Annotated in this window: 87 protein-coding genes, 1 tRNA gene and 4 pseudogenes; 47 read left to right on the forward strand and 45 right to left on the reverse strand. The window is 65.8% G+C overall.

From position 1 onward, the window contains the following. Nucleotides 1-93: 93 nt before the first annotated feature. The gene (locus ACTIGJ_RS15645; RefSeq protein WP_439641265.1) at nucleotides 94-363 is read left to right on the forward strand and encodes a hypothetical protein; all 270 of its coding nucleotides are present in this window, start codon (nucleotides 94-96) and stop codon (nucleotides 361-363) included. A 9-nt stretch (nucleotides 364-372) separates the two neighbouring features. Here the strand turns inward: ACTIGJ_RS15645 and ACTIGJ_RS15650 are convergent, their stop codons facing one another. From ACTIGJ_RS15650 to ACTIGJ_RS15675, 6 genes are all read right to left on the reverse strand, one after another. Further along, nucleotides 373-621 (reverse strand): hypothetical protein, encoded by a 249-nt coding sequence (locus ACTIGJ_RS15650; protein WP_439641266.1) that lies wholly within the window; start codon nucleotides 619-621, stop codon nucleotides 373-375. Nucleotides 622-834: 213 nt separating this feature from the next. Further along, the gene (locus tag ACTIGJ_RS15655; protein WP_439641267.1) at nucleotides 835-2,229 is read right to left on the reverse strand and encodes a hypothetical protein; all 1,395 of its coding nucleotides are present in this window, start codon (nucleotides 2,227-2,229) and stop codon (nucleotides 835-837) included. Beyond that, on the reverse strand, nucleotides 2,226-3,809 hold the full coding sequence (locus ACTIGJ_RS15660) for a hypothetical protein (RefSeq protein ID WP_439641268.1): 1,584 nt from the start codon (nucleotides 3,807-3,809) through the stop codon (nucleotides 2,226-2,228). The genes ACTIGJ_RS15655 and ACTIGJ_RS15660 overlap by 4 nt, the downstream gene beginning before the upstream one ends. Further along, entirely contained in the window at nucleotides 3,802-4,671 is an 870-nt protein-coding gene (locus ACTIGJ_RS15665; protein ID WP_439641269.1) for a hypothetical protein, read from the reverse strand. The genes ACTIGJ_RS15660 and ACTIGJ_RS15665 overlap by 8 nt, the downstream gene beginning before the upstream one ends. Nucleotides 4,672-4,956: 285 nt before the next feature. Further along, nucleotides 4,957-5,886: a metalloregulator ArsR/SmtB family transcription factor gene (locus tag ACTIGJ_RS15670; protein ID WP_439641270.1), complete on the reverse strand. Its 930-nt coding sequence runs from the start codon at nucleotides 5,884-5,886 to the stop codon at nucleotides 4,957-4,959. 97 nt (nucleotides 5,887-5,983) lie between these two features. Then, complete coding sequence (locus ACTIGJ_RS15675; protein ID WP_439641271.1) at nucleotides 5,984-6,892, reverse strand: phasin family protein; 909 nt, start codon at nucleotides 6,890-6,892, stop codon at nucleotides 5,984-5,986. Between the two features lie 255 nt (nucleotides 6,893-7,147). Between ACTIGJ_RS15675 and fadB the strand changes: the two genes are divergently transcribed. Together fadB and fadA are read left to right on the forward strand one after the other, a co-directional pair. Next, complete coding sequence (fadB, locus tag ACTIGJ_RS15680; protein WP_439641272.1) at nucleotides 7,148-9,298, forward strand: fatty acid oxidation complex subunit alpha FadB; 2,151 nt, start codon at nucleotides 7,148-7,150, stop codon at nucleotides 9,296-9,298. Between the two features lie 74 nt (nucleotides 9,299-9,372). Continuing rightward, nucleotides 9,373-10,533 (forward strand): acetyl-CoA C-acyltransferase FadA, encoded by a 1,161-nt coding sequence (gene fadA / locus ACTIGJ_RS15685; RefSeq protein ID WP_439641273.1) that lies wholly within the window; start codon nucleotides 9,373-9,375, stop codon nucleotides 10,531-10,533. Between the two features lie 79 nt (nucleotides 10,534-10,612). Here the strand turns inward: fadA and ACTIGJ_RS15690 are convergent, their stop codons facing one another. After that, nucleotides 10,613-11,641, reverse strand: a complete 1,029-nt coding sequence (locus ACTIGJ_RS15690) for an AraC family transcriptional regulator (protein ID WP_439641274.1) — start codon at nucleotides 11,639-11,641, stop codon at nucleotides 10,613-10,615. 165 nt (nucleotides 11,642-11,806) lie between these two features. Here ACTIGJ_RS15690 and ACTIGJ_RS15695 point away from each other — a divergent pair, with 165 nt between their 5' ends. Continuing rightward, nucleotides 11,807-12,991, forward strand: coding sequence for a lipid-transfer protein (locus tag ACTIGJ_RS15695; RefSeq protein WP_439641275.1), 1,185 nt, complete (start codon nucleotides 11,807-11,809; stop codon nucleotides 12,989-12,991). 48 nt (nucleotides 12,992-13,039) lie between these two features. Here the strand turns inward: ACTIGJ_RS15695 and ACTIGJ_RS15700 are convergent, their stop codons facing one another. After that, entirely contained in the window at nucleotides 13,040-13,705 is a 666-nt protein-coding gene (locus tag ACTIGJ_RS15700) for a TetR/AcrR family transcriptional regulator (RefSeq protein ID WP_439641276.1), read from the reverse strand. Nucleotides 13,706-13,725: 20 nt separating this feature from the next. Next, on the reverse strand, nucleotides 13,726-14,463 hold the full coding sequence (locus ACTIGJ_RS15705; protein ID WP_439641333.1) for an enoyl-CoA hydratase: 738 nt from the start codon (nucleotides 14,461-14,463) through the stop codon (nucleotides 13,726-13,728). Between the two features lie 290 nt (nucleotides 14,464-14,753). Between ACTIGJ_RS15705 and mrcB the strand changes: the two genes are divergently transcribed. The 5 genes from mrcB to ACTIGJ_RS15730 all read left to right on the forward strand — a co-directional run bounded on the left by mrcB (nucleotide 14,754) and on the right by ACTIGJ_RS15730 (nucleotide 22,278). Further along, nucleotides 14,754-17,054, forward strand: a complete 2,301-nt coding sequence (mrcB, locus tag ACTIGJ_RS15710; protein WP_439641277.1) for a penicillin-binding protein 1B — start codon at nucleotides 14,754-14,756, stop codon at nucleotides 17,052-17,054. Nucleotides 17,055-17,071: 17 nt separating this feature from the next. Further along, nucleotides 17,072-17,653, forward strand: coding sequence for a hypothetical protein (locus tag ACTIGJ_RS15715; protein ID WP_439641278.1), 582 nt, complete (start codon nucleotides 17,072-17,074; stop codon nucleotides 17,651-17,653). Beyond that, the gene (locus ACTIGJ_RS15720; protein WP_439641279.1) at nucleotides 17,650-19,563 is read left to right on the forward strand and encodes an ATP-dependent DNA helicase; all 1,914 of its coding nucleotides are present in this window, start codon (nucleotides 17,650-17,652) and stop codon (nucleotides 19,561-19,563) included. Before ACTIGJ_RS15715 ends, ACTIGJ_RS15720 begins: the two co-directional genes overlap by 4 nt. Before the next feature lie 34 nt (nucleotides 19,564-19,597). Next, nucleotides 19,598-20,305, forward strand: a complete 708-nt coding sequence (gene tsaB, locus ACTIGJ_RS15725) for a tRNA (adenosine(37)-N6)-threonylcarbamoyltransferase complex dimerization subunit type 1 TsaB (RefSeq protein ID WP_439641280.1) — start codon at nucleotides 19,598-19,600, stop codon at nucleotides 20,303-20,305. Between the two features lie 185 nt (nucleotides 20,306-20,490). Then, nucleotides 20,491-22,278: an acyl-CoA dehydrogenase C-terminal domain-containing protein gene (locus tag ACTIGJ_RS15730; RefSeq protein WP_439641281.1), complete on the forward strand. Its 1,788-nt coding sequence runs from the start codon at nucleotides 20,491-20,493 to the stop codon at nucleotides 22,276-22,278. 93 nt (nucleotides 22,279-22,371) lie between these two features. Here ACTIGJ_RS15730 and ACTIGJ_RS15735 read toward each other — a convergent pair whose 3' ends face one another. Both ACTIGJ_RS15735 and ACTIGJ_RS15740 read right to left on the reverse strand, forming a co-directional pair. After that, complete coding sequence (locus ACTIGJ_RS15735) at nucleotides 22,372-23,901, reverse strand: fumarate hydratase (RefSeq protein ID WP_439641334.1); 1,530 nt, start codon at nucleotides 23,899-23,901, stop codon at nucleotides 22,372-22,374. A 59-nt stretch (nucleotides 23,902-23,960) separates the two neighbouring features. After that, nucleotides 23,961-24,434, reverse strand: coding sequence for a MarR family winged helix-turn-helix transcriptional regulator (locus ACTIGJ_RS15740; protein WP_439641282.1), 474 nt, complete (start codon nucleotides 24,432-24,434; stop codon nucleotides 23,961-23,963). A 126-nt stretch (nucleotides 24,435-24,560) separates the two neighbouring features. Between ACTIGJ_RS15740 and ACTIGJ_RS15745 the strand changes: the two genes are divergently transcribed. From ACTIGJ_RS15745 to orn, 5 genes are all read left to right on the forward strand, one after another. Then, on the forward strand, nucleotides 24,561-25,718 hold the full coding sequence (locus tag ACTIGJ_RS15745; protein WP_439641283.1) for an efflux RND transporter periplasmic adaptor subunit: 1,158 nt from the start codon (nucleotides 24,561-24,563) through the stop codon (nucleotides 25,716-25,718). Then, nucleotides 25,715-28,864, forward strand: a complete 3,150-nt coding sequence (locus ACTIGJ_RS15750) for an efflux RND transporter permease subunit (protein WP_439641284.1) — start codon at nucleotides 25,715-25,717, stop codon at nucleotides 28,862-28,864. The genes ACTIGJ_RS15745 and ACTIGJ_RS15750 overlap by 4 nt, the downstream gene beginning before the upstream one ends. Further along, nucleotides 28,861-30,303 carry an efflux transporter outer membrane subunit gene (locus ACTIGJ_RS15755; protein WP_439641285.1) on the forward strand — a complete coding sequence of 481 codons (1,443 nt, stop codon included), beginning with the start codon at nucleotides 28,861-28,863 and terminating at the stop codon, nucleotides 30,301-30,303. The genes ACTIGJ_RS15750 and ACTIGJ_RS15755 overlap by 4 nt, the downstream gene beginning before the upstream one ends. Nucleotides 30,304-30,363: 60 nt before the next feature. Further along, nucleotides 30,364-31,359, forward strand: coding sequence for a zinc-dependent alcohol dehydrogenase family protein (locus ACTIGJ_RS15760; protein ID WP_439641286.1), 996 nt, complete (start codon nucleotides 30,364-30,366; stop codon nucleotides 31,357-31,359). A 170-nt stretch (nucleotides 31,360-31,529) separates the two neighbouring features. Beyond that, nucleotides 31,530-32,075, forward strand: coding sequence for an oligoribonuclease (orn, locus tag ACTIGJ_RS15765; RefSeq protein ID WP_439641287.1), 546 nt, complete (start codon nucleotides 31,530-31,532; stop codon nucleotides 32,073-32,075). Nucleotides 32,076-32,144: 69 nt separating this feature from the next. Here orn and ACTIGJ_RS15770 read toward each other — a convergent pair whose 3' ends face one another. Both ACTIGJ_RS15770 and ACTIGJ_RS15775 read right to left on the reverse strand, forming a co-directional pair. Further along, on the reverse strand, nucleotides 32,145-32,390 hold the full coding sequence (locus ACTIGJ_RS15770) for a hypothetical protein (protein WP_439641288.1): 246 nt from the start codon (nucleotides 32,388-32,390) through the stop codon (nucleotides 32,145-32,147). Between the two features lie 60 nt (nucleotides 32,391-32,450). Then, nucleotides 32,451-34,700 (reverse strand): S8 family serine peptidase, encoded by a 2,250-nt coding sequence (locus ACTIGJ_RS15775; RefSeq protein WP_439641289.1) that lies wholly within the window; start codon nucleotides 34,698-34,700, stop codon nucleotides 32,451-32,453. A gap of 228 nt (nucleotides 34,701-34,928) precedes the next feature. On the opposite strand from ACTIGJ_RS15775, the gene ACTIGJ_RS15780 reads away from it, so the two are divergent. The 13 genes from ACTIGJ_RS15780 (at nucleotide 34,929) to ACTIGJ_RS15840 (ending at nucleotide 45,340) form a co-directional block, all read left to right on the forward strand. Continuing rightward, nucleotides 34,929-35,004 (forward strand) — tRNA-Ala (locus ACTIGJ_RS15780). A gap of 156 nt (nucleotides 35,005-35,160) precedes the next feature. Next, nucleotides 35,161-36,447, forward strand: a complete 1,287-nt coding sequence (locus ACTIGJ_RS15785) for a tyrosine-type recombinase/integrase (RefSeq protein ID WP_439641290.1) — start codon at nucleotides 35,161-35,163, stop codon at nucleotides 36,445-36,447. A 105-nt stretch (nucleotides 36,448-36,552) separates the two neighbouring features. Next, the gene (locus ACTIGJ_RS15790; protein ID WP_439641291.1) at nucleotides 36,553-36,828 is read left to right on the forward strand and encodes a hypothetical protein; all 276 of its coding nucleotides are present in this window, start codon (nucleotides 36,553-36,555) and stop codon (nucleotides 36,826-36,828) included. After that, nucleotides 36,825-37,283, forward strand: coding sequence for a hypothetical protein (locus ACTIGJ_RS15795; protein ID WP_439641292.1), 459 nt, complete (start codon nucleotides 36,825-36,827; stop codon nucleotides 37,281-37,283). The genes ACTIGJ_RS15790 and ACTIGJ_RS15795 overlap by 4 nt, the downstream gene beginning before the upstream one ends. Before the next feature lie 28 nt (nucleotides 37,284-37,311). After that, nucleotides 37,312-38,031 (forward strand): hypothetical protein, encoded by a 720-nt coding sequence (locus ACTIGJ_RS15800; RefSeq protein ID WP_439641293.1) that lies wholly within the window; start codon nucleotides 37,312-37,314, stop codon nucleotides 38,029-38,031. Between the two features lie 105 nt (nucleotides 38,032-38,136). Then, nucleotides 38,137-38,367, forward strand: coding sequence for a helix-turn-helix transcriptional regulator (locus ACTIGJ_RS15805; RefSeq protein WP_439641294.1), 231 nt, complete (start codon nucleotides 38,137-38,139; stop codon nucleotides 38,365-38,367). 34 nt (nucleotides 38,368-38,401) lie between these two features. After that, nucleotides 38,402-38,632, forward strand: coding sequence for a hypothetical protein (locus ACTIGJ_RS15810; RefSeq protein ID WP_439641295.1), 231 nt, complete (start codon nucleotides 38,402-38,404; stop codon nucleotides 38,630-38,632). Continuing rightward, complete coding sequence (locus ACTIGJ_RS15815; protein ID WP_439641296.1) at nucleotides 38,629-39,630, forward strand: hypothetical protein; 1,002 nt, start codon at nucleotides 38,629-38,631, stop codon at nucleotides 39,628-39,630. The genes ACTIGJ_RS15810 and ACTIGJ_RS15815 overlap by 4 nt, the downstream gene beginning before the upstream one ends. 109 nt (nucleotides 39,631-39,739) lie before the next feature. Then, nucleotides 39,740-40,621 carry a hypothetical protein gene (locus ACTIGJ_RS15820; protein WP_439641297.1) on the forward strand — a complete coding sequence of 294 codons (882 nt, stop codon included), beginning with the start codon at nucleotides 39,740-39,742 and terminating at the stop codon, nucleotides 40,619-40,621. 152 nt (nucleotides 40,622-40,773) lie between these two features. Next, on the forward strand, nucleotides 40,774-41,202 hold the full coding sequence (locus ACTIGJ_RS15825) for a hypothetical protein (protein ID WP_439641298.1): 429 nt from the start codon (nucleotides 40,774-40,776) through the stop codon (nucleotides 41,200-41,202). 1 nt (nucleotide 41,203) lies between these two features. Continuing rightward, entirely contained in the window at nucleotides 41,204-44,092 is a 2,889-nt protein-coding gene (locus ACTIGJ_RS15830) for a tape measure protein (RefSeq protein WP_439641299.1), read from the forward strand. Between the two features lie 24 nt (nucleotides 44,093-44,116). Further along, nucleotides 44,117-44,359, forward strand: a complete 243-nt coding sequence (locus ACTIGJ_RS15835) for a hypothetical protein (RefSeq protein WP_439641300.1) — start codon at nucleotides 44,117-44,119, stop codon at nucleotides 44,357-44,359. Between the two features lie 24 nt (nucleotides 44,360-44,383). Continuing rightward, nucleotides 44,384-45,340, forward strand: a complete 957-nt coding sequence (locus ACTIGJ_RS15840; protein WP_439641301.1) for a S49 family peptidase — start codon at nucleotides 44,384-44,386, stop codon at nucleotides 45,338-45,340. A 167-nt stretch (nucleotides 45,341-45,507) separates the two neighbouring features. On the opposite strand, the gene ACTIGJ_RS15845 is transcribed toward ACTIGJ_RS15840, so the two are convergent. The 6 genes from ACTIGJ_RS15845 to nthA all read right to left on the reverse strand — a co-directional run bounded on the left by ACTIGJ_RS15845 (nucleotide 45,508) and on the right by nthA (nucleotide 48,867). Beyond that, on the reverse strand, nucleotides 45,508-45,822 hold the full coding sequence (locus tag ACTIGJ_RS15845; RefSeq protein WP_439641302.1) for a hypothetical protein: 315 nt from the start codon (nucleotides 45,820-45,822) through the stop codon (nucleotides 45,508-45,510). Between the two features lie 334 nt (nucleotides 45,823-46,156). Further along, on the reverse strand, nucleotides 46,157-47,161 hold the full coding sequence (locus tag ACTIGJ_RS15850) for a HoxN/HupN/NixA family nickel/cobalt transporter (protein ID WP_439641335.1): 1,005 nt from the start codon (nucleotides 47,159-47,161) through the stop codon (nucleotides 46,157-46,159). A 41-nt stretch (nucleotides 47,162-47,202) separates the two neighbouring features. Next, complete coding sequence (locus ACTIGJ_RS15855) at nucleotides 47,203-47,571, reverse strand: nitrile hydratase accessory protein (RefSeq protein ID WP_439641303.1); 369 nt, start codon at nucleotides 47,569-47,571, stop codon at nucleotides 47,203-47,205. Further along, nucleotides 47,568-47,921, reverse strand: coding sequence for an SH3-like domain-containing protein (locus ACTIGJ_RS15860; RefSeq protein WP_439641304.1), 354 nt, complete (start codon nucleotides 47,919-47,921; stop codon nucleotides 47,568-47,570). The genes ACTIGJ_RS15855 and ACTIGJ_RS15860 overlap by 4 nt, the downstream gene beginning before the upstream one ends. Next, on the reverse strand, nucleotides 47,921-48,244 hold the full coding sequence (locus ACTIGJ_RS15865; protein ID WP_439641305.1) for a hypothetical protein: 324 nt from the start codon (nucleotides 48,242-48,244) through the stop codon (nucleotides 47,921-47,923). The genes ACTIGJ_RS15860 and ACTIGJ_RS15865 overlap by 1 nt, the downstream gene beginning before the upstream one ends. Next, on the reverse strand, nucleotides 48,241-48,867 hold the full coding sequence (nthA, locus tag ACTIGJ_RS15870) for a nitrile hydratase subunit alpha (protein WP_439641306.1): 627 nt from the start codon (nucleotides 48,865-48,867) through the stop codon (nucleotides 48,241-48,243). Before nthA ends, ACTIGJ_RS15865 begins: the two co-directional genes overlap by 4 nt. Nucleotides 48,868-49,022: 155 nt before the next feature. On the opposite strand from nthA, the gene ACTIGJ_RS15875 reads away from it, so the two are divergent. The 3 genes from ACTIGJ_RS15875 to ACTIGJ_RS15885 all read left to right on the forward strand — a co-directional run bounded on the left by ACTIGJ_RS15875 (nucleotide 49,023) and on the right by ACTIGJ_RS15885 (nucleotide 51,232). Continuing rightward, entirely contained in the window at nucleotides 49,023-50,549 is a 1,527-nt protein-coding gene (locus tag ACTIGJ_RS15875; RefSeq protein ID WP_439641307.1) for an amidase, read from the forward strand. 141 nt (nucleotides 50,550-50,690) lie between these two features. After that, complete coding sequence (locus ACTIGJ_RS15880) at nucleotides 50,691-50,939, forward strand: hypothetical protein (RefSeq protein ID WP_439641336.1); 249 nt, start codon at nucleotides 50,691-50,693, stop codon at nucleotides 50,937-50,939. Further along, nucleotides 50,864-51,232: a hypothetical protein gene (locus ACTIGJ_RS15885; protein WP_439641308.1), complete on the forward strand. Its 369-nt coding sequence runs from the start codon at nucleotides 50,864-50,866 to the stop codon at nucleotides 51,230-51,232. Before ACTIGJ_RS15880 ends, ACTIGJ_RS15885 begins: the two co-directional genes overlap by 76 nt. 19 nt (nucleotides 51,233-51,251) lie before the next feature. Here the strand turns inward: ACTIGJ_RS15885 and ACTIGJ_RS15890 are convergent, their stop codons facing one another. Further along, nucleotides 51,252-52,586: a TRZ/ATZ family hydrolase gene (locus tag ACTIGJ_RS15890; RefSeq protein WP_439641337.1), complete on the reverse strand. Its 1,335-nt coding sequence runs from the start codon at nucleotides 52,584-52,586 to the stop codon at nucleotides 51,252-51,254. Between the two features lie 106 nt (nucleotides 52,587-52,692). Here ACTIGJ_RS15890 and mtnA point away from each other — a divergent pair, with 106 nt between their 5' ends. From mtnA to ACTIGJ_RS15905, 3 genes are read left to right on the forward strand one after another with little or no spacing between them, the layout of a single operon-like run. Further along, nucleotides 52,693-53,697 (forward strand): S-methyl-5-thioribose-1-phosphate isomerase, encoded by a 1,005-nt coding sequence (gene mtnA, locus ACTIGJ_RS15895; RefSeq protein ID WP_439641309.1) that lies wholly within the window; start codon nucleotides 52,693-52,695, stop codon nucleotides 53,695-53,697. Continuing rightward, nucleotides 53,694-54,221 (forward strand): gamma carbonic anhydrase family protein, encoded by a 528-nt coding sequence (locus ACTIGJ_RS15900; RefSeq protein ID WP_439641310.1) that lies wholly within the window; start codon nucleotides 53,694-53,696, stop codon nucleotides 54,219-54,221. The genes mtnA and ACTIGJ_RS15900 overlap by 4 nt, the downstream gene beginning before the upstream one ends. Then, nucleotides 54,218-55,105 carry an N-acetylmuramoyl-L-alanine amidase-like domain-containing protein gene (locus tag ACTIGJ_RS15905; protein ID WP_439641311.1) on the forward strand — a complete coding sequence of 296 codons (888 nt, stop codon included), beginning with the start codon at nucleotides 54,218-54,220 and terminating at the stop codon, nucleotides 55,103-55,105. Before ACTIGJ_RS15900 ends, ACTIGJ_RS15905 begins: the two co-directional genes overlap by 4 nt. Before the next feature lie 13 nt (nucleotides 55,106-55,118). Here the strand turns inward: ACTIGJ_RS15905 and ACTIGJ_RS15910 are convergent, their stop codons facing one another. The 3 genes from ACTIGJ_RS15910 to ACTIGJ_RS15920 all read right to left on the reverse strand — a co-directional run bounded on the left by ACTIGJ_RS15910 (nucleotide 55,119) and on the right by ACTIGJ_RS15920 (nucleotide 56,968). Beyond that, nucleotides 55,119-55,538 (reverse strand): PaaI family thioesterase, encoded by a 420-nt coding sequence (locus ACTIGJ_RS15910; protein WP_439641312.1) that lies wholly within the window; start codon nucleotides 55,536-55,538, stop codon nucleotides 55,119-55,121. Continuing rightward, nucleotides 55,535-55,999: a PaaI family thioesterase gene (locus tag ACTIGJ_RS15915; RefSeq protein ID WP_439641313.1), complete on the reverse strand. Its 465-nt coding sequence runs from the start codon at nucleotides 55,997-55,999 to the stop codon at nucleotides 55,535-55,537. Before ACTIGJ_RS15915 ends, ACTIGJ_RS15910 begins: the two co-directional genes overlap by 4 nt. A 63-nt stretch (nucleotides 56,000-56,062) precedes the next feature. Next, nucleotides 56,063-56,968: a recombination-associated protein RdgC gene (locus tag ACTIGJ_RS15920; RefSeq protein WP_439641314.1), complete on the reverse strand. Its 906-nt coding sequence runs from the start codon at nucleotides 56,966-56,968 to the stop codon at nucleotides 56,063-56,065. A gap of 182 nt (nucleotides 56,969-57,150) precedes the next feature. Between ACTIGJ_RS15920 and ACTIGJ_RS15925 the strand changes: the two genes are divergently transcribed. The 5 genes from ACTIGJ_RS15925 to thpR are packed head-to-tail and all read left to right on the forward strand — an operon-like array spanning nucleotide 57,151 to nucleotide 60,932. Further along, nucleotides 57,151-57,942: an MlaE family ABC transporter permease gene (locus tag ACTIGJ_RS15925; protein WP_439641315.1), complete on the forward strand. Its 792-nt coding sequence runs from the start codon at nucleotides 57,151-57,153 to the stop codon at nucleotides 57,940-57,942. Beyond that, nucleotides 57,939-58,733, forward strand: a complete 795-nt coding sequence (locus ACTIGJ_RS15930) for an ABC transporter ATP-binding protein (RefSeq protein ID WP_439641316.1) — start codon at nucleotides 57,939-57,941, stop codon at nucleotides 58,731-58,733. The genes ACTIGJ_RS15925 and ACTIGJ_RS15930 overlap by 4 nt, the downstream gene beginning before the upstream one ends. Before the next feature lie 9 nt (nucleotides 58,734-58,742). After that, the gene (locus ACTIGJ_RS15935; RefSeq protein WP_439641317.1) at nucleotides 58,743-59,702 is read left to right on the forward strand and encodes an MlaD family protein; all 960 of its coding nucleotides are present in this window, start codon (nucleotides 58,743-58,745) and stop codon (nucleotides 59,700-59,702) included. After that, a complete protein-coding gene (locus ACTIGJ_RS15940) occupies nucleotides 59,699-60,310 on the forward strand; it encodes an ABC-type transport auxiliary lipoprotein family protein (RefSeq protein WP_439641318.1) in 612 nt (203 codons plus the stop codon). Before ACTIGJ_RS15935 ends, ACTIGJ_RS15940 begins: the two co-directional genes overlap by 4 nt. A gap of 4 nt (nucleotides 60,311-60,314) precedes the next feature. Then, the gene (thpR, locus tag ACTIGJ_RS15945) at nucleotides 60,315-60,932 is read left to right on the forward strand and encodes an RNA 2',3'-cyclic phosphodiesterase (RefSeq protein WP_439641319.1); all 618 of its coding nucleotides are present in this window, start codon (nucleotides 60,315-60,317) and stop codon (nucleotides 60,930-60,932) included. A gap of 46 nt (nucleotides 60,933-60,978) precedes the next feature. Here thpR and ACTIGJ_RS15950 read toward each other — a convergent pair whose 3' ends face one another. Continuing rightward, nucleotides 60,979-62,151: a trans-sulfuration enzyme family protein gene (locus tag ACTIGJ_RS15950; protein WP_439641320.1), complete on the reverse strand. Its 1,173-nt coding sequence runs from the start codon at nucleotides 62,149-62,151 to the stop codon at nucleotides 60,979-60,981. A gap of 138 nt (nucleotides 62,152-62,289) precedes the next feature. Here ACTIGJ_RS15950 and ACTIGJ_RS15955 point away from each other — a divergent pair, with 138 nt between their 5' ends. Beyond that, nucleotides 62,290-64,410, forward strand: a complete 2,121-nt coding sequence (locus ACTIGJ_RS15955) for a TonB-dependent receptor (protein ID WP_439641321.1) — start codon at nucleotides 62,290-62,292, stop codon at nucleotides 64,408-64,410. A gap of 287 nt (nucleotides 64,411-64,697) precedes the next feature. Here ACTIGJ_RS15955 and ACTIGJ_RS15960 read toward each other — a convergent pair whose 3' ends face one another. After that, nucleotides 64,698-67,679 carry a Tn3 family transposase gene (locus ACTIGJ_RS15960; RefSeq protein WP_439641322.1) on the reverse strand — a complete coding sequence of 994 codons (2,982 nt, stop codon included), beginning with the start codon at nucleotides 67,677-67,679 and terminating at the stop codon, nucleotides 64,698-64,700. 21 nt (nucleotides 67,680-67,700) lie between these two features. Beyond that, nucleotides 67,701-69,065, reverse strand: coding sequence for a tyrosine-type recombinase/integrase (locus tag ACTIGJ_RS15965; RefSeq protein WP_439641323.1), 1,365 nt, complete (start codon nucleotides 69,063-69,065; stop codon nucleotides 67,701-67,703). A gap of 88 nt (nucleotides 69,066-69,153) precedes the next feature. Here ACTIGJ_RS15965 and ACTIGJ_RS15970 point away from each other — a divergent pair, with 88 nt between their 5' ends. The 3 genes from ACTIGJ_RS15970 (at nucleotide 69,154) to ACTIGJ_RS15980 (ending at nucleotide 71,791) form a co-directional block, all read left to right on the forward strand. Continuing rightward, nucleotides 69,154-69,900, forward strand: coding sequence for a DUF5131 family protein (locus ACTIGJ_RS15970; protein WP_439641324.1), 747 nt, complete (start codon nucleotides 69,154-69,156; stop codon nucleotides 69,898-69,900). A gap of 2 nt (nucleotides 69,901-69,902) precedes the next feature. Beyond that, on the forward strand, nucleotides 69,903-71,180 hold the full coding sequence (locus ACTIGJ_RS15975) for a three-Cys-motif partner protein TcmP (RefSeq protein ID WP_439641325.1): 1,278 nt from the start codon (nucleotides 69,903-69,905) through the stop codon (nucleotides 71,178-71,180). Between the two features lie 86 nt (nucleotides 71,181-71,266). Then, complete coding sequence (locus ACTIGJ_RS15980) at nucleotides 71,267-71,791, forward strand: LexA family protein (RefSeq protein WP_439641326.1); 525 nt, start codon at nucleotides 71,267-71,269, stop codon at nucleotides 71,789-71,791. A gap of 68 nt (nucleotides 71,792-71,859) precedes the next feature. On the opposite strand, the gene ACTIGJ_RS15985 is transcribed toward ACTIGJ_RS15980, so the two are convergent. Next, nucleotides 71,860-72,228, reverse strand: a complete 369-nt coding sequence (locus ACTIGJ_RS15985; protein WP_293374124.1) for a hypothetical protein — start codon at nucleotides 72,226-72,228, stop codon at nucleotides 71,860-71,862. A 103-nt stretch (nucleotides 72,229-72,331) separates the two neighbouring features. Between ACTIGJ_RS15985 and ACTIGJ_RS15990 the strand changes: the two genes are divergently transcribed. Both ACTIGJ_RS15990 and ACTIGJ_RS15995 read left to right on the forward strand, forming a co-directional pair. Then, nucleotides 72,332-72,652 carry a helix-turn-helix domain-containing protein gene (locus tag ACTIGJ_RS15990; RefSeq protein WP_293374122.1) on the forward strand — a complete coding sequence of 107 codons (321 nt, stop codon included), beginning with the start codon at nucleotides 72,332-72,334 and terminating at the stop codon, nucleotides 72,650-72,652. Between the two features lie 489 nt (nucleotides 72,653-73,141). Then, nucleotides 73,142-74,416 (forward strand): TolC family protein, encoded by a 1,275-nt coding sequence (locus ACTIGJ_RS15995; RefSeq protein WP_293374118.1) that lies wholly within the window; start codon nucleotides 73,142-73,144, stop codon nucleotides 74,414-74,416. Between the two features lie 17 nt (nucleotides 74,417-74,433). Here the strand turns inward: ACTIGJ_RS15995 and ACTIGJ_RS16000 are convergent, their stop codons facing one another. Both ACTIGJ_RS16000 and ACTIGJ_RS16005 read right to left on the reverse strand, forming a co-directional pair. Then, nucleotides 74,434-74,628, reverse strand: a complete 195-nt coding sequence (locus ACTIGJ_RS16000; protein ID WP_439641327.1) for a hypothetical protein — start codon at nucleotides 74,626-74,628, stop codon at nucleotides 74,434-74,436. A 36-nt stretch (nucleotides 74,629-74,664) separates the two neighbouring features. Continuing rightward, entirely contained in the window at nucleotides 74,665-74,823 is a 159-nt protein-coding gene (locus ACTIGJ_RS16005) for a hypothetical protein (protein WP_439641328.1), read from the reverse strand. 285 nt (nucleotides 74,824-75,108) lie between these two features. On the opposite strand from ACTIGJ_RS16005, the gene ACTIGJ_RS16010 reads away from it, so the two are divergent. Both ACTIGJ_RS16010 and ACTIGJ_RS16015 read left to right on the forward strand, forming a co-directional pair. Further along, complete coding sequence (locus ACTIGJ_RS16010; protein WP_439641338.1) at nucleotides 75,109-75,657, forward strand: efflux RND transporter periplasmic adaptor subunit; 549 nt, start codon at nucleotides 75,109-75,111, stop codon at nucleotides 75,655-75,657. 12 nt (nucleotides 75,658-75,669) lie between these two features. Next, nucleotides 75,670-75,828, forward strand: a pseudogene (locus ACTIGJ_RS16015) (efflux RND transporter permease subunit); the annotation flags it as partial. A gap of 36 nt (nucleotides 75,829-75,864) precedes the next feature. On the opposite strand, the pseudogene ACTIGJ_RS16020 reads toward ACTIGJ_RS16015, so the two are convergent. The 15 genes and pseudogenes from ACTIGJ_RS16020 to ACTIGJ_RS16090 all read right to left on the reverse strand — a co-directional run. Further along, nucleotides 75,865-77,739, reverse strand: a pseudogene (locus ACTIGJ_RS16020) (efflux RND transporter permease subunit); the annotation flags it as partial. Between the two features lie 36 nt (nucleotides 77,740-77,775). Continuing rightward, the gene (locus ACTIGJ_RS16025; RefSeq protein ID WP_293371660.1) at nucleotides 77,776-78,837 is read right to left on the reverse strand and encodes an efflux RND transporter periplasmic adaptor subunit; all 1,062 of its coding nucleotides are present in this window, start codon (nucleotides 78,835-78,837) and stop codon (nucleotides 77,776-77,778) included. A gap of 77 nt (nucleotides 78,838-78,914) precedes the next feature. Beyond that, nucleotides 78,915-80,438, reverse strand: a complete 1,524-nt coding sequence (locus ACTIGJ_RS16030) for an OmpP1/FadL family transporter (protein WP_439641329.1) — start codon at nucleotides 80,436-80,438, stop codon at nucleotides 78,915-78,917. Next, nucleotides 80,435-81,022 carry a MarR family winged helix-turn-helix transcriptional regulator gene (locus ACTIGJ_RS16035; RefSeq protein ID WP_439641330.1) on the reverse strand — a complete coding sequence of 196 codons (588 nt, stop codon included), beginning with the start codon at nucleotides 81,020-81,022 and terminating at the stop codon, nucleotides 80,435-80,437. The genes ACTIGJ_RS16030 and ACTIGJ_RS16035 overlap by 4 nt, the downstream gene beginning before the upstream one ends. 116 nt (nucleotides 81,023-81,138) lie before the next feature. Continuing rightward, nucleotides 81,139-81,484: pseudogene (locus ACTIGJ_RS16040) on the reverse strand (IS3 family transposase); the annotation flags it as partial. 6 nt (nucleotides 81,485-81,490) lie between these two features. Continuing rightward, the gene (locus ACTIGJ_RS16045; protein ID WP_439641331.1) at nucleotides 81,491-82,849 is read right to left on the reverse strand and encodes an IS110 family transposase; all 1,359 of its coding nucleotides are present in this window, start codon (nucleotides 82,847-82,849) and stop codon (nucleotides 81,491-81,493) included. 228 nt (nucleotides 82,850-83,077) lie between these two features. Continuing rightward, a pseudogene (locus ACTIGJ_RS16050) lies at nucleotides 83,078-83,335 on the reverse strand (transposase); the annotation flags it as partial. Between the two features lie 260 nt (nucleotides 83,336-83,595). Beyond that, a complete protein-coding gene (gene bphD, locus ACTIGJ_RS16055; protein ID WP_293371668.1) occupies nucleotides 83,596-84,462 on the reverse strand; it encodes a 2-hydroxy-6-oxo-6-phenylhexa-2,4-dienoate hydrolase in 867 nt (288 codons plus the stop codon). Nucleotides 84,463-84,516: 54 nt separating this feature from the next. Then, nucleotides 84,517-85,395, reverse strand: a complete 879-nt coding sequence (bphC, locus tag ACTIGJ_RS16060) for a biphenyl-2,3-diol 1,2-dioxygenase (RefSeq protein ID WP_293371670.1) — start codon at nucleotides 85,393-85,395, stop codon at nucleotides 84,517-84,519. Then, nucleotides 85,392-86,237, reverse strand: coding sequence for a cis-2,3-dihydrobiphenyl-2,3-diol dehydrogenase (bphB, locus tag ACTIGJ_RS16065; RefSeq protein ID WP_293371672.1), 846 nt, complete (start codon nucleotides 86,235-86,237; stop codon nucleotides 85,392-85,394). The genes bphC and bphB overlap by 4 nt, the downstream gene beginning before the upstream one ends. Nucleotides 86,238-86,273: 36 nt before the next feature. Beyond that, nucleotides 86,274-87,515: an NAD(P)/FAD-dependent oxidoreductase gene (locus ACTIGJ_RS16070; protein WP_293371674.1), complete on the reverse strand. Its 1,242-nt coding sequence runs from the start codon at nucleotides 87,513-87,515 to the stop codon at nucleotides 86,274-86,276. Beyond that, nucleotides 87,512-87,838: a non-heme iron oxygenase ferredoxin subunit gene (locus ACTIGJ_RS16075; protein WP_293371676.1), complete on the reverse strand. Its 327-nt coding sequence runs from the start codon at nucleotides 87,836-87,838 to the stop codon at nucleotides 87,512-87,514. Before ACTIGJ_RS16075 ends, ACTIGJ_RS16070 begins: the two co-directional genes overlap by 4 nt. Nucleotides 87,839-87,848: 10 nt before the next feature. Further along, nucleotides 87,849-88,382 (reverse strand): aromatic-ring-hydroxylating dioxygenase subunit beta, encoded by a 534-nt coding sequence (locus ACTIGJ_RS16080; protein WP_366943345.1) that lies wholly within the window; start codon nucleotides 88,380-88,382, stop codon nucleotides 87,849-87,851. 69 nt (nucleotides 88,383-88,451) lie between these two features. Next, complete coding sequence (locus tag ACTIGJ_RS16085; RefSeq protein ID WP_293371680.1) at nucleotides 88,452-89,825, reverse strand: aromatic ring-hydroxylating dioxygenase subunit alpha; 1,374 nt, start codon at nucleotides 89,823-89,825, stop codon at nucleotides 88,452-88,454. A gap of 50 nt (nucleotides 89,826-89,875) precedes the next feature. Next, nucleotides 89,876-90,616 carry a GntR family transcriptional regulator gene (locus tag ACTIGJ_RS16090; protein WP_293371682.1) on the reverse strand — a complete coding sequence of 247 codons (741 nt, stop codon included), beginning with the start codon at nucleotides 90,614-90,616 and terminating at the stop codon, nucleotides 89,876-89,878. Between the two features lie 417 nt (nucleotides 90,617-91,033). Between ACTIGJ_RS16090 and ACTIGJ_RS16095 the strand changes: the two genes are divergently transcribed. Further along, complete coding sequence (locus ACTIGJ_RS16095) at nucleotides 91,034-91,333, forward strand: HAD family hydrolase (RefSeq protein ID WP_293371684.1); 300 nt, start codon at nucleotides 91,034-91,036, stop codon at nucleotides 91,331-91,333. On the opposite strand, the gene ACTIGJ_RS16100 is transcribed toward ACTIGJ_RS16095, so the two are convergent. Beyond that, nucleotides 91,323-91,742 (reverse strand): plasmid pRiA4b ORF-3 family protein (locus ACTIGJ_RS16100; protein ID WP_439641332.1); only part of this gene is annotated, 420 nt, incomplete at its 5' end. The two genes, ACTIGJ_RS16095 and ACTIGJ_RS16100, sit on opposite strands and share 11 nt — an antisense overlap.

Genomic DNA, 91,742 nt, shown 5'->3' on the forward strand with positions numbered 1-91,742 from the left:
TCATGGCGTTGATTCCCTTGCTGTTTCCGATATCCAAATTTTACCAAACAAGGGGGGTTAATCAGAGAATCCTTAGGCCAAGGGAGCTATTCAATGAGTGAGAAAGAGAGATTTAAGGTGATGAAGGGTCTTCGGGAAGCCGAAGGGGCGTTGGTTTTTTGCCTCGATGTTTTCGGCGACCAACTTGCGGCCAGGGAGGGCTACAAGGGTTTGAAGGGAATGGACGCTGTTTACTTCTATCTTGTCCACAAATTTTCATGGCCACCCTCTCAGGTGAAAGGGATGTCGTTTGAAGATATTCGCTTCGTTCTAACTGAAGAAATGCATGGGTTTGTTCTTCCCAAGGCTGCGCGAGGCCTCTAACTGCATCAGCTACGGCGCGATCACCACATAGCCCATCTCTTCCAGCCGCTTGATCGCCCGGCGCAGCGCCTGCGTAAGTAGTGGCCGTTCATTCCATCGGTAAGTCCGCTTCTCCCCGTCGTAGCCTTCGATGAACTCCACCCGGCCGGACTCAAGATCGCCCTTCAGCAAGGCGCTGACCCGGCCGGATGGGATCTGAGCCACCTCCGCCAGCACAGACGCGGTGGCAGTGCCTTCCAGCTCCAGATGCCGACGCATGGCCTGCGTAGGCGAGATCCGAGTATCGGCGGCAGCCAATCTCCCCACTGCCGCCTGCTGTCTTCCTCCGCCTTTAGGGGTATCGGCGGCCGTCGTCGTACGGGGCTCACGGCGCGAGCGGAGTCGGACTTCCGCAGCTGGCCGGACGCCTCGCGCAGCAACTTCCCGGCCCTCATGACTTCGTGACGTGTGCATGGACACGCTCAGCCCCTTCTATGTATTCGTGACACTGGTGGCACTCTCGCCCTTCGGCCGATTCCCCGGCGTAATGGACACCCGCGGCTGCGGCAGCCCGCGGCCGCCGGCGGCGCCGGGATACGGGTTGTAGTCCTCGCCCTCGGCGTCGACGTACTTCTGCACTTCGGCCGGATCAAGCCCGGCCGCAGTCCACACCAGCGGGCGGGGCACGCCCAGCGCCTGGTGCTTGAGGGCCAGATCGGCGCGCTGATTCGGGGTGTCGGTCTTGCGCTCGGCGAATTGCACGCTGAACTCCTCCGCGTCGGGGTTGATGCCGTGCAGCAGCAGCTCCAGCCGGAAGCCCAGTTCGTAGACGAAACTCACGTTGTCCTGCAGCGCATCGAGTTCGTCGAAATAGTCCTGCTTCAGGTCGGCCAGCACGTCGCGGGCGACGTCGCCGGTGTAGCCGAACAGGGCCTTCGGCGCCGGCGCGCCGCTGAAGAAGGTGTCCAGCAGGTGCGCCACGTCGGCAATCTGGTCGAGGTTGGCATCGCCGGCCAGCGCGGTGACGCCACCCTTGCGGTTCAGGTAGTAGTCGGTGGTCACCAGACCCTGCTTGGCCTTGTGGTTCTGCTCGTAGGTCTGTAGCTCGGCCGTGGTGGCGCCTTCCAGCACGTGCACCTGCCGCTGTGGCGCTCGGGTGTGCCGGCGCACCACCAGATCACGCTCGGTCATCACCAGCTGGCGCCAGGCAGTGCGCGTGGCATCGAGGTAAGGCCGGCCGAACGATCCCCAGTTGTCGTAGTTGTCCGGGCGGATGCGTACCAGGTTGAGCTGCCACAGCGGGAACTTGGCCATCGCCACACCGCGCAGCCAGTCCCACTGCTGGTAGGCCGCTGCCGGGTCAAGGAACTGGCCGTTGCCGCCCACCAGCGGCTTGATGGTTTCGGTCGGCATGCGCACGCCGCTGATCACGCGGCGCGCGTCGGTGTCGATGACCCACTGGATCGGCAGATTGCCTTCCATCAGCGCGCCGCGCATGTCGCTTTCCAGCTTCTCGCGGCGGTGCAGCGCCAAGCGCCGGTGGTAGCTGTACCAGATACGCCGCAGGGTCTCGGCCTGCGGGCTGCACTTGAGCATCAGGCCGCCCTTGCACGCGGCCCGGGCGGTGCGTTCGTGGATCTTCTTCACGCGCGGGTCGCGCTGATCCATGTCCCGGATTTCGAGGATCGTGCTGCGCAGCATGAAGCTCGGCTCCATGCGCAGATACAGCAGCTCCAGCTGCTCCTCGGGCGTGGTCCGGAAGCCGGCCTCGGAGGTGTTCGGCGGCGATTCGCCGGGCAGCAGGTTGCCGATGGTGGGCGTCTTCACGGTCGGCAGCGCCGCCGGCGTCGGACGGACGAACGTCATCAGGCGATCGAGGAGGCTCATCGTGCAATCTCCACAGTGGACCCCAGCAGGTCGCTCTCGGACTGCTGCCGGGTGAGGATCAGGGTGTGCACCTGGCCGGTGCCTCGGGTATTCAGCGCGTGGCTGGCCGCGCAGTAGGCGTCGAACACGTCGTCGCCGATCTTCTTTTCCTGCCGCGTGTAGCTGGAGAACGCCTTGCTGGTGGCGCTGGCCACGATGTTCGGCAGCTGCCGCTGCAGCTCGCGCATGTCGGTGCCGGCCTGGTCTTCCGCCGGCAGGTCGTCGGTGTACGGCACCGCCACGCGGCGGTTCTGGAAAGTGGCGCGTACCTGCTGCGCCATCGTGTGCTTGGTCATGCCCTCGAAGCGGATCGGCGCAAAGGCCCACTCGCTCCAGGTCGTGGCGCTGCTTTCGCCGCCGCCGATGTCGCGGCGGTCCACCGTCGTCAGGCCCTGCGCGAACAGGTCATCGTTCAGCGCGGTCAGCATGCCGATGCCGTAGGCGTCGCCCATCGCGTAGTCCGGGCGGAAGTAACGCCAGAAGCTCACCAGGTCGTTCTTCACGCCGGTCTCGTCGGCGGTCGAAGGCCAGGTCTTCACGTAGATCGGCACCTCGAACGCGCCGATCTGCTCCAGCACCACCAGCGCGGACCGCGAGCTGGTCGGGTCCTCGCCGTGGCCCAGGTGGTCGTAGCCGAAGGCCAGCATTCCGCGCTTGCGGTACGTGCCGCCCGGGATCGGCTCCTCGATCCCGATCTTGGCGCGGATGGCGAGCTGGATCGCCGCCCGCACCCAGGCCTCCCAGATCAGGTTCTTGCCGGCCACGTTCCGGCACAGCAGCTGCCGGATGTACTCGTGGGACGGCAGGCTGTCCCGCATCTCCTCCATGAACGCGGCGTTGACGATGCCCATCTCGATCGCCAGATGCACGTCCACGGTCGGCAGCGCGAAGTACTTGCCGCTGGCCACCATGTTGGCCAGCGTGTCCGCGCCCTTGTAGACCCCGGTGATCCGGATGATCGGCTGGTTGACCGATTCGGTACTGGCGCCGAGGCGGCGGCTGGAGCCCAGCATCAGCAGGAAGCGCGAATACAGCCGGTCGGCCGGCATGTCGTCGACCTCCTCGAGGCTGGCCACGGTCAAGTCGCCGCCGTCGACCTGGCTCATGATCCCGTAGCTCGCCGCCACGCTGCGGTTGCTGAACTGGTACCGGGTATCGGCGAACTGCTTTCGGCCGCGGTCGTACATCAGCCAGGCGTCGAGGATCGGCGATCGCCGGACCGCATCAAGGTGGTAGCGAAGGTTCACCTGCGCCTGCGCCTCACGCGGCGCCACCACGCCCAGCTCCTGGTCCGCGTTGGTCGCCAGATACTTCAGGTCCCACAGCTCTTTCGTCGCGGTCTTGCCGGTACGGCGACAGCTGAAGTCCACGGTCGACGGGTGCTGATCCATCAGCTCGCACTTCAGGATCTGCATCGTGTCCAACTCAACGTTGTGCACGTGCTTGTGCCAGGCCGAATGGTCGTCGGCGTAGCGCATCACCTCCCGCTCGGCGATGTTCTGCGCGCGGATCCGCTGGGCGGGGCTGACGCGCTCAGTCACTGGCGCTGCCGTCCTGCTTTTCCAATGCCTGGTGCTCCAGCAGCACCGGATCGCGCGACGCGCGCTGGCGCGAGCGCTCGATCAGCGAGCCCAGCTTCTCCAGCGCGGCGGTCTGTCGCTCCCGGAAGTCGCTGGCCCCGTCGATCGCCTTCTTGTCCTGTTCCAGGAAGCCGGAGACGGTCTCCTGTTCGTCCTTGATCTTCATCGTCATGCCGGAATCGGGCAGCGTCATGCCGTTCCGGTTCATGTACTCGATGATCAGCTTCAGCAGCGGGTGCGCCTCGACTTTCTGGATCGTCCGCGAATCGCCGCTCTCATCGATGTAGCTGGCAATGCGGAGCGTGCCTTCCTTGTCGAATGCCCACTCCGGCGTCCGCAGACTGACGCCGTCCTTGATGATCGTCAGGATCATGTCGTTCGTCAGCTGCCAGACCAGCGCCTGCAGACGCGCCTGGTACCGGTTGAGCATCTTCGGATCGCGCGTCTCGAACGCGATCGTGAAGTCCATGAACAGCTCGGTGCGCTTCAGGCACGCCGGCGGGTTCTTGTGGCCCCGCACCGGGTACGGATTGCAGCCGTTGTTGAAGTGCTCGCAGGTCTCGCAATGCGGGTACTGGCCGGGCCGGGCGGGGAAGTACTGCGCGGTCTCGGCGAAGACACCGTGTTTCATCGCGTTGAAGCGCGTGATCTTGGCCTCCTCCGGCGTCGGGTGGCCCTTCAGGTTCGCCGCCGAAGCCGCCTTGCCGGCCTCGGTCTTCGGCCCGGTCGCATTCCCCCAGGCCTTCGCCAGGTTCACTTCCCAGGCCACCTGTTCGGCCTCGGCACCGCAGCTGCGGCAGCCGGAAAAATAGGCGGTCGGCAAGAACTCCCGCTCCGGCCGGGGCTCGGTCCGGGTCGGCAAAGCCTCGAACCGAAGTCCGCAGGCCCTGCAATGGAAATGTAGTTCGCTCGACCTATCCGTCACGTCACCCGCCTCAGATCCACAGGAAGCACCAGCATCAACTTCCGGGTTCTAAGGTCGGCAAGCTCGGGGAGCCATCTTCTGGCGGTAGCAGTCCGCTTCATCGGCAGTATCAGGAACCCGGCCCGGCGCCGGGTTTTTTGTGTCTGTCATTCTGCGCGCGATGACAGCAGCGCCGTGTCTGGATCAGCGTGCGCGGGCAAGGGCGGTCACCACTTCGAAGTAGGGTGGCCTTGGATCACGCGAGGTGATCCGGCAGGACTCGACGATGAAACCGGCGCCGCGCAGCCAGCTGTCGAGGGTTTCCGCCGTGGTGCCGAGATTGACGTGATCGTAGGCCTGCATTGCCGCTTCATGGCGGTGAGCGCCGAGCGTGGCGACGACCAGACGCCCGCCCGGGCGCAGGCAGCGTCGGGCCTCGGCCAGCACCCGTTGCGGCTGCCGCGCGTAGCTCAGCGCGTGCATCAGGAACACGTGATCGAAGCTCGCGTCGTGAAACGGCAGGCTGTCCATGTCGGCCTGCGTGAAGGCGACGTTGGCGAGCGTGCCGATGCGCTTGCGCGCGGCCGCCAGCACCTTGGTGCTGATGTCGACGCAGGCGACGCTGGTGGACCGCTCGGCGATCAGTTCGGCCATCACCCCGTCGCCGGAGGCGATGTCGAGCACGTCGCCGAGATCGAGCAGGCCGATCAGCGCGCGCGCCGTGGCTTCCCAGGTACGGCCCGGCGAGTAGTGCAATTCCATGCGGCCGGCGACCGATTCCGCCCAGGTCTGGCCGTGCTTGCGTACGCGCACCACTTCACTGGCGCGCTCACGATCGACGCGCGCCTGGGGATCATCGAGGCGTTCGCGCATCACCGTCCACAGTTCGGCGGCCCGGCCGCGATCCGGACTCAGGCTGTACTGCGCGCCACTGCCGTTGCGGCTGGTCTGCACCAGACCCGCCCGCTTGAGCTTGGCCAGATGGGTGGAGACGCGGCTCTGAGCAAGACCGGTGATCTCGGTCAGTTCCGCTACCGACAGCTGGTGCGCTTCCAGCAGCAGCAGCAGGCGCAGCCGGCTGGCGTCGGCCAGCAGACGCCACAGCTCGGTGCTTTGCGCGATGCTGAGTTTCATGCGGCGGTCAGGCTCCAGGTGCTGGCGTGCGGGCAATGAAAAAGCCTGCCGACGGCCTGTCGGCAGGCTTGCTGGGAAGCGGCGCGGGCCGGCGCTGTCAGCCCTGCGACTTCACGGCATCGACCGCGCTGTTGACGGCTGCGCTGACCGCTGCCGATGCCTCGTCGACCTTGGCCTTGGCGGCGCCGACCGCGGCGCTGGCGGTTTCGCTGACCGTGGCGGCGGCCTGGGTGACGACCTTCTTGGCGGCGCTGGTGGCGCGGCTGGCGCGCGAATTCGGCGATGGCGTCGGGACTGCGCGGGCCACGACCTTCTTGGCTTCGGCCACCGTGGTCTTGGCAGCGGATTCAACGGTCTTCTCGACCGACTTCGCTGCCTTGACGACCTTCTTCTCGACCGCCTTCGCGGTCTTCTTGACCGCCTTAACTTCCGCCTTGACGACTTTTTCGATCTTCTTCGCTTCGGCCTTGACGTCCTTCTTGACCGCCTTGACGTCGGCCTTCAACGATTTCTCGGCCTTGACCACCTCGGTCTTGATGTCCTTTTTTGCGGCCTTCACGGTCTCGCTGGCCTTGGCGCCGGCCTTCCTGGCTTCCGCCTTGACCTTCTCCAGCGCTTTCTGGGCTGGCGCGATGGCCTTTTCCAGCTTGGCGACCGACACCTGCGCACCTTCGGCGCTGCCCTTGACCAGCTTGGCCAGCTCGCCGCGGGCATCGGCGACGACGCTCAGCGAGGCGCGGGCATTGCCGATCAGCTTGTTGACCGCTTCCTGCAGCAAATCAGCCTGCTTCTGGGCGGTGGACTTCAGGTCCTTCTCGCCACGGGCGCGTTTCAGCGACGTCACGGCCGCCTTGTAATAGTCGTTCAGCGCCTTGAGCTCGGCATCCGCCAGCTTCTGCACGCCGCCGTAGACGATCTGGTTGGCGTTGCCGAGGGTATCGAGGGACTGCCTTGCCAGCTGCAGCAGGTCATTGATCGGCTTGCTGAACGTCTTCTTTCCGGCCATGTCGCGATTCCCCCGTGCGGTGAACGATGCCGGATTCTAGGGGGGGCTTCTCGAAAGCGTCAAAACTCGGTCGAAACAGGGAGTTATCGGCCGATATTTGCAGCTTGCCGGCTGTTTGCGCCGATGCGCGGCTGGGGTGGCCGATGAAATTCCTGTCGCGGAACCTGCGTATAATCGCAGTCCATACGGCACCGCATGGCGCGTTTGGCGCGTCCTGCGGCCTGCCACGGACAACCCCACGAGGACTCACGCCCCATGTTTGAAGGCAATTCGCTCCAGGTCACGCGGCTCGACGGTGACATCGCCGAGCTGAAGTTCGACCGCAAGAACGAGTCGGTCAACAAGTTCGATGCCGCCACGCTCGGCGAACTGAAGGCCGCCGGTGCGCTGCTCGCCGCCGACACCACGCTCAAGGGCCTGATCGTCACCAGCGGCAAGGACGTGTTCATCGTCGGCGCCGACATCACCGAATTCGGCAAGAGCTTCCAGCTGCCGGAAGAGGAGATCGCCAAGTGGGCGGTGGAAACCAACAAGATCTTTTCGACCATCGAGGACCTGCCGTTCCCGACCGTCACCGCGATCAATGGCATCGCGCTCGGCGGCGGCTTCGAGATGGCGCTGTCGACCGACTACCGGGTGATCTCCGCCAAGGCCGCGATCGGCTTCCCGGAAGTGAAGCTCGGCATCATTCCGGGCTTCGCCGGCACCGTGCGTTTCGCCCGCCTGTGCGGTGCCGACAACGCCATCGAATGGATCGCAAGCGGCGACCAGAAGAAGCCGGAAGCCGCGCTGCCGATCAAGGCTGTCGATGCCGTGGTGCCGCCGGAGAAGGTGCGTGACGCAGCGCTGAAGCTGCTGGCGCTGGCCCAGAACGGCGCCTTCGACTGGAAGGCTCGCCGCGAGCAGAAGAAGGGCAAGCTCAAGCTCGGCCCGATCGAATCGGCGATGGTCTTCGAGACCGCCAAGGGCTTCATCGCCGGCAAGGCCGGCAAGCATTTCCCGGCGCCGGTCGCTGCCGTGACCGCGATCCAGAAGGCCGCCGGCAAGACTCGCGACGACGCCATCCTGATCGAGGCCGCCGCATTCGCCAAGCTGGCCAAGACCCAGGCTGCCGACTCGCTCATTGGGTTGTTCCTGAACGATCAGCTGCTGAAGAAGAAGGGCAAGGCTTACGCCAAGATCGCCCGCAAGGTGAAGCAGGGCGCGGTGCTCGGCGCCGGCATCATGGGCGGCGGCATCGCCTACCAGAGCGCGGTCAAGGGCACGCCGGTGGTGCTGAAAGACATCGCCGATCCGGCGCTGGCGCTGGGCATGGGTGAAGCGAACAAGCTGCTGTCGGCGCAGGTCGGCCGCAAGAAGCTGACGCCGGAAAAGGCTGGCGCCGTGCTGGCCTCGATCCGCCCGACGCTGAACTACGGCGATTTCAAGGGCGTGGACGTGGTCGTCGAAGCGGTCACCGAGAACCCGAAGGTCAAGAAGATGGTGCTGGCCGACGTCGAGGCCGCCGTGCGCGACGATGCGGTGATCGCCTCGAACACCTCGTCGATCTCGATCGATCTGCTCGCCGACGGCCTGAAGCGCCCCGAGAACTTCCTCGGCATGCACTTCTTCAACCCGGTGCACAAGATGCCGCTGGTCGAGGTCATCAAGGGCGCCAAGACCTCGCCGGAGGCGGTCGCGACGATCGTCGCCTACGCCTCGGCGATGGGCAAGACGCCGATCGTGGTCAACAACTGCCCGGGCTTCCTGGTCAACCGCATCCTGTTCCCGTACTTCGGCGGCTGGAGCCTGCTGCTGCGCGACGGCGCGGACTACCAGAAGATCGACAAAGCGGCCGAAAGCTTCGGCTGGCCGATGGGCCCGAGCTACCTGCAGGACGTGGTCGGCATCGACACCAGCCACCACGTCGGTGACGTGTTGGCCGAAGGCTATCCGGACCGCATGGGTCGCGAGTTCCGCACCGCGCTCGACGTGATGTACGACGCCAAGCGCTACGGCCAGAAGAACGGCATCGGCTTTTACAAGTACGAGACCGATCCGAAGGGCAAGCCGAAGAAGGTCGTGACGCCGGATACCTACGCGCTGATCGCCGAAGTGCAGCCGAACGGCACCAAGGACTACTCGGATGAGGAAATCATGGAGCGCCTGATGATCCCGATGATCATCGAGACCGCCCGCTGCCTTGAAGAGAAGATCGTCGACACCGCCAACGAGGCCGACATGGGCCTGATCATGGGTGTGGGCTTCCCGCCGCATCTCGGCGGTGCCTTGAAGTATGCCGATGCCATCGGCCTCGCCAACCTCGTCGAGAAGTGCGCCAAGTACGCGAGCCTGGGCAAGTTGTACGAGCCGACCGCGACGATGAAGGCCATGGCTGCCGAAGGCCGCCGCTATTACCCGCTGTAAGAGACCTTCCCAATTGAACTGTCCGCGCCATGGATGGCGCGGTCTTGTACAGGACGTACACACGGAGAACAGAAATGACTGATGTCGTCATCGTCGATGCCGTCCGCACCCCGATGGGCCGCTCGAAGGGCGGTGTGTTCCGCAATGTCCGCGCCGAAGCGCTGTCGGCGGAGCTGATCAAGGCGCTCATGCGCCGCAACCCGTCAGTGAACCCGAAGGAAATCGAGGACGTGATCTGGGGCTGCGTGCAGCAGACCAAGGAGCAGGGCTTCAACATCGCCCGCCAGGCGAGCTTGCTGGCCGGCCTGCCGATCGAAGTGTCGGGCCAGACCGTCAACCGCCTGTGCGGCTCGTCGATGACCGCGATCCATGCGGCCGTCGGCAGCATCCAGGCCGGTGCCGGTGACATCTTCATCTGCGGCGGCGTCGAGCACATGGGCCATGTGCCGATGGACTACAACTTCGACGGCAACCCGGAGCTGTCGGTGACCACCGCCAAGGCGGCGGCGATGATGGGCCTGACTGCCGAAATGCTGGCCACCGCGTTCCAGCTGCCGCGCGCCAAGCAGGACGAGTTTGCGCTGGCCTCGCACCAGAAGGCGGCGGCCGCGCTGAAGAGCGGCGGCTTCAAGAACGAGATGATCCCGGTCGCCGGCCATGATGCCGATGGTCTGCCGATCCTGGTCGATTTCGACGAAGTGGTGCGTGCCAACGCCAACATCGAAGACCTCGGCAAGCTGAAGCCGGCGTTCAATCCGAAGGGCTCGGTGACCGCCGGCAACAGCTCGGCGATTTCCGACGGTGCCTCGGCGGTGCTGGTCATGAGTGCCGACAAGGCCAAGGCCCTGGGCCTGAAGCCGTTGGCCCGCATCGTGTCGATCGCCTCGGCCGGCTGCGACCCGTCGACGATGGGCCGTGGCCCGGTGCCGGCGACGCTGAAGGCGCTGAAGCGCGCCGGCCTGACCCTCGCCGACATCGACTACTTCGAGCTCAACGAAGCTTTCGCCGCCCAGGCGCTGGCGGTGATGACGGAACTCAAGATCCTCGACCGCATGGATCGCGTGAACCTGAAGGGCGGGGCGATCGCGCTCGGCCATCCGCTGGGTTGCTCGGGTGCCCGCATCACCGGCGCGCTGGCGCACGTGCTGAACGAGAAGCAGGGCCGCTACGGCCTCGCGACGATGTGCATCGGCATGGGTCAGGGCGTGGCGACGATCATCGAACGCCTGCACTGATCGGCACGGGCTGACACGAGAAAGGCCGGGTGATCCCCGGCCTTTCTCGTTTGCGCCACCCGGGTCGGCACAGGCGCGCTCAACGGCTGCCGCGGTGCCGGTACAGGCCCGGGGCACTGCCGGTCCAGCGCTTGAAGGCGCGCTGGAAAGCGGGGCTGTCGGCAAAGCCCAAGTCGATCGCCAGCGCGCTGACCGGCACCGCACTGGTCTGCAGCCGCGAGATCGCCAGATCACGGCGCAGCTCGTCCTTCAGCTGCTGGAACGCCGTGCCTTCTTGCGCCAGCCGCCGCTGCAGGGTGGCGGTCGACATGTGCAGTGCAGCGGCGCAGGCCGCCAGCCCCGGCCAGGCCGGCTGGCCGTGCTGCAGGTGCTGGCGCAGGCGGCCGGTCACGCTGTCGGCTCCGTGACGCGGCACGATCACCTGGCCCTGGGCGTCGCGCAGGAATTCGCGCAGCGCCGTTTCGTCGCGGCGGACCGGCTGCTTCAGCACGGCGGCCTCGAACCACATCGCCGACAGCGGCTGCCGGAAGCGCAGCGGCGCCGTGAACACCGGGCCGTAGCTGCCGGCGTAGGCCGGCGCATCGAAGGCGAAATCGAAGCGCGCGGCCGGCAGACGGCCGCCGGCCAGCCAGGCCAGCAGACGCCAGAACACGCGCAGGCTCAGCTCGTGGAAGAACGGCAGCTGGCCGGCGCCGGGATCGCGGAAGCGCAGCGCCCAGCCGGACAGCGGGCCGTCGTGCAGTGGCACCAGCGCCACGTCGTCCTGCAGCAGGCCGAAGGTATGCGCCGCCCGGCGCATCGCCATGCCGAGCGTCGCGGCGCTGGTGGCGGCGCGAAAGATCATCGCGATGCTGCCGCGCCGCAGCGGCCGGGAAACGAAGCCGAGGAGATCGTCATTGCGGCGCTCGGTCAGCGACCGGAACAGCGCCACGAACTGCTCGGCCGTGACCCGCGCCGACGGCTGTTCGAGCAGCGCGGCGGCGATGCCGGCATCGGCCAGGAAATCGTCAATCGCTTCGTTGCGGGCGCGAACGCCGCTGAGGATGCCGTGCACGAAGGCGATCGAGATGGTGATCGCGGCATCGGCCGGCGCGCGGACCTGCGTCATCGGTTGAGGTGATTTGCCATGTGAACGATGCACTGTGCCGTCGTGCCGTCGGCCCGGCAGTTTCTATCATCGGCGATTCAGCGGCAGGTCAGCCGGATCGTTGATCCCGCAGCATCCGGCTGCTGCCGTTCCCGTTCCGTTCTCGATTTTCGACAGGAGTTCGCCATGAGTCGTGATGTCGTGGTTGCCGGTGTCGGCATGATCCCGTTCACCAAGCCGGGTGCCAACGAGCCGTATCCGCAGATGGCGGCCAAGGCCACGCGGGCGGCGCTGGCCGATGCCGGCATCGGCTTCGAGCTGCTGCAGCAGGCCTACGTCGGCTATGTCTACGGCGATTCCACCGCCGGCCAGTGCGCGCTGTACGAAGTCGGCATGACCGGCATTCCGGTCATCAACGTCAACAACAACTGCTCGACCGGATCGACCGCGCCGTTCCTGGCCCGGCAAGCGGTTGCCAGCGGCGTCGCCGACTGCGTGCTGGCGCTCGGTTTCGAGCACATGAGCCCGGGCGCGCTCGGCTCGGTGTTCAAGGACCGCCCGAGCCCGTTCGATCGCTTCGACGCGGCCACGCTGGACCTGCTCGGTCCCAGCGACGTGCCGCTGGCGCTGCGCTACTTCGGTGGCGCCGGGCTGGCCCACATGCAGCAGTACGGCACCTCGCTGTCGACGTTCGCGAAGATTCGCGCCAAGGCCAGCCGTCACGCCGCCAACAATCCGCTGGCGCTGTTCCGCACCGTGGTCAGCGAGGACGACGTGATGAACGCGCCGGTGATGTGGCCGGGCGTGATGACCCGCCTGATGGCCTGCCCGCCGACCTGCGGCGCGGCCGCTGCGGTGATCTGCTCGGATGCCTTTGCCAGCCGCCACGGTCTCGACCGGCGCGTGCGGATCAAGGCGCAGGCGATGACCACCGACGGCCCGCGTACTTTCGGCGCCGGCGACATGCGCGAGGTGGTCGGCTTCACGATGGCCCAGACCGCTGCCAGGCAGGTCTACGAAGCGGCCGGCGTCGGTCCCGATGATGTCGATGTCGTCGAACTGCACGACTGCTTCGCCCACAACGAGCTGATCAGCTACGAATCGCTGGGCCTGTGCCCGGTCGGCGGTGCGGAAAAGTTCGTCGTCGACGGCGACAACACCTACGGCGGCAAGGTGGTCACCAATCCGTCCGGCGGCCTGCTCAGCAAGGGCCATCCGCTCGGGGCCACCGGGCTTGCGCAGTGCACCGAGCTGGTCCAGCAGCTGCGCGGTACGGCAGACAAGCGCCAGGTCGATGGCGCACGGCTGGCACTGCAGCACAACCTCGGCCTCGGCGGCGCCTGCGTGGTGACCTTGTACGAGCGGGTCTGAACGGGCTTGATGCGGCTGGGCCGGCGCGCTGCGCCGGCCTAGCCGCCTTCAGGTCTGGATCACCGTCATGCCGGGCGCAATGCCCCGGCCCAGCGCCGCCCGGGGGCCACTGAGGCCGAAAGCCTGGATGCCTTCGACCAGCATCCGGGTCGCGAAACGGGCCGCCTGTTCGGCATTGCGGCCGCCCTGCTCGCAGAGCACGCGGCCGATCTCGAAGGCCATGCCGTACAGCGAGGCAGCCATCAGGTCGACATCCAGCTCGGGGAACAGGCCGCGTGCCATCGCATCGTTGAGGTCGGCCTTCAGCTGCTGCATCGGGATGCCGACCACGGTTTCCTTGAACAGGCTGCGCACTACGTATTCGTTGCGCAGGATCAGCTCGAAGAAACCCGGCTCCTCGACGATCTTCTCGAACAGGGTCAGGAAGGCGCCGTAGAGAAAGTCGGCGAGGCTGGTGGCCTGCGCGCGCAGGTCGTGCATGCGCCGGGTGATCTCGCTCATCCGCACGTCCAGCACTTCCCGGAACAGGGATTCCTTGTCCTGGAAGTAGTTGTAGAACGTGCCCGGCGCCAGTCCCGATTCGCGGACGATGTCGCGCACCGTCACCGCGTCGAACCCCATTTGCATGAAACACCTTCGGGCCGCTTCGATCAGCGTCGCGCGGTTGGCCTGCTTGTTGTGCTCACGCTTGTTGTCGCGGGGGAGTGAGGACATGGACGGGCGGCCCGTTGTGCTCAGTTGAACTTCGAGAAATCCGGCTTGCGCTTGGCGATGAAGGCGGTCATCGCCTCGATGGCTTCCGGCTGGCGGAGCATCGGAATGAAGTGGTCGGCTTCCAGCGGAATGGCCTCGCTGACTTCCGCCTGCCGCCAGCGCTTGAGCAGCATCTTGTTGACGCGCAGCGCGTTCGGTGGCTGGCTGGCCAGCTTCAGCGCACGGGCGAGCGCATGGGCTTCGACCTCGTCATCGGCGTGGACGCTGTTGACGATGCCGCTGGCTTCGGCAACGGCGGCCGTGAACGGCTCGCCGAACAGCAGCAGTTCAGACGCCTTCACATGGCCGACGATGCGTGGCAGCAGGTAGGTCGAGGCGAACTCGGCGCAGATGCCGATGTTGACGAACGGGAACTGGAAGCGGGCGTTCTGGCCGGCGTAGACCAGGTCGCAGTGAAACAACATGGTCGCGCCGATGCCGATCGCCGGGCCCTGCACGGCGGCCACCACCGGCTTGGCCAGCCCGGCCAGCGCGTGCATGAAGCGCAGCACCGGGTTCTGCTCGCGCGGCGTGTTGTGGTCGAGCTTCAGGAAGTCCTGCAGATCGTTGCCGGCGCAGAACGAACCACCGCTGCCGACGAACAGCACCACGCGCACCTCGGGGTTACCGGCGGCTTCGGTAACCGCCTGTTCCATCGCCGTGTACATGCCCTGGGTCAGCGCGTTCTTCTTGTCGGCGCGGTTCAGGCGGATGGTCATCACGCGATCCTTGACCTCGGTCAGGATCAGCGGGGCTTGCGTATCGGTCACAGGCAACTCCGGCAGCGAGAAATCGTAGGGAGCGGCGATCATGCCGCACGCTGCAGGCCTCGTCAGCAGGTAATCGAGATGACCGGAAATGGCGCCCCCCGCGGGCGCCGACGACGCCGCGAAGGCACAGCGGCGGATCACGGCCTGCGGCAGCAAGCTGGCGTGCTGCCGCTCGCAAGCGTCCGGCACGGTCCATGTTGCACCGCGATAAGCGACGAAAGTCGCTACCATCCGCCGTCATGATTCGCATCCAATCCCCGCTCCTGCGCTGGCTGCTCATCGGCCTCGCCATCTCCGCCAGTGTCGGTGTCGTCGCGTTCGCGCTATGGCTGGTGCAACTCGACAAGGAAGTGCGGGTTCGCTACGCCGGCGTCAAATGGGTGCTGCCGGCGCAGGTCTATGCCGCCCCGATGGACCTGTATCCCGGCGCCCCGATCACCGTTCCGGACCTGCGGCGCGAGCTTGATCGTCTCGGCTACCGGCTCAGTGACGAGCTGAGCGGGCCAGGCACTTACCAGATGGCGGTCGACGAACTGCGCGTCGACATCCGCGCGTTCTCGTTCTGGGACAGCCAGCAGCAGGAACAGCGGGTCGCCTTCAAGGGCGACGCCAGCGGCCTGACCGCGATCCGGGCGATGGGCAGCGACCGCTCGATCGACCTGCTGCGCCTGGACCCGATGCTGATCGGCAGCATCTACCCGAGCCACAGCGCCGAGGATCGGGTGCTGGTCAAGCTCGATGAAGTGCCGCCGCTGCTGCCGGCCACCCTGATCCAGGTCGAGGACCGCGGCTTCGAGGATCATTTCGGCGTCAGCCTCAAGGGCATCCTGCGCGCGGCGGTCACCAACGCCTTCCGTGGCGGGGCGCGCAAGCAGGGCGGCTCGACGATCACCCAGCAGCTGATCAAGAACCTGTTCCTGTCCAACGAACAGAGCTACGCCCGCAAGATCCGCGAGGCGCTGATGGCGATCCTGCTGGAGCGCCACGTGTCCAAGCACGACATCCTGGAGGCCTATCTCAACGAGGTCTGGCTCGGCCAGGATGGCAATCGCGCGATCCACGGCTTCGGTCTGGCCAGCCAGTTCTACTTCAACAAGCCGCTGAACGAACTGCGGCCTGCGGAAATCGCGCTGCTGGTCGGCATCGCCAAGGGACCGACGGTCTACAACCCGCGCCGCTTCCCGGACCGCGTGCGCGACCGGCGCGACCTGGTGCTGCAGCTGATGACCGACGGCGGCCTGATCCGCGAGGACGAGCGCGAGGTCGAGGCGCTGTCGCCGCTCGGCGTGCAGAACGGCAAGGCCGGCGGCGTCGAACGCTATCCGGCGTTCATCGATCTGGTCCGCCGCCAGATCAAGGGCCTGTACCGCGAGGAAGACCTCGGCTCGGAAGGGCTGCGCATCTTCACCACGCTGGACCCGCGCGCGCAGGAGCGGCTGGAAGCGCGGATCGTGGCCGACCTGCCGGACCTCGAAAAGAGCCGCCAGCTGAAGACCGGCACCCTGCAGGCGGCCGGCGTGGTCACCAGCGTCGAAGGCGGCGAAGTACTGGCCATGGTCGGCGACCGCAATGTGCGCTTCCCGGGCTTCAACCGTGCGCTCGACTCCCAGCGGCCGATCGGTTCGCTGGCCAAGCCGTTCGTCTACCTGGCCGCGCTGGCCGATCCCGGCCGCTACAACCTGGCTTCGATCGTGGTTGACGAGCCGATCGAGCTGCGGATGCCGAACGGCAGCCGCTGGGCGCCCAAGAACTACGATCACAAGTTGCACGGCGCGGTGCCGCTGTATGCGGCGCTGGCCCGCAGCTACAACCTGCCCACCGTGAAGGTGGGCCTCGATGTCGGCGTCGACCGCGTGCACGACATGCTCGAGGCCGCCGGCCTGCAGGGGCCGCCGCGGCTGCCGTCGATGTTCCTCGGCGCGATCAATGCGTCGCCGCTCGACGTCGCACAGGTCTATTCGACCTTGGCCGCCAACGGCTATCTGACGCCGCTGCTGGCGATCCGCGAAGTCATGACCAAGGACGGCAAGCCGCTGTCCCGCTACAGCTTCCAGCTCAAGCAGACCTTGCCCGAAGGCCCGGTCTATCTGACCAACTGGGCGATGCAGAAGGTCATCGAATTCGGCACCGCGCGCTGGGCGGTGTCGGTGCTGCCGGCCGGCCAGACCTTCGCCGGCAAAACCGGCACCACCGACGACGCCCGCGATTCCTGGTTCGCCGGTTTCGGCGGTGATCGGGTGGCGGTGGTCTGGGTCGGCCGCGACGACAACAAACCGGTCGGCCTCGATGGCGCTGCCGGGGCGCTGCGCATCTGGGGCCGGCTGATGCGCGATCTGAACGCCCGTGGCCTGGATCTGGCCGCGCCGGCGGAGGTCGTCGACGCGGTGATCGACCCGCAGACCGGCCTGCTGGCCGATGAAGGCTGCAGCGGCACGATGATCATGCCGTTCATGGCCGATGCGCTGCCGACGCGCTACGCCGACTGTGCGAATGCGGGACAATCCGGGCCCCTGGACTGGCTGAAAGACATCTTTCGATGAATCTGCATCGACTCGCCGTGAACGCCCGGCCACCGCGCCTGGCGACGGCCTGCGTCCTGCTGCTGACGGTTGCCGGCTGCGCGACCGCGCCGGCCACCACCGCGCCGAGAACCACTGGAGAAGTGGTGACGCCGCCCGCCGCCGCGTCCCCCGCCAAGCCGGCGCCTGCGGTGCAGCCGCCGCTGCTGCCGGAACCGGAGCCCAAGGCGCCAGTCGCTGCCGAGTATCCGAAGACCCTGGCCGCCGCCGGTGCCGCCGCGCCGGTACTGGCGCTGGCCCGGCAGGCCCAGCAATCACGCGCAGCCGGCCAGCACGAGGCAGCGCTCGGACAGTGGCAGCGGGCGCTGCGGATCGAACCGCGCAACGCGTTCCTGTGGCACGAGATCGCCAGCACCCATTTGAGCCTCCAGCACGCCAGCCAGGCGGAAAGCTCGGCGCAGAAATCGACCAGCCTCGCGCGCGGCAACCTGTGGCTGGAAGCGGAAAACTGGCGGCTGATCGCCAGTGCCCGCCGGCTGCTGCTCGACACCACCGGCGCCGAAGCGGCGATGGCGCGCGCAGCGAACCTGAGCCCGGGAATCGCTGCCTCCGCACCGTGAACGCCGCCGAACTGCTCGGCGCGCAGGGACCGTTCGCCCGTCATTCGCCCGGCTTCGCGCCGCGCAGCCAGCAGCAGGCGATGGCGGAAGCGGTGGAAGCCGCGATCGCCGACCGTAGCCGGCTGGTCGTCGAAGCCGGCACCGGCACCGGCAAGACCTACGCCTACCTGGTGCCGGCGCTGGCCTCCGGTCGCCGCGTGGTGGTGTCGACCGGCACCAAGAACCTCCAGGACCAGCTGTTCTTCCGCGACCTGCCGAGGGTCCGCGATGCCCTCGGCCTGCCGGTCCGCGTCAGCCTGCTGAAAGGCCGCGCCAACTACCTGTGCATCTACCGGCTGCGTAAAGCAGTGATGGATCCGCGCTCGCGGGTGTCGCGAACCAAGCTCGGCTTCGTCGATGACTGGGCCATCCGCACCGATTCCGGCGAGGTGTCCGAGTTGCCGCCGACCGTCGTCGACGACCAGCTGCTGCCGCTGGTGACCTCGACCGCCGACAACTGCCTGGGCGGCAAATGCCCGGATTTCGCCGAATGCCACGTCGTCAAGGCGCGTCGCGCGGCGCAGGCGGCGGATCTGGTGGTGGTCAATCACCATCTGCTGTTCGCCGATTTCCGGCTCAAGGAAGAAGGCTTCGGCGTGCTGCCGGGTGCTGACGCGGTGATCGTCGACGAAGCCCACCAGCTGCCGGAACTGGCGGCGCAGTTCTTCGGCGAAAAGGTGTCGACCCGGCAGCTGTCGGACCTGGCGCGCGACATTGCCGTCGAAGTGCAGGCGTTCCGCGACATGCCGAGGCTGACCGAGGCACTCGACCAGCTGGCGCTTGCCACCATCGAGCTGGAGCGGCCGTTCAACGAGGTCGGCGCTGGCCGGCTGGGGCTGGACGATTTCGCCGAGCGCCCCGGCGTGGCCTCGGCGCTCGGCGCAGCCCGTACGGCCCTCGATGAATGCCGCGACACGCTGCAGGCCGTGGCCGAGCGATCCACTGGCCTGGCGCACTGCGCCGGCCGGGCGACGACGATGGCTGCTGCCTTCCATCACATCGCCGGCGACGCCGGTCCGGGGCTGGTGCGCTGGGCCGAAAGCGCCGGCCGGGGGGGGGCGCTGCACGCTGCGCCGGTCGAGCCGATCGACGGCTTCCGGCGCTTCATGGCCGCCTATCCCGGAGCCTGGGTGTTCACCTCGGCGACGCTTGCGGCGGGCGCGGATTTCCAGCATTTCACCGCCACGCTCGGCCTTGACGACGCCGCGACCCTGCGCCTGGACAGCCCGTTCGACTACGCCGAGCAGGCCCGCCTGCATGTGCCGCGCGGCCTGCCGGACCCGAATGATCCGGCCTATTCCGATGCCGTTGCCGACACGCTGGTGCCGCTGATCGAGGCCAGTGGCGGCGGCGCCTTCGTGCTGTGCACCAGCTACCGGGCGATGGACCGGATCGCCGAGCGCCTGCGCGCCGCGCTGCCGTTCCCGCTGTTCGTGCAGGGCGAAGCCGGCAAGAGCGCGCTGATCGAACAGTTCGCCAAGGCCGGCAACGGCGTGCTGGTGGCGACCGCCAGCTTCTGGGAAGGCGTCGACGTGAAGGGCGCGGCGCTGCGGCTGGTGGCGATCGACAAGCTGCCGTTCAACCAGCCCGGCGATCCGGTGTTCGAGGCGCGGCTCAAGCTGATCCGCGAGCGCGGCGGCAATCCGTTCATCGAACTGCAGCTGCCGCGCGCGATCACCGCGCTGCGGCAGGGCGTCGGCCGGCTGATCCGCGACCGCAGTGACCGCGGCATGGTGGTGCTCTGCGATCCCCGGCTGCGCAGCAAGGGCTACGGCCGCAAGGTGGTCGCCAGCCTGCCGCCGATCCCGGCGCTCAAGGAACCGGCCGAGGCCTGCGCCTGGCTGCGTGAAGAATTCCAGGCCACGGCCTGACCCCTGCAATCGTGATGGCAACGGATTCCGGCGCATGAAGCTTCTGGCAATCGACACGGCGACCGAGGCGTTGTCCGCCGCGCTCTGGCTCGACGGCGAGATCATCGAACGCTACGCCGTGGTAACCCGCGAACATGCCGCCCGGCTGCCGCTGCTGGTGCCGGCGCTGATGGCCGAGGCCGGCCTGTCGCTGCGTCAGCTCGACGGACTGGTCTGCGGCATCGGGCCGGGCAGCTTTGCCGGCGTGCGGATCGGCGTCAGCTATGTGAAAGGGCTGTGCCTCGGGCTCGATCGGCCGGTGATCGGCGTCACCTCGCTGGCGATGCTGGCGCAGGCAGCGCTGGCCGCGAATCCCGAGGCCATCGCGCTGCCTGCCATCGATGCCCGCATGGACGAGGTCTACTTCGGCGCCTATCGCCAGGTCGATGGGCGGGCAACGGCGGTGCAGGGCGAGGTCGTCAGCCCGGCGGCGGCAGTCGCGGTGCCGGCCGGCGGGCCGTTCGTCGCCATCGGCAGCGGCTGGGGCGTACATCGCGACGCGCTGCTCGGCGCGCTGCCGGAAGCCCCGCAGCAGCTGGATGCCGATGCCTACCCGCATGCTGCGGCTGCCTTGTCGATGGCCGCCGAGGCGCATGCGTGCGGGTTTGGCCAGGATGCGAGCACCCTGGTGCCGGCCTATCTGCGCAATCGCGTGGCGTTGACCAAGATCGAGCAGCAGGCGCTCCGCGACAGCCGCCGCTAGGGCTTTTCGCGGGTTGTCGCGTCGCCGTACGTGACCGTACGTCGGCTGATCGACAACATTTGTTCACCTTTCGTCGCATGGACTAGCCGATGCCATCGGCTCTTGGCATACTCCGCGTCGCTCGCCGTACTGTTCCGTATGGAAGCAGTGCAGCAACAGATTTCATTTCAACCGGAGACACGTCAATGGGTCAGTACAACGCACCGCTGCGCGACATGCAGTTCGTCCTTCATGAACTGCTCGGCGTCGAAGCGGAACTGAAGTCGATGCCGCAGCATGCCGAACTCGATGCCGACACGATCAACTCGATCACCGAGGAAGCCGGCAAGTTCGCCAGCGAAGTCATCTTCCCGCTGAACCAGAGCGGCGACGAGGAAGGCTGCTCGCTCGACAAGGCCAGCGGCGTCGTCAACGCGCCGAAGGGCTTCAAGGAAGCCTATGCCGCCTATGTCGAAGCCGGCTGGCCGGCGCTGGCCTGCGACCCGGAATTCGGCGGCCAGGGCCTGCCGGAAGTGGTCAACAACGTGCTGTACGAGATGCTGAACTCGGCCAACCAGGCCTGGACCATGTACCCAGGCCTGACCCACGGCGCCTACGCCGCGCTGCGTGCCCACGGCACGCCGGAACAGAAGGCGACCTACCTGCCGAAGCTGGTGTCCGGCCACTGGACCGGCACCATGTGCCTGACCGAGTCCCACTGCGGCACCGATCTCGGCATGCTGCGCTCGAAGGCCGAGCCGAACGCTGACGGTTCTTACGCGATCAGCGGCCAGAAGATCTTCATCTCTTCGGGCGAGCATGACCTGGCCGAGAACATCATCCACCTCGTGCTGGCGCGCCTGCCGGATGCGCCGGCCGGCACCAAGGGCATCAGCCTGTTCATCGTGCCGAAGTTCATCCCGAATGCCGACGGCTCGCTGGGCGCCCGCAACGGCATCAAGTGCGGCTCGCTCGAGCACAAGATGGGCATCCACGGCAACGCCACCTGCGTGATGAACCTCGACGGCGCCACCGGCTGGCTGGTCGGCGAGCCGAACAAGGGCCTGAACGCGATGTTCGTGATGATGAACGGCGCGCGGCTCGGCGTCGGCATGCAGTCGCTGGGTCTGGCCGAAGTGGCCTACCAGAACTCGCTGGCCTACGCGAAGGACCGCATCCAGATGCGTTCGCTGACCGGCCCGAAGGCCAAGGACAAGCCGGCCGATCCGATCATCGTCCACCCGGACGTGCGCCGCATGCTGCTGACCCAGAAGGCGCACGTCGAAGGTGCGCGCGCGTTCGCGTACTGGTCGGGCCTGCAGATCGACAAGGAGCACTTCCACCCGGACGAGAAAGTCCGCAAGGAAGCGGCTGACCTGATGGCGCTGCTGACGCCGGTGGTCAAGGGCTTCATCACCGAGCAGAGCTGGGTGTCGACGACCTACGGCATGCAGGTGTTCGGTGGCCACGGCTACGTCAAGGAATGGGGCATGGAGCAGTACGTCCGTGATGCCCGCATCAACATGATCTACGAGGGCACCAACGGCATCCAGGCGCTCGATCTGCTCGGCCGCAAGGTGCTGTCCGACATGGGCGCCAAGCTGATGAAGTTCGGCAAGCTGGTCACCGACCTGTGCAAGGCCGAGGCTGGCAACGAAGCGATGGCCGAGTTCATCAAGCCGCTCGCTGAGCTGGGCCAGGAAGTCCAGAAAGTGACGATGGAAATCGGCCAGAAGGCGATGAAGAACCCGGACGAAGTGGGCGCGGCCTCGGTGCCGTACCTGCATCTGATGGGCCACTTCGTCTACGCCTACTTCTGGGCCCGCATGGCCAAGATCGCGCTCGAGAAGCAGGGCCAGGACGATTTCTACAAGGCCAAGCTGATCACCGCCCGCTTCTACTACCAGAAGCTGCTGCCGGAGACGGCGACCAACCTGAAGCAGATCCGCGCCGGCGCGGCGCCGCTGATGGAACTGGCGGAAGCGATGTTCTAAGCGGCACAAAAAAGCCGCCCGGCGATCCGGGCGGCTTCTTGAACGAGGCGGCGTTCGAAGATTCCCGAGCGCCGCCTTTTTGCTGCCTGCGATTTACGCGGTGACGACGGGAATACCGGCGATCTTGGCCTTCCAGATCTTCGGGCCGGTGTCGTGCACCGAGGTGCCGGCGGCATCGACGGCGACGGTCACCGGCATGTCCTTGACCTCGAATTCGTAGATGGCTTCCATGCCCAGGTCTTCGAAGGCCATGACCTTGGAGGCCTTGATGGCCTTGGAAACCAGATACGCCGCGCCGCCGACAGCCATCAGGTACACGGCCTTGTTGTCCTTGATCGCGTCGATCGCGATCTGGCCACGCTCGCTCTTGCCCACCATGCCGAGCAGGCCCGTGGTTTCGAGCATCTGGCGGGTGAACTTGTCCATGCGCGTCGCCGTGGTCGGGCCGGCCGGGCCGACGACTTCGTCACGCACCGGGTCTACGGGTCCGACGTAGTAGATGAAGCGGTTGGTGAAGTCGACCGGCAGCTTCTCGCCCTTCGACAGCATGTCGGTCATGCGCTTGTGGGCGGCGTCGCGGCCGGTCAGCAGCTTGCCGTTCAGCAGGATCACTTCGCCCGGCTTCCACGAGGCGACTTCCTCGCGGGTCACGGTGTCGAGGTTGACGCGGCGGGCGCCGGCCGGCGAGTAGGTCAGCTTCGGCCAGTCCTCAAGCGACGGCGGATCGAGCGCCACCGGGCCTGAGCCATCAAGCACGAAATGGGCGTGGCGGGTCGCCGCGCAGTTCGGGATGATCGCCACCGGCAGGTTCGCCGCGTGCGTCGGGTAGTCGAAGATCTTGACGTCGAGCACAGTGGTCAGGCCGCCGAGGCCCTGGGCGCCGATACCGAGCGCATTGACCTTGTCGAACAGCTCGATGCGCAGCTCTTCAAGCTTCGTCAGCGTCTCGCCGGCCGTCTTGCGCGCCTTCAGCTGCGGCATGTCGATCGGCTCCATCAGCGATTCCTTGGCCAGCAGCATCGCCTTTTCAGCGGTGCCGCCGATGCCGATGCCGAGCATGCCCGGCGGGCACCAGCCGGCGCCCATCGTCGGCACCGTCTTCAGCACCCAGTCGACGATCGAGTCGGACGGATTCAGCATCGCGAACTTCGACTTCGCTTCCGAGCCGCCGCCCTTGGCGGCCACCGTCACTTCGACCTCGTTGCCCGGCACGATCGAGACATTGATCACCGCCGGCGTGTTGTCCTTGGTGTTCTTGCGCCCAAACGCCGGGTCGGCGAGCACCGAGGCACGCAGCTTGTTGTCCGGATGGTTGTAGGCGCGGCGCACGCCTTCGTTGCACATGTCCTCGACGCCCATCGTCGCGTCCGGCCAGGTCACGTTCATGCCGATCTTCAGGAACACGGTGACGATGCCGGTGTCCTGGCAGATCGGCCGGTGGCCCTCGGCGCAAAGCCGCGAATTGATCAGGATCTGGGCGATCGCGTCCTTGGCTGCCGGCGATTCCTCACGCTCGTAAGCGCTCGCGAGATTCTGGATGTAGTCGACCGGGTGGTAGTACGAGATGTACTGCAGCGCGTCGGCAACACTCTGGATCAGGTCGTCCTGCCGGATGGCGGTCAGGTTGGCGGGGCTCGGGGCGGTCATGGCTTCGCAGGGGCGTGGCGGAAGGGACGACGATTTTAACCGGCCGAGTCCCGCTGCACTGTCGGGGCGGCCTCCTGGTGGCTCAGCTCGGCGGCGCAGGCGCTGATCCGGCGCAGCACGTCGATGCAGCGCGCCATCTCGTCCGGCGTGACCGAGCCGAGCAGCTGGCTGCGCACGTCCATCACCGCGCCTTCGATGTCGTCGCCGAGCGCCCGGGCGCGATCGGTCAGGTGGATGCGCCGTGCACGGCGGTCGCCGGGGCAGTTCTTGCGGCGGATCCAGCCGTCGGCTTCCAGCCGGTCGAGCAGCCGCACGACGGTCGGCGATTCCACTTCCAGGAAGCGGGCAATGTCGGCCTGGGTCGGCGGTTCCTCGGCGCGCAGCAGGTACAGCAGCGGCTGCCATTTGGCCTGTGACAGCCCGAGCGGCGCCAGCCGGCGGTCGATCGCCGCCCGCCAGTCGCGGGGCACGGTGCGCATCAGCAGCACGAATTCCTGGACGTCGTTCATGGCGGCAGTCTAACCAATAGTTAGCTAGCTAGCATCTAGCCGACTAAACAAGTATGCTCAGCGCCACGACGCGGCAGCCGCCGGCAGTGCCGGCGAACGCGCGCACGCCCCCGGATCGGAGTTGCCATGAAGAAGTTGCCTGTGGCCGGTATCGCTGTGCTGAGCGCATGGCTCGCCGCCTGTTCATCGTCGGCGCCACCGGCGACGCCGCCACCGCCGCTGGTGGTGGTCAAGAAGATCGCGCCGGCCGAGGCGCGCGTCACCATCGATTACGTGGCCCAGACCGAGGCGCTGAACGAGGTCGAGATCCGGCCCCGGGTCGGCGGGCTGCTCGAAACCCAGGCTGCGGTCGAAGGCACGCGGGTAAAGAAGGGGCAGCTGCTGTTCGTCATCGATGCCCAGCCCTACGAGGCGGCGGTGGCGCAGGCCAAGGCTTCGCTGGCGTTGGCGCAGTCGGCCTTCGATCAGGCCGATCGTGACCTTGCGCGCGTCAAGCCGCTGTCGACGATCGATGCGGTTAGCCAGCAGGAACTCGATGCCGCGATCGCGCGTCACGATGCTTCCAACGCGCAAGTGGAAGCGGCGAGGGCAGCGCTGCAGACCGCGCAGCTGAACCTTGGCTATACGCGGATCACCTCGCCGATCGACGGCGTGATCGGCCGTGCGCAGCTCAAGGTCGGCGGCCTCGTCACCGCCTACACGACCTTGCTGACGACGGTCTATTCGACCGATCCGATGTACGTGAACTTCGCGATCAGCGAATCGCGGGTGCTGGAAATCCAGCGCGAGATGGGCGTGGCGCTGGACCAGGCTGCCAAGAGCAACCGCACCTTCAAGGTGCTGCTCGGCGATGGCTCGGAGTACCCGCATCCCGGCCGGCTGAACTTCATCGATGCGGCGGTCGACAACGCCACCGGCACGCTGAAGCTGCGGCTGGAAGTGCCGAATCCCGATCAGCTGCTGCGCGCCAACCAGTTCGCCCGCGTGCGCGTCACCACGCAGAACCTCAAAGACGCACTGCTGGTGCCGCAGCGCGCCGTGCAGGAATTCCAGGGCAAGAACTACGTCTGGGTCATCGATGCCGAATCGAAGGCCCAGCAGCGTGACGTGACGATGGGCGCGCGCGTCGATGCCAACTGGATCGTCACCAAAGGGCTGAGCGCCGGTGAGGTGCTGGTGGTGGAAGGCATGCAGAAACTCAAGCCCGGTGCTGCCGTCAGCACCCGCGATGCCGATGCGGCCCCAGCCCCGGCTCAGGCACCGACGCCGGCAGCGAAGTCGTGATCAATTACTTCATCGACCGACCGATCTTCGCGACGGTCATCGCCATCCTGATCACGCTGGCCGGCGGCGTGGCGCTGACCGGGCTGGCCGTGGCCCGTTATCCGCAGATCACGCCGCCGACCATCGTCGTGACCGCCACTTTCCCCGGTGCCGATGCCGCCACCGTCGAGCAGTCCGTCGCCGCGCCGATCGAGGCGCAGGTCAACGGCGTGCCGAACATGATCTACATGTCGTCGAAGGCGTCCAACGACGGCGTCTACACGCTGACCGTCAGCTTCGAGATCGGCACCGACCAGGACATCGCCGCCGTCAACGTGCAGAACCAGGTGGCGATCGCGCAGCGCTCGCTGCCGCAGGAAGTGATCCGCCAGGGCGTCACCGTGCAGAAGCGCCAGCCGCAGCCGCTGCTGTTCATTTCCTTGCGCGCGGATGACCCGCGTTATGACTACCTGTGGCTGTCGAACTACGCGACCCTGCAGATCTACGACGCGCTGGCGCGCATTCCCGGCGTCGGCACGGTGACCGTGTTCGGCGCCCGCGACTACGGCATGCGCATCTGGATGGACCCGCAGAAGATGGCGCGCTTCGGTGTCACCACGCAGGACATCGCCCGGGTGCTGAACGAGCAGAACGTCGTCGCGCCGGCCGGCACCATCGGCGCGGAACCGGCGCCGCCGGGGCAGGAAGTGCAGTACCCGGTGACGGTCAAGGGCCGGCTGGTCGGCATCGGCGAGTACGAGAACATCGTGCTGCGCGCGCGCAAGGACGGCACCATCGTCAAGCTGCGCGATGTCGCGCGCATCGAGCTGGCGGCAGCCGACTACGGCCGCTCGACGCGGCTCAACGGCAACCCGGTCGCCAATATCGGCATCTTCCAGCTGCCCAATGCCAATGCGCTCGACGTGGCGCGGCAGGTCAACCAGACGATGGCCGAGCTGGCGCGCAATTTCCCGCCCGGCATCAGCTACACGGTGCCGTTCGACACCACGCTGTTCGTGTCCGAATCGCTGCACGAGGTCTACCTGACGCTCGCCATCGCCGCCGCGCTGGTGCTGCTGGTGGTGTTCATCTTCCTCGAAAGCTGGCGCGCCACGCTGATTCCGATGCTGGCCGTGCCGGTGTCGCTGATCGGCACCTTCACGGTGTTCCTGGCGCTCGATTTCTCGATCAACACGCTGACCCTGTTCGCGATGGTGCTGGCCATCGGCCTGGTCGTCGACGACGCCATCGTGGTCGTCGAAGCGGTGACCGAAAAGATGGATCGCCACGGCATGAGCGCCCGCGACGCAACCCGCGCGGCGCTGCATGACGTGGCCGGCCCGGTGATCGCCATCGCGCTGGTTCTGACGGCAGTGTTCGTGCCGGTGGCCTTCCTCGGTGGGCTCACCGGTCTGTTCTACCGGCAGTTCGCGCTGACCCTGTCGGTGTCGGTGCTGATCTCAGCGCTGGTGGCGCTGACCTTCATTCCGGCGCTGTGCGCGCTGCTGCTGAAGCCGACGGCGGAATCGCGCTGGAAAGGTCCGATCGGCGGCTTCTTCGGCCTGTTCAACCGCGGCTTCGATCGCTTCGCCGCCGGCTACGGCCGCCTGGTGCAGCGCTCGCTGACCCACCGGGTGCTGCCGATGGCGGTGTTCGTGGCGCTGATCGGCAGCACCGTCTACCTGGTGGAATCGCGGCCCGGCGGCTTCCTGCCGGACGAAGATCAGGGCTATCTGCTGGTCAATGCCACCTTGCCGCTGGGCGCGTCGCTGCAGCGCACCGAAGTGGTGATGGACAAGTTCCGCAAGCTGGTCGACGAGAAGTTTCCGGAGGTCGAAGCCTTCCTCGCCATCAACGGCTTCAGCCTGATCACCCGCATCAACACGCCGTACACAGCGACCGGCTTCATCGTGCTGAAGCCCTGGGCCGAGCGCAGCGGGCCGGGCCACAGCGCGTTCGATTTGGTGCAGCGCTTCAACCGCGAACTGGCGGCGATTTCGGAAGCCAACTTCCTGGTGCTCAATCCGCCGTCGATCCCCGGCATCAGCGCCACCGGCGGCTTCGAATTCATCCTCGAAGACCGGCGCGGCGGCGATGTCGCCGATCTCGCGCGGGTGGCGCAGAACATCATTGCCGAAGCCAACAAGCGGCCGGAGCTGAGCCGCGTGTTCACCCTGTTCTCGGCCAAGGTGCCGCAGATCGAGTACCACATCGATCGCGAACGGGTGAAGACGCTCGGCGTGCCGATCTCCGACGTCTTCGGCTCGTTGCAGGCCTTCCTCGGCGGCGCCTACATCAACGACTTCAACCTCTACGGCCGCACTTTCAGGGTCACCACGCAGGCCGAAGCCGCCGCGCGCAGCTCGCCGGACGCGGTCAACAACCTGTACGTGCGCTCCGATACCGGCGAGATGGTGCCTCTGTCCACCGTGGTCAGCACCGAGATGCGCGACGCCACCGAATCGATCGACCGCTACAACGTCTACCGGGCGATCAGCATCACCGGCAATCCATCGGCCGGCCATTCGTCGAGCGAAGCGGTGGCGGCGATGGAGCAGCTGGCGGCGGAGATCCTGCCCGATGGCTACAGCTTCGAATGGACCGGTCAGACCTACCAGGAGAAGAAGACCGGTGGCCAGGCGCCGCTGATCTTCGCGATGGCGATGCTGTTCGTGTTCTTGGTGCTGGCGGCGCTCTATGAAAGCTGGGCGGTGCCGTTCGCGGTGCTGGCCTCGATCCCGTTCGCGGTGTTTGGTGCCTTCGGCGGCCTGACCTTGCGCGGCATGGCCAACGACATCTACGCCCAGGTCGGGCTGATCATGCTGATCGGCCTGGCCGCGAAGAACGCGATCCTGATCGTCGAGTTCGCCAAGCTGGCGCGCGAACGCGGCGCGAGCCTGGTCGAGGCGGCGCTGGAAGGCGCCCGGCTGCGCCTGCGGCCGATCCTGATGACCTCGTTCGCGTTCATCCTTGGCGCGGTGCCGCTGGCGATCGCCACCGGCGCCGGCGCGGCGGCGCGTTCGGTGCTCGGCACCGCCGTGGTGTTCGGCATGACGGCTGCCACGGTGATCGGCATCGTGCTGATCCCCTTGCTCTACGTACTGGTGCAGGGGCTGGCCGAGCGGCTGGGCGGCCGCAAGGCTGCGGCCACGGAGGTGCGGTCATGAAGCTACGTCTGATGGCGACAGCCGCCGCCACCACGCTGCTGGCCGGCTGCGCGCTGGGACCGGATTACCAGCGCCCGGACCTGCAGGCCCCGGCCGGCTTTCGCGGCGATGCCCCGGCCGCGCTCGAGGCGGCCGCGCCGCCGGCGCTCGGCGACCAGGACTGGCGGCAGGTCTATACCGATCCGACCCTGCAGCAGCTGATCGAGGCCGCACTCGCCGGCAATCTCGATCTCAAGCGCGCCTATGCGCGCATCGAGCAGGCGCGCGCCACGGCCGGCGCCACCGGCTTGGTGCTGCTGCCGCAGATCGGCCTGGAAGCCGATCGGACGCGCAACAAGCAGTCGGCGCAGGCGGTGGCTTTCGCCGGCATCAATCGCGATCTGACCGTCAATCGAGTCAGCCTGACCGCTACCTGGGAGCTGGACCTCTGGGGTCGGCTGCGGCGCAGCACCGAGGCCGCGCAGGCCGAGCTGCTGGCCTCCGAGCAGGCGCGGCGCGGCGTCGCCGTCGCGTTGATCGGCGACCTGGCCACGGCCTACTACAACCTGCAGACGCTCGACGAACAGCTGGCGATCACCCGGCGCACCGTCGGCACCCGCGAGAAGTTCGTCGAACTGACCCGCGCCCGCCATGACCGCGGCGTGATCAGCGGCCTCGATGTCGCCACCGCCGAAGCGCAGGCGGCGGCGGCGCGCGCCAACGTGCCAGAGCTGGAACGGCAGATCGGCCTGGTCGAAGACCTGATCGGCGTGCTGATCGGCGGCTGGCCGGGGCAGGTGGCGCGTGCCGCCGACATGCACGACGTGGCACCCGAGCCGCCGGCCGGCCTGTCGTCGGACCTGCTGGGCCGGCGGCCGGACATCCTGCAGGCGGAAAGCGCGCTCAAGGCAGCCAATGCCCGCATCGGGGCAGCGAAGGCAGCGCTGTTTCCGAGGCTGGCGCTGACCGGCAGCTTCGGCACCGCCAGCCAGCAGCTCGACGGCCTGTTCAGCGAAGGCTCGAATGCCTTCAGCTTCGGCGGCAGCCTGCTGCAGCCGCTGCTCGATGCCGAGCGCAACCTGTATCAGGTCGATCTCGCCGATGCCCGCAAACGCGAAGCGCTGCTGGCCTACGAGCAGACCGTCAAGGGCGCATTCCGCGATGTCGCCGATGCGCTGGTCGAGCGCCGCAAGTACGACGAGTTCGAGCTGGAACAGGGCGCCCGCGTCGCCGCGCTGCGCCGGGCGGACGAGATCGCGCTGGCCCGCTATCGGATCGGCTTCTCATCGTATTTCGACGTCATCAATGCCGAGCGCGACCTGTTCGATTCCGAGCTGGCGCTGTCGGCGGCGCGGCGCAACACGCGGCTGGCGGCCGTGCGCCTGTACCGGGCGCTGGGCGGCGGCTGGAACGCGGCCGATGCAGCGCTTGCCCGCGATGGCAGCGCCGGCGGCGGATGAAACAATGCGGCCACGCTGCCCGCACGACGGGCGGCATTCAAACCCCTGAGGAGAGACACGATGAGTCGAGTGGTCCGCTTTCACAGCACTGGTGCCCCGGACGTCCTGCAGATCGAGCAGCTCGACGTCGGCGCGCCCGGTCCCGGCGAACTGAAGGTCCGGATCGAGGCGATTGGCCTCAACCGCGCCGAAGCGATGTTCCGCGCCGGCGCCTATCTGGAGCCGCCGCAGCTGCCGGCCCGGATCGGCTACGAAGCGTCCGCCGTGGTGCTGGCGCTGGGTGCCGGCGTCACCGGCTATGCGGTCGGCGAGCCGATCAGCGTCATCCCGGCGTTCTCGATGAACAAGTACGGCGTCTACGCCGATGAAGCCATCGTGCCGGCCTACGGCGTGCTGAAGCGGCCGAAGGGCCTGAACGCGGTGGAATCGGCCGCGGTCTGGATGGCCTACCTGACCGCCTGGGGCGCGCTCATCGAGATCGGCCAGCTGAAGGCCGGCGAAGCGGCGGTGATCACGGCCGCCTCGTCGAGCGTCGGCATCGCCTCGATCCAGACCGCCAATGCGGTCGGCGCCACCTCGATCGCCGTGACCCGCACGCGCGCCAAGGCAGCGCAGCTGACGGCGGCCGGTGCCGCCCACGTGATCGTCACCGACGAGCAGGACCTGTCGGCCGAAGTCATGCGGATCACCAACGGCGTCGGCGCCCGTGTCGCCTTCGATCCGGTCGGCGGCCCCGGCCTGATGAAGCTGGCCGAGGCGGCCAGCCAGAACGGCATCATCCTGGAGTACGGCGCGCTGTCGACCGAGCCGACGCCGTATCCGCTGTTCCTGGCGCTGCTGAAGGCGCTCAGCGTGCGCGGTTACACGCTGTTCGAGTTCAACGGCAATGCCGACCGCCTGGCGCTGGCCGAGAAGTTCATCCTCGACGGCATCGCCGCCGGCAAGCTGAAGCCGGTGATCGCCAAGACCTTCCCGCTGTCGCAGATCGCCGAAGCGCAGCGCTACATGGAATCGAACCAGCAGTTCGGCAAGATCGTGGTGACCACCGAAGGCTGATTGGGTCGGCCAGCGCCGGCACGTCCGGCACTGCACGAACAGGCCCGCCACGCACTTCGCTGCGTGGCGGGCCTTGTTCGTTTCCACCGCCGCGCGGGCGCGTGCGGTGTGCAGCGGACGCGGCCGGAACATCCAGCGCGGCGTGTCGGGCTGGCTGCTAGGCTTTCACGATGAACGCCAACCCCGACAACCTGATCTGGATCGACTGCGAGATGACCGGTCTGATCCCCGAAGAACATCGCCTGATCGAGATCGCCACGATCGTCACCGACAGCCAGCTGAACTGGCTGGCGACCGGTCCGGTAATCGCCATCCACCAGCCGGAGCATGAGCTGGCCAAGATGGACGACTGGAATGTCCGCCAGCATGGCCAGTCGGGTCTGACCGCCCGGGTGCGCGCCAGCGCCATCGGCGAGGCCGAGGCCGAGGCGCAGACCATCGCCTTCCTGCGCGACTGGGTGCCGCCCGGCAAGTCACCGATCTGCGGCAACTCGATTTGCCAGGACCGGCGCTTCCTGGCGCGCTGGATGCCGGCGCTGGAACGCTATTTCCATTACCGCAACCTCGACGTCAGCACGGTCAAGGAACTGGCCCGGCGCTGGGCGCCGGACGTCGCAGGTGGTTTTCGCAAGGAATCCAGCCATCTGGCGCTGGACGACATCCGCGATTCGATCGCGGAACTGCAGTACTACCGCCAGCACTTCATCCGGGCCTGAGGCCGCGCCGGCCGGTGTCGGCCGCCGGTGCCTGACGCGGCGGCGGATGAGCCTGATTCGGGCCCCGGCTCAGTTGCCGGGGCGGCGGGTCGGGCGCTCGGCGAACGGATCGTCGAAGTCCTCGCCGATCAGCTTGCGCAGCTCCCGGTCCTCGCGGAATTTCTCGACGTCGCGCCAGTCGCGGCGGGCGCCAGGCGCAGCGGCGGCCTTCGGATCGACGGCCGGCGCGTCGTCGTCGAAGCTGTCGGTTTCATCGGCAAATTCGTCGAACGGCTTGGGGGGCGGCTGTGCCTTCTTGCCCGGTCTTCCTGCCATGCCTGCGCGTGCTCCACTCGATGGTTGAAGGGTCGTCGCCCCCTGATGGCGCGCGTTTTATCAGGCTTTCGCGGAGCCGGGAAGTCCCCGCCGGCGGGCCAGCAGGCGGCGTCCCAGCCCGACACCCAGCAGCAGCGCCAGCAGCGCAGGGCCGACGGCACCGCCGCCATCATCCGGACCCAGCAAGGTGTTCTCGAGGTCGGCACGCAGCGTGTAGGTGGCGCCTGGCGTGCGGTCGTAATTGACCACGGTGACGTAGTAGCTGCCAACCTGCGGATTGTCGATCTGCACGGTTTCATTGCCGTCGCGCGATCGGTCGCCGCGCTGGGCATCCGGCACGTTGACGAAGTAGAACGGCTCCGGATCGCCTTCGGACAGATCGACATCGGCATCGAGGTCGACGCTGTACTGGGCCGGCTGTGCGTAGCGGACGAAGATGTCGATGTCGTTGCTGCCGCTCGACTGGATGCGCAGACGATTGCGTCCCGCCGGCAGGCTGGCGGCCTCGAAAACCCAGGTGTGGAACTCGTCGTACAGACCGTTGCCGATCGTCTGGCTGACGGTCTGGCCGGCCAGCAGCCGGCCGAATTCGAGACGGAACTGGCGCGTCGCGCGGTAGCCGCCGTCGGCACTGATCGCCAGGGTGAAGGCGATCTGCCGGTAGCCGCTCAATGTCGCCGGCACCTGCACGGCGAAGCGGCCGGTCTGGCTGCCGCCGCTGGCCAGCGTTCCGAAATCGACGCTGCCGGCGGTGACCAGGCCCTCGACGTCGGCACTCAGCGTGGCCCGAACGCCGGTCGCCGCCTGCCACAGGTTTTCCAGGCTGATCCGCAAGGTCGCGCTTTCGCCCGGATCAAGACGGCCGTTGCCGCCGTCTTCGACCACGACCGGTTCGTAGACCGGCACCGTCTGCGTGCCGCTGTCGTAACGCAGGTCGTAGCTGCCGGTCTGCACCGGCTTGATCACCAATGCCGGACCACTGGCGAGGTTCAGCGCCCGCGCGGCATCGAGGCGGCCGCTGGCGGTACGGGCGGCAGCCGGCTTGGCGGGGTCGAGCCCGGCCTGGCCGGCGTTGATCAGGCGCGCCTTGACGTCGCGGACCGACGCAGCCGGAAAGTAGTCGCGAATCAGCGCGGCGATGCCGGACACGTAGGGCGCGGAGAACGAAGTGCCGTTGATGCCGTCGGTCGTGTAACCGCCATCAAGCGCGGTGGTGACGATCTGCAGGCCGGGCGCGGCCAGCGGCACGGTCACCGGACCGTAGGTCGAAAAGCTGGCGATGCCGTCCTGCCGGTTGGTGGCCGCGACGGCGACGACATTGGGCACCCGGTAGTTCGCCGGATAGGTGGCGCCGGAGAAATCGAGGTTGGAATCCTGGTTGCCGGCGGAGGTGACGAACAGGATGCCGGCAGCGTCGAGTTCGGCGATCGCATCGACCTCGCTGCGCGAATAGCCCGGGCCGCCGTAGCTGGCGTTGATCACCTGCGCGCCGTTGCGCCGCGCGTAGTCGAAGGCACGCAGCTGGCTGGCGACATCGAAGCCGAAGCGCAGCGGCATGATCCGTTCGTTCCACGCGGCACCCGCGACACCCCGGCCGTTGTTGCCGACCGCTGCTGCGGCGCCGGCCACGGCGGTGCCGTGCCCCTCGCTGGTCGAGGTCGGGCGAGGATCGGCATCGTCGTCGACGAAGTCGTAACCGGGCACCATGTTGGCGGCCAGATCGGGGTGATCGGTCTGGAAAGCGTCGTCGATGATCGCGATCGTGACCCGGCCCCGGCCGGCGCGGTCGGCAGCGCCGCTGCCAGTGGCATCCCAGGCGTTGCCGACGTTGAGATCGGCGCCGGGCGTGCCGGCCGGGCCGCCGGCTGCGAAGTTGGCCTGGCCGGTGTTGCGCAAGCCCCACTGCGTCGGGAACAGCGGATCGTTCGGGAAGGCCGCATGGCGGCGGCGCAGGAAGTTCGGCTCGGCGAACTCCACGCGGGCGTCGCTCGACAGCATCGCGATGGCGCCAGGCACGTCGACCGCCGCCGGCAGCGCCAGGCGCTCGTAGCGGCCATCGAACCAGGCCTCCTTGCTGCTGAGCCCGTGTGTGGCTTTCAGCGTCGACGCGGCAGCAGCAGCGGCGCCCGGCTTGCCCGACGTCCGGTACTTCACAATCAGCTCGCCCGGCCGGTACGGCAGGTGCTGCGTGCCGCTGTCCTGATCGGCATTCGGCACGACATGGGATGGACCGATTGCAAAGACCGGCGGCAGGCTCAGCGCGGCAAGCCAGGTCAGCCGGCGCAGCCGACGCAGGGAAGGGGATGGCATGGACGGCGACTCCGCGAGCAAGAGGGCGATGGACGCGATGATGGTCGAGACCGCGCAGCCGGTGCCAGCCACGGCAGCGGCTGCTGGCTGCCCTCCGTCGGCTGCATCGAGTGGTCGCGCCGGAGGATGGCCGGACGATCGCTGGAAGCGATTATCCCGACGAGGCGGCTGCGCAGAAAATTCTTCCCCACCAGCGATGCAATGTTGTTAGACTGCGCGCCGTCGTGTGGGGCGGTAGCTCAGCTGGGAGAGCGCTGCGTTCGCAATGCAGAGGTCGGGAGTTCGATCCTCCTCCGCTCCACCAATCCGACATCCGAAGTCACCCGTAGACGCCCGAAAAGCCCTGAGAAAACAGGGCTTTTTTCGTTTTCGTCATCCGAAGAATTCCACCGGTTTCCGTTTGCATCCGGGAACAATCCGGGTAGGTTTCCGGGTAACTCGGAAGCCGGATGGGTAACTCGTGACCAAGCGCGCAGGATTGACCGACCGGGAATGCCGTAACGCCAAGCCGAAGGACAAGCCGTACAAGCTGAGCGACGAACGCGGCCTATTCCTCCTGGTGAACCCGAACGGCTCGAAATGGTGGCGGTTCCGCTACACGTGGCAGGGCAAGGATCAGCTGCTGTCGCTGGGCGTCTATCCCGCTGTGCCCCTCGCCGGGCGGAAACTCACAGATCCCGAGCGGCAAGCAGGCAAGCCAGACCGAATCAAGGGCGCGCGCGAGCTACGCGACGAAGCCCGCGAGTTGCTTGCCGCCGGCGTCAATCCGGCCGAACAAAAGCAGCTCGTCCGCGATGCGATGGCCGCGACCGCGGTGTCCAGCTTCGAGGCCGTTGCACGAGAATGGTTTGCGAAGTTCTCGCCGGGCTGGGCGGTAAGCCATGCCGACAAGATCATCCGTCGACTCGAACGCGATGTCTTCCCCTGGCTCGGCAGGCGACCAATTGGCGAGATTGAGCCGAAAGAGCTGTTGGCGGTACTGCGCCGCGTCGAGGCACGCGGCAAATTGGAAACGGCACATCGGGTTCATCAGAACTGCGGGCAGGTGTTCCGCTATGCCGTCGCCACCGGCCGGGCCCAGCGCGATCCCAGCGGGGACTTGCGCGGCGCGCTGGCGCCTTGGGAACCGCAGCACTACCCGTCGATCACCGATCCGAAGGCCATCGGGGAGTTGCTTCGCGCGATGCACGATTACAAGGGAAGCCTCGTCACTGCCAGCGCGCTGAAACTGGCGCCGCTGCTGTTCGTGCGTCCTGGCGAACTGCGCCGCGCGGAGTGGGCGGAAATCGACCTCGAAAAGGGCGAATGGCGCATCCCCGCCGAAAAGATGAAGGCGCGCGCGCTGCACATCGTGCCGCTGGCCGAGCAAGCGATCGCGATCCTGCGCGAGTTGCACCCGCTGACGGGAACAGGTCGCTACGTCTTCCCGGGCGTTCGCACCAAACGTGAGCCCATGAGCGAAAACACGGTCAACGCCGCGCTGCGCCGTATGGGATACGCGAAGGAACAGATGACGGGGCACGGCTTCCGGAGCATGGCGTCGACGCTACTGAACGAGCAGGGGTGGAACCGCGATGCGATCGAGCGGCAGCTAGCCCACAGTGAGAAGGACAAGGTACGCGCTGCCTACAACTACGCTGAGTTCCTGCCCGAGCGGCGCAAGATGATGCAGGCATGGGCCGACTATCTCGACGTGCTGCGCGAGGACCGCAAGGTGATCACCGGCAATTTCGGCCGCGCCGCCTGATTGTGTGACCGGCACGCCCCGCGCCGGATCACGCGGAGCAATGAGGCGGGCCGATAGCGTGCTGACACACGCCGCCGGCCTTGACTCGAAACATGGAGTAGGACCATGAAGCAAGCTGACCCAAGCGTATCAAGCCCCGGGCCCGCCTTCGGATTCACGAGCCTAAAGGTCACTGCGGCGCGGATCGATGATCCGAGCGTCTATGCTGTCGTCGTCGGCTCGCAGTGCTGGTGCATGCAGTCGGACGATGAGCCGACCATGATCGTCGTCGGGCCTGGCGCATCCGACGACAAGCTCCAGCGCATGGCAGAGCGCTTCGCCTACCCCCTGCAGAAGCTGGTCGAGCTGCGCGCCGCTCAAGCCGTGGCGGGTGCCGCATGAGCACGCGCCGTGAAGCCTTCAAGCAAGGCTATGTCGCTGCCTTCGGCGGCGAATCTAATGTCAATCCAGCCCAGATGAAGGCAGCACTCGATTGGTTTGAGCTGCGCTCAGCGGGCAGCAAGACGGGAAAGCGCGCGGCTAAGTCCCGCAATTTCACGCGCGCAGATCAAGTACGAAAGGGCGATATCGCGCTGAAGATCGGCGGCTTCATCGGAAGCACGTCTGGCGAAATGGTGCTTATCACTGACGATCCGCGCATGGGCTACGTCAGATTCGTGGATCAGAACGGGAATCGTGTCCTATCGCACCGGCTGATGAGCGAGAACTGTAACGGAAGAATTCGCCCGAATGACAGCCACAAAGGCTGGTATCCGACGGCCTGGCATATCCGCATTCCGCCGTTCGATGAACTCGAGCAGATGTTCGGTCCGTCGGGCAGCAACCGGCGGAATTGATAACTGATTGGCGAGCGGGCGCATCGTGATGAAGGCCCCGTCGAAGCAGAATCGATCGGCGAAAGCTGCTGGTGAGCCATTGCCGAAGACATCGGAGGCCCCGCCTTGGATCGGGACAGCGAAGCAGCCTGGCAGGCTTCACAATGTTTTGCGGGTCATTGAAGAACGTTACTCCGCCGATCCTGCCGCCGCGCACGCTCTCGAAAAGCTCAAGCGGCTGTTGACGGCCCCCCTGGCCGTTGACGCTTGGTCAAAGATCGACGCTATAGCGCGGAAGATTGGAAGCCCTAGTGCAGCGCTCGCGCACAAGGTCTGCGTCGCAGCAGCAGCCGTTTTACTTGGAGACGTCGACCTAGCCAATCCGCCTGACCCTGCGCGCCGAGAACGCGATATCGCTGCGCAACTTCGTCGAATCGTCGAAGGCGATGGCGATCGCGAAATAGGCGACGCGGGATTCACGGACTTGGAGCGGGAAATTCTGTTCCCTGATTTCGTCAAGGCTGCCCTTCGCGTCGCGAACCATCTCGAGAAAGTCGCCACTATTGAATCGCCGTTGAAAGTAGCGGCCGCGCGGCGGCCCAATCGCGATACCAACGAACGTATGATGTTCATTCGGGTGGTAGGCGCGACGATGAAGAGGCATCTCGGCAAGGTGCCGATTTCGGTGCTTGTCACCTTTACAAACACGGTGTTCGATGATCGTCCGGTGTCGGAGCAGATAGTTCGAAAAGCGCTTTCCGCACAGTAAATGGCAAAGAACGCTTGAGATAGGGATATTTTTCTGCCGGCTCGATAAGCGCCCAATGGGTTCCGAGCGCAGCGCATCGGGCGACTGCGGAAAACGGAGACTGCAATGGCGACAGCACCGAGCATCCGGATCCTCCGGCTGCGGGACCTCAGCATGAAGATCGGCCTGCGATCCAGTTCGATCTATGACCGGCTGAACAAGAACTCCCCGCGGTTCGATCCGACGTTTCCGAAGCCGATCAAGCTCGGTCAGTCGAGTGCGATTGGATTCGTGGAAGGCGAGGTCGACGCCTGGCTTGAAGCGCAGATCGAGGCCAGCCGCGCGAAGGTCGCCTGACGTGGCCGGCGCGGGGGAGGAAGAGGGCGGGCAGGTGAGCACTACCCGCACGACGTGCACGGTCTCACCGGTGAAGTCACCTGCGGAGAGGGAAGCAGACTGCCTGCAGGCGCTGCGCGAGGGAATCGTCGCCCTCGGGATTCAACCGGGCGCTGCCGTTTCGCTGTTCGCGCTCGCATCGAGCTACGGCAAGGCTTCGGCCTGCCGGATGCTCGCCGATCGCGAGGCGCGCGCTGCGGAGGCGCTGGGAGTGCCCTGCGAATGAAGGGCGTCACTGACTGCCGCGTGTCTACCGGCCTGATCAGCCATCCGAAGAAGCTGAAGCTTCAGCGGCGGCTCGGCAAGCAAGCCGTCTGGTCGCTGATCGCGCTATGGAGCTTTGCAGCTTCGAACAGGCCCGACGGCAGTCTCACCGGCATGACTGCTGAGGACATCGCGATCGCAGCCGACTGGGACGGCGATGCGGATGCGTTCGTCAGTGTCCTTGTTGATCTGCGACTGATTGACGGTGAGCCTGGCCAGCTCAGCATTCACGACTGGGCGGAGAACAATCCGTGGGCCGCCGGATCTTCGAAGCGGTCCGAGTCCGCGAAGGTAGCTGCGCTCATCAAGCACCACGGCAAGGATGGAGCTCGCATGCTGGTCGCATCCGAAGCGCATGCGGGTCGCACTGCGGAAGAAGACGAAAACACTGCGCTCCGCATGCCCGTCGCATCCGAAGCGCATGCGACATCAGTGAATCCGCAATGCCCCGTTTCCGTCTCCGTCTCCATCTCCGCTTCCGACTCCATTTTCCACCCTCCCACAAGCAGCGAGCCTTCGGCGGTTGGCGAAAGAGAGGAGCTTCCTCCGGCAAACGCTGTTGCACCCTCTCAGGCTGAGCGCAGGATCGAAGATCAGCGGCCTCTAACAATCAGCGCGGCAGCCGGCGGCCCAAAGCAGTACGCGACAGCCGCCGCACCACGGGGCACCCGGCTACCGACTGCCTGGAAGCTGGACACGCAGCTGATCACCGAAGCGAAGCGAGCACGTACCGAAGCCGGCCTTGCGCCGCTGACCGACGTCGAGCTTCGGGCCGAGGGCGCGAAGTTCCGTGACCACTGGCATGCCGCTGCCGGCGCCAAGGGGGTCAAGCTCGATTGGCTGGCCACCTGGCGCAACTGGATTCGCAACGCCCGCCCGGCCATGCCGTTCACCGGCGCGCCGCCGGTCGCGGCCTCGGCACAGATGGCGATCACCGCCGATGACGAGGATCCGACTTGACGCCGCTTTCCCGATCAACCCGCTTTGCCGACAGACGGGCAGCGATCTGCATCGCCTGCCCGATCACCGGAAAGCCCGCTGTTCCGCAAATTCACGAGAGGCAAAAGTCATGACCAGACCAATAACCCAACCGCAGCCCCGTACCCTCGCCGAAGTCGAGCTGCTGATCGGCAACGCCAAGGCCCTGAAATCTGGCGTCGACACCCGGCTTCCCGAACTGGAGAAGCAGCGCCGGCAGGCTCTGCTCGACGCCGACGACGCGGCTGTCGACAAGCTGGAACGCGAAATCGAGATCGCCAAGCGGGACCGAGAACGCGCCATCGCGCGTCTGTCGATCCTGGCCGACGAACGAGTCGACGCGATTGAACGCGAGGCACAGGACGAAGCTCAGGCGCTCGCAGAGAAGGCAGAGCGGGTACGCACGGCCGGCGTGAAGCTGATCACGATCGACTACCAGAAGGCCGCGCAGGCACTTGCAGAAATCCTGAAGAAGCTCACCGCTGCCGAGGAGTTCATCCGTGACGTGAATCGCCGGGTCGGCGACCGCATTGCGCACGTCGAGGCGATCAACAGCAGCGCCGGCCGCCTGGAGCCGGAAACGTCGCACTACGAAATCGAGAAATGGTGGCGGTTCCCGTCCTTCCCCGAGTATGCCGGCCCCCGCCTGCGCAGCCTTGACGGGTCGGCCTGCCCGTCACGGCCTGACAAGCGCCCGCTGGGTCAGGACAAGGACGGCGAATGGTTGTTCGAAACCCCCGAGCTGCGCGAACGCAAGGTGCGGGTGCTGGACACCAACACGCGCAACGGCGATGACCTTGAAGCCCTGGTCGGGGTGCTTCCGGCGGTTGGGCTTGATGACGATCCGATCTGGGATCAGCAGCAGTTGCACCACGCTCGGGCCGAATTTGAACGCCTAGCTGACGAACTGCTCCTCGACACGGCAGGGGAACCCGCAGTGAAGCGCGGGCGCCCTGCGGCTGCGGCAGCGTGAGGCGCGCCCGTCATGCAATGGCCAGCAACTAAGCAACGGCCGCAGCGGCCCGAGAAAGCAATGCCCAGCAGCGACCCGCACAGCGCTGCGACCAACGGCAACCCGGCCAGCACCCGACGCTTCAAGCGTTGCCACCGAGGGAAGAAGTGACGATGACGACCCCTGAAGCCGATCCACCCGCGATCAGGTTGTACATTCACGGCAAGCCCTACGTGCTTACTCCGTTCGAGTTCGCTGACCTGCCTCGGGTCGCTGAGATTGGTGTGGTCATCATCGGCCGCATTGCACCGATCAGGTCACCCGAAGGCTTATTCGGCGCACTGAGGCATTGCAGCGCTGAACTGCTGGAGCTTGCGGCACTTTCGGCAAAAGTACCGCCCGCAGAGTTCGAGGTCCTGCCGGCCGGCGACGGCCTTGACCTGGTGATGGGCATGTTCAAGCTGAATCAGACCCTGCTGACTCACCAGCTGCCGAAGATGGTTGAGGCGGTATGCGGATTCACGACCGGCGTGCTGGCAGCTGCGCAGACTGCGGCCGAACTGAAATTGCTGGCGACGATGCCGGCGGCTGGAGGGCACTGACATGGCCAACCGCGACTTGCGGCTTTCGCTGAAGATTCTGGCGGATGCCTCGGAGGCGATTCGGGGATTGCGCGACACCAACCGCGAAGCACGCGGGCTCGAGGTTCAGGTCAAGGGTCTTGCCAAGCAAGCGAATCAGCTTGAAACACTGACGGAGCAGGCGAAGCGGAACGGTACAGCCTTGGAGTCAGCACGCGCTCGGGTGCGCTCGTTGCAAGAGTCGGTCACCAGTGGCGCACCCAAAGATTCTGGATTCGACGTACTGACGAGAGCGCTGAAAGCCGCGACCCGTGACGCAGCGCAACTTGAAAGATCAGAGGGCCGGCTGCAGTCGCGGATCAACGGTCTGAGCACGTCACTGCGCGCCGCCGGCGTAGATACCGCTCGTCTCGCTGAAGAGCAGCTAAGGCTTGGGCGTGCTGCTGACGAGGCTTCAGCGCGTACACGGAGGGCGGCGGCCAACGTGCGGAGAGCGGAGGAGGCCGGCAGCTCTGAAGCGGCAGCCGGCTCGATGGGCTTTCCTTCGATCGTCGGAGGTACGCGGACCGTTCTCGGGATTGCCGCCGGGTTTCAGGCGATCAACCTGGCACGCAGCGCGGTCGCGAACGCTGCCGACCTAGACGGCCTGAATCGGCAGCTTGAAGCCGTGTTCGGCAGCACCAGTCGAGCGAGTCGGGAGTTCGAGTTCGCCCGCTCCGAGGCGTCGCGGCTCGGGCTGGAATTGCAGTCGACGGCGCGCAGCTACGCGCAGTTCAGCGCCGCAACGCTCGGCACCCGACTGGAGGGCGAAAAGACCCGCGACATCTTCAGCGCCGTGAATGAAGCGGCGGCACGCTTGGGTCTGTCGACGGATCAGACGGCCGGCGCCCTCACGGCTCTGCAGCAGATCGCCAGCAAAGGCACGGTGCAGTCGGAAGAGCTACGCGGCCAGCTCGGTGAACGCCTGCCAGGTGCTTTCCAGATCGCAGCCCGGGCGATGGACGTCACGACTGCCGAACTCGGCAAGATGCTGGAGCAGGGGCAGGTTCTGTCGGATGTCTTCCTGCCGACGTTCGCTGCAGAGCTGCGCCGCTCTTTCAACACCGACGCCACGACCCGAGTCGAATCGCTCCGGTCCGGATTTGCTCGCCTTCGCAGCGAGGGCGGACTTTTCGCTGCAGAGTTCTTCGAGCCGATTGCGAGTGGCGCTTCCGGTGTCGCTGGTGTGATCGCCGAGCTGTTCAAGCAACTGAACGACTACACGCGCACCGCGCAGCAGGATCTTGAGGACCTAGGTAACGGTGTCGTGAGGGCACGCAGCACGGGCGCCCTGTTCGAGCAACGGCGCGGCGGCCTGGTCCCGGTGGGGCAAGTCGATCCGCGTGATCCGGAAGCCGCCACGCGGGTCACGCGAGGGGACATTCGCAATGTCATCCCGCTGGCGCAACGTCCGATCCTTCCTGACTTCGCCAGCATCGTCCCGAAGCCTGCGGTGCTTCCGGATTTCGGCCCCGGATTCGGTGCGCAATTCCAGGCGCAGGCCGAAACCAAGAAGACAGCCGAGCTTCGCGAGCAACTGGCGCTGGTCGGGGCGCGATCCGAACTTGAGAAGGCGCTCTATGCGATCACGAAGGGAGACGAGCGAGCTGCCAGCAACGTCGAAAAGAATCTGCTGGTCGAACTGGCCAAGGCCCGCGACGCGATTCGAGCCGAGAAGGCTGCGGCGACAAAATCACCGAAAGGGCCGAAGCCGGCTGCGGATTCCGATCAGTCCGAGCAGCGAGCTTTGGAGGAGCGGGAAGCGCCCAAGCGGCGGCTGTCGATCGACACCCTGCGCGCACAAGGCAAGGACCAGGAAGCGGCCTTGCTGGAGCTGCGCGACAAGTACCAAGCGTGGCTGAAGCAGCTGGCTGGCGATGCACAGGGGACGAAGCTTGCCGGGGAGCTGTTCGATGCCGAGCGCTTCGGGCTCCAGTTGGACGAACTGCGGGCTAAGGCCGACGCGGCGCTTTCGACCTTCCGGGCCGTGCAGGCGGCTGCGGCTGCAGGTTTGCAGGTTGGGACGGTCACACCTCGTGAGGCGCAGCAGACGATCGCCGGAAGCGCGCAGCAGACCATTGCCGCGCTACGGGCGAGTCGGGCCGAAGTCGAGAAGCTGCTGAACGACACTCCCGGCGATGGCCGATTGATCGGCTCCCTGGTTGCGATTGATCAGGGAATCGCTGACCTCGTGCAGAACAGCCGCTCTCCGTTCGCGCAGTTCCTCGCGCAATGGGAGGCGACGACTATCGGCATGCAGGCCGCCGCGACCGGATTTCTGGACAGCACGGCCGACGGCATTGCCAGCTTGGTTACGGGCGGCAAGTTCCAGTTCGGTGATCTGCTGCGATCCTTCGCTAAGGACATCGTGAGTTCGCAGCTCAAAGGCCTTTTCGCCGAACTCTTCAAGGGCATCTCGTCGAGCGGTGCCGGAAGCGGCATCTTCGCCGCCATCGGCAACGCGTTCGGATTCGCGGAAGGCGGCCTGGTGCGCGGGCCAGGGTCCGGCACCAGCGACAGCATCCCGGCCCGCCTGAGCAACGGCGAGTACGTGATCAAGGCGGCATCGGTGCGGAAGGTCGGCACCCGGTTTCTGGACGCCCTGAACGGCGCGACGATGCCCGGCTCGATGCGCGCCGGCGTGCCGGCCTTTGCCAGCGGCGGGCTGGTCGGTGACGTCGCTGCGCGGAGCGTGCGCGGGACTTCCGGCGCGCCAACGCTGAACGTGCCGATCTCGATCAGCGTGCCGGAATCAACCTCGCGCGAAGACAGCGAACGCATCGCCCGTGATACCGCGCGCGCCGCGCAGGCGGCGGTGCAGCAGGTGCTGGCCAACGAGATGCGCCCCGGCGGACTGCTGGCATGCGCATGACTTGGGTCAACGAGGAGTCCGAACATGCCGCTTGACGCAATGCTCCCGACGATGGCCGACACACTGCGCGTCGAGCTGTTTGCCGCAACTGTCGGGGTGCCGATGATGCTCGCACCGGACGCGCACCGGATCCTGCTGAACGGCAGCGCGGTACGGCAGGCGGCATTGTCAGCGGTCGACGATCGATACCTGCTGCAGCCTAACGGAACTGCTGTTGTTGCGATCACCGGTACCTTGCTGAATCGACCGACGCGCGCCTCCGCGTAATTCGGGGTACCGACCTACAGGGAATTGCTTGCGCGAATCGAAGCTGCGAGAGCCGATCCCAAGGTCTGCCGCATCGTCCTTGAAATCGATAGCTATGGCGGTGTCGTATCGGGTGTTTTCGACTTCACGGACGCCCTGTTCGCCATGCGGGATGCCGGCCCGCCGATCATCGCGGCCGTGAACGAAACAGCAGCATCGGCGGCCTACCTCATCGCGGCAGCCGCATCCGAGGTGGTCATCCCGACAACGGCCCGGGTCGGTTCAATCGGTGTCGTCGTCGCGCATCTGGACGTGTCGAAGGCCATGGAAGCTGCCGGTTACGCGATGACCTACATCCATGCCGGTGACAAGAAGATCGACGGCAATCCGTACTCGGCGCTGCCAAGGCGGGTGCGCGATGACTTGCAGGCACAGGTCGACGACACCTATGAGCTGTTCGTCGATCGCGTGGCGCAATACCGCGGAATCGCGTCGACCGCAGTGCGCGCGACGCAAGCCGGCATGTTCACCGGTGCCAATGCGGTCGCGGCAGGCCTGGCCAGCCGGGTCGACAGCTTCCGCGCTGTGCTCGACAACAAGCCGATCATGCCGGCGATCACGGGGATGATCTCCTCGCTACCCGCTTCAACGCCGATCAAGCCCTCAGCGGCGGTAGTCGCCAGTTCCAAGCCTTCTCCCCGGCAACGCTCTGCGTCGGAGATTTGGGATCAGGTTCTTGCCGAGCAAGCCGCACGGCTTGGTCCGACCATGGCATCCGCGCAACAGCCGCAGCCCATCGACGATGCCCGCGACCGGCCTGCTGCCGTCAGTGCGTCGGCATGCAGCGTGTGGGATCAGGTTCACGCGAACATGGCCGCCCGGAGAGGCCCTGCAGCACGTCCTGGGACGTTGCAGTCGCAAGCCGCCACTGCACCGGGTGCCGATACCGAGGGCGCCACAGGCAGCCACTGCAGGGCTTCCGAGCAGGCCACCCAAGGCTAGCGGAGCCCGGAAGGGATTCCACCCCCCGGTCGCGGGTCCTTCCCAGAGGGGGTCAGAGTGGGGGTGCGGGGAACCCCGCTTTTCGAGGATTTTCGGCTGCCGAAACGCGTTTCCGCTTTTCCGGAATCTTGAACCAATGCCTATCCTCAATCGGGGCAGCGGCAAGGTCATCGCATCTTGGCCAGCGTGCCGAAGGCGCCGGCCGCCAGCAGCAGGCCGACCGCGCTCATGCGCAGCGCGAACAGCGCCACCACGCCGATCAGCACCGCGATCCCCAGCAGCACGGCCGGCCAGATCGGCGTCGGCGTGCAGCCGGCGAACGGATCGAGCGGCAGGCTGTCCGCCTCCGGGTTCGGCGGCTGCGGCGCGGCGATGCCGCGCTGTTCATCGGTCAGCGCCTGGCCATCGCGGTAGAACAGCGGCGGCGGTGTCGGCCGGGTGCGTATCGGGTCGTCGGTATGGGTGGCGTTCCGGCGGGCCATGCGTGTCAGCCTTGAGTTGGTGAAAGCTTGACTGTCGACCACGTAACTGCGACTCCGCGCAACTGTCCTCGACTTCCACCTGATTCTCAAGCTCTCCGAGAGCATCCGACGAACGGAAAACCGCCGACATCGCGGCATCGAGAGACGCAGTGTGCAAAAAAGCGGGTAACTTTCCGGATAACCGAACTCGACCAATTCTCACAAAGCCTTGCAGAGAAAGGGGTGCGACGGGCATTTCGATCCTCCTCCGCCCACCAAACGACGCACGAATGAGCCGCTCGCCGCATGGCCTGCGGTTTTTTTCTGCCTGTTGATCGGGTCGACGGCGCGACGTTCAGACGCCGTGCCGCACCGGTAGGTCGTCGTAGCGCTTCCAGCGATAGATCGCCGCCGACAGCAGCCAGCTGACGGCGAACACGCCGATCACCAGATAGCCGACGTTCTCCAGACCCGCGTCCAGCTGCTCGATCAGCGCGCCGGCACGGCCCTCGATCTCGAACTTGCGCGCCAGCAGGCCGATGACCTCGATGCCACCGATCACCACGGCCACCAGGATCGACACGCTGGTGATCGTCAGGTTGTACCAGAGCTTCCGGACCGGATGATCGAAAGCCCAGCCGTAGGCGCCGACCATCAGCACGCTGTCGGCGGTGTCGATCAGCACCATGCCGGCGGCGAACAACGCCGGGAACAGCATGGCCGACCACAGCGGAATGCCGTCGATGGCGTGGGTAGCGGCCATGCCGAACAGGGCGATCTCGGTCGCGGTGTCGAAGCCCAGGCCAAACAGGAAGCCGATCGCCGCCATGTGCCAGCTCTTGCCGACCAGCCGGAACAGCGGCCGGAACATGCGCGCCAGAAAGCCACGGCCGGCCAGCAGCAGGTCGAGATCGTCATCGCTGACCGGCAGGCCGGCGCGCACCCGGCGGAAGCTGCGCCAGACGCCTTTCAGGATCATGAAGTTGGTGACTGCGATCAGCAGCAGGAAGAAGCCGGAGACCGCCGTGGAAATCAGGCCGCCGATGTCACGGTAACCATCCATGCGCTGCTGCAGTGCCGAGGCCGCCAGCACGATTACGCCGACCGCGATGACGATCAGCGAGGAATGGCCGACCGAGAACCAGAAGCCGACCGTCAGCGGCTGCTTGCCTTCTTGCATCAGCTTGCGGACGACGTTGTCGATGGCGGCGATGTGGTCGGCATCGACCGCATGGCGCAGCCCGAACACATAGGCCAGCACCGCTGTTCCGAGCAGTGCCGGATTGCCGCGAAAGACCGCCAGGCTGAGCATCCAGACCGCGATGTTCAGGCCCAGCAGCAGCGCGAAGAGCGCGGTCAGCTTGTAGCGCTGGCCACCGGCGGCATCGCTGAACGCGGCTTTCAGCAAACCAGCACCGGCGTACGCCGGGCCACGTGCGTGTGGCGGCCGGTCGGGCGTTCCGCGATCTCGTGTTCGAGCGCGTGCAGGCGCTCGGCATCGGTCAGACCCTTGGCGATCAGCAGCGCTTCCAGGCTGTCGACCCAATGCTGGTAGTAGGTGTCGCCGAGGTCGGCATCGCCGGCGGCCTGCGCGGCCTTGATCGTTGCGCCGAGGGTGTCGGCCCATTCGTTCCAGGTGAACGCGCCGCGCTGATGGCTGCGGATCACCAGCGCGAAGATCTGCGCTTCCCAGGGCTCGCGGAACACCGGGCCATCGGCATCGGCGGGAATGGCCGGCAGGCCGGCGGGCAGCGGTGGCGGCGTGTTCATGGCGCGGGGTCGAGATAGCGGTCGAACAGGTCGATGTAGACCGAGTCGAGCGGCGAGGCCTGCGGCCCCCACAGTTCCTGCGCGCTGAAACGCACGCTGTAGACATGCTGGGGTTCGTGGCCGAGCCCGTGGGCAACCGTGTCGTTGAACGAGAACGTGCCGTTGTCGGCGCGCACCGTGCCGCGCTTGCCACGGATGTAGCGGGGCAGCCGGGTGTGGTTCAGCGGGTGCACGTTCCTGGCGATCACGGCGTCGCCGGGGCTAAAGCGCGGCGGCTCGGTGTCTGGCATCCGCGTCGAGGCGCCGGTGGCCAGCAGCGGTGCGACCATCTCCAGCGGCAGGGCGGGCATCAGTGCGCCGCCTTGCGGCCGGCGGCGCGCAGTTCGGCGATCTTCGCCTGCAGTTCGGCATCGGTGACCGCGCCGCCGCGAATCAGCAGCGCTTCGATCGCGTGCAGCCAGTGTTCGTAATAGCTGGAGCGCAGGTACTCGTGGCCGGGCATCCGCTCGATCTCGGCGCGGAACATGTCGACGTTGAAGAAGCCTCCGGCGAAGCCGCCGAAGAACAGCGCGAACACGCGCTTCTCCCAGTCGGCATGGAACACCGGTTCGTCGGCTTCGCGGTCGATCGGTCCGAAGGCCTGCATGCCGCCCATGTCGTGCACGCCGTTCATGGTTGCGCCCCGGCTGCCTTGGGCAGCCCGGTGCCGATCATCGAATCGCGGGTCACCAGGTCCATCAGCGCCTCCTCGTCGAGACCTTCCGAGCCCGGCGGACGTTCCGGCAGCACGAAGTAGCGCAGCTCGGCGTTGGAATCCCAGACCCGCACTTCCTTGTCGGCCGGCACCTCGACGCCGAACTCCTTCAGCACACCGCGCGGATCGATCACCGCGCGCGAACGATACGGTGCGGACTTGTACCAGACCGGCGGCAGCCCGAGCGTCGGCCATGGATAGCAGCTGCACAGCGTGCAGACCACCATGTTGTGGACACCCGGCGTGTTCTCGACCACCACCATGTCCTCGCCCTGCACGCCGGAATAACCCAGTTCGGCGATCGCCTTGCTGCCATCGGCGAGCAGCCGCGCCTTGTAGGCGGGATCAGTCCAGGCGCGGGCCACCACGCGGGCACCGTTGCGCGGACCGATGCGCGTTTCGTAGGTGTCGACGATGGCATCGAGTGCCGCCGGATCAACCAGTCCCTTCTCGGTCAGCAGCGCTTCCAGCGCTTTCACGCGCAGCACCACCTCGGGAAGCGGCGCGTCATGCCCGTGCGCATGATCGTGATCCTGGGACATGGCGGCTCCTCAAAGACGAACGCGATGTCGGCGAACGTAGCGGCGGACCGGCAGAGCGTCAATCGGGGGACGGCACGCGCTTGCCGCTGCACAGCTTGCAGGTGGAGCCTCCGGATATTCCCTTCTTTTGACGCTGTTTCGAGGAGATCCGCGCGATGAAAAAGCCGACACACGATGAGATGGCCGAGGTGGCCCGCGAACTGGGCATGCACCTGTCGGCCGCCGAGATCGACAGCTTCCTCGGCCTGATGGACGGCACGGTCGCCGCCTACACGGCGCTGGAAGATATGCCGGACGTGCTGCCGCGCGTCGCCTATCCGCGTACGCCGGGCTACCAGCCGAGTGCCGCCGAGAACCCGCACAACGCCTGGTATGTGAAAAGCCGTATCGACGGCGCCGCCAGCGGCCCGCTGAAGGGCAAGACCTTCGCGATCAAGGACAACATCTGCGTGGCCGGCGTGCCGATGATGAATGGTGCCTCGACCCTGGAGGGCTACGTTCCGGACGTCGACGCCACGCTGGTCACGCGCATCCTCGATGCTGGCGGCACCGTGCTCGGCAAGTCGCACTGCGAATACTTCTGCTTTTCCGGCGGCAGCCATACCGGCGCGCTCGGACCGGTGATCAATCCGCACAAGCAGGGCTATTCGTCGGGTGGCTCGTCGTCGGGCAGCGCCGTGCTGGTGGCGACCGGCGAGGTCGACATGGCGATCGGCAGCGACCAGGGCGGCTCGATCCGCATGCCGTCATCCTGGTGCGGCATCGTCGGCATGAAGGCCACCCACGGCCTGGTGCCGTACACCGGCATCATGGCCATCGAGGCCACGCTCGATCACATCGGGCCGATGACCGCCAACGTCGCCGACAACGCGCTGCTGCTCGATGTCATCGCCGGCAGCGATGGCCTGGACGCCCGCCAGGTCGAGGTGCGGCGCGGCGACTACCTCGGCGCGCTCGGCCAGCCGGTCAAGGGCCTGCGCATCGGCGTGGTCCGCGAAGGCTTCGGCCACGGCAATTCCGAAGCCGATGTCGACGCCGCCGTGAAGCGCGCGGCAGCGCGGTTCGGCAAGCTCGGCGCGGTGGTCGAGGAAGTGTCGATCCCGATGCACACGGTCGGCATGGTCATCTGGTCGGCGATCGCCCACGAAGGGGCGACCACCCAGATGATGCACGGCAACGGCTTCGGCTTTAACTGGAAGGGCCTGTACGTGACCAGCCTGCAACGTGCCCATGACGCCTGGCGGCAGCGCGCCGACGAGCTGTCGGACACCGTCAAGCTCACCATGCTGTTCGGCCATCACGTGCTCAAGAAGTATCGCGGCCACCATTACGCCAAAGCCCAGAACCTCAACCGCCAGCTCCGCGCCGCCTACGACGACGCGCTGTCGCGTTACGACCTGCTGCTGATGCCGACCACGCCGATGAAGGCGACGAAGATTCCGCCGGCCGACTGCGGGCCGGCCGAAAGCTGCGCCCGCGGCCTGGAAATGATCGCCAACACCGCGCCGTTCGACGCCAGCGGCCACCCGGCGATCTCGATTCCCTGCGGCAGCTCGAACGGCCTGCCGATCGGCATGATGCTGATTGGCAGGCACTGGGACGAGGCGACGATCTACCGCGCCGCGCACGCCTACGAGCAGGCCGTGACGATCCCGGAACGCGGGCGCAAGCGGGCGCGCTGAACCCGAGGCTGTCAGATCCGCGGATGTCGCTGCCGGCGTGCGCCGGTCATCTTCGCGGCGTCTGCGGCGCGTGGTGCAGCGGCGGTGACTGCAGTATCCGCGCTCGCCTCGTTCGAATTCACCGATATCGAGCGCATCGAAGTGCTGCGCGGCCCGAAGGGCACGCTGTTCGGCAAGAACACCACGGCCGGCGCGATCCACATCATCAGCCGCGAACCGACCTTCACGCCCGAATCGAACAGTGAGGTGTCGTTCGGCCCGTTCAACTTCTTTCAGGCCAAGGGAATTTCTCCGGGTCGGTGCTGGACGACCCGTTGGCAGCGCGGGTATCCGGGCAGTTCACGCGTCGCGACGGCGTCGTCGACAACGTCGTCACCGGCGATGAACTGAACGCGCTGAACAACTTCGCGCTGCGCCGCCAGCTGCTGTTCCGCGCCAACAGCGACCTGAAGCTCCGCTTTATCGCCGATGCGTCGGACCAGGATGCCGCCTATTGCACGCAGAGCTTCCTGCGCGTGGGCTACCGATTCCGCAGCGGCTGGGAGTTCGACGTGTTCGCACGCAACCTGTTCGATCACGACTACATCACGGCGCTGACCATGCAGACCGGCAACTCCGGCCTGATCCTCAGTCAACCCAGCGATCCGCGCATCGTCGGCGGCACGGTGCGGGTCCGCTTCTGAACGGCGCGCCGCGCGCCGCTCAGGCGGATGGCTTGGCTGCCGTGATCTTCGTTCGCCAGTCGGCCGCCTTCGCCAGCACGGCCGGTTCGTCCAGCGTCAGCAACTGCCGGTTGCGCATCAGCGCGCGGCCGGCGACATAGACATCGGTGACCTGGTCGCGGCCGACGGCGTAGGCGAGGGTGGAGATCACGTCGTAGACCGGGGTCGTCGACGCATGGCTCAAGTCGATCGCGATGAAGTCGGCCGACTTGCCGATCGCCAGCGAACCGGTTTCGTTGTCGATGCCCAGCGCCCTGGCGCCGTTGAGCGTCGCCAGCTTCAGCGCGGTGGCGGCCGGCACCGCGCGCGGATCGCCGGATGCGCCCTTGGCCAGCAGCGCGGCGGTGCGGGTTTCGGCCAGCAGGTCGAGATCGTTGTTGCTGGCTGCGCCATCGGTGCCGACCATCACGTTGGCGCCGGCGGCGATGAGTTTCGCGATCGGCGCGATGCCGCTGGCCAGCTTCAGGTTCGATTCCGGGCAGTGGGCGATGCTCATCCCGAGCCGGCCGCAGTCGGCGATCTCCTCGTCGCTGAGCTGGGTCATGTGCACGGCGATGAAGTCCGGGCCGAGCAGGTCGAGTGCGGCCAGCCGCGCCAGCGGCCGGCGGCCGTCCGGGCCGACCAGCGCCTGGTTTACCTCGTCGGCGGTCTCGTGCACGTGCATGTGGATCGGCAGGCCCATCTCGGTGGCCAGCGCGCGGATCTTCAGCAGCGGCGCGTCCGACACCGTGTACGGCGCATGCGGCGCGAAGGCAGCGCGCAGCAGCGGCTGGCGGCGGATCTGGTGCTCGTAGACATCGAGACCCTTGCGGATGTAGTCGTCGGCGTCGGTCGCCCAGGCGGTCGGGAAGTCGATCAGCAGCAGGCCGATCGTTGCCCGCAGGCCGACGGCGGCCGCGACTTCGGCAGTCGCGTCCGGGAAGAAGTACATGTCGTTGAAACAGGTGGTGCCGCCGCGAATCATCTCGGCGCAGGCCAGCCGCACGCCGTCGACGCAGAACGCGCGGCTGACCACGGCCGCCTCCGCCGGCCAGATGTGGTGGTTCAGCCAGTCCATCAGCGGCAGGTCATCGGCCAGGCCGCGCATCAACGCCATCGCTGAATGCGTGTGGCCGTTGACCAGACCAGGCATCAGCGCGTGCTCGGGCAGTTCCAGCGTATCGGCTGGCTGGTAGGTCTGACGCGCGAAGGCGGCCGGCAAGATGTCGACGATGCGGCCGTCGCGGATCGCCAGCGCGTGCTCGACCAGAGCCACGCCTTCGGGTTCGATCGGCACCAGCCACTTCGGGAAGACCAGCAGGTCGATGGTTTGCATGGGGGTCATCGGATGGGGATGGGCGTTAGTTTGGCATCTCGACATCGGGCTGCCGATGACAGCTGCGACGCTAGAATGCAGCCCCGTCAATCCGATACCCGATGCAATGACTGAAACCTCCAAGGGCGTGCAGGCGATCCGCTGGCAGAACGGCGTGCTGCAACTGCTCGACCAGCGCCTGCTGCCGGCCGAAGAACGCTGGATCGATTGCCGCACGGCAGTCGACACCGCAGCCGCGATCCACGACATGGTGGTGCGCGGTGCGCCGGCCATCGGCATCGCCGCCGCGTTCGGACTGGTGCTGGCGGTGCGCGCCGATGCCGCCAACTTCGACGCCGCCGAGCGCGTGCTTGCCGCATCTAGGCCGACCGCCGTCAACCTGCACTGGGCGCTGCAGCGGATGCGCGGCGTCTGGACCGGCGATGTCGCGCGGCTGGAAGCCGAAGCGGTGGCGATCTTCGACGAGGACCTGCGCCAGAACCTGACGATGGCGCAGTTCGGTGCGGAACTGATCGCCCCGGGCTCCGCCGTGCTGACCCACTGCAACACCGGCGCGCTGGCCACCGGCGGCCACGGCACCGCGCTCGGCGTGATCCGCACGGCCTGGCAGCAGGGCCGCATCGCCGAGGTCTACAACACCGAAACCCGGCCGTGGCTGCAGGGCGCGCGGCTGACCGCCTGGGAGCTGATGCGCGAGGGCATTCCCGGCCAGCTGATCGCCGATGGCGCCGCCGCCCATCTGATGAGCACGCGGAAGATCGACTGGGTGATCGTCGGCGCCGACCGCATCGCCGCCAACGGCGACACCGCGAACAAGATCGGCACCCACATGCTGGCGGTGGTGGCGAAGCATTACGGCGCCCGGTTCATGGTCGTCGCCCCCAGCGGCACCTTCGACCTGAGCCTCGCCAACGGCGGCCTGATTCCGATCGAGGAACGCACCGCCCGGGAGCTAACCGAGTTCAAGGGCGCGGCCATCGCGCCAGCGGGCATGCGCGCCTTCAATCCGGTGTTCGACGTGACCCCGGCTGCACTCATCGACGCCATCGTCTGCGAACGCGGTGTCGTGTCGCCGCCCACCACCGCTGCCCTGAAGGCCCTGCTCGGATGATCTACCAGATCGATAACCGCATTCCGCAACTGCACGACAGCGCCTGGGTCGCCGACAACGCCGTGGTCATCGGCTCGGTGGTGATGGCGGCCGGCAGCAGCATCTGGTTCAACTGCGTGGTGCGCGGCGACAACGACCTGATCAGCATCGGCGAGAACAGCAACATCCAGGACGGCTCGCTGCTGCATACCGACACCGGCTTCAAACTGATCGTCGGCCGCGACTGCACCATCGGCCACCAGGTGATGCTGCATGGCTGCGAGATCGGCGACGGCTGCCTGATCGGCATCCAGAGCGTGGTGCTGAACGGCGCCAAGATCGGCCAGAACTCGATCGTCGGTGCCGGCAGCGTGGTGCCGGAAGGCAAGGTCTATCCGGACAACGTGCTGATCCTCGGCAGCCCGGCCGTGGTCAAGCGCGAGCTGAAGCCGGCTGAATACGAACGCATCCGCTACGGCGCCAAGCACTACGTGCAGAACGCCGCGCGCTACCGCAGCAGCCTGAAGGCGCTGCCGCCGCGATGAAGGCCGCGCTGGCGTTCGTGCTGTCGCTGGCTTCGCTGGCGGCAACGGCTGCCGATGCGCTGCCCGAACGGGATCGGCCGGCCTTCGACGCCATCGTCAACACGCTGGCACCGAACGCGGCAACGCTGGAATGGACGGCGCTGCTGCAGGCGACCGCCACTCATCCCAGCCTGATCGGCGCGCCCTACGAGGCCAACCCGCTCGACCGCGACGCCCGAGGCACGGCCGAGCCGCTGCGCGCCGGCTTCGACGGCTTCGACTGCGTGACGTACGTCGAAACCGTGCTGGCGCTGGCGCGCAGCATCGCGCTCGGCAAGACCGCGCCGGCCGACTACGCGGCGGAACTGGTGCATCTGCGCTATCGCCACGGCGAGCCCGGCTACTGCGCGCGCCAGCATTACTTCGGCGACTGGGCCGAGTTGCAGGTGGCGGCCGGCGTGCTCGAAGAAGTCACCACCGCGATGGCCGGCGACCCGGCCCATCTGGCGGTGCTGCGGCTGACCCACGGCTTCGATTTCCTCAGCCGCAACGCGGCCAAGACGCCGGGGCTGACCGCTGCCGCCGACCGGCTGCACTGCGTGCGCGAACAGGAAGCGGCGCTGTCGGCGCGCGACGACGGCAGCGCCTACATCCGCGCCACCAGCCTGCCGAAGATCGTCAACGGCCTGAAGCCGGGCGACCTGATCGCCTGGGTGGCCGACGTGCCGGGACTGGACATCCTGCATGTCGGCATCGTCGTCGCCCGGCCCAACGGCCGGCTGGAACTGGCCCAGGCCTCGAAGCGCGAGGGCCGGGTGCTGGTGTCGCCGGATCTGCTGCGCTACGCCGCCTCGCTGCGCCAGCAGCGCGGCGTGCGGGTGTTCCGGCCGCGCGATCCGCGCTGAAGCATTTCGGGCGCTATTCGACCAGCAGGAACTGCACGGTCGCCGCCGCCACTGGCCGTTCCGACGACGCCTGCCGCAGCTCGACACGCAGGTTCGCGAACCGCCGGCTGCGGGTGATCACGGTGGCGCTGCCGATGGTGTCTTCCAGCGCCGCCGAGCGCAGGTACTCGGCGGTGATGCTGAAGATGCGCGGCACCCGGGTCGCACCGGTGGCGCGGATCAGTTCGGCCTGCGCGGCGATCTCCATCAGCGCCGCCAGCGCGCCACCGTGCAGCGCCGGCACGCGCGGATTGCCGATCACCTCCGGCCGGTACGGCATCCGGCTGCGCAGCGCGCCGTCGACCTCCTCGAAGACCAGACCCAGGGTCCGCACGAACGGTACCCGGTCGAGCAGCCGCTGCACGTCGGCAGCCGTGAATTTCGCGGCCGTCATGATGCCGCCCCGGCGGGCGGCGAGACGCTTGGCGGGAACAGCGCGAAGGTGGCGCTGGCGATCGCCACCGGACGATTCAGATCGCCGTCATGGGCGATGCCGCGGATGGTCGCCAGGTGGTCGCTCAGGCCGATCACCTGGGCTTCGCAACGCACGTCGAGCCCGGCGCCGGCCGGCCTCAGGAAATCGACCCGCAGGTCCAGGGTCGCGGAGCGGCGCGGCTCGTCCATCACCGTCAGCATCACGGTGCCGCACAGCGTGTCGAGCAGGGTGCTGATCGGCCCTTCGTGCAGGTTCGCAGCCTCGGCATCGGCGACCAGGCGCGCATCGAACGGCAGGTCGGCAACGAGTTCGCCGTGCCCGATCCACACCACCTTCAGTCCGAGAAAGGCGTTGAACGGAATGCGGGTCACCATGAACCGCTGCAGTTCATCGGGCGTGTAGCTGAGCAACGGACTCATGGGCGCCTGCCTTGCGGAATCGAGGCCGCTGTCGACCGGCGACAGCGGCAGGGAATGGGCGAATCAGTTGGCCGGCTTCAGGCCGCCAAGGGCGGCGGCCAGATCGGCGATCAGCAGACCAAGCTCGCCGGTCATCAGCGTGAAGTCGACGTCGAAGGCTTCCTCGTCGTTCTTCTTGGCGGCGGCATCGTCTTCGGCGATGTCGATGAAACGCAGCCGCTTCACCGCCAGCTTGTCGGTCAGCACCAGGCTCAGGCGTTCACGCCAGCCGAGACCGACGCGGGTCACCACCTTGCCGCCGCCAATCAGGCTTTTCAGCTCCGGCCCGTCGAGGCTGTGACGGACGTAGCGCACGGCCGCCTTGGTCGGATTGTCGGCCAGCAGTTCGCAGTCGTCCTGCACCAGGAACATCGGCGGTGCGCTGCCGGTCGCCAGCCAGGCGGTCATCGCCGCCGACGGCGCTTCGCGGGTATCCAGCGGCAGCGCCGGCAGGTCGCCGAGATCGGCGCGCAGCACGGTGCCCAGGTCTTCGGCCACCTTCGGCGACGAAGTGTCGACCACCAGATAGCCGTGCTCGAAATCGATCCAGGCCCGCACCGTGCGGCTGCGCACGAAGGCGCGCGGCCGCAGCTCGTCGATCACCTGATCCTTGAGATCGCGCAGCTGCTTGCGGCCGGGCGCGAAGCCCTGCTGCTGCTCCAGCGCAGCCGCCTTTTCCTTGAGCGTCTGGTTGATCACCGAACCCGGCAGCAGGCGCTGCTCGGTGCCCAGCGCGATCAGCAGCTGCTTGCCCTGGGCGTAGACCAGCGTTGCGCCCGGCGCCGGCCGCACCCAGCCCTGGCTGGACATGCTGGCCGCATTGACCGGCAGCAGCGGATGCCGCGCCAGCTTTTCCTCGACCTCGGCAGCGGTCATCGTCCAGCCCGGCGTGAGGCTGTAGATGGTCAGATTCTTGAACCAGATCGACATCGGGATGCGGGCAGGGCAGCGGGCGGCCGCAGAGGGTAGCGCAAGCGGACTTTCGAGCGGGTACAGGTGCTCGAAAAAGCCTGTCTCGCTGCCGGCGTCGCTCAGGGCAGCCCGGTTGCGTCCCGCCAAGCGATACCCGGACACTAGTGACTAGCCCTCCGGAACCCGTTCGCCGCCGCCCGATGCGCAAGCTTGCCGAGACCTTCGGGCGCGACATCCAGGCCGGGCTCACCGAGCTGGGACAGGCCAGCGTGCTGCTGGTGGAAGCGCTGCAGTACACGCTGACCGGCAGCGCCCGGCAGCAGCCGGTGCGGCTGTCGGCGGTGCTCGCGCAGGCGATGGACATGGGCATCCGGGCGCTGCCGATCGTCACCGTGCTGAGCCTGGCGATCGGCGCGATGGTGGCGATCCAGGGCATCTATTCGCTCGGCCTGTTCGGTGCCGAAAGCAAGGTCACGCTCGGTGCGGCGCTGTCGGTCAGCCGCGAGTTCGCGCCGCTGATCACCGGCGTGCTGGTCGCCGGTCGCAGCGGCTCGGCGCTGGCTGCGCGGCTCGGCACCATGAAGATCAACCAAGAGCTTGATGCGCTGGTGGTGATGGGGATCGATCCGGTGCGCTTCCTGGTCGCGCCGGCGCTGCTGGCGATGCTGCTGATGCTGCCGCTGCTGACCTGGTTCGCCGATGTCGTCGGCCTGTTTGGCGCCGGCCTGTACATCACCACCACGCTCGGCCAGGGCTTTCCGGCCTATCTCGCCGACCTGCAGGCGGCGCTGACGGTGGACGACCTGCTGCACGGCATCGGCAAGAGCGCGATCTTCGCCGTCGAGATCACGCTGATCGGCGTGGTCAACGGCCTCGGCGTCAGCGGCGGCGCCGACGGCATCGGCCGGGTCACGACCCGTGCGGTGGTGCACGGCATCTCGGCCATCGTCATCACCGACATGCTGTTCGCCTGGCTGGTGATCCAGGGATGAGCGCGGCGGAGGCGGCGATCGAAGTGACCGGCCTGTACGCGCACTACGGCGACAAGGCGGTGTTGCGCGACATCAGCCTGCAGGTGGCGGCCGGCGAAGTGATGGTGATCATGGGCGGCTCCGGTTCCGGCAAGAGCACCTTGCTGCGCCACCTGCTCGGCCTGCAGCGGCCGACCTCGGGCACCGTGAAGGTACTTGGCGTCGATCTCGGCCGGGCCGGGCGCCAGGCGCTGCTGCAGATGCGCCGCCGGATCGGCGTGGCCTTCCAGGGCGGGGCGCTGTTCTCGTCGATGACGGTGGGGGAGAACATCCTGCTGCCGCTGCGCGAGCACACCCGGCTCGACGACGCGACGATGCGGATCATGATGCGGCTGAAGCTCGATTTCGTGAACCTGCCCGGCGCCGAGGACCTGATGCCGGCCGAACTGTCCGGCGGCATGATCAAGCGCGCGGCGCTGGCCCGGGCCATCGTCATGGATCCGAAGCTGGTGTTTCTCGATGAGCCGAGCGCCGGTCTCGATCCGGTGGTCGCCGCCGGGCTCGACGAGCTGATCCTCGAACTGAAGGCCACCGGCGTCAGCCTGGTCGTGGTCACCCATGAGCTGGACAGCGCGTTCCGGATCGCCGACCGCATCACCGTGCTCGACCGTGGCGAGATCCTGATCAGCGATACCGTCGCCGCCGTTCGCGCCAGCCCCAACGCCCGCGTGCAGGCACTGCTGAACCGTCGGGTCGAGCACGCCCGGCACGATCCCGATGAATTCCTGCGCGCGCTGACGCGCGCCGATTAGGATTCGCCCATGAACCCCACCCGTCTCCATTTCGCCGTCATCGGCGGCTTCGTGCTGCTGGCGCTGGTGTCGCTGATCGTGTCGCTGGCGGTGCTGGCCGGCCGCACCGGCGCCACCGACGACTACCAGGTGGTGTACGGCAACGTGGCCGGCCTCAAGTACGGCTCGCCGGTGTTGTTCGAGGGCTATCCGGTCGGCCAGGTGACCGCGATCACGCCGCAGCCGCAGGCCGGCGCGATGCGTTTCCGGGTCCGCCTGGCGATCGCCCGCGACTGGCAGATCCCGGCCGATTCCACGGCCTCGACCTCGGCGGCCGGCCTGCTGGCGCCGATGACCATCGCGATCAAGGCCGGCCAGTCGGCAACGTTGCTGAAGCCGGGCGACGACATTCCCGCCGGCAGCAACCGCGATCTGTTCGCCACCGTCGCCGGAGCCGCCGGCACCGTCGACAAGCTGGCCAACGACGCGCTGCTGCCGTTGTTCGGCAATCTCGACCGTCAGGTGACGGCGGTCGGCAGCCTGGTCGACGACGACCTGCGCCGGCTGCTCGGCCACGCCAACCAGGTGGCCGAGGCCGCCGCCGTGGCGGTGCCGCCGCTGCTCGCCGACGCCCGCACCGCGACCCGCCGCCTGGCCCGGGTCAGCGAGCAGCTGGACGGCGCCATCACCGCCGAGCGGCTGGCGGCCATCGACCGGATCATCAGCCACGCCGACCAGGCCACGGCCAGCCTGGCCAAGTCGAGCCAGGCGCTGGAAGCGCTGAGCGGCGACAGCGGCGCCGACCTGCGGATCGCCGTGCGCGAACTGCGGCTGACCAGCGAAAGCCTGGCCCGGCATTCGGAGTCGATCACCCAGAACCTCGACTCGGCGGCGCATGACCTGAAGGACCTGAGCCGGCAGCTGCGCGCCAATCCGGCGCTGCTGCTGCGCGCCTCGGCCGTCGATGCCGATCAGGAGGGCAGCCGGTGACGCCGCCGCTGACGGATCGCGGCCGGCGCGGCGCGCTGCTCGGCCTGGCCGGCCTGCTGGCCGCCTGCGCGGCCAAGCCGATCGATCCGGAACGCTTCTTCCGGCCGGAACTGCCGACGCCGGCCGAGCGCCCGAAGCCGCCGCTGCGGCTGCTGGTCGAACCGTTCCGGGTGCTGGGCATCTACGCCGACCGGGCGCTGGTGGTGCGCGATGCCGGCGGCGCCTACCGGCAGTCGCACGGGCGCAGCTGGATCGGCCCGCCGTCATTGCTGCTCGGCGAGGCGCTGGTCGACTACCTGCGCGCCGCCTATGGCCGCGATGCCGTGTTCACGCCGCAGGCCCGGCTCGACGCCGAAGTGACGATCCGCCCGCAGCTGAGCCGCTTCGAGCGGGTGCAGACGGCCGCCGGCGACCGCGCCGAACTGGCGCTGGAGTTCGTCGTCAGCGGGCCGGGCGGCGCGCTGCTCGGCCATCCGGTGTTCGCCGGCGCGATGCCGGCCGGCGCCACGGCTGCGGACTACGTGGCGGCGCAATCGGCGCTGCTCGGGCAGGCCGCCGCCCAGCTGCTGGCCCTGCTCGACGACGTGCTGCCGAAGGTTCCGCGCTAGGCCCGTGGCCCGTCGTGACCAGCCCGGCCTGTTCGCCGACCTGCCGGAACCGCCGCGTGCCAGCGGCCGCCGCGCAGCGTACTTCTTCGCGCTGTGGCCGGATCGCGCGGTGCGCCGCCGGCTGGCGTCGGCTGCGGCCCGCCTGCCGCTCGGCGAGGGCGGGGCCGCCTACCGCATCCGCCCGGAACGGCTGCACCTGACGCTGGCCTGGCTCGGCGAGATCGACAGCGTCCGTGTCGATGCCGCGCGCCGCGCCGCCGACGAAGTCCAGGCACGGGCCTTTCTGCTGCGGCTGGATCGGCTCGGCCACTTTCCCGGGCCGAACGCGGTATGGCTCGGCGCCAGCCGGATGCCGGCGCCGCTGGCGCGGCTGAAGGCGGAGCTGGACCGCGAACTGCTCGGCTACGGCCTGCCGGTGGCGGCTGATCCGTTCGTGCCGCACGTCACCGTGCAGCGCAATGTCCGCACACCGGCGGATGCGGCGGCGGAGCGCGTCGACTGGCCGGTGACCGCGTTCGCGCTGCTGCGCAGCGCTCGCAGCGGCGGCAAGGCCGACGGCTACCGGGTGGTGGCGCGCTGGTCGCTCGATCGTCTGCTGCAGCCGGCCCGAGAGCCGGCCTGAGAGCAGGCCTGGGATCTCGCGCCGGAACCGGCGCGCTGCCCAGTGTTCAGCCGAGTGCGTGGGCGAGGTCGTGGCGCAGGTCGTCGACATCCTCGATGCCGACCGACAGCCGGCACAGCCCGTCGCCGATGCCGAGTGCGGCGCGCTGGTCGGCCGGAATGCTGGCGTGGGTCATGATCGCCGGGTGCTCGATCAGGCTTTCGACGCCGCCGAGGCTTTCGGCCAGCGCGAACAATTCGCAGCGCTCCAGGAAGCGGCGGGCGTCGTCCAGCGTGCCGGCCAGCTCGATGCTGATCATGCCGCCGCAGCCCTTGGGCATCTGCCGGCGGGCCAGCGCGTGCTGTGGATGCGAGATCAGGCCGGGGTAGTGGACCCGCGCCACTTTCGGATGCCGCTCCAGCCAGCCGGCCAGCGTCTCGGCGTTCTCGCAGTGACGCGCCATCCGCAGCGCCAGCGTCTTCACGCCGCGCAGCGCCAGAAACGCATCGAACGGCCCGGCGATGCCACCGACGGCGTTCTGCAGAAAGGCCAGCCGCTCGGCGAGTTCGGCATTGTCGCCGACCACCAGCAGGCCGCCGACCATGTCGCTGTGGCCGTTCAGGTACTTGGTCGCCGAATGCATGACCAGATCGAAGCCCAGTTCCAGCGGCCGCTGCAGGCAGGGGCTGGCGAAGGTGTTGTCGGCCGCCGTCAGCAGCCGGTGACGCCGGCCGATGGCCGCGATCGCCGCCAGGTCGGTCAGCCGCAGCAGCGGATTGCTCGGCGTCTCGATCCAGATCAGCCGCGTGTCCGGGCGGATCGCCGCTTCCACCTGCGCAGGATCGCGGACATCGACAAAGGAAAAGCGCAGCCCGGCGGACCGCGCCCGGACCCGTTCGAACAGCCGGTAGCTGCCGCCGTACAGGTCGTTGCCGGCGATCACGTGGTCGCCGGGCGCCAGCAGGTCGAGCACAGTGGCGGTCGCCGCCAGGCCGGAGGCGAAGGCGTAGCCGCGGCTGCCGCTTTCCAGATCGGCCACGCAGCGTTCGTAGGCGAAGCGCGTCGGGTTGTGGGTGCGCGAGTACTCGTAGCCGCGGTGCACGCCGGGGCTGTCCTGCACGTAGGTCGAGGTCGCGTAGATCGGCGGCATGATCGCGCCGGTCGTCGGGTCCGGCTGCTGGCCGGCATGAATCACGCGTGTGGCGAAGGCGTTGCGCGGCGGGCGCGGGAGATCGGGCATGGCGCGGGATGTGCGGTGGAACAGACGGACGGACGGGCAGCGGATTGCGGCTTGGATGAGAAAGCTCTCAGGCAAGGCCGAGTCGCCATCGCCATCATGCCGCGCATCGGCAGTGAGGCAGAGTTGCGAGGAGGCCAGATGAAGCGGCAGGCAGCAGCGCTGTACTTGCTGGTGGGTGGTGGAAGCGTGTCCGGCGTCGAGGCAGCCGGCCTGCCGACGGCGGTGCACGAACTGGCGCCGGTGGTGGTCAGCGGCGACGCGCTGGTCGGCGAGGTCGATTCCGCGAGCATCGGCACCATCTATGCCGAACAGCTGGAATTGCGGCCGATCTCGCGTCCGGGCGAGGTGCTGGAAGCCGTGCCCGGCCTGATCGTCACCCAGCACAGCGGCGAGGGGAAGGCGAACCAGTACTTCCTGCGTGGCTACAACCTGGACCACGGCACCGACTTCGCGACGACCATCGACGGGCTGCCGGTCAATTCGCGCACCCACGGCCACGGGCAGGGCTACTCGGACAACTCCTTCCTGATTCCGGAACTGGTGGATTCGGTGACCTACCGCAAGGGGCCGTACTACGCCGACTACGGAGATTTCTCCGCCGCCGGTGCCGCCGACATCCGCTACAAGGACCGGCTGGAGCAGCGCCTGGTCGAACTGAGTGGCGGCGCCTACGGCTACGGCCGCGTGCTGAGTGCCGGCTCGCTGGCGATCGGTGGCGGCGACCTGCTGCTGGCGTTCGAAGGGCTGCATTACGACGGCCCCTACGCGCGCAACCAGAACTTCAACAAGGGCAATGTGGTGGCGCGGTACGCACGGCGGCTTGCCGACGGCGGCCGTTTCCATATCGGCCTCGGCGGCTACAGCGGACGCTGGGATTCGCCGGACCAGATTCCGCAGCGCGCGGTCGACCAGGGCCTGATCGGCCGGCTCGGCTTTCTCGATCCGACGGTCGGTGGCCGCAGCTACCGGATCAATCTGAACGGCGGCCTGGAACGCGACCTGGGCCCCGGCCGGCTGGCGCTCAACGGCTACGCCTACCGCTACCGGCTGCAACTGTTCTCGAACTTCACCTATTTTCTCGACGATCCGGTCGACGGCGACCAGTTCGAGCAGAGCGACCGGCGCAACGTCTACGGCGGCGCGGCGCGCTACACGCTGCCGGGCCGGCTGCTGGGCCTGAAAACCATCAGCGACCTCGGCCTGCAGACGCAGTTCGATGCCATCGACGACGTTGGCCTGTACCGCACGCGGGCCCGCCAGCGGCTGTCGGCGACCACGGTCAGCGATGTCCGGGAGCTGAGCTACGCGGTCTATGCGCAATCGGCGGTGCAGCTCGCCGACTGGGCGCGGGTCAGCGTCGGCGCCCGTTTCGATGTCTATGATTTCAAGGTCGACAACCGCAGCGATGCCGGCACCGGCCCGGCCAACAGCGGCACCGCGCGGGACACGCTGTTCAGCCCCAAGTTCACGCTGGTGCTGGGTCCGTTCGCCCGGACCGAGCTGTTCTTCAACGCCGGCCAGGGATTTCACTCCAACGATGCCCGCGGCACCGTGCAGACCCGCGATCCCCGGGCCTGCGATGCCGGCGCCGATCCCGCTGACCCCTGCGCACCGGTGGCGCCGGTGTCGCCACTGGTGCCGGCGGTGGGTTTCGACCTGGGCCTGCGCACGGCCATCGTCCCGAAGCTGCAGCTGGCCTTCAGCCTGTTCACGCTCAGTTCGGATTCCGAGCTGGTTTATGTCGGCGATGCCGGTACCACCGAAGCCAGCGGCGGCTCGCGCCGGGTCGGCGGCGAGCTGGGTCTGTACTGGAAGCCGCTGCGCGGTCTGCTGATCGACGGCGACCTGGCCTGGACGCGCGCCCGCTTCCGCGACACCCAGCGCGACGACGACGGCCAGCCCATCGGCCAGCGGGTGCCGCAGGCAGTGGAAGGCGTCGCGGCGTTCGGGCTCAGCTACCGCAGCGGGCAGGGCTGGGATGCCGGCCTGCGGCTGCGCTACTTCGGACCGCGTGCGCTGACCGAGGACAACCGCGTGCGCTCCCGCGCGACGACGGTCGTCAATCTCGGTCTCGGCTACCTGCTGACGCCGCGGCTCAAGATCACCGGCGAAGTGCTGAACCTGTTCGATTCCCGGGATCACGACATCGACTACTTCTACGAATCCAGGCTCGCCGGGGAATCCGGACCGGTGGCCGACCGGCACTTCCATCCGGTCGAACCGGTCAATGGCCGGGTCACGCTCCGTTACTCCCTCTGATGACCACCGTTCACCGCCCGCCGCGCCGGGCTGCCGACAGGCCGTGAGATAAAGGCCGCGTGTTCTCTCCGATGAAGCATTGGCCGCCGCAAGGCGGCTTTTCTTTGTCCGCCGTCAGCAAAAGCCTGACATCACGGCGCGCAGTCGCAGGGCGGCCGATGACCCGGCAGGCAGGGCCAAAACATGCCGGTGACGCGGCGATAGGCAGCGTAGTCGCGGGCCAGCCGGCTGGGGGCTTGGCAGGGATCTGAACGGAATTATCAAAAATAGTAAGTAAATTACTGAATTTATTGAAAAATCTTGATGTCAGGATTCATCGGTGCTGAGGGCCGTTCAAAATCCATCACGTAGTCGCCAAACCGGTTGATGTGCCACGTCCGGTATGGCGAAAGGAAGCTCAGCATCTCGGGCGTGATCTCCATCCCCTCTTCGCGAAGCTGACGGATGACCTCCGACATGCTCTGGACGTTGCGCAGGCAGACCATGTTCGCGACAAGGTGGCTGTACTTGATCAGCTTCCGCTGCTCGTGAGCGACGTTCTCCTGGATGATCCCCTCGCCGCCGAAGAAAACCCACTGGATGAAATTATTGAATGATTCGCTTTTGTTGGTTGCAGCGTTGATCAGTTTCCGCAGCTCCGCGCCGGCGACGTAATCCAGCAGGAACAGCGTCCTGATCACCTTTCCCAGTTCTCGGAAAGCCTGCGAAAGGCGGTTCTTCTGACTTGTGGTTCCGAACCTTCGCAGCATCGTCGACGCGGTGATCCGTCCGAGCTTGATCGAAACGACGACGCGCAGCATGTCATCGAAGTGTGCTTCGATCAGCTTCCAGTTGATCGGGGCATCGAACAGGTCGTCGATGTTGCGGTACTTCGTTGAGGCGGACGGCCTGAAGAAGCTGAGCTTGTGAATGCCGCGGATTCGAGGCATCAGCTTGATGCCGAGCAGGAAGGAGATCGCGAAAACTGCGTAGTTCTGGGAGTGCGTGTCGCCGTGAATCGTGTCGGGTTGAATTTCCGACTCGTTGTCAAGGAGACCGTCCAGGATGTGAACGCCTTCGTAGACGCCACACGGGATGAACCTGCTGAAAAGCGCGATGTACTTGTCGGAGACATGGTAGTAACCGATCCCGCCATATCCGCCGTACCGGATGTGGTACTCCGACAGCATGTTCTGTTCGTACAAATCCCATTTGGTGCCATCTGCTGAAGCCGTCTTGCCGCCACCCCAGTAATTCGGCAACTCGAATTTCGCGTAGGCATTGGTGACCTGCACGATCGCCTTGTCCAACGCCTCTTCGGTGACGTATTTCAGGTTCAGCCAACCGAGTTGCCGGCGATTGATGCCCTTTACAGAGCGACTTGTTTGTGAGGCTCCGAGATTGCAGCCGTAGCAAAACAGCGTGGTTACGACACGACGCCGGAGATCATCGAGACGACTCTCGGTGCCGGCGATCGGCTTGAAGCTCAGGTGCAGGTCGAGCCAGCGTTCGACATCGATGAGTACATCGAGGATGCTGATCTGCTCCAGCCGTTCTCGAATCATGAGATCAAGCTTCTCGGCCTCCTTGGGTACCGTCGTTTTTTCCAGTCGCCGCAGCGATAGCCGTCCTTCCATAATTGATGCATGGGCGTTGTCCTTGAAATCACGGTCGACGGCCAACGCGCGTTCCGTGAGCATCACCCGTAACTGATCGACGAACGCTTTTGCTTCCGTCTTGATGCCGGTGACTTCGCCGTATTCGCCCACTTCGTTCGCAAAGGTTTCTCGGTCAACGAGCTGCTCGCGGTAGTCGTCGTACTTCTCGCCGCGCTCGATGTAGAGATCGCCGCTCCGCAAATCATTGCGAACCTGCTGCAGGATCGAAAGCTCAAAGTATTTGCGATAGACCGTGCCCGCTACCATCCCGTCCGCTGGTAAACCAAAAACCAACTTTCGCCAAGTCGCTGACATCCAGGCGAGATCGGACTTCAGGTCGACATTCAGTTCCGCCAGCGAGACCACCTCGGCACGCGATTGCCGGAGAAGCGCCAGCACGCCGATCAGCTTTTCGACGATTCTCACCGTGCTGGTCGACCGGGGCTTGATGATTTCAAGGCAGTTGAGCAGCAGACTCCTGACGGCCGGATAGCCGTTCAGCATGAATGGCAGATGGTTCTGGTTTGCGAAGGCAAGATGCTCCTCGCATAGAGCCAAGAGGTACTTGGTGTCGTCACCCAAGGTTGAATCGATGGCGGTGATCCGGCGCTCGGCATCGCCATCAACCTGCGTTGCAAGCAAGGTGTCGTGGAATCGAGCAACCAGCTGATCGACGACCTTCACGCGATCAAGCTGGTAATCATGAAGGCGCTTGCGGGCAGAGCTTTCAAGTCGGTCGTACAGGCGAACGAACAGGTCCGCAGCATCATCCAGTGCCTTGGCCTGGCAGGAGCGAATCTGAATGACGGCGAGCGCATAACGCTTATTTGGCTTCATCGACGCCATCTCAGCTGCATTCTGTGCACGGGCAAGTGTTCGGTAGTACCGAAGCTTGGCTACCGGAATGCGGACAGGCGGCAGGTCGATGGCAAGCTTCTGTAAGTCTCGAATGTGATGCAGGTACTCGCGGACGGCACTATTGGTGGGCTTGGCAGGCTCTTGCTTCAGTGCATTCCATGCCGATGTTGACGCGTCACGAGGCGTTTCGAAGAGCCCGTCGATTTTCTTGCGGATACGTGCGTCGAGATTCTTGGCAATCAGGTCGTAGTGCGCCGAATCGACGACATCGCGGGCTGATTTCGCGGTTCGGACCAAGGTTGAAAAACCCGGTAGCTCGTAGCGGTGATGGACAAGCTCCTCCAGCAGCACGTTGACGATATCCGCGATCTGATGGTGGGTTTGAGCGGTCCTCTCGGCCTGAATCCTCAGCCATTCGTCCGTTCCGGCCAGCGGCCGGATGTCCATTCGCCGGCGGAGAAGGCGGATATTGGCATTGCGCGTTGCAGCGACTTCAACGCGCTTGAGTTCTTCTGAAGTCAGCGGGCGGGCCAGCCCACCGGCTTGGGTAACATGATCGACGTATGCCCTGGGGACATCACGGAGAGCCGGAAAGTACCCGAGCCGCTGCGAGCACTTCATCAGGATCAGCAGACCGATTCGCTTGCGCGGGGTTGCCGCGTGTCGCCGTCCCCAAGCCAGCTCTTCTTCCGTGGGGGTGAATCGTTCGCTCAGTTCGCGGGGCTTCGGTTCCGGCAGCAATCGTGGGTAAGCGGTTTCACTGATTGCTGTCACGGTCGTACTGCCCTCGGTCGCCTAGTTCCAGTACCGATCGGTTGCCCGATCCCGGAATGAAGCTTCCAAGCCGCATTGCCGCTCTTCGGCAATGCGGTGCATGTCGTCCAGCAACTGATAAACCGTGTCTTCAAGCGGCTCGGAATCGCTGAACGATACGGAAACCTCGTATCGCAAGCCATCGTCATCGAGTCGCCGCAGCTTGCGGGGCTTCAAGCACCATTGTTCGATCCGACGGCGAGCTGTCTCAGCTTTGCTGGCAGATCCACCACGAGCACTCAGACTCATCTTCAACTCAAGACGAACAGACTGCGGTTCCAGAACGGGTTGGTGGCCAGCCAGAGCGTTCACGATGATCGCGGTGGCCGGGATCGGGCGCGCGACCAACGCAGCTTCGATTCGATCACGCGCAGCCGTGGTTGCAACATCCACGTAGCGAATTGCTGATTTGATGTCGCGCCACCCGACATAGTCCATCAACTGCTTGATATCCCAGCCGTTTTCGGACGCCCAATTGGCGAATCCTCGACGCATGGAATGCGTGCTGAAAGTCTCGGTCTGGGCGATACCCGCTTGAAGCAGCATCGACCGCAGCAACGGTGCGATGCTATCGACGTGCAGGGGCTCCTGGCCAAGATTTCCCCATTGATCGATTCGCCGAAACAACGGCCCCTCATCACAGCCGCTGGCGGCAATCCAGGCTTGGCAGGCTGCGACCGGACATAGCCTCGACAGCGCGGGTGTGGCGAATGAATGTCCGAGCGCTTGGCGGTCAGTTTTGCTGTGCCCGAGGTAGCACACCATCCCTTGACCCGCCGTGATGCTCACGTTCTCGATGAGCAGGCTCGCCAATTCATCGCTTCTGAATCCACGCCAGAAGCCGAGCAGCAAGAGCGCATGGTCTCGGAGCAGGCGGAGACGCTCTCCGGCCTCGGCGGTATCGAGCCGGATTCGGAATTCGCGATCGAACGCTTCGAGGTGCTCGAGTTGAATCGGTCTTGCTTGTTTGACGACGACTGGCTGCGAGACTCGGATTCCACGCAGGACCTGACGGACCCGTGCGTGCTTGGTTGGGTCCGCAAAACCTTGATCGTGATGCCACCGCGACAGCGCCGAAAGCCGGTGTTGCAGCGTGCTCGACGCCAATCGATCGCCATATTCCGCGAGGTATCGCGCAATGCTGTCCGGCGTCGCCGGTAGCAGGCCGCCCCACTCGATCTCGAAGTGCCTGACCGCAGACGCATAACTCGTGCGCGTGTTCTCGCGTGTGGCCAACGCCAGGTAATCGTCGACGCTGCGTGCCGACGGGATTCCGGGTGAGACGGCGCCGCGAACGACCACGTCATTGAGGTCTGGGCGACTCAATCCTTCGTCATTCGCTGCCATTGAGGCCTCGCGGAACTTGATTTTTCTGGCTACTTGATTATTGTATCAAATATCAAGATTGACAATCAACCGACGAAACGAGGCGTTCATGGCGACGACATCGAAGATCGAGTGGACCGAGCAGACGTGGAATCCGACGACCGGGTGCACCAAGATCAGCCCGGGCTGCAAGCACTGCTATGCCGAAACCATGTCCAAGCGTCTGCGCGCAATGGGCACGGAAGGTTATGAAAATGGCTTCCGCCTGACGCTGATGCCGGACCGGCTGGATGAACCTCGGAAACGGCGCAAACCGACGATGTATTTCGTCAATTCAATGTCGGATGTCTTTCATGCGCGCGTTCCGTTCGAATACGTCGATCGGATCTTCGAGACGATCGAAAAGACGCCGCAGCACACCTACCAGATGCTGACGAAGCGCGCGGACCGGATGGCCCAGTACTTCGCCTCACGGCCGGTTCCTCCGAACGCATGGCTTGGGGTATCGGTGGAGAACAGACGCCACGGCTTGCCCCGCATCGACCATCTACGAAATGTTGCAGCAACGGTCCGCTTCCTTTCTGTGGAGCCTTTGCTGGAAGGCCTCGGCCCGATTGATCTGGCCGGCATTCACTGGGTCATCGTCGGCGGCGAGTCAGGACCCAAGGCCAGACCGATGAAGCTGGAGTGGCTTCAGGAGGTTAGTCAGCAGTGCCGGGACGCCAAGGTCGCCTTCTTCTTCAAGCAATGGGGTGGCTGGGGGGCGGATGGCACTCGCCGTTCCAAGAAAAGCAATGGTCGCGAGTTCCAGGGCAGAACCTGGGACGAGATGCCAGCCCAGACTGAGGTGGCCTGAAAATGCCTGAAAGCCGCTATGGCTGGTCGTTGAATGGCTCGTTGCCGACGCTTGAGCATCACAGCATTGCAAAACACGAGATCCTACGCGCCTACCTGGCTGCATACGTGCAGACGCTGCTATCGAATCCCAACCGTGACGAATTCAAGCTGACACTGGTTGACGGCTTTTGCGGGGGTGGTTCGTATGTTCTAGCCGATACTCGGGAAGAACGGCCGGGATCGCCGCTGATCATGCTGGATGCCATGCGGGAAGCTGAAGCACTGGTCAACATCAGTCGTGAGCGCCGAATTCGGTTCGATGTCGACTGCTTCTTCATCGATGAGGACGCAGAAACGGTCGCCGTATTGAATCGGACGCTCATAGCGCGTCAATACGGCGCGCAGATTGGCAAATCGATTCACCTCTGGCACTCGGACTTCAATACGAAGTCCGCGGCGTTGATTGAGCATGTCAAGCGTCGGATGCCCCTCAACGGCCGCGCCATTTTCCTGCTGGATCAGTACGGGTACACCGATGTTCCTGCGGATACGATCCGAAACATCATGACGCAGGTCCCTTCGGCGGAGGTGATCCTGACCTTCAACGTCTCGTCACTGCTCACCTACATCACCGATAAGGACGGCCGGGCGGAAGCTTTGCTGGCCAGCGCCGGCACTCCGGGGTGTCTGCGCGGTCGGTCGATCGAGGACATCAAGCGGAATCAGGGCGATTGGCGACTGTTCATCCAGGCCTGTCTGTACCCCGATCTGATCCAGCGATGTGGCGCTCGTTTTTACACGCTGTTCTTCATACGCTCGGAAGCAGGCCATGGCGATTACTGGTTCATTCACCTGTCCCAGCATGCGCGTGCTCGCGATGTGATGACCCGGATTCACTGGGACAAGGGCAATTTCTTCATTCACTACGGCGGCGCTGGCCTCGACATGTTCGAGGGGATTGGGTACGCCCCCAGCCTCGATAGCCGGGTATCGAACCAGGCGAGCCTCGGCTTCGAGTTCGGCACGCGCGAACGAGACGACAGCATCGCAGCGTTGATGGAACAGATCCCGCGGCTCGTGTATTCCGCCCCAGGCGAAGGCCTCGTCTTCGACGAGATGTTCGCGACGCACTGCAATCTGTCGCCGGCACATGCGGAAATTCACAAGGAAGCCGTTGCCCGATTGCGGGATTTACAAGAGCTTGAAGTGGTCCGCCCGTCCAAGAAGCGGGTCACGACAGCGAAGATTCAAGGAAGCGACCTCATCCGGCGCCCCGCGCAGACCTGGATGAAGCTCTGATCCTTATGGCAACGCATGGCGGCCGCCGAACCGGCGCTGGACGACCCCGGGGATCTGGGCGTTTCAAGGGTGAGCCAACCCGGGTAATGCGGATTCCCGAATCGCTGGTCGCCCCCGCAACCGCACAGCTGGCGAACTATGCCCGCGCGCCCTTCGTACCAGCAACGCGCGTCGATACCGAGGCAACGGGTGTCGGCGCTCGCAAGTTCACCTTGAAGCTGGCGGCCGGCCATCCGATGCCGGGTGAGGATCGGGCTGATGACCGTTGCGATCTGAATCAGTGGCTCGTCAAAAACCCCGAATCAACCTTCATTTACACGGTCAGCGGTGATTCGATGGATCTTGCCGGCATCCTTGACGGAGACCAGGTGGTTGTCGATCGCGGGTTAAAAGCACATAGCGGTGACATCGTTGTAGCTGCGCTCGCCGCACATGGCCACACCATCAAGCGCTTTCGAATCCGGGGCGGGGGCCTAGCGCTGGAACCAGAATCCGCGAACCCCCAGTATCAGGCCCACACCGTCGATTTGAGCGATGGCGACATTATCTGGGGGGTGGTGACTGCAGTCGTGAGGAAAATCGGCCGAAAGTCGCGAGCGACTAGCCTGTGATGTCCTCATAGGAGATCTGATCAACTGAGCAACGTCATGATTGTGTCTCGACGGTCCGCGGCCCTCCGTCACCGTCGTGTCGCCTTCCTGTACCGATTAAGATCAGAGCCGCGTGACAACTGTTCGACGCAGGCGTCCAGGAACGCGCTCATCTCGGTGCGGTACCGCCATGCGGCAGCCGGGACACTGACCTCAAGCTTGGCGGCGATCCGAGTCGCAAAGGCGCGTTGACTTTCACTGGGCGGTCGAAGGTCGGCATCCAGCGCGGAGCCGATCGCATCGGGCACCGACGATTCGAGGCGCCGATGAAACGTCCTGCCAACGGACGGCCGAGCCCTTCCGCGTTCGATCTGCACCAGGAGGGCGTCGAGCAAATCGTCGTCAAGGTGAACATCCAGAAACCAATCGAAGTCTGCTGCCACCAGCATTACCGACATATTGAGCAGCCTTAGGCGGCGGGGCCGCTGAAATTGAACCCTATAGATTGTAGCCCTATAGGGGTCATCCTGAACATATGCACAGCTCCCGACGGAGCTGCGAATGAAGACCAGGAAGGCGTTTGGCTTGGCGTTACGGAAGGTTCGTGTTGCCCGAGGATTGACCCAAGAGGACTTCGGGATCATCAGCAGCCGCACCTACGTCAGCAGCCTCGAACGAGGTCAGAAGAGTCCGACTATCGACAAGCTTGATGACTTGGCGGCCGTGCTGCAGGTTCATCCTGTTGCCCTCCTCGCGATCGCACATGCATCGTCGCAATCGCAAGCCGCAGCGGTGCTTCTGCTGCGACGACTTGCGGTCGATCTCGAATCGCTGACAGGGTTAACGCCGTCAGAAAGTGATGATGATATCCTTGCCCAGTGAGTGCACTCCGCAAACTATTGTTATTGGCGACTTGCTTGGCTTTCGCCGTAATTCGTGTCGGCGGAGCGCACTTGCATATTTGCATGGATGGCTCAGAGGCTCCCAGCGCCGTGCATTTTGCTGATTCGGGGCTGCATCACGCGGGCGATGCGCCTGCTGCAAACGCTCATGACCACGGAAAAGGGTCGCATCATCACGATGCCGAGGTGAGCTTGGCCTCGGACGTGATCACCAAGGTTCCTTCACTAGATTTGCCGGTGATTGCGGGTCTTCTGTTCATCGTTCTGGCGTCGGTTCAGTGGCTTCGTGTGCCGCTACCCGATGCTCCGATCGACTTCCGGATTCCTCGAAGCCCATTCCGTCTCCGGCCGCCATTGCGCGGCCCGCCCCGCCACTCCTTCGCGTGATCTGAACGCGCCCCGCGGCTGAACCGCCGGGCTTGATCGCCGTGCTTGCCTCGCGTAGCCGGCTTTCCGAAGGAGATTTCCGATGTTGCTGCCATTTGCGCGCAGGCTACTTCCCTGCGTGCTGCTGCTGTCCGTTTCGGTTCCAAGCCGCGCTGAATCCGAGGTGCCGCATAGCGGCCTGCCGATCCGCTTCGAGGAAGCCGTCGGCCTGACGCTCGAGAAGAATCCCGATCTCGCAGCGTTTGGCTATCAGTTCCGCGCCCAGGACGGCCGGACCCTGCAGGCCGGGCTGGCCCCCAATCCGAATCTGAACCTGACCATCGAAGACGCGCTGGGCACCGGCAGCCGCAAGGGCTTCAAGGTCGCCGAACAGACGCTCAGCCTGAGCCAGGTGCTGGAGCGCGGTGCCCGCGAGCGACGAGTCGCGGCAGCGCATGCGGGTCGCGAACTGCTCGACGCCGAACTGCTCGAAAAGCTGGTCGACACCGCCGCCGAAGCTGCGCGCCGCTACGGCCACGTGCTGTCGGACCAGGCGCAGCTCGATGTCACTCACGAAGCGTCCGAACTGGCGCGCAGCACCGTCGAAGCTGCGCGCAAGCGGGTCAAGGCCGGTGCCGTGCCGTCCGCAGAAGTGGCGCGCGCGCAAGCGGCGCTGGCGCGCGCCGATCTCGAACACGAGCACGCCGAGCACGAATTGCTGACCAGCCGTCGCCAGCTCGCCGCCCTCTGGGGCGATCGCGAACCGGCGTTCGGCAAGGCGGCGGGTGATTTGCTGGCGCTGCCGAGGCTGGAGGCTTTCGATGCCTTGTCGGCGCGTCTGCAAGCCAACCCCGGCCTGCTCAAGTTCGTGGCCGAGCAACGCCTGCGCGATGCCGAAATACGGCTCGCCGAGCAGGCACGCAAGCCGGCCTGGCAGATCACCGCCGGTGTCCGGCGCTTTGGCGAGGGCAACGACGTGGCGGGTGTGCTGGCGCTGCAGATTCCGCTGGCCTTCCGCGATCGCGGTCAGGGGGCTATTGCCGAGGCGCGGGCCTTGTCCGAGCAGGTGTCCGTGAAGCGGACGGCTGCGGAGATCAGCCGCCTGACCCAGCTGTTCGAGTGGTTCCAGGAGCTGAAGCACGCGCATACGGCTGCCAACACCCTGGCTACCGACGTCGTGCCGCGCATGGAAGAGGCGCTGAAGCAAACCGAATACGCCTATGCGCGTGGCCGTTACGGCTATCAGGAACTGATCGCCGCCCAGAAGGAGCTGCTCGACGCCCGCCGCGCCCGCATCCAGGCCGCTGCCGATGCTTGGCAGTTCGCCACCGAAATCGACCGTCTGACCGGCGTGCTGCCGGCCGACGTCAAGCCATGAGAATCCCGATGAAAAAATTACTGATGCTGTTGCTGGTCAGCGCGCTGGCGGCCTGTAACAGCGACCAGTCCGCCGTCCCGGCGGCCGAGTCCGATCACGTCGAAACGGCCGATCAAATCGCCAAGGGTCCGCATGGTGGGCGGTTGCTGGTCGATGGCGCTTTTGCGCTGGAACTGGCGATCTTCGAGAGCGGCGTAGAACCCGAGTTTCATGCCTGGGCGACGCAGGATGGCAAGCCGTTGGCGCCCTCAGAGGTCACGCTGGGCGTCGAACTGAAACGCCTCGGCGGCCGGGTCGACGCAATCGGCTTTGCGCCGCAGGCGGAGTACCTGCGCGGCGACGCGGTGGTGGTCGAGCCGCATTCCTTCGATGTCACGGTGCGCGCGACGAAGGCCGGCGTCGAGCACCAGTGGACTTACGAAAACCATGAAGGCCGGGTGCAGATTCCAGCCGAAGTGGCGGCGGCGTCCGGTCTCAAGACCGAAGCCGCAGGCCCGGCAACGCTATCGGAAACGGTGACGCTTTACGGCCAGATCGCAACCAACACCGAGCATCAGCGGGAAGTCGCAGCGCGCTTTCCGGGGCTGATCAGAAGCGTGCGCGCATCCATTGGGGACACCGTGAAAGCCGGCCAAACCCTGGCGGTGATCGAAAGCAACCAGAGCCTGGAGCCGGTGACCTTGAGCGCTCCGATGGCCGGCGTGATCACCGCCCGGGATGCCAATCCCGGCGAGCAGTCGGGCGACAAGATGCTGTTTACGATCACCGATCCGGCCTCGGTCTGGGCGGAGCTTTCCGTGTTCCCGCGCGACCGTGCCAAGGTCAAGCCGGGTGCCGCAGTCACCATCCGCGCGGCTGATGGTGGTGACGCCGTTAGCGGCACGATTTCCCGCATTGCACTCGTTGCCGGCGGCAATCAGGCGGTGACCGCCCGCGTGGTGATCGACAACCGCAGCGGCGCTTTCCCTCCCGGCACCTTCGTCACCGCATCGGTAGAGATCGGTTCGCGCGCGGTGCCGCTGGCGGTCAAGGCCAGCGCCTTGCAGGCGTTCCGCGATTTCACCGTGGTTTTCGAACAGGTCGGCGACGAATACGAGGTACGCATGCTCCAACTGGGCCAGCAGCAAGGCGACTGGGTCGAGGTGCTGGACGGGATCAGCGCCGGGGCGCAGTACGTCAGCGCCAACAGTTATCTGATCAAGGCGGACATCGAGAAGTCCGGCGCATCGCACGACCACTGAAAGGCCAAGACCATGATCGAGAAAATACTCAAGCTGGCGATCGCGCAACGCGCCTTGGTGATGCTGGCCAGCCTCGTCGTCATTGCCTTTGGCGTCTGGAGCTTCACGAAGCTTCCGATCGACGCGGTGCCGGATATCAGCAACGTCCAGGTCACCATCAATACCGAGGCCCATATGGGTCTGGTAGTTGCTGACTAATGGATGCTTGCCGAGGATCTCGCCGAATTGCCGGGCGACCCGATCCGTGGTCTCGATCGGGGTGTACTCCGGCATGGTGATCGCAATGCTGAAACTGTTGCGATTTTCCTTAGGCATGATCGCCAGGCTGACCCCGCCGAACGACAGCGGCCCGCCCACACCTGAAGGCCGGATGAACTGCCAGACCGGCATCAGGAAGGATGCCAGCAGCGCCACGCCGACCATCCAGAAGAAAGCCTTGCGAAGTCGGTCGCGATCCAGCAGCGGCGTGATCAACCGGAAATAGACGCGATGAAGGGCATCGGGTTCGTGCTCAGCTTCAGCCCGCGCACCCTGTCCCTGATGCAGCCAGCGGTTGCAGGCCCAGGGCACCACCACGTAGGCCACCGCCAGCGACGCCCCGATGGCGACCGGCACGTTGAAGGCAATCGGGTGGAAGAAAGCGCCATTCATGCCGGACAGAATGTTCAGCGACGCGAACACCAGGACGATGGTGATCGTCGCGATGGTGGTCGGCTTGCCGATCTCGTTGGTGGCCAGCACGGCGGTGGCGCTGCGGTAGTCGGTACCGATCTCGTAATGGCGATGGATGTTCTCCATCACCACGATGGCGTCGTCGACCAGCATGCCCAGCGCCAGGATCAGGGCGAACAGCGAGATGCGGTTGATGGTCACGCCTAGCAGCATGTCCACGGCCACGGTCAGGCCGAGCACCAGCGGCACCACCAGGCAGACGATCATGGCCTGGCGGACGCCAAGGAACGGCACCAGCACCAGCAGCACCGAGCTGATCGCGATCCCCAGGTCGAAGATCAGGCTGTTGACCGAGTGATCGGCATCGCGGCCGTCGTCGCGGGTGGTCACCACGCTGACCTCGGCCGGGACGAACTGCGCTTGCATCTTCGCCACCATCGCCAGCACGTCCCGACTGACCGCCACGGCGTTGGTATTCGGCTTCTTGGCGACCGACAGGGTGACCGATGCCATCTCGCCGCTGGTATTCGCACTGCCGTGACGCGGATCGCCAGGCCCGAAGCTGAACCGGGTGATCCGATCCCGCTCGGCGGCCGGACCATCGACCACGTCGGCGATGTCGTCGAGGTAGATCAGCTGGCCCTTGTGTACCTGCAAGGGCAGGTGGCGAACCTCGTCCAGCGAGTTCAGCTGGCCCTTCAGATAGACCGTCTGGTTCCTGCCATCGTCAACCAGCTGGCCGACGATGGCCGAAACGTTGCTGGCCGCGATCATCGCCACGCCCTCATTCAGGGTCAGACCGTAGGCCTGCAGTCGCGCCGGATCGATGTTGACGCGGATTTCGCGCTTGCGGCCACCGTGAAGTTCGGCCACTGACACCTGTTCGATGGTGTTCAGCCGTTCGGCTATCCGCTCGGCCAGTCGCCGCAGCGCGTAGTCGTCGTAGGTGCTGGATGCCAGCGTGACAGTGACGATCGCGACATTGTCGACATCGATCTGCTGGATCACCGGTTCCAGCGTGGTCGCCGGCAGGCGATGGCGGTTGGCGGCGATCCGCTGGCTCAATCGGGTGAGCGCCAGATCCTTGTCGGCACCGACTTCGAACTGCACCTGGATCTGACCCATGCCGGCAGCGGCGATCGCCGAGGTATGGTCGACATCCTCGATCTCGCGCACCACCGCTTCCATCGGCGCAATGATCAGGTGCTCGATCTCGGTCGGCGTGGCCCCCGGCAGATAGAAGCTGACCTGCGCTCCCGGCACCAGGATCTGCGGATTTTCCTCGCGCGGCGTGACCAGGGCTGCGAACATGCCCAGCAGCAGGACGGCAATGACGAACAGGGGCGTCAGCTTGGAATTGACGAAAACCCGGGCGACCTGACCTGCCGAGTTCAGCGGGCCGTCAGACATGGGGCGCCTGCCTCGATGCTGCGCTGGGCGCGACGCTCATCGGGACGGCCCGGCAGCGACGGTGATCCGATCGCCTTCCCGCATGCCGCTGGTCGGCGCACTGACAATCCGCTCGCCTTCGTCGAGTCCGGCCAGCACGACCTGCGCGTCGCCGACCCGGTTTCCGGTCCGCAACCAGCGGAAGTGCAGGCGGCTTTCGGCATCGACAACATAGACGCCGCTCAGCCCGCCGCGATCCACCAGTGCCGCCGGCGGAATGGCGATCTCCGGACGCTTGCCGATCTGGAACTCGCTGCGGCCGAACATTCCCGGCGTCAGCCCCGGCGTCGCCGGAATCGCGATCTTGACCTCGAAGCCGCGGGTCACCGCGCTGCCGGACGACACCACGCGCAGCACTTCGCCGGTGAGCGTCCTGCCGAGTGCGTCGATGCTGATCGTCACCGGATCACCGACATGCACGCCCGCCACCCGCTGTTCGGCAACCTGGGTGGCGAACAGCAGGGCGGTATCGGATTCAACCGTGACCAGCGGTACACCGGGTGCCGCCACCGTGCCGACCCGCCCTTGCCGGGCAACCACCACGCCGGCGACCGGGCTGAGGATGCTGCTGTACTGCCGCTCGGCCTGTCCGCGAGCCAGCAAAGCTTCCGCGGCAGCCAGCGTTTCGGTGGCCGCCTGCAATTGCAGCCTCGTCTTGCGCACATGGGTGGTGGTCACCACGCCGCTGGCAAACAGGTTTTCGCTGGTTTCCAGGTCTTTTTCGGCATCCTTCTTCAGGGCAGCCGCCTGATCCCGATTCGCCAGCGCCGCGCGGATGTTGGCGTCGACATCCTTGCTGTCGAGCGTCGCCAGCAGCTGGCCCCGCTGGACCCGTTCACCTTCGCGCACCTCGATGCTGCGCACATAGGCAGCCAGACGCGAGGTGATGTCGACGCGCTCGTCCGATACCACACTGCCGGTGCTGGTGTAGGCCGCAGGCAGTTCGCGTCGCACCACCACTTCGATCGCGGCATCGAAATGCTGTTCGGCAGGGGCCGCAACGGGCTTCGGGTCCTGGCCGCATGCGGCGAGCAGCAGGGCCGCGGATACTGCGAGCAAGGCACGGCCGTGCAAGTGGGTCATCGTCGGTTCAAGGACACCGGAAAGTCGGCATTGGAGCATGGGATTGCGCATTTTCAGTCAAACGTCCATGCCAGCCCGAACTGCGACTGCCAGACGCTCAGGTAAGCGTCGATCACCTGGTCATCCGGGTCTTCGTCGACCCTGAATCCCAGCAGCGTTCCGTCCTGCAATACGGTGGGCGTGGCGTTGCTCAGGGCGTTCGTGATGCTGACGCGATTGGCCACCGAATAGATCAGCGCCCAATTCACGCTCAGGCGCTGCGACCAGCGCCAGGACAGGCCGACGCTGGCGTGCTGATCGGTGATCGCCGGCGCGAATGCCACAGGCAGCGCCTGGTCGGAACGGACCGGATTGCCGCCGAAGCTGTACCCGGCTCGATAGCTCAGTCGCCCGCTGCGGCCCTGATAGCCGAACTTGTAGACGGTCACGCTCTGCCAGCCGAAGCCGGGACCGTTGGGGCTGCCGAGACAGCCGTCCAGTGGCTGCGGATTGGGCAATGATCTGCCAATCAGCCGGGGCACGAAACAAGTGTCAGTGAACCGTTGCGGGTCAACGGTATTGGCGAGCGGTCGAATGCCGCTGTAGGCGATGTGCTCGATATCGAACAGCAGACGTTGCTCGGGAGCAACGAGTATCTGCAGTCCCACGTTGATAGTCGGCGCAAAATCCAGTGAGCCGCCGATGATCGTGCCGCGATACTGGTTGAACTCCGTGGTGTATAAACGGGATTGGTAAGCGAATCCGACGCCGACGCTCGGCATCGCTTCCCAAAGCAGCCCGACTCGAATCCCGCCACCGTAGGAAAAATCATTGCCGTTATCGGTGACGCGATCCGGCTCGTTGGAGAATGCGGCAAAGGCACCGAGGCCCTTCGTCTTGAGCAGTTGCAATGCGACCACCGGTGCCATGCCGACCGAAAGGGTCGGGCTGATGCGATACGCGCCATGCCCGGAAATCAGCACCTGCATCAATCCGACGCCCAGCTTGTCCTGAGAGCGCCCGCAAAGATTTAGCAGATCGGTGCTGGCGCTCAGCGGCTGGCCGCCACCGAAGCTTCCGTTGCAACGAGCCTCGAACGCGGGAACGCCCCTCGCTAATGTCGCTGTGCTACCGCCGGATTCGGTCGCCAGACCAGAAGCCGTCAGACCCCACCCGGCCGCGAACTGATCGTTGATCCGCCAGTTACGTGCGAACGAAGGTACTGGAAAGAAGCCGGTCACGGACGTTGATTGAGCGGGTGCGAGATCCAGCAGTCCGAAGGGCGCATTGCCCCCAAGTTCGCTGGCCCGGAATCCGCCATCAGGAATTGCGACGCCCAGATCGAAGCTCCGGCTGTTCGACAGCCAGGCCCCAGCCGCCGGATTGCGCAGGGTCGCCGATGCATCTTCCGCCATTGCTGTTCCCGCGCCGGCCATTCCGAGCTGCACGGTGCCGTTGCCAGGCGCATTCAGGCCGTTTGACGAACGGGCGGGAGCGCTGATACAGATCAACAGGATCAATGCGACAACGCGGCTCCCATTGCCCGCACCCGTTCGCGGGCGGGATTCATGCCGGTGCCGACTGCCGATGGCGTTCATGCGGCACCGTCGGCCATTGCTTCGGCCTTGTCCAGGGACGCCACGATGGCCAGCAACAGGCGCTCGAACGTCGCCTTGTCGGTGGCGGAAATGCCGGCCAGTGCGGCACTGACAATCGGCGCGAGACGACCGGCATAACCCTGCACGATCGAGGCACCAAGTTCGGTGACGAAGACGCGCCGTCGGCGGCCGTCACGGGAATCCAGCCTGATGTCGATCAGCGACTCGCGGCGCAGCACTTCCAGAATGCGCGTCATGTTGGCGGCAGCCTGCCCGACTTGCGTGCACAGCGCCGTCGGCGTGGTCCCTTCTGCACCTGCCGCCATCACGATGATCAGGGTGTGGAACGAACTTTCAGTCAGTCCTGCGGGACGAATAACCGGATCGACGCAGGCCGTGATGCCCTGACTGGCTACCCGCAGCAGGCGCATTAGCAAGACATCCTGCGCGGACAATTCGGGCACACCCAGCTGCCAACTAGGCATGCTTGTTAGCAAGACATCCTGCGCGGACAATTCGGGCACACCCAGCTGCCAACTAGGCATGCTTGAAAAGACAGCGCGCAAACGTTCATTGGTATTCATTACATTGATGCTACATTAATGCAATAAATGTTCAACCATGCACTACCTTGTACAGCCGGATTCAAGCCACCATCGCGTAGAACCCTCACCAGCGAGCATGAATGAGGAAGTACGGCCATATACGACCCGTATCGACGGCGCTTTCTGCCGACTGCGACCAGCGCCCCCTGCTTCATCAGGCGCCGAACGACCTTCTCAGAAATCCGCAGAGATCGATCGCTGAGCGAGGCATGCAGCCGGCGGTAGCCGTAGCACCGGTAGTTGCGATCGAAGATGTCGACCATGGCACCACGGACCTCTCCGTACTTGTCTTACGTGTCGAGCCGGGCCATGTGGTAGAAGAAGGAACTGCGCGGCAGCGCCGACCGCGTCGAGCAGCTCGTTCAGTGTGTAGGTCGACCTCAGGGCATCAACCAGCTCCGTCTTCTCCCGGTTCGTCAGGAGCTGCTGGCTGACGCCGAGGTCTTCCTAAGAAACACCCGCCTGAGCCGCAATGGGCTGTAATGAGAAGCCGAGCTCAGCCACTCGGCGACCAAGGCCTTTGACCAGTCTTTCACGGTACTTTTCCTCATAGGTATTGGCCCCTGGATCGCGGTATTCCATGCCGTAGCGCATCGCGTTGTAGAACAACACGGCGATCTTGCGCGCGGTGGCGGTCACCGCCTTGGCCTTGCCGATGCGCGCTGAGAGACGCCGATAAAAAGCACCCAATGCGGTCTGCGTCTTGCCGACGGTCACGGCGGCGAGGCGCAGATGTGCGACCACGCGATTAGCGGATTTCCGGCTGCGCGACGACAGCACCTTGCCGCCGGAAATCTTACTGCCCGGACATAGGGTCAGCCAGGATGCAAAATGCTTGGATGTCGGCCATCGACTCAGATCTGTGCCGCACTCACCGACCAAACGAAGGGCCAGATTCGGACCCAGGCCATGAATCTGGGTGAGATCGGTGTCGATCCATTCGTACAGCGAGGTGCGCACGTCGAAGGCCAGGGCATTGGCCGCTCGCGTCCGATGGCGCGCCGCCGGGATCGGCGCAGACGGCGTGCTGCTCTTCGATCTGAAGATCGCCATCACCCGCTCAATCTCCGCATCGCATTCCGCCACCTTGAGCTGGTAGTAGTCATGGAGATCAAGCGCTTGTCGAAGCGCGAAGAGGTGCTCCGGCTGGTAATTCCCGTGCAGCGAGCCGCGAATCTCCTCGGCCGTCGCCTTGCAGCGGACATCCCGCATCTCGGACAGCACTTCGGCATCGCGCTCGCCTTCGATGATTGCGCGGACGATGCGCAGGCCCGTCACACCGGTAACGTCGGAAACGATGTGATGCAGCTGAAGATTCATGTGGGTCAGCGCTTTCTGCAGATGCTGGATGTGAGAAGCGGTGTAATCCAGCAATCGCTCCCGCTGGCGTAGATACGCTCGTAGTGCACAGATGTCGCGACCCGGCCGGAAGCTCGCCCGCAGTAGCCCGCAGGCGTGCAGCTTCTGTAGCCACTGAGCGTCCTTGATATCGGTCTTGCGTCCGGGCACGGCTCGGACCTCGCGCGCATTGGCCAGCAATACCGTGAGACCTCGGCTTTCAAGAATCTCGTAGAGCGCGATCCAGTAAACGCCCGTCGATTCCATCGCGACGGTGGTGATCCCACACCGGATCAGCCAGTCGGCGAGCCGATGCAGATCCGTCGTGAATGCGCTGAAAGTCTGAACCGGCTCCGGGTCGAGGTCGGCGGCCACGGCCACCACGTGAAAACGCGATCCCACATCAATGCCAGCCGCCAATCGATTGATGACAGGCAGTCCTTCTGCACGCTTGATTTTGTCGGCCATCACCTTCTCCGTCGAGTAGAGGGACGACAGGACGGGGCAGCGGAATTATCAATTTCCTAAACGGGGTCGCCAGAGGCACCGCCACAGATCGATCCGCAACTACCCCTGGACTAGGTTTTGACGGGGTCAAAAGCCCTCCAAAAAGCTGTCGGCCACAGTCCTGACGCACCCCAACTCTACGCCTGTGTTTTTCGACAGAAGGAAAGCGGCGAAGCCAGAGTCGGGGGTTTTTAGGATGTCCCGCTCAGTCCGGAGCTTCTGGACTTCCTTGCGAAGCCGATCCAGCTCCGCCGCCTCGGGCTTCATCTGGCCGTGTCCCGGAAACGCCTGCTGCGGGTACGACCGCTGCTCCTTCACCCATTTCCTCAGCACGTTCTCGTGCAGCCCCAGATCCCGCGCCGCCTGCGCAACAGCGACACCCCGATCCGTCACCAGCTTCACAGCCTCAAGCTTGTACTCGCGGCTGAATACCCTTCGCGTTCCCATGGTCCACCTCCGGTCTCATCATCACACCCAAACTCGGTGTCCGTGAAACTTGCAGCAGCCCAGTCCGGAAATACCCTGAATGGCTACTCCAACGCGCCAAGCGATGAGCTGCGGTCATGATCAGCCGTATGGCCGCCTTCGATTGTGCAGGCGGCTACGAAGCGGTCGCTTGTCGACTTCAGCTTTGGGCACGACGCTGCCGGTAGTTGCTAAGAGTTAGGCTGGTAACGAATCAAGCGGCGCCGTCATGCGAAGAAAAATCACGGGTGCCGAAGAAAATCTAGGGTCAATCGATTGAAGGCGGTGGCATGCTCCCATTGCGCCCAATGCCCACAGCGCGGCAGGACGTGCAGGTGGGCATCGGGCACGCTCCAGATGATCTTCAGTCCGTGGTCCAGGGGCACGAAACGGTCGTCGCGACCCCACACCACCAGGGTCTTGGCCTTGATCTCGCCGAAGCGATGCGAAACATCCCAGGCCGACAGCGGCACCTTCTGTGCGCTGATCAGGAAGTTCTTCAGATGGTCCGGGCTGCGCTGAATGCTTTCCCAGCGGCCCTGGACCAGTTCATCGGTGATGAGCGACTGGTCGTAGATGAACACCTGGATCATCTGCTTGAGGTTTTCAAAGCTGGGTTCGGCGTAAAGCTTGAACAGCAGCTTGATCCCCTCCAGGGGCATGGGGCAGAACAGGCTCGGCCCCATACCCCCCGGCCCCATCAGCACCAGCTTGCCGAGACGATCGGGATACTCGAGGGCGAAATTCAGCGCGCTGGCTCCGCCCATCGAGTTGCCTACCAGATGGGCTTTCTTGATGCCCAGTGCATCCATGAGCCCTTTTACCGCGCGGGCATTGACCAGCCCGCGCTGCTCGTCCATCACCAGCGCATCCGACTTGTTGAAGCCCGGCGAGTCCTTGAGGATCACGCGGTAGCCCGCGTTGACGAAGGGCTCGATGTTGCGCGAGTAGTTGCTCCAGCCACCGGCACCGGGGCCGCCGCCGTGCAGCATGATCACGGCTTCGCCGGTCTCGGGGCCGGCTTCGTTGTAATGGATCAGGAAATTGCCGAGTCCCTTTTCATTGATGCGGACCTGACGGCTGGTGGCTGCTTCAGTCAAATTGCTCATGGTGGTCTCCAGAACTCGCTATGGGATGTGAAATAGGAAAACAGCCCGCCCGCATCAACCCGGCGCGCGCAGCGGCTTGTGGCCCCACATGCTCGGTACATCGTGGCGACCCACCGACCAGGCCGCATCCACCACGCGCGCACCCCAGCCGAACTCGACTTCCACGCCCGATGGCGAGGCGCAGTAGAACGACACCATCTGGTCGTTGCTGTGCCGGCCAATGGTCGTGGTCAGGCAGTTGTCGCCGCCGAGGCGGTCGAAGGCATAGCCGACGTCGTCCAGCGACTTCACTTCGAGCATGAAGTGGTGGATGCGCTTGGGCACCGGGAATGCCGCCAGCGCCAGCGTGTGGTGACGACCGTTGCAGTGCAGAAAATAGGTCGGGATGACCATGCCGGGCGCGAGCGTCATGTCGATGACGTCGGTCAGGCGGAAGCCCAGCACCTCGGTGTAGAAACGCAGCGCGACCTGGGCATCCGCCACGATCCGGACGAAATGGCCGATGCCCTGGTCGCCGGTAAGGAAGCCGCTGACACCGGCGCTGGCGACGAAGGGTTGATCGCTGACTTCGCTGCCGCCGTAATAGATCTCCAGTGGCAGGCCGAAAGGATCGGCAAACTCGATCAGACCGAGCACCTTGCGCTTTCGCGCCAGCGCCTCGGAGCCGACCCGCACCTCGACACTCGCCTTGCGCAGCGTGTCGGCCATCTTGTTCATCGCGGCCTCGCTGGCCACTTCGTAGCCGGCATAGGCCAGATCGTCTTCCTGGCCTTCATGCACGGCGATGCGCCAGGCGCGCGAATCCATGCGAAAGCAACTGGCGTCCGGCTGTGCCGCCGCTTCCATCAGCCCGAGCTGCTGACCCAGGAAACGGCGCCAGGCCGGCACATCCTTGACTGCAAAACCGAGGTATCCAAGACGCTCGACGCTCATTGCGTGTCTCCTTTCAGAAGTTTCAGTTTTTCCGGCAGATCATGACCGCCGGCAGCGGAAAAGAAGCCGCGCACGCCGAGTCCGCCGTCGTAGTTCAGCAGGGAGCCGGTGGCCGGCACCGCATCGCTGCGCGATGCGAAGAACACATAGGCCCCGGTGTATTCCTCGACCGTCGGCATGCGGCCGATCGGCAGCACGTTGGCCAGCATGTCGGCCAGCGGCACCGAGGAAATGGATTGTTCGCTCAGCCCCAGCGAACTCGGCCCGCGAAGATCGGTGCCGATGCCGCCGGGGGCCACGCCATTGACGCGCACATGCGGCGCCAGTTCGAAGGCGAGTTCGCGCACCAGCCCCACCACCGCGTGCTTGGAGGCGGTGTACAGCGGACCGCCGCCATTGGGATAGAAGCCGGCGTTGGAGATCGTGAAGATCACGCTGCCACGACTTTCGACCAGGGCCGGCAGGCAGGCCTTGACCGCGAGCAGATAGCCCTTGACGTTGACATGGAAAATCTCGTCGAAGGCGGCGTCGATGCGGTCTTCCGGCAGGTCGACCAGCGGCGTCGAGTAGTCCCAGATGCCGGCATTCGGAATCACGCAATCGATGCGGCCGAAGCGCCCGATGCAGCTTGCGGCGGCCGCCTTCTGGTCGGCCATCGAACGGACGTCGCCGACACAGCCGATCACCTTGTCGCCATGCGCCGCTTCAATCGCCTCCAGGCGCTCGGCGGACTTGTCGAACACGGCCACGCGGGCACCCTCGGCAACGAAGCGGTCGACGAGCGCGCGCCCGAGGCCCGATGCTCCGCCGGTGATCAGGGCCACCTGGTCCTTGAGTCTCATGTCTCTCCCCCTCTCGATCGTTATCGTTATTGGTGTTCAGCGCGTGCCCGTCGAAGGGCGGGCACGCAGCAGGTCACGAAGGTTGGTCGCCGGATCACTCAGCGCCGGCAGGCTCACCGGGGTTCCGGCTTCCACGAGCCGGGTGGCTGTGGCGAAGTCCTTGGTCGCGTCCACCGACATTGCAGCAGCGACGGCACCGCCGTGTACGCGCAGCATCAGCAGCGGATGGCCGGACTCCGCATCGCCGCGCAGCAGCCAGCTGCCCGGGCCTTCGAAGTCGCCGATGGTCTGGATACGATGACCGGCGATCTCGGTCCACGCGCGCGGAACCTGTGGCGAGGGTTCGGCGCGGCCGAGCATGGCGGCAGCAGCCGTAGCCGCCTGGGCCTGGCTGTTCAGATAGGTTTCCAGTGAGCGCTGGCCGCCCTCGCGCAGCGGCCAGCACGCGGCATCGCCCGCTACGAACAGCTCAGGACAGGCGCTGAGGCCGGTGGCATCCACCGGCACACCGCGCACGCAGGCCAGCCCGGCCTGCTGCGCCAGCGCCGTATCCGGCTCGGCCCCGATGCTGATCAGCACCGTGTCCGCCGAAATCCGCAGGCCATCGGCGAACGCCACGGCGCGCGCTCGGCCACCCTTGCCCTCGAACGCAGTGATCCGGGCATTGCGCTGAACCACCACACCGAGCGCTTCAAGCCGTTCCCGGCACCAGGCCCCGAGCCGGCGGCCCAGCACGCGCAGCAGCAGTTCATCGGCCGATTCGAGAATCCTGACTTCGGCGCCGGCCTTGCGTGCCGTCGTGGCGACCTCACAGCCGATCAGTCCGCCACCGACGATCAGCAGCGACATCCCTGGCCCGATACGGCTGCGCAGCTTTGCGCTGTCGGCCTGATCGCGCAGGCTCAGCACGCCATCGAGTTCGGCACCCGGCAGGCTCAGCGTCCTGGCACGGGCACCCGTGGCCAGCAGCAGGCGGTCGTAGGTCAGGCTCGTGCCCGCAGGCAGATGCAGCCTGCGACGCGCAGGCTCGATCCGCTGCACGCGCTCACCGGCATGAATCTCCACGGCGGCATCGGCATACCAGGCGGCGTCGAGCAGCGGCGGGGCTTCCACCGTAGCGCCGGCCAGTACCGACTTCGACAGCGAGGGGCGGTCGTAAGCCGGCACCGGCTCGTCGCCGAACAGGTGGATGCGTCCGTCGTAGCCTTGGTCGCGCAGGCTGAGCGCGGCCGAAGCGCCGGCCAGTCCGAAACCGACGATGGCGATGTCCCGGATCACGGCATTGCCGGTGCCGCGTCGAAATCGACGAATACCTCGTCGCCCTCGACCCGCACGGCGAAGGTTCGCAGCGCGCCATTGGCCGGTGCCGAACGCACCTTGCCCGTTCTCACGCAGAACTTGCCCATGTGCAGCGAGCATTCGACGACATCGCCATCGAGGTAGCCGTCCGACAGCGACCACTCGCCGTGCGTGCAGCGATCCTGGGTGGCGAAGAACTCGCCGTTGACATTGAACAGCGCCAGCGGAATCGCGAACTGCTCCAGCTTCAGCGCTTCACCCTCGGCCACCTCGCTGCGGCCGCAGACTCTCACGAACGCCATGGTCTGCTCCTCAGAAGAAAATGCTGAGGTTGTTCGACATCAGCGTGCCCTGGTCGATCAGGATGGTCCGCCGTGCGATCTTGAAGCGCATTCCGGTGTCGCTGCGGCGCAGCACGTCACGACGCTCGCCCGCGAAGATGTCGACCTGCCGTTCGAGGCGGTTGCGGTAGACCAGGAAAGCGGAACTGACCTCGTAGCTGTCGCGCTCGCTGCCGGGGCTGATCATCACGTTGGTGACCATGTGGCGAGTGCGCGAGGGCGGGTTCTCGGACCAGCCGAACTCGCTCAGGGCCTTGCGCACGCGGCCATACATGGTGGCGTAGGTGTCATCGAAGTGAGCGAAGTCACCGTCGCCGCTGTACTCAAGACTGGCCTCGCGCATCATGCGGGTGGTGCGCAGCGGCATGAAGTAGCGCAGGTCCGCTTCCATCAGGCCCAGCCAAGCCTCGTAGGCGCGGCTGTCGAGCAGCGCCGCCTCACGGTAGTAGAACTGCTCGATCTCCTGCTGCAGCAGCGGATCGGTGGGCTTGGTCCCCATCTGCATCAGACGGGCGACGTCCAGTTTTTCAATCGTCATGGTGGTGCTCCGGAATTGGCGGTCGGCAGGCAGGCATCAGGGCTTGAGCGTGTCCCAGCTGGGCTCGGACATCATCCGCGCCCAATGCTGGTACATGCCGCGCGCCGCCTCTTCGCCGTAGACGTAGCCGATGCGGCCGGGGAAGTTCGGATCATCGGTACGCGAGCGGCCCAGCCCCATCTGCGCATTGAGCGGCCGGCTGCGCGCCTTGTGGCCCCGCAGCACCTTCTGGATCTCCACCCAGTTCTCGCCATCGTCCTGCTCCAGTACTCCGCCGGCGGAGAAGGTGCGGATGTTCTGGCGGCGGAACTGTTCCTTGATCTCGGGCGGCGCATCCGCATCGACCAGGGCAAAGGCCCAGACCTCGATCTCGTTCGGGCCACGCGGATGCCAGGTACGAATGGTGTTGATGCCCGGCAGGAACGAACAGGTCGGGAAGATGGTGGTGTGCTGTCCGAACATGCGCTTGGCCGGCATCTGATCGAGGCGAGCGTCGGCGACGTCAGCCGCTGCGCCCTCGGTCCAGTACTGCGTGACCTGCGGCCCCATGACGCCCATCAGGATGCCGGGTTCGTCCACGTACCAGCCGGCACCATGGCCGCCCCAGGCGGCACGGAACTGGTTGCCCTGGGTGGGAATCTGGGCGTCGGCCAGGCTCATCTCCGGCGGCATTCCCGCGAGCAGGCCCGAAAGGTGCGACACCGTGCCCGCGTGGTACATGTCGCTGCAGAACTGCTCGGCCGCGAACTTCCAGTTGCAGGGGATCACCCACTTCTGGATGCCGCCAATGGCCTCGGTGCCGGCCGGCGTGCGATCGAGCATGACATCCATGTAGGGCTTGGCGTCGCCGATGTAGGTTTCCAGATCGGGCGCTTCGGCATCCCAGTTGGCGAATACCAGGCCCTTGTAGATCTGCACGCGCGCCTGCAGCGGCCCCCAGTCGGCCTTGTCGAAGCCGCATTCGTGCTCCTTCTTCGAGCAGTACGCGGTGTCCTCGTAGGGCACGCTGACCAGATTGCCGGCGATGTCGTAGGCCCAGCCGTGATAGCTGCAGGTGAACGCCTTGGCATTGCCCGCATCCGATCGGCAGATGCGCATGCCGCGATGACGGCACTGGTTGAGGAAGACCCGGATGCTGCGGTCCTTCTGGCGCGCCATGATGACCGGGTCTTCGCCCATGTAGGTGGTCAGATAGTCACCGGTCTTGGGCACGTGGCTGACGTGTCCGAGCAGCAGCCAGGAGCGCGCGAACACGCGCTCCAGTTCCAGCTCGTAGAGGTCCGCATCGGAGTAGATGCGCGGGTCCAGCAGACCCTTGTCCTGATCCACCAGCGCGCGAATCGCGTCCGGCGTCCAGGTCCGCTTGAACCGCAGCGGTGATTCCGCCGCGGCCTTGTTCGTGTCACTCATGTCTCACTCCTCCAATGACCTGCGCCTGTGCGGCGCTATGAACTTTCTGTTCAACCGACAACAACACGACCGGCCGGCGGCAGCAGCCCGTGCTGGCGCACCGCCTCCAGCGAAGCCTCGATATGGCATTTCAGCAGCGACGCGGACAGTTCCTCGTCCCGAGCCAGCGCGGCATCGTGCAGCGCCTGGTGTTCCGCATGCACATCGCGCTCTGGCGACGGGTGATGGGCCGTCAAGCGCCGATACCGCTCCATGTGCAGGTACAGCACGGCGCGAAAGCGCCGTGACCACGGCGAGGGGCAGGCACTCAGCAGCGCTTCGTGGAAGTCGCGATTGCAGCGCTCCCATCGCTCGAACCAGACACCAGGATTCTTGATCGTGCGCGGATGGATACACGACAGCCGGTCAAACGTGGACGTGACCTCCGACTGCCATTGATCGCCACCCAAGCGGACGCTCTGGCGCAGGGTCTCGCACTCGATCAGCACGCGCGTGCGCGTCAGGTCTTCCATATCGGCCAGCGACATCGGTGCCACGCGAAAACCACGCTGCGCCTCGGCTTGTGCCAGGCCTTCGGCCACCAGCAGGGACAGTGCTTCGCGTATCGTTCCACCGCTTACCTCGTAGCTGTCCTTGAGATGCGCCACGGCCAGCCGAGAGCCCGAAGTCAGGTGCCCTCCCAAGATGTCGCGACGTAACCGATGCACGGTCCACTCGATCAGGCTGCGTGCAGGGCTACTGTCGCAAGCAGCATTACCAGCTTCGAAAAAATGCTGCGCGTTTCCTTCCACCTAGCATTCCCTCCAGTCTTCGGTGAACTGCGTAAAACCAGCTGCGCTGCTGAAATGTACACCCCGCTTTATCAAAATGTCGATATTTTCTAGCACGGTTTCAAATACCAAGTGCAACACTTTCAAAGGAGGTTTTGCATGAGGAGTCGATAAGAGCAGCTAAGCGCGGAAGAGCGCGCGGTGATCATGGTGATGCGCAGCACGGGAGCGAGTGTCCGGGGCGGTAGCTGAGCAGTTAGGCCATTCGGCGAGCATGATTTCACGCGAGCTTCGTCGGAATGGTGATCGGAGCGCATCGGGCCGTTCTCCGCTGGGCCGGGCATGAAAGGCAGGCGAGGTTGGCTATAACGCGACGCGGGCCGGTCATCGCGCTCGGCGACTGCGCCGAAAATCCCGGCGTCTGCGCGAGCTGAGCAAGTGGAGCCTACTCTGGCAGCCGGTGGTGGGGTTGTCGGCAAGGTGGGTGGCAGCATCGTCATGGTTGGCAAGCCGGCCTTCCTGCGCGATGAAAAAGTCGAAGGTCTGGAAGCGCTGGAATCGCAGGCCTTCGCTTTGCAGGAGGACGGCAAGACGGCGATGTTCGTCGCCATCGATGGAAAGCCCGCCGGGATTGTCGCGGTTGCCGACCCGATCAAGGCCAGCAGCGCTGAGGCCATCCAGTCGCTTCAGGCGCTCGGCCTGAAGCTGGTTAGTAAGCGTCCGGTGACTACCTATTGACGAAACCGCGCTTGAGCCGAGCGAGCCGTTTGTTCGCGGCGTCGATGTCGAAAGCGAGCGGATCGAAAGGCCCGCCGATCCAGGTGAGCATCTCGTCCTTCTCCTCGCAGTCCTGTCCGGCGAGGACGGCGATGAGGTCCTCGTAGCCGGGCACGCCACCGCAGTCTTCAGGCGGACAGGCAAATTCGCCGGCAAGGCAGACCGGGGTTTTCAGTTCCGGGGACGGTTCGAGCACCCGCTCGATCTTGACCTCGTGCTCCCAGCCATCGCCGAAGTCGTAGCGATAGATGAAGCGCATCTTGGGCCCGACGACATCGATGAGCCGGACCTTACGTTCATCGGCCGGCGGATCGTCGTCGATAGGGTCGTTGAGGACCATGCCGTAGCGCTTTCCGCGGATCTCGAATTC

The organism is Nevskia sp. (assembly GCF_051860985.1).
Taxonomy (GTDB): domain Bacteria; phylum Pseudomonadota; class Gammaproteobacteria; order Nevskiales; family Nevskiaceae; genus Nevskia.

What these genes read in the sequence shown, in the direction of transcription:
- ACTIGJ_RS15645 (WP_439641265.1), top strand. Translation starts at nt 94, where the DNA reads ATGAGTGAGAAAGAGAGATTTAAGGTGATGAAGGGTCTTCGGGAAGCC.
- ACTIGJ_RS15650 (WP_439641266.1), bottom strand. Translation starts at nt 621, where the DNA reads ATGCGTCGGCATCTGGAGCTGGAAGGCACTGCCACCGCGTCTGTGCTG.
- ACTIGJ_RS15655 (WP_439641267.1), bottom strand. Translation starts at nt 2,229, where the DNA reads ATGAGCCTCCTCGATCGCCTGATGACGTTCGTCCGTCCGACGCCGGCG.
- ACTIGJ_RS15670 (WP_439641270.1), bottom strand. Translation starts at nt 5,886, where the DNA reads ATGAAACTCAGCATCGCGCAAAGCACCGAGCTGTGGCGTCTGCTGGCC.
- ACTIGJ_RS15675 (WP_439641271.1), bottom strand. Translation starts at nt 6,892, where the DNA reads ATGGCCGGAAAGAAGACGTTCAGCAAGCCGATCAATGACCTGCTGCAG.
- fadB (WP_439641272.1), top strand. Translation starts at nt 7,148, where the DNA reads ATGTTTGAAGGCAATTCGCTCCAGGTCACGCGGCTCGACGGTGACATC.
- fadA (WP_439641273.1), top strand. Translation starts at nt 9,373, where the DNA reads ATGACTGATGTCGTCATCGTCGATGCCGTCCGCACCCCGATGGGCCGC.
- ACTIGJ_RS15690 (WP_439641274.1), bottom strand. Translation starts at nt 11,641, where the DNA reads ATGACGCAGGTCCGCGCGCCGGCCGATGCCGCGATCACCATCTCGATC.
- ACTIGJ_RS15695 (WP_439641275.1), top strand. Translation starts at nt 11,807, where the DNA reads ATGAGTCGTGATGTCGTGGTTGCCGGTGTCGGCATGATCCCGTTCACC.
- ACTIGJ_RS15700 (WP_439641276.1), bottom strand. Translation starts at nt 13,705, where the DNA reads ATGTCCTCACTCCCCCGCGACAACAAGCGTGAGCACAACAAGCAGGCC.
- ACTIGJ_RS15705 (WP_439641333.1), bottom strand. Translation starts at nt 14,463, where the DNA reads ATGACCATCCGCCTGAACCGCGCCGACAAGAAGAACGCGCTGACCCAG.
- mrcB (WP_439641277.1), top strand. Translation starts at nt 14,754, where the DNA reads ATGATTCGCATCCAATCCCCGCTCCTGCGCTGGCTGCTCATCGGCCTC.
- tsaB (WP_439641280.1), top strand. Translation starts at nt 19,598, where the DNA reads ATGAAGCTTCTGGCAATCGACACGGCGACCGAGGCGTTGTCCGCCGCG.
- ACTIGJ_RS15730 (WP_439641281.1), top strand. Translation starts at nt 20,491, where the DNA reads ATGGGTCAGTACAACGCACCGCTGCGCGACATGCAGTTCGTCCTTCAT.
- ACTIGJ_RS15740 (WP_439641282.1), bottom strand. Translation starts at nt 24,434, where the DNA reads ATGAACGACGTCCAGGAATTCGTGCTGCTGATGCGCACCGTGCCCCGC.
- ACTIGJ_RS15745 (WP_439641283.1), top strand. Translation starts at nt 24,561, where the DNA reads ATGAAGAAGTTGCCTGTGGCCGGTATCGCTGTGCTGAGCGCATGGCTC.
- ACTIGJ_RS15755 (WP_439641285.1), top strand. Translation starts at nt 28,861, where the DNA reads ATGAAGCTACGTCTGATGGCGACAGCCGCCGCCACCACGCTGCTGGCC.
- ACTIGJ_RS15760 (WP_439641286.1), top strand. Translation starts at nt 30,364, where the DNA reads ATGAGTCGAGTGGTCCGCTTTCACAGCACTGGTGCCCCGGACGTCCTG.
- orn (WP_439641287.1), top strand. Translation starts at nt 31,530, where the DNA reads ATGAACGCCAACCCCGACAACCTGATCTGGATCGACTGCGAGATGACC.
- ACTIGJ_RS15770 (WP_439641288.1), bottom strand. Translation starts at nt 32,390, where the DNA reads ATGGCAGGAAGACCGGGCAAGAAGGCACAGCCGCCCCCCAAGCCGTTC.
- ACTIGJ_RS15775 (WP_439641289.1), bottom strand. Translation starts at nt 34,700, where the DNA reads ATGCCATCCCCTTCCCTGCGTCGGCTGCGCCGGCTGACCTGGCTTGCC.
- ACTIGJ_RS15790 (WP_439641291.1), top strand. Translation starts at nt 36,553, where the DNA reads ATGAAGCAAGCTGACCCAAGCGTATCAAGCCCCGGGCCCGCCTTCGGA.
- ACTIGJ_RS15795 (WP_439641292.1), top strand. Translation starts at nt 36,825, where the DNA reads ATGAGCACGCGCCGTGAAGCCTTCAAGCAAGGCTATGTCGCTGCCTTC.
- ACTIGJ_RS15800 (WP_439641293.1), top strand. Translation starts at nt 37,312, where the DNA reads ATGAAGGCCCCGTCGAAGCAGAATCGATCGGCGAAAGCTGCTGGTGAG.
- ACTIGJ_RS15805 (WP_439641294.1), top strand. Translation starts at nt 38,137, where the DNA reads ATGGCGACAGCACCGAGCATCCGGATCCTCCGGCTGCGGGACCTCAGC.
- ACTIGJ_RS15815 (WP_439641296.1), top strand. Translation starts at nt 38,629, where the DNA reads ATGAAGGGCGTCACTGACTGCCGCGTGTCTACCGGCCTGATCAGCCAT.
- ACTIGJ_RS15820 (WP_439641297.1), top strand. Translation starts at nt 39,740, where the DNA reads ATGACCAGACCAATAACCCAACCGCAGCCCCGTACCCTCGCCGAAGTC.
- ACTIGJ_RS15825 (WP_439641298.1), top strand. Translation starts at nt 40,774, where the DNA reads ATGACGACCCCTGAAGCCGATCCACCCGCGATCAGGTTGTACATTCAC.
- ACTIGJ_RS15830 (WP_439641299.1), top strand. Translation starts at nt 41,204, where the DNA reads ATGGCCAACCGCGACTTGCGGCTTTCGCTGAAGATTCTGGCGGATGCC.
- ACTIGJ_RS15835 (WP_439641300.1), top strand. Translation starts at nt 44,117, where the DNA reads ATGCCGCTTGACGCAATGCTCCCGACGATGGCCGACACACTGCGCGTC.
- ACTIGJ_RS15845 (WP_439641302.1), bottom strand. Translation starts at nt 45,822, where the DNA reads ATGGCCCGCCGGAACGCCACCCATACCGACGACCCGATACGCACCCGG.
- ACTIGJ_RS15855 (WP_439641303.1), bottom strand. Translation starts at nt 47,571, where the DNA reads ATGAACACGCCGCCACCGCTGCCCGCCGGCCTGCCGGCCATTCCCGCC.
- ACTIGJ_RS15860 (WP_439641304.1), bottom strand. Translation starts at nt 47,921, where the DNA reads ATGCCCGCCCTGCCGCTGGAGATGGTCGCACCGCTGCTGGCCACCGGC.
- ACTIGJ_RS15865 (WP_439641305.1), bottom strand. Translation starts at nt 48,244, where the DNA reads ATGAACGGCGTGCACGACATGGGCGGCATGCAGGCCTTCGGACCGATC.
- nthA (WP_439641306.1), bottom strand. Translation starts at nt 48,867, where the DNA reads ATGTCCCAGGATCACGATCATGCGCACGGGCATGACGCGCCGCTTCCC.
- ACTIGJ_RS15875 (WP_439641307.1), top strand. Translation starts at nt 49,023, where the DNA reads ATGAAAAAGCCGACACACGATGAGATGGCCGAGGTGGCCCGCGAACTG.
- ACTIGJ_RS15890 (WP_439641337.1), bottom strand. Translation starts at nt 52,586, where the DNA reads ATGCAAACCATCGACCTGCTGGTCTTCCCGAAGTGGCTGGTGCCGATC.
- mtnA (WP_439641309.1), top strand. Translation starts at nt 52,693, where the DNA reads ATGACTGAAACCTCCAAGGGCGTGCAGGCGATCCGCTGGCAGAACGGC.
- ACTIGJ_RS15900 (WP_439641310.1), top strand. Translation starts at nt 53,694, where the DNA reads ATGATCTACCAGATCGATAACCGCATTCCGCAACTGCACGACAGCGCC.
- ACTIGJ_RS15905 (WP_439641311.1), top strand. Translation starts at nt 54,218, where the DNA reads ATGAAGGCCGCGCTGGCGTTCGTGCTGTCGCTGGCTTCGCTGGCGGCA.
- ACTIGJ_RS15910 (WP_439641312.1), bottom strand. Translation starts at nt 55,538, where the DNA reads ATGACGGCCGCGAAATTCACGGCTGCCGACGTGCAGCGGCTGCTCGAC.
- ACTIGJ_RS15915 (WP_439641313.1), bottom strand. Translation starts at nt 55,999, where the DNA reads ATGAGTCCGTTGCTCAGCTACACGCCCGATGAACTGCAGCGGTTCATG.
- ACTIGJ_RS15920 (WP_439641314.1), bottom strand. Translation starts at nt 56,968, where the DNA reads ATGTCGATCTGGTTCAAGAATCTGACCATCTACAGCCTCACGCCGGGC.
- ACTIGJ_RS15925 (WP_439641315.1), top strand. Translation starts at nt 57,151, where the DNA reads ATGCGCAAGCTTGCCGAGACCTTCGGGCGCGACATCCAGGCCGGGCTC.
- ACTIGJ_RS15930 (WP_439641316.1), top strand. Translation starts at nt 57,939, where the DNA reads ATGAGCGCGGCGGAGGCGGCGATCGAAGTGACCGGCCTGTACGCGCAC.
- ACTIGJ_RS15935 (WP_439641317.1), top strand. Translation starts at nt 58,743, where the DNA reads ATGAACCCCACCCGTCTCCATTTCGCCGTCATCGGCGGCTTCGTGCTG.
- ACTIGJ_RS15950 (WP_439641320.1), bottom strand. Translation starts at nt 62,151, where the DNA reads ATGCCCGATCTCCCGCGCCCGCCGCGCAACGCCTTCGCCACACGCGTG.
- ACTIGJ_RS15955 (WP_439641321.1), top strand. Translation starts at nt 62,290, where the DNA reads ATGAAGCGGCAGGCAGCAGCGCTGTACTTGCTGGTGGGTGGTGGAAGC.
- ACTIGJ_RS15965 (WP_439641323.1), bottom strand. Translation starts at nt 69,065, where the DNA reads ATGGCAGCGAATGACGAAGGATTGAGTCGCCCAGACCTCAATGACGTG.
- ACTIGJ_RS15970 (WP_439641324.1), top strand. Translation starts at nt 69,154, where the DNA reads ATGGCGACGACATCGAAGATCGAGTGGACCGAGCAGACGTGGAATCCG.
- ACTIGJ_RS15975 (WP_439641325.1), top strand. Translation starts at nt 69,903, where the DNA reads ATGCCTGAAAGCCGCTATGGCTGGTCGTTGAATGGCTCGTTGCCGACG.
- ACTIGJ_RS15980 (WP_439641326.1), top strand. Translation starts at nt 71,267, where the DNA reads ATGCGGATTCCCGAATCGCTGGTCGCCCCCGCAACCGCACAGCTGGCG.
- ACTIGJ_RS15985 (WP_293374124.1), bottom strand. Translation starts at nt 72,228, where the DNA reads ATGTCGGTAATGCTGGTGGCAGCAGACTTCGATTGGTTTCTGGATGTT.
- ACTIGJ_RS15990 (WP_293374122.1), top strand. Translation starts at nt 72,332, where the DNA reads ATGAAGACCAGGAAGGCGTTTGGCTTGGCGTTACGGAAGGTTCGTGTT.
- ACTIGJ_RS15995 (WP_293374118.1), top strand. Translation starts at nt 73,142, where the DNA reads ATGTTGCTGCCATTTGCGCGCAGGCTACTTCCCTGCGTGCTGCTGCTG.
- ACTIGJ_RS16000 (WP_439641327.1), bottom strand. Translation starts at nt 74,628, where the DNA reads ATGAAACTCGGGTTCTACGCCGCTCTCGAAGATCGCCAGTTCCAGCGC.
- ACTIGJ_RS16010 (WP_439641338.1), top strand. Translation starts at nt 75,109, where the DNA reads ATGGCCGGCGTGATCACCGCCCGGGATGCCAATCCCGGCGAGCAGTCG.
- ACTIGJ_RS16030 (WP_439641329.1), bottom strand. Translation starts at nt 80,438, where the DNA reads ATGAACGCCATCGGCAGTCGGCACCGGCATGAATCCCGCCCGCGAACG.
- ACTIGJ_RS16035 (WP_439641330.1), bottom strand. Translation starts at nt 81,022, where the DNA reads ATGAATACCAATGAACGTTTGCGCGCTGTCTTTTCAAGCATGCCTAGT.
- ACTIGJ_RS16045 (WP_439641331.1), bottom strand. Translation starts at nt 82,849, where the DNA reads ATGGCCGACAAAATCAAGCGTGCAGAAGGACTGCCTGTCATCAATCGA.
- bphD (WP_293371668.1), bottom strand. Translation starts at nt 84,462, where the DNA reads ATGAGCAATTTGACTGAAGCAGCCACCAGCCGTCAGGTCCGCATCAAT.
- bphC (WP_293371670.1), bottom strand. Translation starts at nt 85,395, where the DNA reads ATGAGCGTCGAGCGTCTTGGATACCTCGGTTTTGCAGTCAAGGATGTG.
- bphB (WP_293371672.1), bottom strand. Translation starts at nt 86,237, where the DNA reads ATGAGACTCAAGGACCAGGTGGCCCTGATCACCGGCGGAGCATCGGGC.
- ACTIGJ_RS16075 (WP_293371676.1), bottom strand. Translation starts at nt 87,838, where the DNA reads ATGGCGTTCGTGAGAGTCTGCGGCCGCAGCGAGGTGGCCGAGGGTGAA.
- ACTIGJ_RS16080 (WP_366943345.1), bottom strand. Translation starts at nt 88,382, where the DNA reads ATGCAGATGGGGACCAAGCCCACCGATCCGCTGCTGCAGCAGGAGATC.
- ACTIGJ_RS16085 (WP_293371680.1), bottom strand. Translation starts at nt 89,825, where the DNA reads ATGAGTGACACGAACAAGGCCGCGGCGGAATCACCGCTGCGGTTCAAG.